The following is a 108,280-nucleotide window of genomic DNA, read 5'->3' on the forward strand; positions in this document are numbered from 1 at the left end:
TTCGCACGCGAGGCGTACGACGACGTCGTCTACGCCGGCTACGACGGTGCTCCCGAGGAGGTCTGTGGCGTCCTCGCCGGCGAGTACGGCGAGGATGAGAGCACCGTCGTCGAGGCCTACCCGACGGAGAACGTCGCCGACACGCCCGAGATCCGGTACTACATCGACCCCGAGGAACAGCTCGAAGTCATCGAGGCGATCGAAGAGGCCGGGCTGGAGGTCGTCGGGTTCTACCACACCCACCCCGCCGGGCCGACCGAGCCCAGCGAGACCGACGCCGATCGGGCGGCGTGGTCGGGCTACTCCTACGCGATCTGTGCGTTCGACGGCTACCCGTACCTCGGGTCGTGGCGGTGGGAGGGCGACGATGCGGGGTTCGAGCAGGAAGTGGTTCGCGTGGTCGATCGCTGAAGAAGAGTCGAGGGGGTCGATCCCAGGATCCGCGTCAGTCGGCGGAGCCGTCTCTCAGGCCATACGGGCGACGCGTGGGTCGCCCGCAGACGACGGGAGCGAGGAGGCTTCTGGTGATGGTCGAGCGTTTGCAAGGGCGCTCCGAGCCCCGCAGCAAAAGGTCGAACTTAGAGGTTCTCGAACGCCTCGTCCACGAGTTCGCCGGTGTCGGCGACGATGTCGGCCATCTCCTCGTCGTCCGGCGCCATGCCGAGCAGTCGCGCGATGCGCATGATCGAGACGTGGTAGACGCGCTGTTTTCCGGGTTCCTCCTCCCAGACGACGACGTTACACGGCATCAGCGCGCCGAGTTCGTTGTCGGTGGCGTCGAGCGCGCGGTCGGCCATCTCGGGGTTGCAGGCGCCGAGCACGTAGTAGGGGTCGCGGCCGGCGTCGATCTTCTCGTTGAGCATCGCCGAGGGCGAGAACTCCACCGGGATCCCGAACCCGGCGTCGGTGAATACCTCGCGGACGTGTTCGACCGCCTCGTCGTGGTCCATCTCGAGTGTCGTCTGCGCTTCGCCGATGTCGTCGGGGTCGATCTGGCTCGGATCGATAGGGAGCGTCATTCGTGTACAGTATTGTGCCGTCAGTACAAAACCCTTCGGGCTGGCGCGTTCACTCCCGTTCGAGGCAGAGCGAGGAGCGGACGACCGCCGTTTACAGCCCCTCACCCATCTTCGACCAGATATCCGCGAGCCGGTCGTCGGCGTCCCGGGCGGGTCGCTCGACCGTGACGGAGAACTCGTCGTCCTCGCCGAGGGCGATGGTCACGTCGTCGAAGTCGCGCTCGTACCGCGTGGTCCGGCCCCCGCCGGGGTTGATCGTCTCGCGTTCCCGGACGAGCGAGGCGTCGGTGAGGAGTTCGAGCTTCCGGTACAGCGTCGACCTGGGGATCCCACAGCTGTCGGCCAGCTCGGTCGCGGTCGTGGGCTCGGCCGTCTCACGCAGGATCGTCCGGCAGTCGCCGTCGTCCAGCGCCTCGAGGACTGCCTCCAGCGACGACACGTCCTCTGGAGCCAGGCGAACCATCACCAGAAATCGGGGACTGTGCCGGAAATGCTGCCCGGTCCCGGCACGACAAGGAGAGCTAATCGACACGGCGCGAACGGCGAGAAACGCGGAACGGCGACGGGGCGTCAGCCCGAGAACTCGTCGTAGCTCACCGACCCCTGATCGACGATCGTCCCGCTCTCGGGGACGTCGCCGTCCGGCGGCATGCTCCCCTCGGCGGGGCCGCCCGCCTCGCCGACGACGACGCGGCCGACCATGCCGAGGCTCTTGTGCGGGAGACAGAAGTAGTCGTACGTCCCGGTCGTCTCGAACGTGTGCTCGAACGTCGCGCCCTGCTCGCTGAGAATCCCGCTGTCGAACGCCGTCGCCCCCTCCGGGATGCGTTCGGCGGCGTCGTTCGACTCGGCGTACGCCGTCGCGGAGTGGTTCCCGCTGGCGTTCTCGAACGTGACGGTCGTGCCGGCCTCGACGAACAGCCCGATCGGGTCGAAGTAGTAGCTCCCGTCGTCGCTGGTGACCATCTCGACGGTCGTGGTGCCGCCGCCCGACCCGCCCCCACTCGACGTGTCCGTCCCGTCGCCCGAGGGCGTGTCCGTCTCGTCCGACGGCGCGCTACAGCCGGCGAGCCCGGTCAGTCCTGCGGTCGCGGCGAACCCAGCAGCCTTCAGTACCTGTCGGCGATCCATACCCCGGATTGGTGCTCCACCGAAAGGCGACTTCGGCGGAATCCCAGACGCTGGGAAACCGCGGTCGATTGACCCCCATCGCGGTACGACACTGAAGCCGGTTCGTTCCGGTCCAGCCCCGAGGTGACCGACGGCGCGGCGTCGTAGCTCCCGACGGCCCACCAGCGCGTATTTCCCGTGGGCCGCGTTACGGTGCCGTATGGCTGGAGATAGACTCACCGTCTCCCTCGACGAGCAGTCGCGGGAGGCCCTCGACGAACTCGTCGAACTGACCGGGGAGGGTCAGAGCGAGACGGTCCGGCGCGCGATCATCTTCTACGCGGCGAACTTCCAGGTGGCGAACTCCGAGACCGACGTGGATCTGGAGCAGTACCACAGGATGCTCTCCGGCGGCGAGCACGTCCTGCTGGACATCGATTTCCTCCACGGGCTGCTCGACAACGTCGAACTGGAGAACGGCGAGCCAAGCCCGGAGTTCCAGGAGGTGATCGACCGGGTCGCCGAGTTCCACGCCGACGAGTACCGGACCCGGTTCAGCAGCCTCGCGGACATCCTCGACTGGCTCTCCTTCTGCGGGTTCCTGACCGCCCGGAAGGCCGACGACGGCACCTACCACGTCGTCTTCCCGACCGAGAAGGTGAAGTGGTTCATGACCCGCTTCATCCAGCGGAGCACCGAGAAGCTCGACTTCGAGGTCGAGGTCTCGGAAGGTGTCTCAAAAGTCCTTATCTCCGAGGTGTAAGTTCACACGGCTGCATACGCCGTACGTGGACCTCTTAATCACCCTTTTCCGGGCCGGATCATTGGTAGAGAGTATCAATGACGAACGGTACACGAGCCGACCGTCTGTCGCCGGCCGACGCCAACGGACGACCCGGTAGCCGGCGGGAGGCAGGATCGTGACGGCGGCCGTCGGCGTCGACGTGGGCGGCACGTTCACCGACGTGGTGCTCGTCGCGGACGGCACGCTCACGACGACGAAAGTGCCGTCGACGGCCGACCAGAGCGAGGGCGTCGTCCGCGGGATCGAGCAGGCCTGCGAACAGGCCGGGATCGACCCCTCGGAGATCACCGAGTTCTCCCACGCGATGACGGTGTCGACCAACGCCCTCCTCGAGGGCGACGGCGCCGAGACCGCGCTGGTGACGACCGAGGGGTTCCGCGACGTACTCGAAATCGGCCGGCAGACCCGGCCGGACCTCTACGACCTCGACGCGGAGAAACCCACGCCGCTGGTGCAGCGCCGGAACCGGTTCGAAATCCCGGAGCGGACGACGACCGACGGCGTCCGGACGAGGCCCGATCCCGAGGCCATCGACGACCTGATCGAGCGGCTCCGAAAGCGGGAGGTCGAGAGCGTCGTCGTCTCGTTCCTGCACGCCTACGTCGACCCGAGCAACGAGCAGGCGGTCGCCGAACGGCTCCGGGAAGAACTCGACGCCTCGGTGTCGGCGTCCCACGAGGTGCTCAACGAGTTCCGCGAGTACGAGCGCACGTCGACGGCGGCCGTCGACGCCTACGTCACGCCGGCGATCGACTCCTACATCGGCCGACTGGAGGAGCGCGCGGCCGACCTCGGCCTGCCCCAGCCGCGGATCATGCAGTCCAACGGCGGGATCGCCGAGGCGAGCGAGATCCGGCGCCACGCCGTCCAGACGGTGCTCTCCGGCCCCGCGGCGGGCGTCGTCGGCGCCAGCAGCACCGCCTCGACCGGTGAGGAGAACGACTTCGAGGGGTTCGTCACGTTCGACATGGGCGGCACGTCGAGCGACGTGAGCCTCGTCCGCGACGGCAGCGTCGAGCGCACCACCGACAACGAGATCGACGGCTACCCGATCCGGGTGCCGATGGTCGACGTGACGACCGTCGGCGCCGGCGGCGGGAGCATCGCGTGGGTCGACGCCGGCGGCGCGCTGCGCGTCGGTCCCCGATCCGCCGGCTCGGAGCCAGGTCCCGCCTGCTACGGCCGCGGCGGAACCGAGCCGACGGTGACCGACGCGAACCTCGTGCTCGGCTACATCAGCGAGGAGACACAGCTCGGCGGCGAGCTCGGACTGGACGTGGACGCCGCCGTCGCCGCGCTCGAGCGGCTGGCCGACGAGGCCGGGCTGGGCTCGGCGCGCGAGGCCGCGGAGGGGGTGTTCCGCATCGCGAACGCCAACATGACGCGGGCGATCCGCTCGGTGACAGTCGAGCGGGGCCACGACCCCCGGGAGTTCGGCCTCGTCGCGTTCGGCGGCGCGGGGCCGATGCACGCCGCCGCGCTCGCGGGCGAACTGGACATCGGCACCGTCGTCGTTCCCCACGTCGGCGGCGTGCTGTCGGCGTACGGGCTGCTCGACGCCGACGAGACGTACGACGCCGTCCGCACCTACCAGACGCCGCTATCCGAGACGACGGGAACGGAGCTCGAAGCAGTGTACGAACAGCTCGTCGGAGAACTACCCGTCGACGAGGCCGACGGCAACGTGACCGTCCGGCGGTCCGCGGACCTCCGCTACCGCGGGCAGAGCTTCGAGCTCGAAGTCGACGCCGGCTCCCCGGTCGATCCCGACGCGCTCCGGAGCGCGTTCGAGGCGACACACGAACGCGTGTACGGCTACGCGGCCGAGGAGCCAGTCGAGGTGGTGAACCTCCGGGTCGCCGCCGCGGTCCCCCGGAGCGTCCCCGAGACGGCGCTGCCCGAGGACACGTTCGAGAAGCTCGGCGAGCACACGGCGGTGTTCGGCGGCGAGGAGTACACGACGCCAGTCTACCGCCGGCCGACGACGCCGGGTACCACGTTCGGCGGGCCGGCCGTGCTCGAACAGGACGAGAGCACGACCGTCGTCCCGCCGGCGTGGGAGGCGACCGTCCGGGAGAACGGCTCGCTCGTGCTGACGGAGGTGGAGCGATGAGCGGCGCCGAGCCGCGGACCGAGGGGATCGACTCGGTCACGCTCGAGGTGTTCCGGAACGAACTGGAGAGCGTCGCCGAGGAGATGGGGCAGGTGCTGATCCGCAGCGCCTACTCGCCCAACATCAAGGAGCGACAGGACTGCTCGACCGCGCTGTTCGACGCCGGCGGCCGGATGGTCGCACAGGCCGAACACATCCCGGTCCATCTCGGCGCGATGCCGGACGCCGTCGCCGCCGTGATGGCAGAGAACCCCGAGCCGGGCGACGCGTACATCCTGAACGACCCCTTCGAGGGCGGCACCCACCTACCGGACGTGACGATCGTCTCGACGATCGCGCCGGCGGGCGAGATCGTCGGCTACGCCGTCACCCGCGCCCACCACGCCGACGTGGGTGGGATGACCCCCGGCAGCATGCCCGCGGGCGCCACCGACATCTACCAAGAGGGGATGCGCCTGCCCGGCGTGGCGCTGCGCTCGGGCGGCGAGCTAAACGAGGACCTGATGGCGGTGATCCTCGCGAACGTGCGTAACCGGACCGAGCGCCGGGCCGACCTGCGCGCCCAGCTCGCGGCCCACGACCGCGCCGAGGACCGCCTCGCGGAGCTCATCGAGGAGCACGGCCGCGGCCGAGTCGAGCGGGCGTTCGACGCCATCATCGACTACTCCCGTGCTCGGATGCGCGACGAGCTCGCGGCGTTCCCCGACGGCACCTACGACGCGAGCGACGTGCTCGAGGGCGACGGCGTGACCGACGCGGACATCCCGATCGAGGTGTCGATCACCGTCGACGGCGCGACCGTCGACGTGGACTTCGCGGGCAGCGCCGAGCAGTGCGCCGGCAACATGAACGCGCCGCTGTCGGTCGCAAAGAGCGCGGTGTACTTCGTCGTCCGGAGCATCACCGACCCCGAGATTCCGCCGAACCACGGGAGCTACGCCGACATCGACGTGGCCGCGCCCGAGGGGACCGTCGTGAACCCGAACCCGCCGGCGGCGGTCGTCGGCGGCAACGTCGAGACCAGCCAGCGGCTCACCGACGTGGTGTTCGCCGCCTTCGCCGAGGCCGTGCCCGAGCGCGTGCCGGCTGGCTCGCAGGGGACGATGAACAACCTCATCATCGGCAACCGCGACCGCGACGGCTTCACCTACTACGAGACGATCGCCGGCGGGTTCGGCGCCCGCCCCGACAAGGACGGGATGGACGGCGTGCAGGTCGGGATGACCAACACGCTGAACACGCCGATCGAGGCGCTGGAGGCGGAGTACCCCTTCACCGTCGAGGAGTACGCGTTCCGCGAGGACAGCGGCGGCGACGGCGAGTACCGCGGCGGGCTGGGCCTCACGCGGTCGCTCACCGTCGAAACCGACGCCGTCGTCTCGCTGCTGACCGAGCGCCGGCGCCACCGTCCGCAGGGCGCGGCGGGCGGCGAGCCGGGCGCGCTGGGCGAGAACCTCGTCGACGGCGAGCCGCTGGCCGCGAAGACTACCCGGGAGATCGAGGCGGGCACCACCGTCACGGTCCGGACGCCCGGCGGCGGCGGGTACGGCGACCCGGACGATCGGGCCGAAGCCGACCGCGAGGCCGACCGACTGGACGGGAAAGTGACCGACGACACGGAGGAGCGATGACCGACACACACAGACTGGAAGAACTCCCTTGGCCGGCAGTCGAACAGTACTTGACCGAGCGCGAGTCGCCGACGGTGATCGTCCCCATCGGCTCGACCGAGCAGCACGGGCCGCATCTCCCGCTGGCGGTCGACGCGTTTCAGGCGCGGGACCTCGCCGAGGAGATCGCGGTCGCGGCCGACGTGCTGACGGCGCCGCTGATTCCCTACGGCGACGCGAACCACCACCTCGGCTTCCCGGGGACGATCTCGCTGTCGACGGAGACGGTGGTGTCCGTGCTGACGGACGTGTACGCCAGCCTCGCCGGCCACGGCTTCGAGAACGTCGTGACCGTCAACGGCCACCGGATCGCGAACCTCCCGGCGATCGAGACTGCGATGCAGAAGAGCGCGGCACAGCACCCCGACACGTCGTTCGCGGCGATCGACCCGCTCCGACTCGGCATCTCGGTCCACGAGCGGCTCCGGGACGGCGACCCCGAGGACGGGATGCACGGCGGCGAGTTCGAGACCTCGTTCATGCTCGCGCGCTACCCCGAACTCGTCGACGAGGACGCCTTCGAGAAGGAGACCGCCGACCCCGGCCCGTACGGGACGCTGAACCTCGTCGGCAACGACGATCGGGTACTGACCCCGAGCACCGCCCACTCCCCCGAGGAAGGCGACCTCGGTCACGTCGGCGATCCGACGCTCGCGAGCGCCGGGAAGGGCGACGCGCTCTGGGCGGAGTTGGTGGCCAGCGCCGCCGACTACATCGAGGCCATCGAGGGGGGCGAGGCATGAGCGAGTCGACCGTCCACGACGACGTGGCGATCCCGCTCGCTGACGGCACCGTCCGCGCGACCCGACACGAGCCGGCGGCCGACGGCCCGCAGCCGGTCGTGCTCGTCTACACGCCGTACCACAAGGACGACCTCTCGGACACGCGCTCGGACCCCATGGTGGACTACCTCGTCGATGCGGGCTACGAGGTCGTCGTCGCCGACGCCGTCGGGACGGGGGCGTCCGATGGCCTCGTCGAGCAGCCGTTCACCGCCGACGAGGGGCGCCACGGCGCCGCCGTCGTCGAGTGGCTGGCCGAGCAGGAGTGGTCGAACGGCCGGGTCGGTCTCGTCGGGAAGTCCTACCCCGGCACCACGTCGCTGGAGATCGCCGCACGGGACCCCGACGGGCTGGCGGCGATCGTCCCGATCCACGCGCCCGCAAGGATCTACGACGCCTACTTCGACGGCGGCGCGCTGGCGTTCCTGCGCACCTGCGGCCAGTGGGCGCCGAACTTCGAGTACCTCCCGCTCCAGCCGCCCGCGAACCGCGATACTGACGGCTGGGCCGAGCGCTGGACCGACCGCCTCGACGGGCTGACTGATCGCGAGCCGTTCCTGTTCCAGTACCTCGACCACCTCGAGAAGGACGACTGCTGGGCCGAGAAGGACGTTCCGGTCGGAGAGATCTCGGTCCCCACGCTCGCGGTCGGCGGCTACCGCGACGCCTTCGGCGGCGGGACGCTCGACTACGCGGACCGCATCGACGCGCCGACGGAAGTGATCCTCGGCCCGTGGCGCCACGCGATGCCCGAGCAGGGGGAGACTGCCCGGATCGACTTCCTCGGCGAGATGGAGGCGTGGTTCGACCACCACCTCCGCGACGGGGGCGATCGGGATTCCCGCCCCGAAATCCGCTACTGGACCGAGCGGCCTACCGACGAGGACCGACTCGCCGGCGAATGGCGGGCCCGCGAAGCGTGGCCGACGGCTGACGACGCTGTGGCGTTCGATCTCGGCCCGGACGGGCTTTCGACTGACGGCTCGTCGGCGGCTACCACCGACCGCTGGGAGGCGGATTACAGCGTCGGGGCTGCCTCGATCGGCTTCGAGATCCCGGGCGGGACGGATCTGGACACGACGCCCGACGACGACCGGTCGATCACCTACGAGACTGGCCCGCTCGACGACGCGTTCGAGTTGACTGGCAGCGGCGAGGTGAGTCTGGAGATCGTTCCGGACGGTCCGGCTCAGCTCCTCGCGGTCCGGGTCGTCGACGTGGCGCCGGACGGGACGGGACGGCTCGTCACCCACGGCGTGACCCGCGCGGAGCTCGACGGCGAGATCGACCCGCCGGGGGAGCCGGGCGCGGCCGTCGAGCCGCTGACGCCCGGGGAGCCACACAGCGTCGACGTGTCGCTGCGGCCGACCTCCCACGTGTTCGAGCCGGAGCACACGCTCCGGGTCGCCGTCAGCGGCGCGTTCTTCCCCTACGTCTCGCCGCCGGACGGCAGCGCCGGCTTCGAACTCCGGACGGGGGGTGCGGCGTGTCACCTTCCCGGCCAGTTCCACGACGGCAGCCCGACGTTCGACGACGGCTACGCGTTCGACCCGCCGCAGGACGCGTACGGCGAGCCGACGGCGCCGGACTGGGCGACGACCGTCTCACACACGGACGACACGGTGACGGTATCGCTGGCGCAGTCCTACTCGAAGTCGCTCTCGGGGGCGACGTTCGACTACGAGACCGCGACGACGGCGAGCGTCCAGCGCGGGACGCTCGGGACGGAGACCGTGGATCGGCGGACGACGACGACGCTCTCGTTCCCGACCGAGTCGATCCAGACCGAAGTCAACAGCTCGGTGACGCGGTCGTTCGCAACGATGCAGTACGCCCTCGACCGCGACGGCGAGGCGATCTACCGCGAGCGGAAACGGACCGCGGTCGATCGCTGATCCTTCGAGGAACGGGCGTTCTTCGCGGTGCTCGGCGTTCGAGCGCGACGATTCGCGGCGTTGGCTACTACACGAGTACGGCGGAGTGTTCGTGGCCGACGCACGGAGGCGCCGGCAGGAACTGCGCCGTATTGGTTACGACACGATTACGGCAGAGTGTTCGTCGCCGGCGTACGGAGGCGCCGGCAGGAACTGCGCCGTATTGGTTACGACACGATTACGGCGGAGTGTTCGTGGCCGAGACACGGAGGTCTCGGCAGGAACCGCGCCGTATCGGTTACTCCGACGGCGTCTGCTTCGGTTCGACCTCGTGGCACTCGGTCATGCGGATCGCCTCGTCCTCGGAGGGTACCTCGCGCCACTCGGGGTCGGCCTCGCGGCAGTGCTCGGTCGCGATCGGGCAGCGCGGGTGGAACCGACAGCCGCTCGGCAGGTCGACCGGCTCGGGCACCTCCGAGCCGATCCCCGAACTCCCGAGCGGTTCCCGGGGGTCCGGGGAGGGGATGCTGTCGATCAGCGCCTTCGAGTAGGGGTGTTTCGGGTCGTCGACGATCCCGTCGGCGGCGCCCATCTCGACGAGCCGGCCGAGGTACATCACGCCGATGCGGTCGCTCAGGTAGCGCGCCGCGCCGATGTCGTGCGTGATGATGAAAAAGGAGATGTTGCGCTCCTCGCGGAGTTCGTCGATCAGGTCGAGCACGCGGGCGCGAACGCTCGCGTCGAGCATGCTCGAGGGCTCGTCGGCCACGATGAACTCCGGATCGAGGACCAGCGCCCGCGCGAACAGCACGCGCTGGAGCTGGCCGCCGCTGAGCTCCTCCGGGTACCGGTCGAGGAAGTCCGCTGCGGGCAGGAGGTTCACGTCCTCCAGCGCGCGGTGGATGCGGTCGTGCTGCTCCTCGTCGTCCGTGATCCCGTGGATCTCCATCGGCTGGCGCAACAGCCCCCGGACCGTCCGCTTGGGGTTGAGCGCCTCGAAGGGGTCCTGATAGACGATCTGGAGGTGCTGGCGCATCTCCTGCATCTCGCTATCCGACAGCGACGCGAGGTCGGTCCCCTTGAACCGGATCTCGCCGGCGGTCGGCTCGATCACCCGGAGCAGGGTCTTCCCGAGCGTGGTCTTCCCGCAGCCGGACTCGCCGACGACGGAGAAGATCTCCCCCTCCTCGATGGAGAGGTTCACGCCGTCGACGGCGCGGACCCGCTTCTCGTCGGCGAAGAACGACTCCAGCCACCCCGTGCTCTTCACGTAGTGCTTCTCGAGGTTCCGGATCTCGAGGATCGGTTCCTCACTCGTCGCCGTCGCGGTGGGGGTGGGTTCCGAACTCATAGCTCCGACACCTCCTCGTGGTGGAAGCAGGCGGTCTCGTGGGCCTCCCCCACCGACTCGAGCGGCGGCTCGCCGTCCCGGCACTCCTGAGTGGCAAGCGCACACCGCTCGGCGAACCGACAGCCGGTCGGCGGGTCCCGGAGGTCCGGCGGCGTCCCTTCGATCGTCTCGACCTGCTCGGGCGGCCGCCGCGGGTCGATCAGGCTCCGGAGGAGCAAGGCGGTGTAGGGGTGTTTCGGTGCGTCGTACAGCGTCTCGGCGGGCGCGCTCTCGACGATCTTCCCGCCGTACATCACGCCGATGCGGTCCGAGAGCTTCATGATGGCCGCGAGGTTGTGCGAGATGACGAGCATCCCGAAGTTCAGGTCCTCCTGCAGCCGCTGGAGCATGTTGAGCACCTCCGCCTGCACGATCACGTCGAGCGCGGTCGTCGGCTCGTCGGCGATCAGCAGGTCCGGCTCGCAGGCGATCGCCATCGCGATGGCGGCGCGCTGTTTCATTCCGCCGGAGAGCTCGTGGGGGTACTGCTCGGCCACGTCGGGCTGGAGGTTCACCTTCTCCAGTAGTTCGCGGACGCGCCCCTCCCGTTCCTCCTCCGGGACGATGTCGTGGACCCGGAGCGGCTCCCGGATCTGCGCGCCGACGGTCTTGACGGGGTTGAACGCGTTCTGGGCGCCCTGATAGATCATCGAGATGTCGGCCCACTGCACGTCCTTCACCTCGGACTTGGGAATTTGGCCGATCTCGCGCCCCTCGAACCGGATCTCGCCCTCGACGATGTCACCCTGCGGCGGGAGCGCCCGGATGAGGCTCAGCCCGAGCGTCGACTTCCCGCAGCCGGACTCGCCGACCAGCCCGTACGTCTCCCCGCGGGCGATTTCGAAGTCGACGCCGTCGACGGCCCGGACGGGCACGTCGGTCTCGTCCTCGCTGTAGTACGTCGAGAGGTCCCGAACCGACAGCAGCGTCTCCGCGGCGTCGGTCGGTCGTTCCTGCGTCTGCGTGCTCATGTCCTGTGTGCGTGATCGGTCGCTCGTCCCTTGCTGTCGGTCCATCAGTCGTCACCCCACGTCCGCCGCTGGAGGCGGGGGTTGAGCACCTCGTCGAGCGCGCTGCCGACGAGGATGAAGCTGAACGCCGCGAGCACGATGCCGAACCCGGGGAGGATCATCCACCACCAGGCGCCGCTGCTCAGTGCGGCCTGCTTCTGGGCGAAGTACAGCATCGTTCCCCAGGAGATGCGGGCGGTGTCGCCCAGTCCGAGGAAGCCGACCGCGGCCTCCATCAGGATGGTGTACACCATCTGGAGGATGCCGTTCGCGAACACGACCGGCAGGATGTTCGGGAGCACCTCCTGTCGCATGATGCGGAAGTCGGAGGCGCCCAGCGCCTCGGTCGACTCCACGAAGTCGTTCTCGCGGACGCTCAGCGTCTTCGCCTTGATCGTCCGGGCGGGGATCGGCCACGAGAGCAGCGACAGGATCAGGATGATGTTCCAGACGCTGCTGCCCGCGTAGGCCGCGAACACGACGACCAGCACGAACGGCGGGAACACGAGGCTCATGTCGATCGCCGTCGTGATCCACCGGCCGACGCGGCCGCGGTAGTAGCCCGCCGGGACGCCGATCAGCGTCGCCGCCAGCGTGGCGACGACGCCGCTCGTGACGCCGACCAGCAGCGAGATCCGGCCGCCGTAGAGGAACCGGGAGAGCACGTCCCGGCCCAAGTCGTCGGTGCCGAACAGGTGTTCGACCGACGGGGGTGCGAGCGCCTTGCCGACCCCGTAGGCCTCCGGATCGTACGGCGCGATCAGCGGGGCCGCGACGCTGATGAAGACGATCGTCCCCAACAGCAGCGTTCCCAACAGCCCCTTGCGGTTGGTCAGGAACGCCCGCAGGAACCGCCGGAAGCGCTCGAACAGCCGGCTCGAACTCCCGTCGGTCGTCTCCTCGGTCGTGCTCATCTGTTCACCTCCGTCGTTGTCGTCTGTTGCCCAATCATTCGCCGCCTCCGATCCGTGGATCGATGATGGTGTAGAGGATCTCCGCGAGGAACATCGACCCGAGCACCATGACGGCGAGGAAGAAGAACGTCGCCTGGATGACCGGGTAGTCCCGCGCCAACACCGCCTCGAACATCAGCTGTCCCATCCCCGGGTAGCTGAACACGGTCTCGACCAGCACCGCGCCGCCGGCGAGCCGCCCGATCTGGAACCCGAGTTGGGTCAGCACGGGCGGGAACGCCGGCGGGACGGCGTGGCCGAACAGCACCTGTCGTTCGGAGAGTCCCTTGCTCTCGGCGATCTTGATGTAGTTCTCCGGGAGTATGTCGAGCAGGCTCCCCCGCATCAGGAACGTGTAGCCGGCGAGGAAGTACGCCGACATCGTCACCACGGGCAGCACCGTGTGGTACGTCAGGTCGACGAAGTACGCCAAAAACGACGTGTGAGTCGCGCTGCCCGTCGCCCCAGAGATCGGGAAGATCGGGATGACGTAGCCGAAGACGAACACGAGCAGGATCGCGAGCCAGAACGTCGGGATCGAGCGGAAGAACAGCGAGGACTGCGTGATGAACAGGTCCTCGCGCTCCCCGAAGTTCCAGGCCGCGAACGCGCCGAGCGGGATGCCGATCACGACGCTGATGGTGACGCTCGCGCCCATCAGGTACAGCGTCCGCGGCAGCCGCTCGACGATGAGGTCCATGACCGGGGTCGGGTATCGAGCGAACGAGACGCCGAAGTCGCCAGTGAGAGTGTTCGCCAGGTAGAGCAGGAACTGCTCCCAGAGGGGCCTGTTCAGGCCGAACTCCTGGAGGAGTTCCTGCCGGGCTGCCTCCGTGAAGCCCGGGCCGACGAACCGTGTCGTCGGGTCGCCGGGCATCACCCGCGGGATCGCGAAGTTCACCGCGAGGATGGCGGTGAACGCGACGAGGTAGTTCCGGACTCGTGTGGCGATGTACGCTTTCTTCGAAGAGGTGTTTGCCATTCGTTAGAGAGTGGAGGGAGACGCTACTTGGGGTCGAGCTGGACCATCGGGCCAGTCCCGGGTTCGAGCCCGTAGGGGCTCTGCATCCCGTAGCGGGGGATCGGGTTGAAGTTCTCCCACGCGCTGGAGCGCATGCCGTGGAGCAGCTGCGGGTAGTAGAGGACGACCCACGGGAGTTCCTCGGTCAGGATCTCCTGAGCGTCGTAGAGGTGCTGCTGTCGCTGCTCGGGGTCGGTCGCCCGACGCTGCTGGCGCATGAGCTCGTCGAACTCCTCGTTGTGGTACTGGCTGGTGTTGAGCGTCCCCTCCTCCTCGAACACCGGGGAGAGGAACGGGTCGGGGTCGAACCAGACGCGCCAGGTGTTGAGCGTGAGGTCGTAGTCCTGCTCGACGGAGACCTTCTGGGTGTGGGCGTTGGACTCCATCGAGTTGACCTCGACGCTGATGCCGACCTCGCCGAGCTGGCGGGAGAGCACCTCCGCGATGCGCGGCCAGTTCCCCGTGTTCTGGATCGAGAGGACGAGTTCGAGGGGGTCGCCGTCGGGCGTCACCCGGCCGTCACCCTGCTGTTCGTAGCCGTTGTCGGAGAGGATGCTCCGAGCCTGCTCCAGATCGTGGGCGTAGCTGTTCGTGTCCGAGTTGTGGTAGAACTCCAGTCCCGGGGGGACGGGGGAGTAGCCCGGCGTGGCGTAGCCGGCGTTGACCAGCTCCGCGACGGTCTCGCGGTCGACCGCGTACGCCATCGCCTTCCGGAGCGCCTTATCGGAGAGAGGGGCGCGGTTGGTGTTGACGCCGATGTAGGTGACGTACGTCGAGCCGCCCTCGACCACTTGGAGGTTGTTCGCGCTCTCGATCTCTTCGACGTACTGGCCGGGCTGGAGGCGCAGCATGTCGCCGCTGCCCTCCTTCATCGTCAGCACCTGCGAGTCCGTCGAGGAGACGATCTGGATGCTCACGCTGTCGTAGTCGGGCACCTCGCCCCAGTAGTCGTCGTCGACGGAGAAGTTGATGTACTGGTCCTGCTGGCGCTCCTCGAACACGAACGGCCCGCTGCCGATCGGGTTCTCCGTGTTCGAGACGTCGGTGGGGCTGTCGAACTCCGACCAGATGTGCTTCGGAATGATCAGCCCGAGGTCGGCGAGCACCAGCGGCAGCGCCGCGTACGGCTGGGTCAGCGGCGTCGTCACGGTGTGCTCGTCCTCGACGGTGATCTCGCTCGGCTCCGCGATGACGCTCGACAGCGAGCCGAGGTAGGGCCACTCGTACTCCTTGATCGACCGGAACGTGAACGCCACGTCCTCCGCGGTCAGCGGCTCGCCGTCGTGCCAGGTGATCCCGTCCTGAATTGTCCAGGTGTAGGTAGCGCCGTTGTCGGAGGTCTCCCAGTCCTCGGCGACGTGGCCGATGGCCTGCCCCTCGGCGTCGACGCTCGTCAGCGGCTCGTACATCATCCGGGCGGCGTCGTAGTCTGGGATGGTGAGCCACCCGAGCGGGTTGATGTTGTTCACGCCGCCGGGCCAGATGACCGAGAGTTCGTCGTCGGAGGAGCCGCTCCCCCCGGTCGGCGTCCCCTCGGTCGTTCCGGTGCCCTCGCCGCCCGGGTCGCCGGCACAGCCGGCCAGCATCGCCGCGGCGGTGCTCGCGCTCGTCGCCTGCAGGAACCGGCGTCGGTCGAGGTTGATCTCGTCGGTGATGTCGTCGGTCATTGTGTTAATGTTCCTCAGCGGTGGTCGTGGTAGTCGAACTGCGGGACTGCGTGAACTGGTTGGTACACACTGTCACTCAGTACGAGAATACATACCACGTCCGTTAAAGCTGGTTGTGAGCGCTGAATACCTCTGAGCGCTCCGCTAACGGTTGTATGAACTGTTCATATTTGTCCACGGACCGCGACGGCTGGATTCACTCGATCGTCGCGGGAACCCAACGGTCGGAATGCGTTGCGGGGGCGCTCACCACCTCGGGAGTCCCGACAACGAGAGCAATCACCGAACTCGGCGAGAAGTCGAGTCTGTGGACCCGGTAGTCACTCGGAGCGGATAGACAACGTCGAGTTCGTGGAGCACGTTGTCGACCATATGTTGCCACAACTGGCCGCCGACGAGGCGGCGGTGATCGACTGATGCTCGAAGCCACACCACTCCTGCTCCCGGCAGAGCCGTTCCCCCGCGGCATGCTGGCGTACCTGCTCGGCGGCCTGCTCGTGGGCGCCGGCACGGCGGCGATCTACCTCTCGACGGGGATCATCGCCGGCGCGAGTACGTTCCTCGAGTCGACGCTGTCGTACGTCTCGGACGTGGATCGCTTCAACCGCTTCAAGTACGTCCAGTCCCGCGGCTGGCGTCTCGTCTTCACCGCCGGGATCGTCAGCGGCGCCGTACTCTGGGCGTTCGCGCTCGCGCCGGTGCTGGCGACCGCGACGCCCTCGCTCTCCTCGGCGCTCGGGCCGGCAGCGGATCCCGGCGTATGGACGACCGACGTACAGTGGTGGCGGCTGCTCGGCGGGGGTATCCTCGTCGGTATCGGGACCCGCCTCGGCAAGGGGTGTACCTCGGGCCACGGCGTCTGCGGCGTCGGCTCGCTGTCGAACACTTCCTTCGTGAACGTCGCGACGTTCGTCGCGTTCGCGATCGGGACGGCACAGCTGGTGCAGGCCGTGGGGGTGGCGCCGTGAGCGCCGACGACCGCCACCCGCTGTTCCTGCCCGTCATCTACGTCGGCGGGCTGATCTTCGGGCTCGGCCTCGCGATCAGCGGGATGGCCCGGCCGGAGGTCGTGCTCGACTTCCTCCAGTTCGAGGACTTCGGCCTGCTGTTCGTGATGGGCGGCGCCGCGGTCGTAACGGGGGTCGTCTTCGCCGTCGCGACCCGACTGGACGCTACCGCTCCGCTGACCGGGGCCGAGTACACCCGCCGACTGAAGGAGTTCGACAGCAACGTCGTCGTCGGCGGCGTGATCTTCGGCGTCGGGTGGGGCGTCTCGGGCATCTGTCCGGGCGCGGCCTACGCCAGCGTCGGGATCGGGAACCTCCCGATCCTCTGGGCGATCGTCGGGATGTTCGTCGGCGCGTACGTACAGGGCTACGTCCGATCGCGGGGGTCGACCGCCTGAACGACCACGACGACCCATCCGACTCCACTCGTTCGGCAGTAGAATTGTGTGGAGATCACTAAACAAAACAAGAAGACGAGGGGCCATGCTGCCGATTGAACTGGGTGTGCCCGCCGCGGTCGCAGTCGGTACGGACGTCCTCCAGATTCACCATCTCGGGAGCGCGCTCGGCGCGCGGGTCGGCGCGGGCGCGACCGATTTCGTCGACGAGGGCGAGATCGGGAGGTACTTCGCCGCGATGCTGCTCGCCGTCCCGCCAACAAGCTTGGGACGGTGTCAGGATCGAGGCGCTGAACACCCGCAGCACCGTCCCGATCTTCGGCGCCGCGTTCCTCGTCAGCGGCGCCGTCGTGCTGGCTGCGGTCTGCCGGCTCCGCAGAGAGACGAGCGGCACGCTCTGCCGGCTCACGGCCTCGGAGCGCAGTATTGTGTCGTTCACGCAAACGCTTTTACCCGAATGGCCGCTACCGTGAGCCAAGGATGGCGAACTCGATGCGGGAGATGCTCCAGTCGGACATGGAGTGTGAGGGGCTGCTGGAGTGTTTCCACGACCTGAAGGAGATCGACAAGGACGTGTTCCGCCTGCTGAACGAGCGCGGCGAGGGGGTGACCGTCGACGAGATCGCCGACGCCGTCGACCGGGAGCGCTCCACCGCGTACCGCTCGGTCCAGCGGCTGCTCACGGCGGGGTTCATCCAGAAGGAGCAGGTGAACTACGAACAGGGCGGCTACCACCACGTCTACTACCCGCGCGACGCTGAGGAGATCGCCGACGAGATGCAGCGCACGCTGAACGACTGGTACGCGAAGATGGGCCAGCTCATCGGCGAGTTCGGCGAGAAGTACGGCGACGAGCCGGCGGTCGCCGAAAGTTAGAGGTCACGACCCGCGAACAGCCGAGCGCTCGCGGCCACGAGCAGCGCGGTCGCGGCGAGCAACACCGCCGCCCCGAGCAGGTCGTACTCCCCGCTCACGAGCACCGCCGACGGGTCGAGATACCGCGTCGGCGTCACCGCCCCGACCCGGGCGTAGTCGCTCACGTCCAGCACCGACTCGAACAGCCACGAGGCGAACACGAGCGCGATCGCGATCCGGCCCGCGGGCCGGCTCCGACCGATCACGACGCCCAGCAGCAGCCCCACCGCCCCCCAGCACAGCAGGTACGGGACCGAGAGCGCGTGGAGCGCGAGCAGCGCGCCGATCGGGAGCGATTCGCCGACGGCCGCCGCCGCGACGACGAGCACCGGGGGGACTACGGCGTTGGCGACGACGATCGGCACGAGCAGCGCGAGGAAGTTCCCCGAGAGGACGCTCCCCCGCGAGATCGGCGCCGCGAGCAGCGTGTCCATCCGGTCGGTCTCCATATCCCCCGCGATCGAGCCGGCGGCGGTGTAGGCCACGTAGCCCGCGAGGCCGACGAGCCAGCCGAACGTGTAGTACTCGCCGGCGAGCAGCCCCGACAGCGACGCGAGGCTCTCGAACCCCAGCAGTTCGACCAGTACGGGCGGCATCGCGTCGAGCAGGGCCTGCAGCTCCTCGCCGCCGACCAGCTCCGGCCCGACCCAGACGAACAGCGCGCCGTAGGCCGAGAGCAGCGCCGCGACGACGGCGCTGGTCCGCAGGCGCTCCCGCCCCTCGAACCGGGCGACGGTCCACACCGTCGACCGTTCCGGCGCCCTCACGAGAGGTCCACCTCCCGGAACCACGCCGCGCTCGCTACGAGCAGGACGCCCGTCGTGACGAGTAGGATCCCGGCGCCCGCGAGGTCGTACTCGCTCGCGGTCAGGATCGCCGTCGGGTCGTAGTACCGCATCGGCGCGACGGCGCCCAGCCAGTCGAGGTCGGTGCTCGTCGCGATCGTCTCCAGCAGGAACGTCCCGACGACCCCGCCCGCGGCGACGCCCTCGGCGACGACCCGTCCCGGCGCCGTCACCGACGCGAGCGTTCCGAACGCGCCACAGCAGAGGAAGTAGGGGATCGAGAGCGCGTGGACGGCGACGAGGTCTGCGGTCGCGATCGGCTCGCCCACGAACCGCGTGGCGGCGAAGACAGCGACGAACACCGCGACGTTCGCGAGCAGGATCGGGGAGAGGAGGGCGAGGTAGTTCTCCGCCAGCAGGCGCGCCCGGGAGATCGGCGCCGCGAGCAGCGTGTCGATCCGTCCCGTCTCGACGTCGCCGGCGATCGCCCCGCCAGCGGCGTAAGCCACGTACGCCCCGAGGCCGATCAGCCAGAGAAACTGGTAGAGTTCGATCGCGAGGAACCCCTCGATCGTCCCCATCCGCTCGAGGTCGAACGCCTCCACGAACGCCGGCGGGAGCTGTTCGGCCAGCACGGCCATGTCGACCTCGCCGAGCAGCCCCGGCGCGAGCAGCGCCATCAGCGCGGCGAACGCCGCCAGCCCGCCCGCGAGCGCGAGCGAGCCGAGCAGTCGCTTCTCCGCCTCGTAGCGTGCCGTCTCAAGCATCCTCGGCCTCCGCCTCGACCCGTTCGACGGTCTCCTCGGCGTCGGTGTCGTAGAACCGCATGAACACGTCCTCCAGCGGCGCCTCCTCGATGGCGAGGTCACGGAGGTCGTGTTCGAGCAACCTCCGGAGCAACGGCTCGTACCTGCCGGTGTAGGTGAACGAGACGGTGGTGACGCCGTCTTCCCGGCTGGCGTTTTCGTCGTCATCCCACTGGGTCCGACCGCCGACGGTCACGTCGTGGGCGCCCGGGAGGTCGAACGCCCCCTTGTCGGGGCTGTCGCCCAGCGTGACCCGGACCTGCTTGCCGCTGCGGTCCAGCAGCGAGTCGACGGTCGACACTTCGACGAGATGGCCGTCGCGGACGATCCCCACGCGGTCACAGACCTTCCGGACCTCGCTCAGGACGTGCGAGGAGAAGAAGAAGGTCGTCCCGCGCTCGCGCTCGGTCCGGACGAACTCCAGGAACGTCTCCTGTTTCAGGGGGTCCAGCCCCGAGGTGGGCTCGTCCATGATCAGCAGGTCGGGGTCGTGCATGAACGCGAGCACGATCGCGAGCATCTGTCGGTTCCCGCGGGAGTAATCGCCGACGGGGCGATCCAGCGGCGGGTCGAACAGTTCGAGCAGTTCGTCGCTGCGCGTGTCGCCCCGGAGTTCGCCGTGGTACTCCAGCAGCCGTCGGCCGGTGACGCGCTCGTCGAAGCCGGGCTCGCTCGGGAGGTAGCCAACACGAGATCGGGCTTCCCGCAGCGCCTCGGCGTCCTCCACGTCGGCGCCGAGCACCGTCGCCGAGCCCCGAGTGGGCGACTGGAACCCCAGCAGCGTCCGGATGACGGTGGTCTTCCCGGCGCCGTTCGGGCCGAGGAAGCCGAACACCTCCCCCTCCTCGACGGAGAGGGAGAGGTCCTCGATCCCCCGCACGTCGCCGTAGTACTTGGTCAGGCCGTCGGTCCGGATCGCGGGCATTGCCGGGGACGGAGGGGCGGCGACGTGATCAAGATACCGCCGGACGGAGCCTCAGTCGAACGACTTCTCGAACACGAGGATCTCGAGCGTCGTTCCCGGCACGTCGGCGGTCGTCGATCCAACGCGCTCGAAGCCGTTGGCCTCGTAGAACGCGTGTGCCGGCTCCTGTCGGCCGGTCGTCGAGAGGACGAACCGCTCGTACCCGCGCTCGCGAGCGCGGGCCTCGAGTTCGTCGTACATCGCCTGCCCGATCCCCTCGCGGTGGCGGTCGGGGTGGACGTGCATCCGCTTGAGTTCCGCGGCGCCCGCGGGGTCGACGAACTCAGTGACGACGCCTTTCGGCGGCCGGAACGCGCCCGTCGCGACGATCGCCCCGCCGTCCTCGCCGACGAGGAACTCCCCGCCGGCGTCGACGTACTCCGCGAGGATGTCGTCGTCCTCGAGTTCGGGCACGTCCTCGAAGTAGGCGTCGGCCGAGCGGAGGGCGGCCTCGACGGTCTCGTCGACGGCGTCGCGGTCGGCGGGGCGGAAGCGGCGGATCGAGAGGCTCACACCGGCGGTACGTCGTCGGCGCCTTTCGGCCTTCGCTTCGCGGCAGATCGACGGCTCGTGGCTGTCCCGGGTCGGTGCCCACAGGCGCGCTCGCCGGGCCAACCCACGCAGTTCAAGAGTCCCGGCCAGCTACCGCCGGTATGGACGAAGACGAGAGCCACGAACACGTCGTTCCGGGCAGCGAGACCGAGCCCGGCGGCGAGGCGGTGCGGGGCTACGACTTCCGCGGCGAGTTCGACCTGGGCGAGATGCTGGAGGCGTACGCGACGACCGGTTTTCAGGCCACCCACCTCGCCGAGGCGGTCGACATCGCGAAACAGATGCGCGAGGAGGACGCGAAGATCTACCTGACGCTGACGTCGAACATCATCTCCTCGGGGCTGCGGGAGGTCGTCGCCTACCTCGTTCGCGAGGGGTTCGTCGACGTGATCATCACCACCTCCGGCTCGCTGACCGAGGACGTGATCAAGACCGAGAAGCCGTTCAAGATGGGCGAGTGGGACGCCGACGAGGCCGAACTCCGCGAGGAGGGGATCAACCGCCTCGGGAACATCTACGTCCCCTCGGACCGCTACGTCTGGCTCGAAGAGTACCTCTACGACTTCTTCGACGACTTCTTCGCCGAGGAGAAGGTCCGCACGCCGACGGAGTTCTCCCGTGAGCTCGGGAAGACGCTCGACGACCCCGACTCCGTGCTCAAGCAGGCCGCGGACAACGACGTGCCCGTCTACTGCCCGGCGCTCAACGACGCCGAGGTCGGGAACTTCCTCTACTACTACCGCAAGCAGCACGACACCGACATCGGCATCGAGATAATGGCCGACTACGACGACCTGATCGAGAACGGGATGCTCGCGGACACCACCGGGCTGCTGGTCGTCGGCGGCGGCGTCCCCAAACACCACGCGATCATGACGAACCTGTTCCGCGGCGGCGCCGACTACGCCGTCTACATTTCCACCGGGATGGAGGGCGACGGCTCGCTGTCGGGCGCGCCGCCGAACGAGGCCGTCTCGTGGGGGAAGATCAAGGAGGAGGAGACCAACTACACGCAGGTGCAGGCCGAGGCGACGCTCGTGTTCCCGCTGTTGGTGGCGGGGGCGTTTGCAGATACGTAACCGTCGGTACCCAGACCGCCGGGACGGACGGATTTTTGCGCGTTCCGACACCACGTCCGAACATGGACGCTGCAGTGTTCTACGGCGAAGGCGACATCCGCGTGGAGGACCGCCCCGAACCCGAAATCGAGAGCCCGACGGACGCCGTCGTCCGGGTGACCCACACCGCGGTCTGCGGCTCTGACCTCTGGCCCTATCGCGGCTATCAGGACCGCGAAGCGGGAACGGGGATCGGCCACGAGCCGATGGGGATCGTCGAGGCGGTCGGCGACGACGTGACCAGCGTCGAGCCGGGCGACCGCGTGTTCGGCCCGTTCTCGACGAGCTGCGGGGAGTGTGAGTTCTGCCGGAAGGGGCTGCACACCTCCTGTGTCGAGGGCGGCGGCTGGACAGGCCCGAACAGCGGTGCACAGGCCGAGTACGTCCACACCGAACACGCCGACGGCACGCTGATCCGCGTGCCCGACCGTCACGCCGACGACGAGGAGACCCTGCGGTCGCTGCTCCCGCTGACCGACGTGATGTGCACGGGCCACCACGCCGCCGTCAGCGCGGGCGTCGAGGCCGGCGACACCGCGGTCGTGATCGGCGACGGCGCGGTCGGGCTGTGTGGCGTCGCGGCCGCCAAGCGGCTGGGCGCCGAGCGCGTGATCGCGATGGGCCACCACGAGGACCGCCTCGAGATCGCCGAGGAACTGGGCGCGACCGACACGATCGCTGCCCGCGGTGAGGAGGCCGTCGAGCGCGCCAAAGAGCTCACCCACGGCGGCGCGAACCACGTGATGGAGTGCGTCGGCGCGCAGTCGTCGATGGAGACCGCCTTCGAGGTCGCCCGCCCCGGCGGCACCGTGGGCTACGTCGGCGTCCCCAGCGGCGTCGAGAACGCCGAGTTCATCGGCACCGCGTTCGGGAAGAACGTGAGCCTCGAGGGCGGCGTCGCGCCCGTCCGGGCGTACGCCGAGGAACTGATGGCCGACGTGCTGCAGGGGACGCTCGACCCCTCGCCGGTGTTCACGAAGGAGGTCGACCTGCGGGACATCGATGAGGGGTACCGCGCGATGGACGAGCGCGACGCGGTGAAAGTGTTAGTGAAGCCGTAGCGTCCGATCCGACGGGCCAGAGTTAACTTCGCGTCGTACACAACGGCCAGTAGAGCAATGACCAACAGGTACGTCGTCGACCACGGGAGCGTCGGGCCGGCCGGGGGCGGCGCCGGCTGCCGCGAAGGGGGGGACCGACATGGTTGACCCCGTCGCGGCGAGCCGGCTCCAGTTCGCCGTCACGACGATCGTCCACATCATCTTCCCCGTGATGAGCATGGGGCTCGCACCGTTTCTGATCTACTTCACCTGGAAGGAGATCCGGACCGGCGAGGCGGTCTACGAGCAGCTACGGCGGTTCTGGGTCAAGATCTTCGCGGTCAGCTTCGTCGTCGGCACCGTCACCGGGCTCGTGCTGGAGTTCGAGTTCGGCACCAACTTCGCGGCGTTCTCGACGTTCGCCGGCGAGCTGTTCGGCGGCCCGCTGGCGACGGAGGGGATGATGGCGTTCATGCTCGAGGCGACGTTCCTCGGCATCTTCCTCTACGGCCGCGAGCGCGTCTCGGACACGTTCTACTTCCTCACCAGCGTCGCGGTCGGGCTGGGGACGTGGCTCTCGGCGGTGTGGATCCTGATCGCCAACTCCTGGATGCAGACTCCGCGGGGGTACGAGCTCGTCAACGAGGGCGGGCAGGAGGTCGTCCACCTCACGGATCCGATGGCGGCGTACCTCAACCCCCGGTTCCAGTACATGTTCATCCACATGCAGAACTCGGCGGTGGAGTCGGTCGCGCTCTTTATGGCCGGCGTCGCCGCCTACTTCGTGTACAAACACCACGTCCGGGGCGACGAGGTGGAGAACGCGGCGTTCTGGGTGAAGACGCTCAAGATCGCGATCGTCGCGCTCGTGATCACCGCCCCGCTGCAGGTGCTCCACGGCGACCTGTACGCCCGGCACGTGTACGAGACCCAGCCACAGAAGTTCGCCGCGATGGAGGCGCTGTGGGAGACGGACACGTACGTCCCGGAGTACATCATCGCGTTCCCGACCGATCCTTCGCACATCCTCGACCCGCGGGCGAAGGAGCTGTTCGGGATCGGCATCCCCGGCGGCGCGTCGTGGCTCGCCAGCGGCGGGAACCCGCAGGCGGAGATCCGCGGGCTGAACTCCTTCGAGGCGGCGGCGCCGCCGGTGGCGATCGTGTTCTGGGCGTTCCGCATCATGGTCGGCCTCGGCTTCTGGTTCATCCTGCTGGCGTTCTGGGCGGCGTTCCGCTGGTACCGCGGGGATCTGGTCGACGACGACCTGCTCCACAAGGCGTTCATGGGCTCGTCGCTGCTGGGGATCGTCGCCGTCGAGACGGGCTGGATCGTCACCGAGGTCGGCCGCCAGCCGTGGCTGATTCAGGACGTGTTGTTGACCGAGCAGGGCGTCTCGACGAACTTGACCGGCGCGGAGGCGACGTTCACCCTTGCGGGCTTCGTCGGCGGCTACGCGCTGCTGTTGGTGCTGTACACCTACGTGATCCGGCGGATCATCAAGCACGGCCCGCCCGAGATCGACGAGGGGAGCGTCGAGCGCGACGCGGGCACGGACGCCCCGCCGGAAGCGGAGGTGAGCGTCGATGATTGACCTCGCCGGCGAGCCGTTGTTCGGGCTGCCGCTGCCCGCGATCTGGTTCGGGCTCGTGTTCTTCGTGCTGGGGATGTTCCTCTTCCTCGACGGGTTCGACTTCGGGATCGGCATCCTGTTCGCGACCCGCGAGGACGACCACGAGAAGGAGACGCTGCTGGCCGCGATCGGCCCGTTCTGGGACGGCAACGAGGTGTGGCTGGTGGTGTTCGGCGGCGCGCTGTTCGCCGCCTTCCCGTCGGTGTACGCCAACCTGTTCAGCCGCTACTACCTGCTGATGTTCGCGATCCTGGCCGCGCTCGGACTCAGAGGGCTCGCCCCGGAGATGTACGAGGAGCGCGAGGACGAGCAGTGGCGGCGCTACTGGGGCTACTCCTTCGTCGCCGGCAGCGCGCTGACGCCGTTCCTGCTCGGGATGTTCGCGATCAACTGGCTCACCGGTGTCGGCGGCATCGTCTCGATCCCGGGACTGCTCGGCGGCCTCGCGGTCGTCGCGCTGACCGTCGCCGACGGGGCTGCCTTCCTCGGGCTGAAGACCCGCGGCTCGCTCCGGGACGACGCCAGCCGGTACGGGATCCGCGCGGTCGCCGCCTACGTCGGCCTCGTCGCGCTCACGCTCGCGGCGGTGTACGTCACCACGCCCGGCCTGCAGTCGGCGCTGCTCTCGGCCCCCGTGATCGGGCTGGTGCTGCTGTCGATCGCGCTGGCCGCGGGCTACGTCGTCGCCACGCGGCAGGGGCAGTACCACGTCGCGTTCGCGACGGTCGCGGGGCTGGTCGCCGCGCTGGTCGGCGTGATCGCCACGGCGATGTTCCCCGCGATCGACCGTGCGGCCGGCATCCCCGTCTCGGAGGGGATCGTCTCGACCCTGCCGCTGAACCTGATGACGATCATGATGGCATTCCTGCTACCGATCGTGCTGTCGTACTTCGGCGTGCTCTACTCCGTGTTCAGCGGCCCGATCGACGCGGAGGCGTCGTATGGCTGAGGCCGACGCCGCGTCGGAGTCCCCGAGCCTCGGCTCCCGGATCGTCGTGACGTGGGCGGAGCTCACCGTCGTCGGCCTCGCCGGCGGGGTCCTCGGCACCACCGTCGGCGGCCCGCCCGCGCTGGTCGTCTACTTCGCGACCACGCTGCTCTCGGTCGGCATCCTGCTGTACAACGTGAACGAACTGGTGCAGCGGTCGATCGACGCTCGGCTGGGCGCCGGCGGGTAGTCCGGGCCGGGTGGAGTTCGTGCCCGGGCCGGGATTCTCGGGATGTTTGGAAATTGTGACTGACCGGTCGGCCACGGTCGTTTATCTCCTCCCCCCTCCAACGCCGACGTGATGGAACTGCGGCGGGTCGTCCGGGGGAGTCCGGACTGGGAGCGGATCGAGACGGTCGTTCGCGAGCTCGCCGAGCGGTACGACCGCGAGTCGGTCCACGTGCGGTTTCTCGACGCCGACAACTGGCTCTCGACGCCGCTGGTGCTCGACGGCGAGTACTTCGTGAAGCTGGTGACCGAGCAGAACTCCTTGGTCCACGCGCTGTTCACCGCGACCCGGAACCTCGGGGCGTTCTCCTCGGGGACGGAGGGGTTTTTCGGCCACTACGGCACCCCCTACCAGATGGCCGAACACGAACTGGAGGCGACCGAGCGCCTGCGCGAGGTGGGCGTGAACGCCCCCGAGCCGATCGAGGCGCTGGAGGTCGAGGGGATGGGGGTGCTGGTGATGGAGTACATCCCCGCCTTCGACACGCTCGACGAACTCGACGAGGCGCGGGAGCGCGAACTCGCCCCCGACGTGTTCGCGGCGCTCCGCCGGATGCACGACCACGGGCTGGCCCACGGCGACCTGCGCGCGGAGAACGTGCTCGTGGTCGATGGGGAGATCTACGTCATCGACGCCACCAACGTCCGGGAGGACGAGAGCGGCGGAGCGACGATGGCCGCCGCGCGGTCCTACGACCTCGCGTGTGCGCTCGCGGCGCTGGAACCGCTGATCGGCGCGAAGGCCGCCGTCGGCGCGGCGCTCGAACACTACGACGAGAGCGAACTGCTGGCGGCCCGGGAGTTCCTCGACTTCGTCTCGGTTCGCCCGGACCACACGTTCGCGGCGACGGCGCTGAAGGGCGAGATCGAGACGCGGGCGGGCGAGGCCGAGCGCGGCCGGTAGCGTTTACACCACGGACGTGACGAGCAGAACGGTCCCGCCGACGGTCAGCGCTGCTCCGAGCCGTCGCGGGGTGACCGTGCCCTCCTCGTCCGCTCCGAGGACGTTTACCGGCTTTATCAGGAGCAGAACGCCGACGACCACTGCGGTCGCCGGGAAACTGTCGCCGATCCCGACTCGGGACGTTTCGAGGGTGAGAAACGCGATACCGACGAAGATGGCGCCGACGGCGAACGCCCGTGCGCCCGGCGTCACGTCGTCAGAGCTGAAGGCGACGAAGATCGCGGCAGGCCACCACCACATGAGGATCCCGAGGCCGGCCCAGAACGCGCCGAACAGCAGTCCGACTGCCATACGCCGAGCGCACAGACGGCTCCACAATAAGTCATCTGGCATCGACGCCCCGCCGACGGCGTTCCGACCAGCCACTCGGTTCCCGCCGACGCCAACCACCGACCGGCAGGGTTTTTCACGCAGACGCCCCCACTCTCCGTACACATGAGCAGCGAACCCTACAAGCACTACATCGACGGCGAGTGGGTCGAGGGCACCGGCAGCGAGACGTTCACCAGCGAGAACCCCGCCAACGGCGAGACGCTCGGGGAGTTCCACCGCGGCACCGAGGACGACGTCGACGAGGCGATCGCCGCCGCCGACGAGGCGTTCGAGGAGTGGAAGGAGCTCTCCCACATCGACCGCGCGGAGTACCTCTGGGACATCTACCACGAGCTCAAGGAGCGTCACGAGGAGCTCGGCGAGATCGTCACCAAGGAGTGCGGCAAGGAGATCTCCGAGGGCAAAGCCGACGTGACCGAGGCGTGGCACATGGTCGAGTGGGCCGCCGGCGACGCCCGCCACCCCAAGGGCGACGTCGTTCCCTCCGAGATCGCGAGCAAGGACGCCTACATGCGGCGCAAGCCCCGCGGCGTCGTCGGCTGTATCACGCCGTGGAACTTCCCGGTCGCGATCCCGTTCTGGCACATGGCCGTCTCGCTGGTCGAGGGCAACACCGTCGTCTGGAAGCCCGCCGAGCAGACGCCGTGGTGCGGCCAGATCATCGCCGAGATGTTCGAGGAGTCGGGCATCCCGGACGGCGTGTTCAACATGGTCCAAGGGTTCGGCGACGCCGGCGCGGCGATCACCGACGACGGCCGGATCGACACCGTCCTCTTCACTGGCAGCGCGGAGGTCGGCCACGAGATCGCCTCCAAGGTCGGCGGCGAGCCCGGTAAGCTGGTCGCCGCCGAGATGGGCGGGAAGAACAACATCGTGATCACCGAGGAGGCGGACCTCGACGTGGCGGTCCACTCGGCGGTCATGTCCAGCTTCAAGACGACCGGCCAGCGCTGTGTCTCCTCCGAGCGGCTCGTCGTCCACGAGGACGTGTACGACGAGTTCAAGGAGCGCTTCGTCGAGAACGCGAAGAAGGTCGCCGTCGGCGACCCGCTCGACGAGAACACGTTCATGGGGCCGCTGATCGAGGAGGAGCACAAGGAGAAGGTCTCGAAGTACAACCAACTCGCGAAGGACGAGGGCGTGAACGTGCTCGTCGACCGCGAGGAACTCGACGACGACGAGATCCCCGACGGTCACGAGGACGGCCACTGGGTCGGCCCGTTCGTCTACGAGGCCGATCCCCACGAGGACCTGCGCTGCACTCACGAGGAAGTGTTCGGCCCGCACGTGGCGCTGCTGAAGTACAGCGGCGACATCGAGGACGCCGTCGAGATCCACAACGACACCGAGTACGGCCTCGCCGGCGCCATCATCTCGGAGGACTACCGGCAGATCAACTACTACCGCGACAACGCCGAGGTCGGGCTGGCCTACGGCAACCTCCCCTGCATCGGCGCGGAGGTCCAACTCCCCTTCGGCGGCGTGAAGAAGTCCGGCAACGGCTACCCCAGCGCGCGTGAGGTCATCGAGGCCGTCACCGAGCGCACCGCCTGGACCCTGAACAACTCGAAGGAGATCGAGATGGCACAGGGGCTGAGCGCGGATATCAAGACCAGCGACGACTGACGCCGCCGGTGCGCGTTCGAGCGCGCCTTCCCGTTGCTGTCGGACCGTAACAGATTCACCCCCGCCTTTTTGCCGCCACGCCCTCTCCCCTACGGCGAACAGCGATGGACGAGTTCGGCGGCGCGATCCGTGTCCTCCACGTCGACGACGACCGGGATCTCGCGGCTCTGACCGCGACGTTTCTCGAACGGGAGAACGACCGGATCTCCGTCGAGACGGCCGCGGACGCCGACGAAGCGCTCGAACGGATCGGCGAGGACGTCGACTGCGTCGTCGCCGACTACGAGCTACCGGGTCGGTCCGGGATCGAACTGCTCGAAGCCGTACGCGCCGACTACCCCGACCTTCCCTTCGTCCTCTACACGGGGAAGGGGAGCGAGGAGATCGCCAGCGACGCCATCTCCGCGGGCGTCACCGACTACCTCCAGAAGGACAGCGGCACCGGCCAGTACGCGGTGCTGGCCAACCGTATCGTCAACGCCGTCGAGGCCGCCCGCTCCGAGCAGTTGCTCACCCGTCGGACCCGGCGGCTGGAGCGCCTGATCGACACCCTCCCGGGGATGGTCTACCGCTGCCGGAACGAGCCCGACTGGCCGATGGAGACCGTCGAGGGCGAGGTCGAGGAACTGACCGGCTACGACGCCGAGGCGCTGGAGCGCGGCGACGTGGTCTGGGGGGAAGAGGTCATCCACCCCGCGGACCGCGAGGAGATGTGGGAGCGGGTGCAGTCGTCGATCGACGACCGGGGGACGTTCGAGGTGAACTACCGGATCCGGACCCGCGACGGCGAGACGCGCTGGGTGTGGGAGCGCGGCCGCGGCGCGTACGAGGACGGCGAACTGGTCGCCATCGAGGGGTTCATCACCGACGTGACCGAGCGCGAGCGCCGGGAGAACCGCTTGGCGGAGACCACCGCGCGGCTGGAGGCGCTGTTCGAGCAGTCGCCGGACATGATCAACGTCCACGACGTCGAGGGGACGATCTACGAACCCAACGCCCGACTGTGTGAGAAGACCGGCTACGACCGCGAGGAGCTGATCGGGATGAAGGTCTGGGAGGTCGACTGCTCGATCGATTCCGAGTCGGCCGCCGAAATCTGGCAACGCATGGAGCCGGGCGACAGCCGCCGGTTCGAGGGGAACTACGAGCGGGCCGACGGCTCGACGTTCCCCGTCGAGGTCCACATCCGGCGCATCGCCACCGACGACGAGCCGCTGTTCGCGGTGATCAGCCGGGACATCTCGGCGCGGAAGGAACGGGAGCGTCGGCTCGAACGGTTCGCCTCGATCGTCTCTCACGACCTGCGAAACCCCCTGAACGTCGCGGAGGGGCGGCTCGAACTGGCCGCCGAGGAGTGTGACAGCGAGCACCTCGAACACGTCGCCGACGCCCACGAGCGGATGAACGCGCTGATCGACAGCCTCCTCACCCTCGCCCGGGAGGGCGAGTTCGTGACCGACCCGGAGCCGGTCGAGATAGCCGAGGAGGCGGCGAACGCGTGGGCGGGCGTCGTCACCGGCGACGCCGAACTGCGACTGCCCGCGGAGGGAACGGTGGTGGCCGACCGGAGCCGGCTCGCACAGCTGTTCGAGAACCTCTTCCGCAACGCCGTCGAGCACGGCGCCCCGGGGGTCACCATCACCGTCGGCGACCTCGACGGCGGCTTCTTCGTCGCGGACGACGGGCCGGGCGTCCCAGAGAGCGAACGCGAATCGGTGTTCGAGACGGGCTACACCACCGGCGACGGGACAGGGTTCGGCCTCGCGATCGTCGAGCAGGTGGCCGAGGCCCACGACTGGTCGGTCCGGCTCGTCGGGAGCGAGGACGGCGGGGCGCGCTTCGAGTTCACCGGCGTCGACGAGCCCTGACTCACGCCTCCACGTCCAGCACCGCCGCCATCACTCGGCTCTCGGCTTTCCGTAGGTGCTCGGCGGCGGTCGACGGCGCCACCCCGAGCGCCGCCGCCACGTCCTCGATCGAGCCACGGCGAGGGCTGGCGTAGTAGCCGGCGTCGACCGCGGCCGCGACCGCCTCGCGCTGGCGGTCGGTCAGCCCCGAGTCGAACAGTTCGCGTCGACGGTCGTACTCGCCGACCCGGAGCACCTCGGTCCGCATCTCGTCGGGGAGTTCCTCCAGCGCCGGCCGGATCGCTCCGGCCGTCCCGACCAGCGTCACCGTCGCGGTCCCGTCGCTGTCGAACTCGATCGGCGGGACCGCCATAATCCCCGTCCGGGAGATCGCGTCGAGGATCTCCGCGTCCCGGTCGGGCGTCTCCTGTTCGACGAACGCGTAGAACGTCCCGTTCTCCGCCGGCGTGAACGCCCACTCGAGCACCGAGGGCGCCGCCCGGAGCATCCCGTCGAACGCCTCTGGCTCGCCGTCGACGCGGTACAGCAGCGTGTCCCGGTCCGGTCCCGAGCGGTCCTCGTGGAGCAGCACGTCCCGCTCGACGGTTTCGGAGTCACAGATCGCCTCGTGAACTGGGTTGATCGTCTCCTCGGAGAACGCGACACGCAGCCGGACGTACTTCATCGACCACGGGGTCCGCTCGCTGGCGCTTAAAAATACCCGGTCGAGTGCGGCAGAACGCGCCAGTGGACTGCGCCCCAACCCCGGCCCGTGCCTCAGCAATCGCCGGTCATCGAGACGGTCGACGCCGAGCCGGACCCGCTGCTCGCGGACGCCCGACGGACCATCGCCGACGCCGGCTTGGGAGGCGCGGTCGTGGACTCGCGGGCGATCGGCGACATCCCGACGCTGGAGATCCGCGGCGACCGCGTCCCGGCCGTCCTCGACGCGCTGCGGACGGGGCTCGGCCTCGATCACTGCTCCTGTGTGGTCGCACAGGAGTACGACACCCACGCCGAGAGCGTCTACCTCCTCCGAGCGTACGACGAGCCGACCCGGGAGCTCGGCGTCGCCGTCCCGGTCCCGCTCGACGAGAAGGTGAGTCAGTCCGGCGCGGACGCGTTCCGGACGATCGACTGGCACGAGCGCGAAGCGTACGACCTGCTGGGGTTCGAGTACGAGGACCACCCCGACCTGCGGCGGATCCTCCTCCCCGAGACGTGGCAGGGCCACCCGCTGAGCCACGACTACGACGGCGACGGCCCGCAGATCGTGCCGCTCCGGGAGAACGAAGGGCGGCTCACGGACGCCGGCGGGCGGGAGGCCGCCGACGGCGCGGAGACGATGTTCCTGAACATCGGTCCCCACCACCCGGCGACCCACGGCGTGATGCATCTGGAGACCACGCTCGACGGCGAGCAGGTCGTCGACGTGGAGCCGGACATCGGCTACATCCACCGCTGTGAGGAGCAGATGTGCGAGTCCGGAACGTACCGCCACCAGATCATGCCGTACCCGGACCGCTGGGACTGGAGCGGCGCCGGCCTCTGCAACGAGTGGGCGTACGCCCGGGCTGCCGAGGCGCTGGCCGACATCGAGGTGCCCGAGTACGCACAGGTCCTCCGGACGCTCACCGCCGAACTCAGTCGGATGCTCGGCCACTTCCTCGCGGTCGGCGCCTACGCGCTCGACGTGGTCGGCGACTTCACGGCGACGTTCATGTACGCGATCCAGGAGCGCGAGCGGATCCAGAAACTGCTGGAGGACGTGACCGGCCAGCGGCTGATGTTCAACTACTTTCGGCTCGGCGGGGTCGTCTGGGACCTGCCCGACCCCCGCGAGGAGTTCCTCGACGACGTGCGGGCGTTCCTCGAGGGGCTGCCCGAACGGCTCCGGGAGTACCACAGCCTCCTGACCGAGAACGAACTCCTCCAGATGCGGACCGTCGACACCGGCCGCCTCCCGCCCGAAACCGCGAAGCAGTACGGCTGTACGGGGCCGGTCGCGCGCGGTTCGGGGATCGACTACGACGTTCGCCGGGACGACCCCTACGGCTACTACGACGAACTCGACTGGAGCGTCGTCACCGAGGACGGCTGTGACAACTACGCTCGACTGCTCGTTCGCCTGCGCGAACTGGAGGAGTCCGCGACGATCGTCGACCAGTGCGTCGACCTGCTCGAGGAGTGGCCCGAGGCCGACCGGACGATTCAGGCCAGCGTCCCGCGGACGATCAAGCCCGACGACGGCGCCGAGGTGTACCGGACCGTCGAGGCCGCGAAGGGCGAACTCGGGATCTACATCCGCAGCGACGGCACCGACCAGCCCGCGCGCTTCAAGATCCGCGGCCCTTCCTTCTCGAACCTCCAGGCGCTGCCGGAGATGGCCACCGGCGGGATGCTCCCCGACCTGATCGCGACGCTCGGCAGTCTGGACACGATCATGGGCGAGGTCGACCGGTAGCGACCGCGGTCCCCTCAGAGATCGGTCCTCGGGAACCACCAGAGCGCCAGCGCCATCGGGACGACCGCCCAGACCGCCAGCACGGCCGCAAAGAACGGCAGCGTCTCGTAGACTGCCAGCGGCCCCTCGGGGGGGTAGGAGAGCATGCTCGTCCCGCGCTGATACGCCGTGACGGGGTCGAGGTTCGCCCAGAGCTGTGCCCACTCCGGACGGGGACGCTGCTGCTCGGGGGGGTACGTCCGGCGAACGATCTCGGTGGGGAGCCAGTCCCAGACGAACAGGAAGCCGAGGAACACGCCGAACGCGGCGCCGATGGCCCGCCGGCCCGTCGACGCGAGCGCCGAGATCCCGACCGCGAGGGCGGTACAGAACACCGTCCACAGCAGCACGAACCCCACGAGGGTGAGGTACTTCGCTCCCGGAAGCTGGCCCGTCCTGAGGCTGTAGGCGATCGGCGCCGCGAGCAGCCCGGCCGAAATCGCCGCCAGCAGCGGGCCGACTCGCCCGAGGAACGCGCCCAACACCACCTCCCGACGGGAGTGTGGGTACGCCAGCAGCACCCGCAGCGACCCGGACTCTCGGGCGCCGGCGACGACGCCGTGGCCCAGCGCCAGCGTCGTCAGCACCACCAGTATCCCCGCGGAGTTCTGGACGCCGCCGACGACCAGCGGCCGGATCTCCCCCCGGTACGTCGGCCCACCGGTCGACCAGCCGATGAAGCCGAACACGATCACGAACAGCGCGGCGACGACCCACGCGGACTTCGTCCGGTGGGTGTCCAGCGCGTACTTCTCGACGAGGGTCCGGAGGCTCATTCGGCCACCTCCGGGGTCTCGACCGTCGCTCCCGTCCCGTCGCCACCCTCGCCGGTGTAAGCCGCGAACACCGACTCCAGCGAGCCGGCGTCGGACTCGAAGTCGCGGATCTCGGCGCCGGCGTCACGGATCGCGTCGAGCACTCGGAGCTTCGCCGGGCCGGCACAGGTGGCCGTCAGCCGACCGTCCTCGGCTTCTACCGACTCGACTCCTTCGAGCGCCTCGACGGCGGCGACGGCGCTCTCGGACAGCGCGTCGCAGTGGACCGTGAGCTCCGCGACGGCGCCCGCGCCGCGCAGCCCGTCGACGCTGTCGACGGCCACGAGTTCGCCGTCGGCGAGGATCCCCACGCGGTCGCTCACGCGCTCGACCTGATCGAGGATGTGGCTGGAGAAGAACACGGTCGCGCCGCGGTCGACCTCCTCCCGGACGATCTCGCGCATCAACCGGACGCCGTTGGGGTCCAGCCCGGTCGACGGCTCGTCGAGGACGAGCAGGTCGGGCTCACCCACGAGCGCCATCGCGAGCATGAGCCGCTGGGTCATCCCCTTCGAGAAGTCGTCGGCGACGCGCTCCTCCTCGCCGGCGAGTCCGACGCGGTCGAGCATGGCGTCGGGGTCGGCGTCGGCGCCTTTGGAGGCGATCGCGTACTCGACGTGCTGGCGGGCGGTGTACTCAGCGAAGGTGTCGTAGCCGTCCGGGAGCACGCCCACGCGCTGGCGGACGCGACCGGACTCCTGCTGGGCGTCGATACCGAACACCTCGACACGGCCCTCGGTCGGCCGGAGGTAGTCGAGCAGGCAGTCGATCGTCGTCGACTTCCCGGCGCCGTTCGGGCCGAGGAAGCCGAACACCTCGCCGCGCTCGACGGTGAGGTCGATGCCGCGGAGGGCGGTCACGTCGCCGAACTGCTTGTGGAGGCCGTCGATTTCGACGGCTGGCGGGGACTCTGTCGCCATGGCGGGACGGCCGGCTGGTCGTGGCATAGGCTTTGGGGAGCGTGCGGCGGCGAAACGAAGTCGGAGCGAGAATCAGACCGCGGAGCGTTCGGTGTCGTGTACGTTCAGGTCGTCGTCCAGCGTCACCGTCAGCGCCTCGTCGTCGAGTTCGATCGTCACTTCGAACCGCTGGGGCTGCTCGCCGACGAGTTCGATCGCGTCGTCGGAGACACACCACGACAGCGTCCAGTACGGTCGCTCCGACAGCGAGACGCCGTGTTCGCGGTGGAAGCCGACAACGACGCTGTCGTCCAGCAGCGCGAGGCCGACCGCCGAGCAGAGCTGGTGGTTACACTGCGAGCAGCGGTGGATCGCGGTGAGCGACCCCCCGAGACAGCAGTCTTCGGCGCGCTCGACGGTGGTCTCCATCCGGCCGCTACACTCCGGGCAGACGCCGTCTTTCGCGAGGCAGTGGAGGTGGCGGACGCGCTGGTCGAACGCCGCCAGCACCTCCTCGTCGGTCCGGTCGGTCAGCCCGCCCGGCGGGAACGCGTACTCGCCGTGGCCGTAGCCGCAGTCGGGGCACTCGATACAGAGCCGCTCGTCCTCGTAGGTCGCCCGGAGGTCGGCGCCGCAGTTCACGCAGGGGTCGCCCACGTCGATGGGGTCGAGCGTCGGGTGCTCCGTGAACGACCCTGCGAGCACCGCCTGTACGACCTTCTCGCCGGCGTGGCGCAGCTCGTACCCCTCGTCGACTTTCCTGACGAACTGGTCGGTCAGCTTGTCGAGGTGGTAGTTGAACTGCGCGCTGTCGCGCATCCCCACGTCCTCGCGCAGCGCGGAGAACCGTACCGGCGAGTCGTCGGCGGTCCACAGCGCTTCGAGGATCGCGAGCCGCGTCTCGTTGGCCACCAGCCCGAACGCGTCGGCGGGCTCGACGCCCTCGCCACCGCCCTGAATCGGCCCGATCCGTTCGCTCATAGGGGAAATCCGGCGGCGAACCCGAAAAAGTGTTCGGTGAACTGCACTTATGTAAAAATACTGATTAGACTCTGCGGGTCATAGCCGGACACAGGCGCCCGTTCGCGGCACGCAGAACTGCCTGTCCCGGGACGCCCGCCGGCGGGTGGCGACGACGCCGGCGGCGGCGCCGACGCCGAGGCCGACCGCCAGCCCCGTGAACAGCGCCGGCGACGTGACCGCGGTGAACAGCCCGCCGAGCAGCACGACGCCCATGAACAGCGTGCCGACGAGCATCCCCGAGGAGGTGCCGAGCCTCGGTTCGCGCGCGCCGGGAGTCGTGGATCGTGGGGTTGGTGGGTTGGGTCCCGTCATACACGTCGTGCTACGACTGCCGGCACCATTAAGATAATCTGAATTACATTTTTGTAAGCGGCGTTACTGAAACGGATTTCACGGACTCTTCGGGGCGATGTCTGGAACCGACTCACTCCTCGTCGGCCCAGTAGTCGACGGTCGCGTCGCGGTCGTAGTAGCCCGACACGTCGCGCTCGTCCTCCCCGCCGGGCGGCGAACCCGCGTAGACGCCGACTTTTCCGGAATCTGGGTAGACGGTCACGTCGGGTTCGCGCATCGTCGACAGCGCGAGGTAGCGTAGCGGCTCGTCGCCGTCGTTGACGACGCGGTGGGCGCCCGCCGCCCCCGTCGGACAGGCGACGTAGTCGTCCGGCTGGAGGTCGTGCTCCCCGTCCTCGGTCCGGAGCAGCCCGCGCCCGGCGAGCACGTAGAACGCCTCGGCGTTCCCCGTGTGGTAGTGGTAGGGCCACGAGCGCTTCCCGGGCGGGAGTTCGTAGAGGCTACAGCCCAGATCGGGGTCGTCCCCCTCCTCGGTCGCGGCGGCCGCGAGTTTCTTCCGCCGGAACGCGGTTTCCCCGTGCTCGGTCTCCGTCCACGACAGGTCGGCCTCGTTCACCGGCTCCATGCGGGGAAGCCATGTTCGAACCGACAAAACTCCACTCGGTTCTTCCCTTTCGCCAACCGTTTTCCCGGCCGCGTCCCCACCCGGAGGTATGGACCTGCAGGCACTCGTCGACGCGGCTTCGACCCGCGACTGGGACACCGACCCGGAGGGAACGGTTTCGATCGCCGTCGTGGGGCTGGGGAACTACGCCCGGAACGTCTCGATCCCGGCGATCGAGGCGGGCGACTACGCCGAGGTCGGCGCCGTCGTCTCCGGCGACCCCGAGAAGGCCGAGCGCGTGGCCGACGAACACGGCGCGGTCCCGCTGAGCTACGAGGGGTACGCCGAGGGCGAGGCCGTCGACGCCTACGACGCCGTCTACGTCGCGACGCCGAACCGCATCCACCTCGACCAGATCCGCACCGCGGCGGACCACGGGAAGCACGTGATCTGTGAGAAGCCGCTGGAGGCGACGACGGAGCGCGCCACGGCGGCCGTCGACGCCTGCGAGGACGCCGGCGTGACGCTGATGACCGCCTACCGGATGCAGGCCGACCCCGTGATCCGCGCGCTCGGCTCGTTCGTCTCGCGGGGCGGCATCGGCGAGCCGACGAAGGCGATGGGCGAGTTCACGTTCCCCGTCCTCGCCGGGTCGAACGGTCCCGACCAGTGGCGGCTCGACGCCGAACTCGCGGGCGGCGGCGCGCTGATGGACGTGGGCGTCTACCCGCTCAACACGACGCGGTACCTGCTCGGCGCCGACCCCGGCGCGGTCGAGGCGATGGCCCGCGCGAGCGAGCCGTTCGGCGACCGTCCGGACGACCCCGACAGCCCGCGCTTCGCCGACGAGCACGTCCACGTCCTCGCGTCGTTCCCGGAGGGCGTCGTCGGCGAGTTCACGGCGAGCTTCAGCGGCGAGGCGGACTCGTGGCTGGAACTGGTCGGGAGCGACGGCCGGGTCCGGATCGAGAACGCGTTCGTGCCCGGCGGCGACCGGACGGTCCGGGTGACCACCGGCGATGGCGAGGTGGAGCTCTCGGGGATCGGCGCCGACGAGACCCGCGAGGAGTTCGACTACTTCGCCCACTGCGTGCTGACGGGGACGCCGCCCGAACCCGACGGCCACGACGGGCTGACGGACGTGGCGATCATGGGCGCGATCTACGAGGCGGCCGAGTCGGGCGAGCGAGTGACGCTCACCCGGCGCTGATCGGCGTCGGAAGGGTGGAGAGGGCGGGGGAGGCGGATGTGTCGGACCGGGTGGCCCCCGTGGTCGGTCCGACGGTGCGCCGATGGTGGCGGACCCCTCGCCACGCGGTCGAGCGCTGTGTTGGATTGTCGACGTTACGGCGAGAAAAGCGCCGTGTCGGTCGACGGCCGTACGTAACCGAGAGAACGGCATAAATCCACGGGTCCCGGCCGGGCCGTCGCCGGCCGCCGGGGCGAACACGTAAGTCGGTCCGGGGCAACCGCGGGCGTATGACCGACGCAGCGATCGTGACCGGCGCGGCCAGCGGGATCGGGCGCGCGACCGTCGACCTGTTCCGGGAGCGCTACGACCTCGTCGCGGGCATCGACGTGGACGAGGCGATCAGCGAGGTCGCCGCGGAGTTCGACGACGTACGGGGGTACGTCGGTGACGTGCGCGACCACGAGCGCGTTCAGGAGATCGTCGACGACGTGGAGGCCGACGCCGACGTGGTCGCGGTCGTCAACAACGCCGCCATCTCCCGGGACGTGTGGATCGGCGACCTCGGCCCCGAGGAGTGGCACGAGGTGCTGGACGTGAACCTCACCGGCCAGTACAACCTCGTCCACGCGGCCGCGCCGCGGATGTACGAGCGGGGGCGCGGCGCCGTCGTCAACGTCTCCTCGGGCGCCGGCAAGCAGGGCTCGGCCAGCGGCGGCGTCCACTACTCGGCCTCGAAGGCGGGCGTCTTCGGCCTCACGAAGGGGCTGGCCAAACAGCTCGCCCCCCACGTCCGGGTGAACTGCGTCGTCCCGGGGCTGATGGACACGCCGCTGACGACCGACTCGGGGCTCTGGACCGAGGCGGGCATCCGTGAGTTCACCGAGGAGCTGCCGCTCGCCCGGCTCGGGCAGCCGGAGGAGGCCGCCGACTTGATCGACTTCCTCTGCTCGGAGCGGGCGAGCTACATGACCGGCGCCGTCGTCGACGTCGACGGCGGCGCGGGCCTCGTCTGAGGGGATCAGTCCCGCGCCGCGAACGCCTCGGCGGCGTCCGTCGCGTTCCGGATCCGGTGGCGCAGCCGCGTGACCTCCCGAGTCAGCGTGGTCTCCGCGAAGCGCTCCCTGCGGCGCGTGCCGTCGACGCCCGCCGCGCGGCGGAGTTCGGGCAGCGGCTCGTGGGGGAGCGCCGGCTCCTGATCGTAGTCGCGGACGCTCGTGTACAGCGCCGGGATCAGCTCGTTCCCCAGTTCGACCTGCAGGTCCTCTGCGGCCGCCGCGGCGTCGGAGCCGACGGCGTCGACCCCTTCGATCCGCTCGTACGCCGCCGCCAGCGCCGCCTCCAGCGCGTCGAGGTCCTCGTGGACGCCGTCGAACGACCGGCCCGTCTCGGCCTCGATCTCGGTGACCTGCTCGCGGATGTCGGTGGCCGTCGCGCGGTAGTCGTGGGGGAGCGACGGCGACTCACAGAGCCGGCTGGCCAGCGTGACCGCGATCCGGGTCTCCTCGGCCAGCACGTCGATGTCGACCTTGTCTCGGGTGTCTTCGGGCGTGTGCCACCACCAGCCGCCGCCGATCGGGCCGCCCTCGCCGCCGGGCTCCAGCCGGGCGCCCGAGAGCAGCGAGGAGAGCCCGGCGCCCCAGAACGACTGGTCGGAGTTCCGTGCCGGCCGGTCGTCGCCGAGGAACCCCGCCTCGCCGCCGTCGAGCAGCGGCAGTTCGCCTGCCGTCTCCAGCACGTCGAGGTGCTCGTCGCCGAGTTCGGCCATCTCCTGGTGCCAGAGCCCATCGGCGCCGTCCAGCCCGTTCAGGTCGAGGTGGTAGTAGGCGACGCCGTTCTCCCGGAGGTCGAGCCACTCCCGATCGGCCCACCAGGCGCTCCCGGCGTAGCGCCCCGTCGAGTGGGCGGGCCAGAAGCCGAACACCAGCCCCCGAGCCGGGGGGTCGTCGGCGGCGATCCGGGCGAGTTCGAGCGTCGCCGCCATCGCCGTCGCGTTGTCGGTGATACCCTCGTACCACGAGTCGACGTGGTTACCGACGACCAGATAGCGGTCGCTCTCGGTCCCCTCGACCCGGCCGACCGGGCAGGGCAGCGTCGTGAGCTCGGTGGTGACTTCGGTCGTCACCGTCGCCTCGACGGGGCCGGCCTCACAGCGCGTCAGGAGCCAGTCGCCGGCGTCCTGCCCGATCTGGGCCACCGGGAGCGACGGGAGTTCGTCGCCGTCGTCCAGCCCGGGCGTCCCCCAGACCGGCGTGACGATCATCTCGTGGAGCTGCTCGGGGTTGACTGACTGGTAGATCACCGCCGCCGCGCCCGCCGCGTCGAGCAGCGTGATCGGTTCGGGGGTGGGAAGCCCGGTCGTGAACACGACCTTCCCGTCGAGATCGGCGCCGGCGACGGACTCTTCGGTCACGTCGTCGAGCCGGACGACCTCGCCCGAGACGCCGTCGGGCGGCGTGCTCGCGCCGAAGGAGGCCGTGATCGCCTCGTCGAACGTCTCCCGGGTGGGCGCGGTCACGTCGAGGCGAGCGTCCTCGGGGACGCTGATGTACCCCTCGAACTCGTGGAGTTCGGCCGTACAGCCGTACTCCCGGAGGGTCTCGACGACGTACTCCGCGGCCTCCCACTCGTCGTCCGTGCCGGAGACGCGCTCGGTGCCCTCGAACGCGTCGACGTGGCGTTCGAGCTTCTCGGGGTCGACACGCTCTCGCAGTCGCGCTTCCGTCTCCCTATCGACCGGGTCGAGCATACGCAGCGATGGACCGACGGCGCCATAGCTATTTGGGAGCCAGCAGCATTCCTGCAGTACGTTAGCATGGATATCGTGTCCGGCTCGCCGACCCGGTGGCGGTGGTGAAAAACGGAGGACGCGTGGTCTTCGACGGAAATCGCCCCTACACGTCGAAGAACGGCGCCAGCGCCTCCCGCGAGGGCGCCGAGGTGAGGTAGGAGCCGGCGATCATCCCGATCAGGCACATGATGACGCCCGGGACGACCGGGTCGATCTGTGCGAGCACGCCGGTGACGACGCCGGCGTCGGTGCCGAAGTGCCACGCGAGCACCGACAGGAACCCCAGCAGCATCCCGGCGAACGTGCCGGGCGTGTTGATGCGGTCCCAGTGTAAGCCCAACAGCAGCGGCATCGAGAACGTCGCGCCGATGATCGCGGACTGCAGCAGGACGATGAACTGCACCAGCCCGCCGAGCAGTTCGCCGTACAGCGCGAGGAAGAACGGGACGATGCCGACGAATATCACCGAGAGGCGGTTGGCCCACAGCTTCCGGTTCTCGCTCGCCTCGGGGTTGAGCAGTTCGCCGTAGATGTCGTGGGCGATCGCGCCCGCCGAGACGATCATGATGGAGTCGACCGTGCTCAGCATCGCCGAGAGGATGGCGCCGATCACCAGCGCGCCCAGGATCGGCCCCAGCACGTCGATGCTCATGATCACGCTCGCGAGATCGGGCGTCGTGAGCTGGGGGTAGAGCACGCGCATGCCCATCCCGACGACGGCGACGCCGGCGCCGATCAGGATCTGGAAGATCAGCGTCGTGCCGATCGCGTAGCGCACCGTCTGCTCGTCGCGCATCGAGTAGACGCGGACGATCTCGTACGGCGCGCCGAGCATCCCGAAGCCGAACGCGAGCGCGATCGTACCGACTTCGAGCGGGGTCATCGCCCAGCCCAGCAGCGCGGGGTTGAGCGAGGTGAGCATCATCTCCAGTTCGCCGACGCCGCCGATGTTGCCCAGCAGGATCGGGATCGAGATGATCGCCCCGACGGTCATGATGATGATCTGGACGAAGTCCGACAGCGCGCTCGCGCGCATCCCGCCGAAGGCGGTGTAGGCGATGATGATGGCGACCATGATCGCCATCCCGACCTCCGTCGAGACGCCGAAGATGGACTGGAAGATCAGCCCGGCACCGGTGTACTGTGCGCTGATGTACACCGTGTAGGCGACGACGATCAGCAGCGCCGAGAACGCCCGCATCCGGTCGCCGCCGGTGCCGTCGTCGCCGAACCGGACCGCGATGAAGTCGGGGACGGTGATCTCCCCGAAGCGGCGCATCTGCGGCGCGACGAACACCAGCGACACCAGCCAGCCCAGCCAGAGGCCGATCCAGATGTAGACGAAGCTGACGCCGGTGAGGTAGTGCACCCCGAGCGTCCCGACGAACGTGCCGGCGCTCATCTGTGTCGCCGACAGCGTGGCGGCCCCGACCGCGGGACCGATCTCCCGGTTCGCGATGAGGAAGTCGGTCTCGTCGTCGGTCTTGAGGTAGCCGTAGACGCCGATCCCGAAGATCACCAGGAAGTACAGCGCGAGGGTGATGAGGAACACCCAGCCGACGGTGCCGATCACCGCCATCAGCTCTCACCCCCACGTTCGAGGTCGTCGTTCCCGATCTCCTGCTCCGATACCTCCTGTCCCTTGTATCGTGCCCACAGCAGCGCCGCCGTCACGAACACGACGCCGACGACGACGAACGGTGCGAGCATTGCGATTAGTGATGCCATGTCTGTCAGGCTGTCTTGCGGTCGATTGCCAGTCCACCAACGACGAAGCCGACGATCACCACGACGCCGACCACCGAGTAGAGGGTGTCCTCGGTCAGGGCGCCCGGCCCCGACTCGCCGTACTCCGCGGCCACGAACCCCGGCACGTGGAGGAGTTCGTACGTCGCGGTGTTCCCGTCGACGCTCGACGGGCTAGGGAACGCGCCGCCGGAGACGGTCGTCCCCTCGGGGAGCGTGAGCGTCACGTCGACGACGTTCGACTGTCCGGGTGTCGAGTACTCCGGCACCCACAGCGGCGTTCGGACCTCGCCGGCCGGCCCGGCGACCTCGTACGTCAGAGTGACCGTCACGGTGTCGCCGTCGGAGACCTCGCCGACGGGGACCGAGACCACCAGATGGCGGTCCTGTTCGGTGATCGAGGCGTCGACGCTCTCGCCGTCGACCGTGGCCGAGATCTCGCCGATCTCCCGGTCGGGCAGCTTCCACATCGTGCCGCTGATCGACGTGAGCGCGCTCTCGCCGCTGCCGGCCTCGGCAACCTCGAACTCGTACTCGGCGGTGACGGTGCTCGTCTCCCCGCCGTCGACGGACACCGACGCCCCCGTCAGATCGACCGACGGCGAGTCGGCCTGTGCGGCCGCCGCGCTCGGCCCGAGCGCCAGCCCGGCGACGAGGACCGCTGCCACGAGCGCCGTGGTGAGGACTGCTCGACTGTTCTCTCGATCGATCATGTGTGGCGTGTGTGAATCATCGTTTTCCACGGTGCGTTACACCACACCATGGCTATCGTCCTGACAAATACGTTTTGGTCAGAGTACGGATATTTGGGGACGGGGTCCGGTTCGCACCGTGCCCAAAACCCTATCTCTCAGGCCTGAACGACCAAAAACAACCGAGAAGTTGTGATATACAACTAAGTTACTCGAACGGATACGTTTCCGAACGCGTCGGCCTGTCTCGGACACGCCGACTGCTCAGGGGCGGATCACCACCTTCCCGATCACGTCGCGTTCCTCGATCGCGGCGTGGCCCTCCGCCACGCGGTCGAGCGGGAGCACCCGGTCGAGCCGGGGTTCGAGTTCGCCGTCGGCGACCAGCGAGAGCACGTCCCGGAAGTCTTGGCGGTTCCCCATCGGGGCGCCGCGGATCTGTCGGTGGTGCTGGTACACCGAGCGGATGTCGATGTCGGGGTCCGGGCCGGAGGTGGCGCCGCAGATCACCATCCGCCCGCCCATCGCGAGGCTGTCGATCGACTGCTGCCACGTTGCCTGCCCCACGTGGTCGGCGACGAGGTCGACGCCCCGGCCGTCGGTACGCTCCATCACCGCCTCCTCGAACGCCACCTCGGTGTAGTCGATCACTTCGTCCGCGAGCTCGCCGACGACCGCGGCCTTCTCCTCGGTCGACGTAGCGGCGTACGTCGTCGCGCCGAGGCGGTCGGCGATCTGGAGGGCGGCGTTCCCGACGCCGCCGCTGGCACCGAGGATCAGCGCCGTCTCCGCCGGCCGGAGCTCGCCGGTGGTGACGATCATCCGCCACGCCGTCGTGAACGTCACCGGCGTCGCCGCGGCGGTGACGAAGTCGAGCGAGTCGGGCTTTGGTTCGAGACACCACTCGGGAACGACGGCGTACTCTGCGAGCCCGCCCGGGCGGTCCTCGCCGATGATCTCGTACTCGTGGCACATCGTGTGCTCGCCGTTCAGGCAGTACTCACACTCCCCACAGGTGACGCCGGGGTAGACGACGACCGGCTCGCCGATCCACGACTCGTCGGCGTCCTCGCCGACAGCGTCGACGACGCCGGCCATGTCGCTGCCCGTCCGCTTGGGGAACTCGCCGTCGTCCTCGGGGTGGCCCTTCCGGGCGAACACGTCGAGGTGGTTCAGCGCGACCGCTTCGACGGCGATCCGGACCTCGTTCGGGCCGGGTTCGGGCGTCTCGGTCTCGACGACCGAGAGCGCGTCTTCGGGGGAGCCGTACTGGGTAATGTGTGCAGTTCGCATACCGCCAGCCTGGGTGACAGAGGGCAAAAAGGCGTGGGTGGAGGCGATCGACGGTGTGACGGACCGCCGACGGCTTTTTGATCCGTCGGCGAATACTGTCGTGTGTGAAAGAACGCATTCAGAAAGCGATCCGACGCGCACAGTTCGCCGCCGCGGGCGCCGCCATCGGTGGCGGTCTCGGGGGGTTGGTCGGGAAGAACGCCGCGAGCACCGCTGCCGGGTTCGGCGCGCTGATCGGCGCGACGATCGCGGAGAAGGTCGGTCCCGCCGAGGAGTTCAAAGAGCGGTTCCAGCGCGGCGCCGACGCCGACGAGGCCGCGGAGTAGCGACCTCGGATCTTTTCAGCCGTCGCCGGCTGCTCGCGTCGGCGACACCGTCAGTCGTCACCGGCTGCTCGCCTCGGTGACACCGTTAGTCGTCCGCGGGGGCCGCGCCGCCCGCGGAGACGCCGGTGCCGGGTCCGATGTCGATCCCCAGCTCGTCGAGCTTCTCGTCGGGGACGACGCCGTCGACCCAGCCGCGGTGGTCGTAGTACTCCTCCTTCATCGCGTCGAGTTCGCAGAGCTCGCCCTCGATCCCGCCGCCGGCGGGCACCGCGTCCGCGGCGCCCTCGACGAAGCGGTCCGGGAGCGAGTCGTCCTCGCCGTCGAAGCCGGCGAGGTTGTTGTAGTAGCGTTCGAGGTTGTACACGCGCTCACCGGCCTCCATTAGCTCCTCCTCGCCGACGGAGCGGCCGGTCATCCCGTTGTACTGGTCGATGTACTCCTCGACCCCCTCCGCGAAGGCGTTGAACTTGCAGATGTCGAAGGAGTCCGAGATGGCGTGGAGATCCTGGAACGTCGCGGTGAGTTCGCCCTTCCCCTCCCACTCGGTCGGGTCGACCTTCTCCGGGATGCCGAGGATCTCCGCCGCGGGCGTGTAGCCGCGCAGGTGGCAGGCGCCGCGGTTGGAGGTCGCGTAGCCGATTCCCATCCCCTTCAGGCCGCGCGGGTCGTAGGCGGCGATCGACTGCCCCTTCACGTCGAGGCGGCAGTCGTGGGCGTCGAGTTCGTCGGCTGCGCGCTTCTGCCCCTCCGCGAGCACGTCCGCGAGGTCGGTCTCGCGGTGGGCGATCTTCTCGAGCATCTCGACCATCGCGTCCACGTCGCCCCACTCGAGGCTTTCGTCGAACTCGTCGAGATACCCCTTCTCGGCCGCCTCCATCGCGAACGCGAGCATGTTCCCGCTGTCGATGGTGTCGATGCCGTAGTCGTTACAGCGGTCGATCAGCAGCGCGACCTTGTCCCGGTCGTCGGTCATCGAGTTCGGGCCCAGCGCCCACGCGGACTCGTACTCGTAGGACTCCATCCGGACGTTGAGGTCCTGCCCCTTGTGGTGGACGTCGACCTCGACCTCCTTCTTGCAGGCCACCGGACAGGAGTGACACGTCGGGTCGTTGACGAGGATGTTCTCCTCGACGTTCTCCCCCGAGACCTTCTCGGAGTCGATGTTCGGCTCGTCAGGCTCCTCCTCGGCCTCCATGCTGGTGGAGGTGAACCGGCCGTTCCGGGTCGGAAGCCCGTCCATCTCCTCGGTGAGGTTCATCAGGACGTTCGTCCCGTACACCGAGAGCCCGCCCTCGTTGGGCGCGGTCACGTCGGACTCCTGAATCGCCTGCATCGCCGCCTTGTGGCCCTCCATGAACGTCTCGCGGTCGGCCGGCTTGGGCATCTCCGTGCCCGACTTGACGACGACCGCTTTGAGGTTCTTCGAGCCCATCACGGCGCCGGTGCCGCCCCGGCCCGAGGCGCGGTCGTCCTCGTTGATGATGCAGGCGTAGCGGACCCCGTTCTCGCCGCCGGGACCGATCGCCATCGCCGAGAGGTTCTTGCCGTAGGCGCCGTCGACCTCCTCCTCGAGCGTGTCGATCGTGTGGTGGATGCCCTCGCCCCAGAGGTGGCTCGCGTCACGGAGTTCGACCTCGCCGTCCTCGACGACGGCGTACACCGGCTCGTCGGCCTGTCCCTCGAACAGCAGCCCGTCGAAGCCGGCCCACTTGAGCCGGGCGCCGCTCCACCCACCGTGGTGGGAGTCGGTTACGGTGCCCGTCAGGGGGGACTTGGTGACGACGGCGATTCGACCGCTCATCGGGGTCTGGGTCCCCGTGAGCGGGCCGTTCATGAAGGCGAGGAGGTTCTCCTCGCCCAGCGGTTCGACGTCGGGACCGTTGTCGAACACGTACTTCACGCCGAGGCCGCGCGCGCCGATGTACTTGCGGGCGTCCTCGTCGTCGATGCTCTCGTAGCCGACGTCACCGGCACCGAGATCGATGCGGGCGACGCGGTCTTGGAAGCCGCCGAGATCTGTCATAGGTAATGCTCGTTCCTTACATAGGGTCTGTTCGGTGTTAGTCGTTCTCACGACGGTGTAACTGGTATCCGTTACAATATTCGGCGGTGAGGCCCGGAGATTCCCGCCGCCCTCTGCCGGTTTCTCCTGCCGGGAGCTTTATCCGCGTCGGCGTGCCACTCGGGGGTATGGAGACGGTCTCACTCGGGGCGCCGGAACCGATCCTCGACTCGTTGCCCGGCGACGACGACGCGCGACAGGACATGCGCGAGGCGGTCGCGGGCTGGGAGCGCCGCATCAACGACGCCATCGAGGCCGCCGAGGACGACGACGAGGCGGTGGGGTACGTCCTCGACGCCGTCGAGCGCCTCGAGAGCCGGATGGAGCGGTTCGACGAGTTCGTCCCGGAGCTTCGGGCGTGGGGGCAGTCGCCGATCTACGCCATCTCGTGGCGGAACCTCTACGCCGAACTGATCGCCCAGTTGTACGACCACGACGACCTCGGCGACGCGCTCGACCGCCGGCGCAATCAGCGACTCGTCGAGGACGGCATCCGGTTCGGAGGGTCATGAACGTCGAACTCCGGTTCTTCGCGACGTTCCGGCAAGCCGTCGGGCAGAAAGTGGTCGAGCGGGAGTACCCGGAGGGCACGACGATCGGCGAGGCGCTCTACGATCTGGAAGCCGAGTACGAGGGCCTCGCGGGTCAACTAATCGAGGACGGCGATCTCCGCCCGCACATCAACGTCCTCAAGAGCGGGCGCGAGGCGCTGCACCTCGACGGGATGGAGACCGAACTGGAGGACGGCGACCGGCTCAGCATCTTCCCGCCGGTGGCGGGCGGGTAGAAATGGAGCGGACCAAGGAGTTCCGCGGCATCTCCGTCCGTCTCGCACGGAACTACCTCGAGAACCTCGGCGGCACCGCCGTCGACGACACGACCGTCGAGGGCGACGGCTGGCGTGCCGACCTCTCCGCTGAGAAAGTGAGTATTGGCCCGTCGCTCCAGCTAACGGAGGTCACGATCGCGTTCGAAGCCGACGAGGCGCTCGGCGAGGATCGCTTCGAGGAACTGATCGAGGATTTCTCGCGGAAGGCGATGCGGGCGGGCGGGTAGTTACCCCGAGAGGCTGTCGAGCACCCGCTGAGAGAACTCGACTTCGCTCATCTCTCCCGAGTCGAGCGCCGCGAACCAGTCGGCGTCGGCGCGCCACTCGCCCAACGGCTCGTCGTCGAGGTCGGTGACCGTCGCCGTCACGTCCCTGACCGGCCAGTCGCGCTGCTCGAACAGTTCGCGGAAGTCGTTGACCACGTCGCCGACCTGCTGGTGGGGGATTTCGCCGTGCTGGTCGGCGGCGGCGGACTGGTAGCTGAGGCGGTACACGCCGTCCTCGACGGCGATCGATTGGAGGTAGCAGCCGTGGTTGGTGAGCCGGGACTCCAGCGCGAACGCGCGGTCGTCGTCCATCGGCGGGAGGTGGGCGCCGGCGGGCATAGGCGTTACCCAACCGGCTCCGACAGCGCGAGTCGTTCTGCGAGAACTTTTAACACGATTGGAAAGAATAGTCGTCCCATGTCCCCACAGGTCGCCGACGTCCGCGAGGACTTCCCCGTCCTCGACCGCGAGGTGAACGGCGAACCGCTCACGTACCTCGACAACGCCGCGACCACCCACACCCCCCGGCAGGTGTACGAGGTGTTCGAAGAGTTCTACGCCGGCTACAACGCCAACGTCCACCGCGGCATCCACGAACTCAGCCACGAGGCGTCGCTGGCGTACGAGGACGCCCACGACCGCGTCGCCGAGTTCGTCGGCGCCGGCGGCGGCCGCGAGGAGATGATCTTCACCCGTAACACGACCGAGAGCATCAACCTCGTCGCCCACGGCCTCGCCCTCCCCGAGTTCGGTCCCGGCGACGCGATCGTCACCACCGAGATGGAGCACCACGCCTCGCTGGTGACGTGGCAGCAGGTCGCCGAGCGGACGGGCGCTGAACTGCGGTTCGTCGGCCTCACTGACGACGGCCACGTCGACGTGGAGCACGCCAAGTCCCTGATCGACGACGACGTGGAACTGGTGTCGATCCCGCACGTCTCGAACGTGCTCGGGACGATCACCCCCGTCCGAACGTTCGCCGATCTGGCCCACGACGCGGGCGCGGTGCTGGTGGTCGACGGCGCCCAGTCGGCACCGACCCGCCCCGTCGACGTGGAGGCGATGGGCGCGGACTTCTTCGCGTTCTCCGGCCACAAGATGGCCGGGCCGACCGGGATCGGCGGCCTCTACGGCCGGAAGGAGCTGTTGGAGGGGATGGAGCCGTTCCTCTACGGCGGCGAGATGATCCAGCACGTCACGTTCGACCGCTCGACGTGGAACGGGCTGCCTTGGAAGTTCGAGGCGGGCACGCCGCCGATCGCGGAGGGGATCGCGCTCGCGGCCGCGGTGGAGTACCTCGACGACCTCGGGATGGAGTGGGTGCGCGACCACGAGAACCGCCTCGCGCAGTACGCGCTCGAACGCCTCCGGGCGCGGGACGACGTGGAAACGTACGGTCCCGGCCCGGGCGAGGAGCGGACCGGGCTGGTGAGCTTCAACGTCGACGGCGTCCACGGCCACGACCTCTCCTCGATCCTGAACGAGCGCGGGATCGCCGTCCGTGCGGGCGATCACTGCACCCAGCCGCTCCACGACCGCCTCGACGTGCCCGGCTCGGTCCGGGCGTCGTTCTACGTCTACAACACCACCGAGGAGATCGACCGCCTGCTCGACGCGATCGACGACGCCGAGGCGAAAGTCGACGCCCACCTGCGGGACCGCTACGCGGACCGGCTGTACGACCACCACCGCAGCCCCGACAACGGCGGCCTCGCCGAGCCGTCGCTGGTGAAGTCCTCCGAGGAGACCACCTGCGGCGACGACGGGGAGTTCCACGTCGACGTGGCGCCCGACGGCACGATCGAGGCCGTCGGCTTCGAGAGCGAGAGCTGTGCGGTGAGCCGGGCGGTCGCGAGCCTCATCAGCGAGTATCTGGAGGGGCGGACCGTCGAGGACGCCGCCGAGATGGAGGGGGAGGTCGCGGCGATGCTCGACGGCCAGTTTCCGGACCTCCGCCGGGAGTGCGTGGTCGGTCCGGAGGAGGTGATCCGGGAGGCCGCCCGGGAGTATCTCGCGGGGAGTCCCGTCGCCGAAGACACGCTCTCGTCGCCGTAGCAGGACGCTCCCGTTCGTTCGTCGCCTCGTCCGTCGGCCCACACGGTTTTCCCTGTCCGTAGAGTCTCTGGGACAACGGGGCACTCTACGATGCAGCACTCCGCAGACTCGATCCGGGTCCTCCACGTCGACGACCAGCCGGAGTTCTCGGAGTTAGTGGCGACGTTCCTCGAGCGGGAGGACGACCGTATCGTCGTCGAGACGGCCAGCAGTGCCGACGAGGCGCTGGAACGGCTCGCCGACGAGGCGTTCGACTGCGTGGTCTCGGACTACGAGATGCCGAACACTGACGGTATCGAGTTCCTCGAGACCGTCCGCAACCGCGATCCGGACCTCCCGTTCATCCTGTTCACGGGGAAGGGGTCGGAAGCGATCGCGAGCGAGGCGATCTCCGCGGGCGTCACCGACTACCTCCAGAAGGAGAGCGGCTCCGGCCAGTACGCGGTGCTGGCCAACCGGATCGCCAACGCCGTCGAGAGCGACCGGACGGAGCAGGAGGCCGAGCGGACCCGGACGCAGTTCCGGGCGATCACCGAACACTCCGCCGACGCCATCGTGACGATCGACGGCGACAGTCGGGTCCAGTTCGCGAACCCGGCGGTCGAGGACGTGTTCGGCTACTCGCCGGCCGAACTCGAGGGCGAGTCGCTGACGAAGATCATGCCCGAGCGGCTGCGAGAGCGGCACCTGAACGCCGTCGAGGAGTACGCCGACACCGGCGAGCGGACGACGGACTGGTCGAACCTGCCGTTCACCGCGCGCCACAAGGACGGCTCGCCGGTGCAGGTGTCGGTGTCGTTCGGCGAGTTCGAGCGCGACGGGGAGCTACGGCTGATCGGGATCATTCGCGACGTCTCAGAGCGCGCCCGGATGGGCGAGTGGGACCTCACGCCGGCGGAGTACCGCGACATCTTCGACAAGGCCGAGGACGGCATCGCGATCGTCGACCCCGAGGCGGGCACGCTGGAGCAGGTGAACGAACGGTTCGCCGAGATGGTCGGGTACGACGCCGACCGCCTCCCCGGCTCGTCAATCGGAACCATCAGCATCGACGACGCCGCCTTCGGACAGGCGGCGGCGATGGAGCGGATCCGAGAGGTGCTCGAAGGGAGCGCACAGCAGTTCGATTGGCCCCTCGAACGCGCGGACGGCAGCGTCCTCTGGACCGAGGTGAGCCTCAAACGCACCCGCATCGGCGGCGAACTACGGATGCTCGCGTTCGTTCGCGACATCACCGAGCGCAAGGAGCGCGAGTGGGAACTCGAGTTCCTCGAAGCCATGGTCGAGACGATCGGCGTCGGCGTCGCCGCTTACGGCGACGACGGGGCGTTCGAGTACGTGAACGAGGCGTTCGCGGAGATACTCGGCTCCGACGAGGAAACGCTCGAGGGGGCGGCGCTCTGGGAGATCAAGCCCGACCTCGACCGCGAGGAGTTCACCGCGTACTGGGAGTCGTTCGCGGAGGGGGAGACGCGCACCGAGGAGTCCGTCTACGACTACGAGGGCGAGGCGGTGCCCGTCGAGACGGTGACGACCTGTGCGGAGATCGAGGGCACCACCTACCACTTCGGCACGGTGACCGACATCACCGAGCGCAAGGAGCAGGAACAGCGGTACCGGGCGTTCGTCGAGCAGTCCAACGACATCCTCACCGTGCTCGACACGAACGGGATCTACCAGTACCAAAGCCCCTCGTCCCGACGAGTTCTGGGGTACGAACCCGACGATCTCGTCGGTCAGAACGCGTTCGAGTACGTCCACCCGGACGACCGCGCCGACGTGGCCGCGGCGTTCGAGCGGGCGCTCACGGACTCCGAGCAGGATCTGGTCGTCGAGTACCGCTTCCGCCACGCCGACGGCTCGTGGTGCTGGCTGGAGTCCCGCGGCCTCACACCCCCCGAGGAGTCGGTCGTCGAAGGGTTCGTGATCAACAGCCGGGACGTGACCGAGCGCAAGGAGCACGAGCGACAGATCGCCGCGCTCCACGACGCGACCCGGGAGATGGTACAGGCCGGCGACGAGCGCGACGTGGCCGAGGTCGCCGTCGAGACCGCCGAGAGCGTGCTCGACCACTCCATCAGTGGCATCTGGCTGGCCGACGAGATGCGCGAACGACTCGAGCCGGCCGTGTTCACCGACGCAGCCGCGGAGCTGTTCGGCGAACTGCCGACGTACACGCGGGGGAACAGCCCCACGTGGCGGACGTACGCCGAGGGGGAGTCGATCGTCGTCGACGACCTCGACGCGGGGGCGGAGCTTGACGACTCGGAGACGGCCGTCCGGAGCGAACTCCTCGTCCCGCTGGGGGAGTACGGCGTGTTGAAGATCGTGGCCCGCGAGGCCGACGCGTTCAGCGACAACGACGTGGCGCTGGCGAAGCTGCTGGCCGCGAACACGCAGGTCGCGCTCGGCCGCGGCGAGCGCGAGCGGCTGCTCGAACGTCAGACCGCCCAGATGGAGTTCTTCAACTCGATCCTGCGCCACGACGTGCTCAACGCTGTCACAGTGATCCGTTCGCGCGCGGAGTTCCTCGCCGACGAGCTCGACGGCGAACAGCTACAGGACGCGGAGACGATCCTCCGCTGGAGCGACGACGTGACCGACATCGTCCAGCGCGTCAGGACCGTGCTGGAGACGCTGACCGGCGAGGGCGACCCCCAACTCGAACCGATCGACCTCGGCGCCGAACTCCGGAACGAAGTCGACCGCGTCCGCTCGACGTACCCGGAGGTCGGCTTCGAGACCGACATCCCACAAGGGGTCCCGGTGTTGGCCAACGACCTGCTGGGCGACGTGCTGGGCAACATCGTCACCAACGCCATCGAGCACAACGACACCGAGGGGCTTCGCATCTCGGTGAGCGTGGAGCGGGCGGGCGACGACGTGTTCGTCCGGATCGCCGACAACGGCGAAGGGGTTCCCGACGAGCGCAAGGAGACGGTGTTCCGGCGCGGCGAGACGGGCCACGCCAAATCCACCGGCTCCGGGTTCGGCCTCTTCTTCGCGGACACGATGGTCGAGGAGTACGGCGGCGAGATCCGGATCGAGGACAACGACGCCGGCGGCGCGACGTTCGTGGTCCGGCTCGTCGGCCTCGACGAGGGCTCGAGGGCGTAACGCCGTGTCCGCCGCCCGAGTGACCACCTATATGCGTGTGGCCGCGGGATGGTACCCCATGACTGACACCGGTCCGCCGGTCGTCCTCGTCGTCGAAGACGAGCCGGACGTCGCCGAGACGTATCGGCGCTGGCTGGAGTCGACGTACGACGTCCGCGTGGCCGCCGACGGGGCGGCGGCGATGGACGAACTCGACGAGTCGGTCGACGTGGTGCTGCTGGACCGGATGATGCCCGAGATGTCCGGCGAGGAGGTGCTCCGTGAGATCCGCGACCGGGGGATCGACTGCCGCGTGGCGATGGTGTCGGCGGTCGACCCCGACTTCGACATCGTGGAGATGGGGTTCGACGCCTATCTCACCAAGCCGCCCGACCGTGAGGAGCTGTTCGAGACGATCGAGCGGTTGGTCGGCCGGGCCGAACTCGACAGCGACCTCCAGGAGTACTACTCGCTTGTCGCACGGCAGAGCGCGCTCCAGACCGAGAAAAGCGAGGCGGAGCTCGAGGCGAGCGAGGAGTACTCGGCGCTCACCGACCGGATCGAGGCCAAACGCGACGCCGTCGACGAGGAGCTGGGGGATATGGCGTCGGACACGGCGTTCGTCGGCGCCGTCCGCGAGATCATGAACGGCGAGGGGGAAGGCGAATGAGCGTGTACGACATCGACGACGTGCTCCCCGACGAGATGATCGCGGAGCTACCGGCCGGGACGAACGTGCTGATCACCGGGCCGCCGATGGTCGGGAAACGCGAACTCGCCTTCAAGCTGCTGGCGGTCGGCCACGAGGAGGGGGAGGGCGTGCTGTGTGTGACGACCAGCGCGTCGGCGTCGACGATGCTCGACGAGTTCGAGCGGCAGGTCCCCACGCTGGACCGGGATCGGGTCGCGATCGTCGACTGCTCGGGGAGCGACAGCCAACAGACCATCCGCGAGATCGCGACCGAACGCGTCTCCTCGCCCGGCGACCTGACCGGGATCAGCATCGGCACCGCGAAGCTGCTCCAGCGGTTCTCGAGGCAGAACATCTCGGAGGTCCGGCACGGGCTGGTGTCGATCTCGACGCTGATCCAGTACCTCGACCTCCAGACGGTGTTCAAGTTCCTCCACATCTACACCTCCCGAATCGAGGACACCGGCGGGCTGGGCGTGTTCACGCTCGACAGCGTCTCCCACGACCCCAAGACGACCAACACCGTCACCAGCGAGTTCGACTGCGTAGTCGAACTCAGGGAGACCGAGGACGGCCGCGAGGTCCGGGTGAAGGGGCTGCCGGGCGCATCGCGCTCCTGGCACGCGATCGACTGAGCCGCCGCCGTCACTCGGGCGCCCGCTCGCGGAGCCGCAGTCGGACCGGTTCCGCGGGACGGGTGTTCGCACTCGCTTGCAGCGACAGGTCCTCGGTCTCCCGTTCGAACACGAACCGCCGGAGCAGCGTCGCGGTCGCGAGCCGGAGCTCCTGCCGGGCGAACCGCATCCCGATGCAGTGACGCGGGCCGCCGCCGAACGGGAAGTAGGCGTACTCCGGGCGCTCGCCGATCGCGGGGCCGGAACTGTCGTCGCCGTGGACGACCTCGCCGTCGACCTCGCGGAGCCAGCGCTCGGGGCGATAGCTTTCGGGGTCGTCCCACCACTGTTCGTCGCGGTGGACCGTCCACGGCGAGAGCGTGAGCACGACGCCGGCGGGGATTCGGTAGCCCCCGAGCTCGACGGGTTCGGTCGGTTCGCGGAAGAACGAGTGGACCGGCGGGTAGCGGCGGAGCGCCTCGTCGACAGCCGCGGTCAGCGTGGGGCAGTCGCGGATCTGGGCCGCCGTCGGGTCGTCGTCGAACGCGGTCACCTCCTCACGGACCCGCTCCTGCATCTCGGGCCGGCCGGCGAGACAGTAGAGCGTGTACGTCAGCCCCAACGCGCTCGTCTCGTGGCCGGCGAACAGGAACGTCACGGCGTTGTCCACCAGCTCCTCGTCGTCGATGGCGCCCATCTCCGCGGCCGCGACGAGCGTCCCGAGCAGGTCGTCGGCCTTGCGTGGGTTCGATGGCGGCTCCGCAGCGCGTCGCTCGGCGACGAGATCGCGGATCGTCGCCCGGAGCGTGTCGAGGCGCCGGTGGTAGCGTCGCCGGGTCGGCGTCGGCACCCACTCGGGCAGGAACGACCCCAGTCGCGAGGTGTCGAACCGTTCGGTGATGCTCTCGGCGGCCGCACGGACTGGTTCACGCTCGGCGTCGATGTCATCGCCGAGGAGGCTCTCGGCGAGCACCGAGAACGCGTAGTCGGTGGCCACCGCGTGTACGTCGATCACGTCGCCGTCGCGCCACGAGTCCGCGGTCGCCCGCGCGTGCTCGACCATCGAGTCGCCGTACGCCTCGATCCGCTCGCGGAAGAACGCCGACCGGACGGCGGTTCGCTGCTCGCGCCACCGCTCGCCCTCGGCGAGGAACAGCCCCTGACCGAGCAGCCGGCCGAGCTGCTCCCGGGGCATCTCCCCCTTGACGTACCGGTCGTGATCGTCGACGAGGATTCGCTTGATCGCCGCCGGGTCGCTGACGACGTAGGCCTCAGTCCCGAACACGTTGTACCGGGCGAGGCCGCCGTACTCCGCCGACTGGCGCTCGTAGAACGCCAGCGCGTCGTCGGCCAGCGAGTGGACGTTACCCAGCACCGGGAGGCCGTCCGGCCCCGGCGGTTTCGTGGCCGACGGATCGCCGTCGGCCGGCCTCTCCGGCTCCCGGTCGCGCTCGCCGTCGGGCACTGTCTCGGTCATAGCTGTCGGTCGGGGAGCGGGACGGCTGACGGTTCGCACGGACGTATCCGTGTCTTCAAAAGTGAAGGCCGTGGCGCCCCACGGTCGCGACATGCGGTACGCCCACGTCCAGTTCCGGTTCCCGCCCGCCCTCAGACACCCGATGCACGCCTACCTCGACGAGGGGGAGGAGTGGCGCTCGGAGCTCCTGACCTGGCGACGACTGCCCGACGAAACGCTGGTGACGCTGTTCCGCGTGACCGCGCCGCGGGAGCCGTACCTCGACCGACTGCGCGGGATCGATTCGATCGATCGGTTCGAGACGGCGCCCGGCGACAGCGAGTTCTACCTCAAGGCCCACGAGCGGCTCGGCGGGCCGCTGGAGTCGTTCCTCGGCGCGTTCACGGACACGGAGTTCCTCTCGGTGCCGCCGATCGTCTACCGGTCGGGCGGCCGGCTCTCCTTCGGCGTCGTCGGGCCGCCGGCACAGCTTCGTGGCGCGCTCGAGTCGGTTCCGGACCCGATCGATGCCGACGTCGAACGGCTCGGACCCTACGCCGGCGGGCGCCGACTCGCGGGCGTCGACCTGACCGACCGCCAGCGGGAGGCGTTGCGGGCCGCTCAACGGGTGGGGTACTACGACGTGCCGCGGACGGGCGCGGTCGCGGACGTCGCCGCCGAACTCGGCTGTTCGTCGTCGACAGCGGGCGCCCATCTGCGGAAAGCGGAAGCGGCGTTGGTGGACGCGTTTCTGGCCGAGTGAGGGCCGATCACTTCGGCGGCCGGAGCCGGTAGTAGCGACGGTTGAGGTCGTACATGTACCCCTCGCGCATCGTCTTCAGCACCGCGTAGCTGATCGCCGCCGCCACGAGCGGGAGGATGAACGTGAGATCGAACAGCAGCGTCGGGGACATCGGCACGAGGTTCTTCGCGGAGTACACCGCGATCGTGAACGCGAACACGGTCCCGCCGACGCCCACCGCCGCCCAGAACGGCTGTTCGACCGGGCGACGGGCGCTCCCCTTGTTGAGGAACGGGACCATCGCCATCGTTCCGACCACGACGACGTTCGCCAACACGCCGTAGGTCTTGTCGCTCACCACCTTCTCGCCGCCGAGAACGGCCAGATCGGGGTTCAGCGGGCCGAGCTTCAGGAGGCCGAACGACCAGTAGAGGTACCAGTCGGGCAAGATGATCGCCGGCGTCACGCTTCGGTTCGCGGGGTCGCCGATGTGTGGCGGCAGCGTCGCCGCCAACAGCAGCAACATCCCCACGAAGAAGCTCGTCAGCGCGAGGTTGCGGATCAGTTCGTGGGGCCACGTCGGGAACGCGAGCACGTCGCGCTCGACGTAGGTGGACTCCTGACGCAGGTCCTGATCCTCGCGCCGTGCTCGCTCGAAGTACTCGTAGGTGAGGCGAGGGAGTCCCGCCCGCCGGGTCTTACGTTCGCTCCACGTCGGCGTGTCGTCGTCCGGCGGGACGACGTTCGTCCCCGCGCCGTCGGTTCGTGGTTCGTCGTCGGTCCGGTCGTCTGGTGTGTTCTCTGGCATCGCTGTGGAGGGTCGGGTGGTTCGAACGCCGTTACTCGACGGCGCCGGCCGGTGCGTTCAGCGTGGACCTCGGTGGAGGGCCGAACGGGGTTCCTGCTGCGAGTTCTCCCGCGAAGTCGGTACGGGCCGGGGGACCGTAAGCGCTCGCAGGAACGATTTCCTGTTCGTCATTCTACTATTGGGAAACATACACACAAATCGCCCGGAGCGAGGACTGTCGGAACGCGGTGTGCCCCGATCGGCCGCCGCCGTGAGGCGGTTCCAGAATACTGATTGTCGGCGAGGCGGAACGTCGGCGCCATGGCTCTCGAACGCCGCACCCCGGACGGCGCGGAGAACGTGTTCGGCCTCCTCGCCAACGGCGTCCGGATCGACATCCTCCGGGCGCTCTGGGCGGCCGCCCCCAATCCCGTTGCCTTCTCCGAGCTCCGGGACCGAGTCGGCGTCGAGGACTCCGGGACGTTCAACTACCACTTGGATCAGTTGCAGCCGGCGTTCGTGACCAAAGAGGACGGCTACCGACTGAGCTACGCCGGTCGGCAGGCCGTCGGGAGCGTGATCTCCGGCCGCTTCAGCGCGGCCGACGCCGCCGACGTGGGACCCGTACCCGCCGGCGACTGCATGCACTGCGGCGAGACCACCGAGGCGACGTACGACGACGGCTTCTTCGTGGTCGACTGTCCGGCGTGTGAGCAGTTGGTCGTCAAGATGTCGACGCCGCCTATCGTCGTCGCGTCGACGGAGCCTGAACGGCTCCCGTCGGTGGTGAGCAAGCACGTCCTGACGCGGACCGAACGCCTGAGCCGCGGCTTCTGTACGCTCTGTGACGGCCGGGTGGACGCGACGCTGGCCCCCGAGGCGGAGACGGCGACGACGTTCCGGCCGGAGCTGGACGTTCGGTTCACGTGTCGGGAGTGTGGCGCCGAGCCGCGGCTGAACGTCGCGGCAGTGCTGTTCGACCACCCCGCCGTCGTCTCGTTCCTCCACGACGCCGGCGTCGACCTCCGGGAGACGTACGTCTGGGAGATCCAGTCGCTGTTGGACCCGGAGGCGACGGTCGTCGACCGCGACCCACCGAAACTCCGGCTCACCTTCGAGATCGACGGCGAGGCGCTGACCGTCGTCGTCGACGGATCGGCCAGCGTCGTCGAGTACAAACGGGTCTGAGTCGGCGGGACGCCGGCCCCCGACGGCTCACTCCTCGAAGACGAACGTGCCGTCCTCCTGGACGACCTCGCCGTCGACCTCGATGCGGGAGTCCTCGCTCATGTCGACGATCATGTCCATGTGGACCGCGCTGTCGTTGCGCTCGCGGTCCTCGGGGACGGTCCACTCGTAGGCGCGGCCGATCGCCATGTGGACGGTGTCGCCCATCTTCTCGTCGAACAGCATGTTGTACGTGAACCGGTCGATGTCGCGGTTCATGCCGATACCGAGCTCGCCGAGGTAGCGCGCGCCCTCGTCGGTGTCCAACATCTCCGTCAGTACGTCCTCGTTCTTCTCGGCGGCGTGGTCGACGACCTTCCCGTCCTCGAAGGTGAGCTGGACGCCCTCGACCTCTCGGCCCTGTGCCATCAGCGGCTTGTCGAACAGCACCTCCCCCTCGACGCTGTCCTTGATCGGGGCGGTGTACACCTCGCCGCCGGGCATGTTCTTCTCGCCGTAGTCGTTCTGGGGGAGCATCCCGTCGACGCGCATCGTCACGTCGGTCGTGTCGCCGGAGACGATCCGGACCTCGCTCGCGTCCTCGAGGATCTCGACCATCTGGGCCTGGAACTCCCGCTGTTGCTCCCAGTCCTTGTCGATGGCCGACCAGACGAACTCCTCGTAGGCCGGCGTCGACATCTCCGCATCCTGCGCGTTGCCGGGGGCGGGGAACGCGGTCGTGACCCACCGACTCCCCATGCGCGCCTCCTGAACGGCCTTGTTGGCCGCGGCGAACGCCGCGTTCGTCTCGGGGTCCACGTCGCCCGTCTCGTGGGTGTTGGTCGCGCCGCCGACGTTGATCATCACGTCGGTCTCCTCGGCCATCGCGAGGACGTGCTCGGAGAGCTCGACGTCGTCGGGGTCGATCGCCCGCCGGTACGCCCGGCTCGCCCGCTGGCTGACCAGCCGAGTCGACGCGTTCGCGCCGACCTCACCGAGCTTTTCGGCGACGGCGATCAGCAGCTCCTCGGCCACCGGCGGCCCGCTGACGGCGACGTTCTCGCCGGCGGAAACGTCGGTGCAGTGGTCGACGAGGATCTCCGCGTGTCGCTGGATACGGTCGTCCATGAGAGCGTGGTGGACGGCGGGGTACGAAAAAGGTGTCAGAACGATGTTTCTGTAAGAGGTTCGATACGCGACGCCGGCAGGCGGCTGTCGGAGGACGTTGGAGGGTGTGAAAGAAGTGGACTGCCCGCGACCGGTGGGGTCGATCGCTCGTTCTCCGCTACTGACGGGCGCGGAACTCCCCGTGTTTCAGTCCGAGGAAGAACGCGACGACCGAGAAGACGATCATCGACGGCAGGACCATCATGAACACCGTCGAGGGGGTCATCATCGACGTGAGCGCGACCGTCGCGACAGCGACGATCACGACGAGCGGGGCGACCGAGCGCGTGAAGTCGAACTCCATAGCGGCTGTTGTGGCTGAACGAACAAATCGGTTGAGGAAGCGGAGGGAGGGACGCTGAGGATGGGTTCGCGCCGATGAGCTGTATCGAAATCGTCGGCGCCGTCGTCATCAGGATCGTCTTGGCCGCCGCCCTCGAGGAATGTACTTGAACCAGCTCGCTGAGTCGGCCGTAGGAACCACCGGAACCGACGGAGAGAAACAAGAGAACGGGAACAGCGATGGGACAGCAATGCAAAAATTCATCGCAGGTGATGCCATCGTTAGTACAAACGCGCCGCGCTGAAACAGAGACCCGAATCGACCAAACCCAACTGGCGATCGTGGCAGAGGTCTGACTCACACCGCAGTACATCACCTATGGAATTCGTATCGACATCGAAGCGGATCCAAGATTCACGCACGGCAACTCTCAGTGCGGTGCTGCTCGTACTGCTCGCTCAGTTACCCATTTTCGCGGTCTTCGCGGATATCCCACTGGTTGGTGATTCGTTTTTGGGTGCCACCGTACTGTGGGTCGTCGGAGCACTCGTCTGGAGCATGTACACAGCGGTCCTACTGTTAGCTCCACTGGCGGATATCCGCGACCATCCGGATCGGGATTCCTGGGGACCGTTCGAGACGCTGAACGTGTACACGTACGTGTCCGTCCGGCAGATATCGATCCGACTACTGCATGGAGTCATAGGGTTCGTACTCGCGTTTATCGGCACGGTACTGTTCGTGGCGACACCGCCACTACTGGTACTCCCGGTGGTGGTCATGATGACTTCGGTCGTCATGATGGGAGCACACGTGGGTGTGAAGGATCCGTCAGAAGAGACGAAACGGCGTCTCTGATCGGCGACGGTCGGACGTCGGCACCGCGTCCGGAGGACGGCTGAGGCGGTGCCTGCGAGAGTTCGTAAGTAGGGCCTGTCGTAACCCTCACGAGACAGAAACGTATTGTGGGTGCGGTCGCTCCACGACGATGTGCTCGATTCCGTCCAGATTCCGAACCGGTCGTCGGATGCGGCTGTCTGGGTCGCAGTAAGCCTCGCGTTCGCGGCGGCACTCTACCTCTTTCCACCGGAAAGAGTCGGACTGTTTCTCGACCTCTGCGGGGCGCTGGTCCTGCTCGCACCGTACTTACGAGCGATCGAGAGCCCTTTGTTGGCGATCCCATCCGAACCGTTCCGCTCCCTGGCAGCCGTCGAGCGGCTCAAAACGGACATCCCGAACAACCCGACCCTCAACTCGGAGGACGACGCGTTCAGTCGCGTAGCCGCACAGATCGCAGAGAACTACGGGGTGGAAGCGACCAGCGTGGAGTTCTCGCATCAGAGCCGCCCCTGGACGGTCAACACTATCGACATCGGTAGTGAAGAAACCGCGTCCGTGGTTCGCATCAAAGGTACCCGCCCGCAGATCCAGGATTTCCTCGATAAGATCATCGAACGCACCTTCCTGCGCGTCGGTGCAGTCCTCCTAGTACTGGGATTCGGCCTGCAACTGCTGGCTGGGGCGTTGCTCTGAGTCGGAGTGCCTGAGGAGCGAGCCCAGTTTACGCCCGGAAGGCCCGGATCTCGTACTCGTGGGTCTCGCCCGACTCCGATTTTGCTTCGACGAAGACCTCGCGACTCACTTCCTCGCCGTGTGCACCGAGCATCCCGTAGTACGCGTCTAAGACCTCGGGTCGGGTGAGTCGGTCCTCCTCGCTCCCCTCTTGGCCGATGATGTTCGCCATCACGACGAGTCCACCGTCGGTCATCAAGTCGAATACAGTCTGGATGTACTCGTTCATCTCGGGGACGCTAAGCTGGTTGCCCATGTAGTAGATGGTCTCACTCCAGACGACCAAGTCGAAGCCGCCACCGAACTCGTCGACACGCTCGACCGCGTCACCCGCGATGAACTCCGCCCGTTCCTCCCCGACCGACTCGCGTGCACGCTCGACCGCGTCCTCGGCGACGTCGATGCCGAGCAACTCCGCGTCAGGAAACCGGTCGAGCAGCATCTCCGAGTGCGCCCCCTCTGCACAGCCGAACTCGAGGATGCGGTCCACGTCCGTAAGGCGCTCTTCGGCGACTCGGGTCTGCCGGCGGTACTTTTCCTGCTCGTAGCTCGAACTCCGGAACGACCAAGGGTCCTCCTCCTCGAACTTTTCGTCGAAGTACTCCTCTTGTAGAGAATCATCGGGGCTCATTGTTCTTGTTCGTGGATTCTCGCCACGGGGCAAACATCTTACTAGTTATCGCGGTACGTTTCGTCGATCGGTTGTTCGTCGGCCCGCTCTTCGCTGGCTTCCAGCAGCGCAAGGACGTACAGGTGCAGCGCCGCGTAGACGAACAGATCCTGTGTCGGGAGCGGAGCCGACGAGATAGAGTCGACACCGCCGCTCAGGTCGGGCGAGACTTGGATAGTTCCGGCCCGGCCCCAGGCCCCCTTGCCACGGAGACTGGCCTCCTCCTCGGTGAGTTCACCGAAGGCGAGCATCACGAGCCGGAACGGACGTGGGTAGCGCCGTTCGGTTGCCAGCATGTTGTTGATGGAGTGAGAGTTTCCGTCGAGATAGTCGAGTCGGCGCTGCTTGACTTCTGGGTCCTCCGACGGTGGGATGATCGTCAGGAGGTACCCGCGGTTCTGGTAGAGGACGTTGAGCAACCGGTCCTTGATGGAGCCGACATCCTCGTGGGCGGCGTTCACGTGCAGTAGTTCTGTGAGTTTGAGCGCCATCTCGTATCCGTAGGCATGCCCAGCCCCGAGCGATGCGACGATGGGCGCGATCTGGGCGCCACCCTGGCCGGCGTCGCCGGCCGGACGGATAGCGGGGACGTCACTATCCTCCTGAATCTCCGAAGCCACTTGGGCGAAGTCGCTCTCGTTGGTCAGTCCCCCCGTCTCGGAGAACTGCTGGCTTACCCAACTCGAGAGGTCCGCGAACCGCGACTGCAGGGCCGACTTCGAGGGGGCACCCCCCATCTCGAGGACTGTGTGAAGCGTCGTGAGCTGTGCGTAGAGGCTCTTAACCGCGTATTCGTCGACGTGACGGTCGATGCTTCCCTCGTCCTGCGGATCTCCGATCGGAACGACGGGGACGTGAACGTCCGCGGTCCCGACCAACGAGGATCCGGGTTCGCACACCGCCACCATCACCCCCACGTCATCGGCGGCTTCCGCCGTGTTGACGACGCTCGAAGTTTCGCCACTCTGGGAGATTCCCACGAGCGTGTCGCTGGGCCCGATGACTGAGACGTCTACGAGGTCGGTCGTGTCCACGTACGTCTCGACCCCCTTCGAGGAGAGGTACTGACCCAGCCAGTAGGCGACGGAAAGCGAGGAGCCTTGGCCGGTGAGGTAGACGGTTCCGTCCGCATTCAGCAGTGCGTCTTGGACCTGGGTGCGACGATCGTCGTCTACGAGGGCCTCCCAGGTGGTGTCGAGGATCCCCTGATAGATGCTGTTCGGATCGTCGGGGTCGAGCCCGGTAATTAGGTCCTCTCTGAAGTGTCTGAGAACCTGTTCGGAGCGACTCGACTGCTGTCGGTACCAAGCCTCGATGAGCGACTCCGCAAAGGCCTCCTTCGTCTGGTTATTCTCGGCTGCTTGGGCAGCCACCCAGTCGTACACGTCCGGATCCAACGGGAGTGTGAGGTTCGGCATGCAGTGCTCCGGCGCACACTACTGTGATCGCATACATAACTGTTACCTGAAAGGAGATCACGAATTCTCTTCCCTGCCGGATTACCGTCGTCGTCGGTCCGTAATACGGCGAGAAACCGACAGACTTCAGCGGCTTAATGCATGTAGGTGATATCGCCGACGGCAGCGTGCCAAGGGACACAGTAGGCGGCCTCGAACGAGCACGCGCCGAAGTCGACCCCTGGGTAGCGACCGCGGCGCATGGCTCACACCTCTCCTCTTCGAGCGCGGCGCACCTCCGTCCCCTGAGCACAGGACCAGACGGCGGCGACCCGACACTCCACTGGGGAGCTACCTCTCTGGAGATGGAGTCTGCTGAAAACCGATTCCGGCGAAAACACGGCTCTGGATGGTAGCTGAACGGGCGATCCTCTGCACTCCGGTAAAATTCGAGCGGACTCGCGGGGGTCTCGCGAGCGAAGGGAAGGAACGAAAGGAGTGGACTCGCGGGGATTTGAACCCCGGGCCTTCCCCGTGCCAGGGGGATGATCTACCACTGATCTACGAGCCCTCGCTGCACTCGATGATACCGCTGTCCAGTAATTAAGGGCTTCGAAACTGATCTCGATGCTGTCTCGCGGTCGGTGGTGCACCGCAACGTCGGGGGTAGGCTCCCCCGACCGAACGTTACTGCTTCACGGACAGCGGATGTAGGAAACTTGGCCGAACCCGATCTGGTAACAGCCGTTCGTCGTGACCTCGTCGGTGGAACTCTCCACCGTCGGGTCCTCGATCGACTCCGTCACCGAGGTCGTGGCATCGGCAGGAGCAGCAACGGCGCCACCACTGACTGCGAGACCGAGCAGCGAGACGATCACTAGGAATCTGAGTAGTGTTGCTTTCATTGGTGTATGTTGGCTTATGCCAACTACTACACCAGTTGCTGCAGTAATTAATAAACCTAATTGTTCCATCAATATTGCCGCTATTTCATGTCTGTAGAGTCGCCCAAGCGAATTCTCTCTCGGAACCGGATGCGACCGAGTGACAGGTGGCCGGCGCTGTCGACGCGGATGGAAAGCCATTAAGCCCCTCGCCGGCCACTCCCCGATGGGAACAGCACGGCCGCAAATCTGACTCGCTCGGACCGACCGAGCTTGGGATTGCGGAAGTGTACCGACGTGTAGTCGGTCTTTTCGCGGTCAGTGCCGTTCCAACTCAGACAATGGCACGAATGCATACACGCCGCCGCGGGTCGTCCGGTTCGGACGCCCCCGTGGCAGACGAGCCGCCGGAGTGGAGCGACGTCGACGCCGAGGAGATCGAATCCCGCGTCGTCGAACTCGCAGAGCAGGGCCACGACCCCAGTCAGATCGGCCTGAAACTGCGCGACGAGGGCGTGAAGGGCACGCCCATCCCGGACGTCAAACTGGCGACCGGGAAGAAAGTCACCGAGATCCTGGAGGAGAACGACGCCGATTCCGACCTCCCCGAGGATCTGCGGAACCTGATGGAGCGCGCAGTCCGCCTGCGCAAGCACATGGACCGGAACCCGCAGGACGCCCAGAACAAGCGCGCCCTGCAGAACACCGAGTCCAAGATCCGTCGCCTGGTCAACTACTACCAGGGCGACGAGCTCGACGCCGACTTCGAGTACGACTACGAGACCGCCGAAGAGATCCTCGAAGGCTAAATGTCGAAAGCGCGCCCAGTCGAGGAGCCACTCGCCGAGACCCTGTCGGCGGCCCCGTTCGTTCGGGTCGCCGCCGCCAGCGACGGCGACAGCCTCGCGGCTGCCGGCCTCCTCGCCCGGGCGTGTGCCGGGACGGACACCCCGTTCCAGCTCCGCCTCGACGATGCGCCGGACACCGAGGACGCCGTCACCGTCACGGTCGGACCGACCGCCGTCGACGGCGACGCGACGCTCGACCGACCGGCGAGCCCGACCGCGTTCGAGCTGGCTCGCCACCTCGGCGCCGATCCGGACCCGGTCCTCGCCCTCGCCGGCACGATCGCCGCGGGCGAGACCGTCCAGTCGGCCGACGCGGCGCTCGAAGCCGCACGCGAGTCGGCGTTGATCGACCGACAGCCCGGGTTGGGACTCCCGACGGCGGACGTGCCGACCGGGCTCGCGGCGTCGACGCTGCTGCACGGCCCGTTCTCGGGCGACGAGGACGCGGCGGCCGCGCTGGTCGCCGAACTCGACGCCGGCGACGATGCCGACAGCGACGAGGCGTTCGACCGCCGGCTCGCCTCGCTGGTCGCCGTCGACACGGTGACCGCCGAGGGGGCCACCGAGCGCGCCGCGACACAGGTCGAGCGCGCGCTCCGGCCGTACGTCACGCCCGACGCGCCGTTCCGCACGCTCGGCGGCTACGCCGACGTGCTGGACGCGGTCGCCCGGACCGCCCCGGCTGCCGGCATCTCGCTGGCGCTGGAGGAGGGCTCCGACGAGGCGACCGATGCCGCGCTCGCGGCGTGGCGCAAGTACGGCGCGGCGGTCCACGACGGCCTGCGATCGGCGACGACCCGCCGGCACCACGGCGTCTGGCTCCTCGATCTCGGGGACGCCGACCCCGCGGTCCTGCCGGCGGTCGCCCGCCTCGCGCTGGCGTTCCACTCGCCGGAGCCGGTCGCGCTCGCCGTGACCGACGGCGCCGCGGCCGCCGCCGGCGACTCGGGGATCGACGACGCCGTCGCGGCCGCCACGCGCGCGGTCGACGGCACGGGCCACGGCACGGACACGACCGGCTGGGCGCGCTTCGACAGCGACACCGAACAGTTCACGGACGCGTTCCGGGAGGCGCTATGAGCGGGGATCGCCACGAGGCGACGATCGCCACCACCCACGACGACGCGGGGACGGTGGCGGCCGCGCTCGCTCCCGACAACACCGATGCGATGACGACGACCGTCGACGGCGACACGGTCCGGACCGCCATCGTCCGCGAGGACGCCGGCGGGCTGGCCGCCTCCGTCGACGACTACGTCGTCAACCTCACCGTCGCCGACGCCGTCTGCGAGACGGCTCGGGACACCACTCAACCATGAGCGAGACATCCACCAAGATCGAAGGCAAACGATGGTACACCGTGCTCGCGCCCGAGCAGTTCGACCGGGCCGAGATCGGTGAGACCGTCGCGGAGGAACCGAACCAGGTCGTCGGCCGAACCATCGAGACCACGCTGGGCGAGATGGAGGGCGACCAGGGACAGAACAACAGCAAGCTCACGTTCAAGATCGACGACGTGGGCAGCGACGCCGCCTACACCGAGTTCATCAAGTACGAACTCACGCGGGACTACCTGCGCTCGCTGGTGCGCCGCGGCGCCTCGAAGGTCGCCGCCACCGTCACGCTGCTGACGACTGACGACTACCGCGTCAAGATCCAGCCGGTGGCGCTGACGACCCAGAAGGCCGACCGCTCCCAGGAGCAGGCCATCCGCTCGGTGATGACCGACATCGTCGAGGAGGCCGCCGACGAGCGCACGTTCGAGCAGCTGGTCGACAGCGTCGTCGAGGGCCGGGTCTCCTCGGCCATCTACGGCGAGGCCAAGGAGATCTACCCGCTGCGCCGCGTCGAGGTCCAGAAGCTCACCCTCGAGGCCCGACCCGAGGAGGTCGCGGCCGAGGAGGAGGCTTCTGTCGACGTCGAGGAAGAGGACATCGAGGAGTAGTCCTCGCTTCAGCGGATTCACGCGCTTTTCGTCTTTTTCACCGATCGCGAGCGGCGGCGCCGGCCACGCTGCTGGAACGCCATCGGTGCAGTCGCCGATCGGTGCGTCGACGCCTACTCGCTCGGCGTCGCCGTCGGCGTGGACTCCTCGACGATCACTCTCCCCACCATCCCGCCGCTCTCGTGGGGGATACAGAAGTAGTCGTACTCGCCGGGGATCTCGAACGTGTGGGTAAACTGGTCGCCGTTGCTCAGCCCGCCGCCGGTGCTGTTCGTCCACGCCTCCCGGGCGGCCGCCTCGCTTTCGTAGCCGCCGGAGGCGAAGAAGGCGGCGCCGTCGGGCAGCGACTCCTCGTAGGCGGTGACCGTGTGGTCGCGGGTGCCCGTGTTCTCCCAGACGACCTCCTCGCCGGGGGCGACGGTGATCGTCTGCGGGTCGAACGAGGTCGGGCGCATCCCCACGTCGAAGTCGGTGTTCTCGTCGCGAGTCAGGCCGAGACAGCCCCCGAGACTCACCGCGGCAGCCGTGCCCGCGGCGACGAGATATCGTCGGCGGTCCATGGGTCGGCCTCGGTCCCGGAGCGGTTTAGGCGACGCGATTCCGTCACCCCGAAGGTAAACACGTAAACCGCGGCCGTGTGTCGAATCGCCCATGCGCTTGCGGTCACTCGGCCGTCTCGGTCCAGCCGACGCCGTCACCGTCGGGAACGCCGCGCTGGGCTTTCTCGCGGTCGTCGCCGCGACCGTCGACATCGGCCTCGCGGCCCGGATCGTCCTGCTGGGCGCGATCGCCGACGGGCTGGACGGCGTCGTCGCCCGGAAGTACGGCGGCACCGAGGCCGGCCCGTACCTCGACTCGCTGGCCGACGTTGCCACCTTCGGCGTCGCACCCGCGACCCTCGTTGCCGTCGTCGCGCGCCGGGAGTGGGGGACGCCGGCCGCGCTGCTCTCCGGCGTCTCGACGGAGAGTTTACTCGCGCTGGCCGGCGTCGTCGTGCCCGCGCTGTACGTCGCCGCCGCGGTCACGAGGCTGGGGCTGTACACCGCCTACGACACCGACAGCGACGAGACCGTCGGCGTCCCGACGACGCTCGCGGCGACGATCTTTGGCGCGATCGTGCTCACGGGCTACCGCGGCGCCGGGACCGTGCTGATGGGCTTTCACGACGCCGGCTTCCTGCTCGCGCTCGCGGCGGTTCTGACGCCGCTGATGCTCTGTGACGTGGTCTACCCCGACCTCCACGCGCAGGACGCGCTGGTGATGGGCGTCGTACAGGCCGGCGCCGTCCTGCTTCCGGGGCTGTACGGCCGCGGCTTCGCGTTCGGCCTGCTGTACGTCGCCCTCGCGTACCTCGTCCTGGGGCCGGTGCTCTACTGGCGGCGCTGACCGTGGTCAGTCGGCCGACGGCTCGAGAATACCCTCACAGCGTGCGACGAAGTCGGCGAGGTTCCGGGCCACGTCCTTGTCCAGCGTGACGATGACGCCGGCGTCCTCGCCCTCGCGGAAGTGAATCAGTACCGCCTTCGCGTGGAGCGAGATCGACGCCTGCTGGGGGCCGAGCCCCTGATAGTCCCGTTCGCGGATCAACGGCTCGGCGTCGCGTGCGCGCCGTGCAAGCGCCGGCACCGCCTGCTGGAGGTCGGGCGTCGCGAGATCCTCACGGACGTACAGCGCGGTCCAGTCGTCCTCGTCGTAGCGGAACGCCGAGCGGAAGTTCTCACCGGCCTGCTCCTGGACGAGTCGGACGAGCCCCTGGTACCGTTCGTTCACACGTTCTCCTCGCGGGTAGGGGTCTTAATAGATCGCTTCTTCGGTAGAAATGGCCGTACTGCGGTGGGTCAGGCCTCGGCGGCGGCCGCGTCGTCGTCAGCTGCGAGCGTTTCGCGGGCCTTCTCGGCCTCGGCCTGCAGCGTGTACTCTCGGGCGTCCTCGTACTCGGCGACCGCTTCGAGCGCCTCACGGGTGCCGATCTGTCGGAGCGCCCACGCCGCGGCGGTCCGGACGGTCCGCTCCTCGTCCTCCTCGATCGTGGCCGCGAGCGGCTCGATCGCGCGGGTGTCGCCGATCAGGCCGAGCGCGCGGGCCGCGAGCGGGCGGACCTTGTCGTTGTCCATCTCCAGCTTGTTCGCGAGCGCCTGGGTTGCCTCTTCGCTGCCGATCTCGCCCAGCGCGCGGAACGTGACTTTCTGGAGCTGCGGGTCCGAGTCCTCGTCGACGTACTCAAGCAGCGTGTCGACGGCGTCCTCGGCGCCGGCACCCATCTTCCCGAGCGCCTCGATCCCGGGCTTGTCACGCTTCTGGGCGCGGGCGTGCATCTCGTCGAACGCGGCCGGGTCGCCCATCCGGGTCAGCGTCTCCATGCAGTGGCGCTCCATGAACTCCGAGTCCAGCGCGTCGAGCGCGCGGAGCACCTGCTCGACGTTGCCCTGCTGTTCGTGCTCCTTCAGCGCGGCCCACTCGACGGGGTAGTCCTTGTAGTGGCCGAGCACGTCGTAGAACCCCTCCGCCCGGAGCTGTTCGTTCGTCTCGAGGTCGTCCCACTCCTCGGCCTCCTCCAGCCCGGAGTCCAGTTCGTCGGTCGCCTCGACCAGCGCGGCGAGCGTGTCGGCGTCCGCGTCGGGGTCGAGTTCGGCGTCCTCGATCGCGTCGGCGACGGCGTCGAGTTCGTGGGCGAGCGCCTCGGGTTCTTCGTCCTCGGCGCTGCCGAACTCGGTGTCGAGCGCGTCGCCCGCGGCGTCGAGGTAGGCGTCGACCGCCGCCTGCGTCGCCGGGGTGCCGTTCGCGGTCCAGCGCGTCTCGGTGAGCTTCGTCTGGGCCGCCTCGATATCCTCGAGCACGTCCTCGGCGTAGGGGCCGCGCTGCTCCTCGATCCCCTCGCGGAGCTCGTCGATCTGGCCTTCGATCTCCTCGGCCGTCTCGTCGTCCTCGTCGAACTCGGCAGTCTCGAACGCCTCGGCGACGCGGTCGACGGTGGCCTCGACGTCGTCGAGGTCGGCCTCCGTCTCGGCCGCCTCGAGTGCCTCGCTCGCCTCGTCGAGGCGTGACTCCATCTCCTCCGCGGAGAGCTGGAGCGCCTCCTCCTCGGCCTCGGTCGGCTCCTCCTCGTCAGTCATACGTGTGAGTGGGTCCGAAACTGATTAAGGCGTTTCCCTTCCGAGCGCTCCGAGGCGGCCGAAGCGGGACTACCGCTCCAGCCCGGGGTTGGTGACCGCGCCGTCGGCTGCCGAGCCGAACTGCGCGCCGTACTTCCCGAGCACGCCGCCGGCGTACGACGGGTCGGGTCGCTCCCGGTCGTCGAGCCGGGCCTCGATCTCCTCCTCGGGGAGGGCCACGTCGAGGCTGCGCTCGGGGATGTCGATCGTGACGTGGTCGCCGTCCTCGAGCGCGCCGAGCGGGCCGCCGACGAACGACTCCGGGGCGACGTGGCCGATCATCGGCCCGCGGGTCGCGCCCGAGAACCGCCCGTCAGTCACCATCGCCACGTCGTCTTCGTGGCCCTGGCCGACGACGGCCGCGGTGACGCCCAGCATCTCGCGCATCCCCGGGCCGCCGCGCGGGCCTTCGTTGCGGATCACGATCACGTCGCCCGACTCGATCCCTCCTTCCTGCACGTACTTCATCGCGTCCTCCTCGCTCTCGAAGACGCGCGCCGGCCCCTCGTGGTGGAACTGATCCTCGCCGGTGACCTTGAGGACGGCGCCGTCGGGCGCGAGGTTTCCCTTCAGGATCTTGATCGCGCCCTCCTCGTGGAACGGGTCGTCGACGGGCCGGAGGAAGTCCGTCTCGTCGAGCGTGCTGTCGGCGGGGAGGTCGAGCGTCTCCAGTTCCTCCGAGACCGTCCGGCCGGTGACGGTCATCGCGTCGCCGTCGAACAGGCCGGCCTCGACCAGCCGGCGGATCACGACCGGCACGCCGCCCGCGTCGTGGAGGTCCTTCATCACCCGCGAGCCGCCGGGCTGGAGGTTCGCGATCTTGGGGGTGCGGCGGCTGATCTCGTCGAAATCCTCGATCGAGAGGTCGATCCCCGCCTCCCCTGCGAGTGCGAGCAGGTGGAGCACTGCGTTCGTCGAGCCGCCCATCGCGACCTGCACCGCGATCGCGTTCTCGAACGACGCGCGAGTGAGGATGTCGGAGGGCTTGCGGTCGTTCTCGACGGCGTCGAGCGCGAGTTCGCCCGCGCGCTCGGCCACGCGGGTCCGGCCCTCGCTCTCCGCGGGCGGGGAGGCGCTGCCCAGCGGCGCGAGTCCGAGCGCCTCGCTGATCGAGGCCATCGTGTTCGCGGTGAACATCCCGCCGCAGGAGCCCGCGCCGGGGCAAGCGTTTCGCTCCAGCTCGTCCAACTCCTCGCGGCTCATCTCCCCCTGCGCGTACGTGCCGACGCCCTCGAACACGTGCTGGACGGTCACGTCCCGGCCCTCGTGCTGGCCGGGGAGGATCGAGCCGCCGTAGAGGAACACGCTCGGGAGGTCGGTCCGGATCGCGGCCATCAGCATCCCGGGGAGGTTCTTGTCACAGCCCGCGACCGTCACCAGCGCGTCGAGGCGCTCGCCGAACGCCACCAGTTCGACGGAGTCGGCGATCACCTCCCGCGAGATCAGCGACGCGCGCATCCCCTCGGTCCCCATCGAGATGGCGTCGGAGATCGTGATCGTGCCGAACTCGATCGGCATCCCCCCGGCGTCGTCCACGCCGTCGATCGCGCCGTCGGCCACGTCGTCGAGGTGGACGTTACATGGCGTCACGTCCGCCGCGGGGTTGGCGACGCCGACCATCGGCGAGGCGAGGTCGTCGTCGTCGAACCCCATCGCGCGGAACATCGAGCGATGCGGCGCGCGCTCCGGCCCCTCAGTCACCTCGCGGCTCCGCAGATTGGGGGGCTTCTCCCCGGCGCTGTCTCCCTCCCCGCCTCGCGTGTCTTGGCGACTCATACCACTACCCACGCCCGGGGGCACTTAACTCCGTTCCGGGTGTGGTGCGTAACATTTCATCTACGTAACACGCCCTATTAATCGTGATGGTTCTCGCCGGCAGCTTTATCAAGTGCCACCAAGTAGCGTGGGACGCAATGTCTCACGACACCGAGGGAGCGTCGGAAACCCCGGCGGATCGAGTTCTCCCAGGGCACGCTGAGAACTGATCCCGAGTTCGCCACGGCTCGGATCTTCGACACCACCCTGCGAGACGGTGAACAGTCGCCCCGGACTTCGTTCTCCTACGACGACAAACGCGAGATAGCCGCCGCACTCGACAGCGCCGGCGTCGACGTGATCGAGGCGGGCTTCCCCGTGAACTCCGACGCGGAGTTCACGGCGGTCCGCGACGTCGCGTCGGCCGCCGACACGACGGTCTGCGGGCTGGCTCGCGTCGTCGAGGAGGACGTCGAGGCCGCGCTCGACGCCGGCGTCGATCTGGTCCACGTGTTCGCGTCGACCAGCGACGTCCAGATCGAGGACTCGATGCACGCCAGCCGCGAGGCCGTGATCGAGCGCTCGGTCGAGAGCGTCGAACGCGCCGCCGAATCCGGTGTAGACGTGATGTTCTCCCCGATGGACGCCACCCGGACCGATCCCGACTACCTCGCCGAAGTGGTCGAGGCGGTCTCCGACGTGGGCGTCGACTGGATCAACGTCCCGGACACCTGCGGGGTCGCGACCCCCGGGCGGTTCGCCGAGTTGATCCGGACGGTCAAGGAGCACACGGACGCCCGCATCGACGTACACACCCACGACGACTTCGGACTCGCGAGCGCGAACGCGCTCGCCGGCTTCGAGGCCGGCGCCGAGCAGGCGCAGGTCTCCGTCGGCGGCATCGGCGAGCGCGCCGGCAACGCCGCGCTCGAACAGGTCGTCATGGCCGCAGAGAGCGTCTACGGCGCCGACACCGGGATCGACACCACCGCGATCACCGGCCTCGCCCGCACGGTCGAGGAGCGCAGCGGCGTCGACCAGCCAGCCAACGCGCCGATCGTCGGCGAGAACGCCTTCGCCCACGAGTCCGGCATCCACGCCGCGGGCGTCATCGAGAACGCGGCGACGTTCGAGCCTGGCGTGATGACGCCGGAGATGGTCGGCGCCGAGCGCGAGCTGGTGCTGGGCAAGCACACGGGCACCCACTCCGTCCGCGAGCGCCTGCGCGAGGCGGGCTACGACCCGACCGACGAGCAGGTCCGGGCGGTCACCCGCGAGGTGAAAGACCGCGGCGCCGACGGCGACGAGATCACCGCCGAGACGCTCGAAGCCGTCGCCGCAGCACACGACGTCGACCGCGAGCGCGAACGCGTCCCGGAGGGGCCGGCCTGATGGCTCCCCGCGACGGCGCGCCGCGCCAGCCGCGGCGCTCGCGATCGTGCCACGGTGTGACGTGGCGCGGAAAGAGTTATCACGGTCGGTGTCATCGCTCCGGCCATGACGCGTCGACGCCACACCGGTTCGCTCGGCGTCAGCGTCTCGCTCGTCATCGTAGGGGTCTGACCCCTACAGCCACCACTTCTCCACCGACCGTCGCAGCACTCGACCGGCGAGCCTGCAGTCACACGACGAGCGAGTCAGCGCGCGCCGCGGCACCATCCCGGCGCGACGACCGAGCGGAACGACACGACGACCAGCCGCAGACCAACGGCGCCTCCGGCGCCGACCACCGATGACAGAGAACACGATCTACCACGACGAGGACGCGACGCACAGCTACATCGAACCGAAGACGGTCGCGGTGCTGGGCTACGGCAGTCAGGGCCACGCACACGCACAGAACCTCGCGGACAGCGGGATCGACGTGATCGTCGGCCTGCGCGAGGGGTCGGCCTCCCGGACCGCCGCCCGCGAGGACGGCCTCACCGTCGCGACGCCGACGGAGGCCGCGGCGGCCGCCGACGTGGTGTCGATGCTCGTCCCGGACAACGTCCAGCCGGACGTGTACGACGACATCGCGCCCGAACTGGACGCCGGCGACACGCTCCAGTTCGCCCACGGCTTCAACATCCACTACGACCAGATCGAGCCGCCCGAGGACGTCGACGTGACGATGGTCGCGCCGAAGGGGCCGGGCCACATCGTCCGCCGGCAGTACACCGACGGCGAGGGGACGCCCGGACTGATCGCGGTGTACCGCGACGCGACCGGCGAGGCGAGACAGGAGGCGCTCGCGTACGCGGACGCGATCGGCTGCACTCGCGCGGGCGTGATCGAGACCACGTTCCGCGAGGAGACCGAGACCGACCTGTTCGGCGAGCAGGCGGTGCTCTGTGGCGGCGTCACCGAACTCGTGAAGGCGGGGTACGAGACGCTGACCGACGCCGGATACAGCGAGGAGATGGCGTACTTCGAGTGCCTGAACGAGCTGAAGCTCATCGTCGACCTGCTGTACGAGGGCGGGATGGGCGGGATGTGGGACTCCGTCTCCGACACCGCCGAGTACGGCGGCATCACCCGCGGCGAAGTGGTCGTCGACGATCACACCCGCGAGCAGATGGAGACCGTGCTGGAGCAGGTCCAGAACGGCGAGTTCGCGACGGAGTGGATCACCGAGAACCGGGCGGGCCGGCCGTCCTACGGCCAGCGCCGCGCCGCCGAGAAGAACCACGAGATCGAGGAGGTGGGCGAGGAGCTCCGCGCGCTGTTCGCCTGGAGCGATGCCGAGGAGAACCGGGAGCCAGCCAACACCCCAGCGGACGACTGAGACCGATGACCCGACACACCGACACTACGAGCCGACGGCGCGACGAGACGAACCGACGAGAGACCAGCCGGCGGACGATGAGCGAGGTGAGCCACACCAACCCCACGACCGGGGAGAGCTTCGGCGACTCGCAGGTGTTCCAGCGGGGGACGGTCGCGATGGTCGACGGCGGCGAGGCCCCCGAGGAGCGCGACGACGATCCGGAGCCGATGGGCGACGTGGACCACACGCCCCGCGAGGACGCCCCCGAAGCGAACGACGCGTACGTTCGCGGCGTCGACCGCGAGGGAGCGAGCGACGACGAGTCCGAAACGGCGGCCGACACAGAGGAGGGAGCCGACGAGGAGGCCGTATGAGCGAGGGGACGCTGTACGACGCGGTGTGGGACCGCCACCGCGTCCGGCGGCTCCCCAGCGGGCAGGACCAGCTGTTCGTCGGCCTCCACCTGATCCACGAGGTGACGAGCCCGCAGGCGTTCGGGATGCTCGAGGAGCGCGACCTCGACGTGGCGTACCCCGAACGGACCCACGCCACCGCCGACCACATCGTCCCGACGGACGACCGCGAGCGCCCCTACGACGACGAGGCCGCGGAGTCGATGATGGCCGAACTGGAGGCAAACGTCGCCGACGCCGGCCTCTTGTTCGACCACCCCGAGACGGGCCGACAGGGGATCGTCCACGTCGTCGGCCCGGAACAGGGGCTGACCCAGCCGGGGATGACCGTCGTCTGCGGCGACTCCCACACCGCGACCCACGGCGCCGTCGGCGCGCTGGCGTTCGGGATCGGCACCTCCCAGATCCGGGACGTGCTCGCGACCGGCACCGTCGCGATGGAGAAGCAGGCGGTCCGCCGGATCGAGGTGACGGGCGAGCTCGGCGAGGGCGTCACCGCGAAGGACCTGATTCTGACGATCATCGGCGCGCTCGGCACCGACGGCGGCGTCGGCTACGTGTACGAGTACGGCGGCCCGGCGGTCGAGTCGCTGTCGATGGCCGGCCGGATGACCGTTTGCAACATGTCGATCGAGGGCGGCGCCCGTGCGGGCTACGTCAACCCCGACGAGACCACCTACGAGTGGATGGCCGGGACGGACGCGTTCGCCGACGATCCCGAGAAATTCGCCGAGCGAAAGGAGTACTGGGAGTCGATCCGCTCGGGCGAGGACGCCACCTACGACGACGTGGTGACGATCGACGCCAGCGAGATCGAGCCGACGGTGACGTGGGGGACGACGCCCGGCCAGACGGTCGGCATCTCGGAGCCGGTTCCCGATCCCGCCGATCTCCCGCCCGAGGACCGCGCGGTCGCCGAGCGGGCACAGGAACACATGGGCGTCACGCCCGGCGAGCCGATGGCGGGGTTCCCGGTCGACGTGGCGTTTCTCGGCTCCTGTACGAACGCGCGGCTCTCGGACCTGCGTGCGGCCGCCGAAGTCGTCGCAGAACGAGAGCTTGCCGACGGCGTGCGGGGTCTCGTCGTCCCGGGAAGCCAGCGCGTGAAAGCCGCCGCCGAGGCCGAGGGGCTGGACGATATTTTCCGCGAGGCGGGGTTCGAGTGGCGCGGCGCGGGCTGCTCGATGTGTCTCGGGATGAACGACGACCAGCTCGTCGGGGACGAGGTCTGTGCCTCCTCCTCGAACCGGAACTTCGTCGGCCGGCAGGGCAGCGCCGACGGCCGGACGGTCCTGATGAGCCCCGAGATGGTCGCCGCCGCCGCGGTGACCGGCGAGGTGACCGACGTGCGCGAACTCGACGCCGCGCCGGAGGTGGCGCGGTGACCCGGAAGGACGGCGATCCCGTCGACGTACCCGCGATCGAGCGCGTCGAGGGGACGGGCGTCCCCGTGCGCGGGAACGATATCGATACCGACCAGATCATCCCCGCGCGGTTCCTGAAGGTGCTCACCTTCGAGGGGCTCGGGGAGTTCGCGTTCTTCGATCAGCGCTACGAGAACACCGGTCCCGACGCGGGCGGCGACGGGCTGGCCGCCGAGCGCGAGGTCGCCGAACAGCCCACTGACCACCCGTTCAACGACGAGCGCTTCCGGGACGCGAACGTGCTGGTGGTCAACGCCAACTTCGGCTGTGGCTCCTCCCGGGAGCACGCGCCGCAGGCGCTCGCGCGCTGGGGGATCGACGCCATCGTCGGCGAGTCGTTCGCGGAGATATTCGCGGGTAACTGTCTCGCGCTGGGAATCCCGACCGTGACTGCCGACAGCGAGGCGATCGAGGCGCTGCAGGACCATATCGACGCCAATCCTGACACGGAGATCACCGTCGACGTGGCCGACGAGACGGTGCGCTACGACGGCCGCGAGATCGACGCCGCGGTCGACTCGGCACAGCGCCAGTCGCTCGTCGCGGGCGAGTGGGACACCACCGCGCTGCTCGGCGCCAACCCCGAGGCGGTCGCGGAGACGGCCGCCTCGCTGCCCTACACCGACCGATGACCGACGAGATCGCCGTGATCCCCGGCGACGGGATCGGGCAGGAGGTCGTCCCCGCCGCGGTTCGGGTGCTGGAGGCCGTGGATCCGGAGTTCACCGTCCGGCACGCCGAGGCCGGCGACGCGGTCGCCGAGGAGCGGGGGACCCCCCTGCCCGAACCGACCGTCGAGACCGTCGAGGCCGCCGACGCGACGCTGTTCGGCGCGGCCGGCGAGACGGCGGCCGACGTGATCCTCCCGCTCCGGGAGGCGGTCGGCAGCTTCGCGAACGTCCGGCCCGCCCGCGCGTACCCCGGCGTCGACGCGCTCCGGCCGGAGACGGATCTCGTGTTCGTCCGGGAGAACACGGAGGGAGTCTACGCGGGCCACGAGAGCGATCTCGGCGAGGGCGTGACGACGCTCACCCGCGTGATCACCGAGTCCGCCTCCCGCCGAATCGCCGAGTTCGGCTTCGAGTACGCCGACGAGCGTGGCGCGGACGTGACGGTCACGCACAAGGCGAACGTGATGCGCGTCACGGACGGGCAGTTCCTCGACGCGGTCGACGCCGTCGCCGAGGAACGCGGCGCCGAGTACGGGACCGAACTGATGGACGCGCTGGCGACGAAGCTGCTGCTCGACCCGACGGCGTACGACGTGATCGTCTGCCCGAACCTCGCGGGCGACGTGCTCTCCGACCTCGCCGCCGGACTCGTTGGCGGGCTGGGGTTGCTGCCGTCCGCAAACGTCGGCGCCGAGAACGGGCTGTTCGAGCCGGTCCACGGCACCGCGCCCGATATCGCCGGCGAGGGCGTCGCCAACCCCGCGGCGGCGATCCTGAGCGCGGCGATGCTGCTCGACAGTCTCGGTCACGAGGACGCGGCCGCCGACGTTCGCTCGGCGGTCGAGCGCACGCTGGAAGGCGGGCCGCGGACGCCGGATCTCGGCGGCACGGCGTCGACCGACGAAGTGGCCGACGCCGTGATCCGGCGGCTCTAACGACTCACGTTCGCGCGCAGTTCCAGCTTCTTCACTCGCGTCGCGAGCGTAAGGACCGTCGCCGTCAGCGTGAGCACGACCGCGCCGGCGGCCGCGAGTGCGTGGATCTCCGGCGGGTGGGTGAAGAAGCCGTCGACCCCGATAGTTTGCCCGGGGATGAGCGTGTGGTGGGGGGTGCCGAGCACCGGGACGAAGTAGTCAACGAGGTCGTTCAGGCCGTACCACAGCACCGCGACGGCGACGGCCCGGACCGGGAAGTCGGAGATGCGGTGGAGGACGAACGCCTGCACCACCATCGCGAGGTGGCTGAACAGGAGGAACAGGTACATCGGCAGGGGGTTGACCGCGCGGAACGAGTCAGAGAAGACGAGCAGCACGTACGGCGTCCAGAGCCCGAGCTTCCAGCAGCCGAAGAACGCGAGCGCCGAGAGGTACTCGTTCGCGCTACCCAGCGCCCACGCGCCGAACGCCAGCGCGATGAACAGCGTCGCGACGGGGCTGTCCGGCACGAGCGGCCAGAACGCCGCCGGCTCCGCCGCAAGCTGGCCAGTTATCAGCGGGTCCGACAGGGGAAGGGGGTGGACGCCGTAGTACCAGAAGCCGAAGGCGGTGCCGAGGAGGTTGGTGACGACGACGAGCCACACCGCGCGCAGCCCGAAATCCTCGACCGCTCGGGGGAGCGGTGCGAGCCAGCGCGGCAGCGCGTCGCGGTCGGGCAGGCGCGAGCGGGGGAGCAGGCCCGGTAGAGTCATACTGGGGCGACAGACCGGCGGTGGCAAAGGGCTGCCGGTGACGGTGCGGGCAAACCGGCAGCGATGGCAAAGGGCTGCCGGTGCCGATGTGGGTCGTCGGCGTCGACTCGCGGGCGAACGGGCCGAAGCCACCCCCCTTAAGTCCCGCCCGCCGCAAGTGTGGGTATGGACGAAGTGGACGACATCGAGGAGCTCAAACGGGGCACCGACCTCGTGAAGCGCGGCTTCGCGAAGATGCAGAAAGGCGGCGTCATCATGGACGTGGTGAACCGCGAGCAGGCCCGGATCGCCGAGGACGCCGGCGCCGTCGCGGTGATGCACCTCGAAGCCGTCCCGGCGGACATCCGCAAGCGCGGCGGTGTCGCCCGGATGGCCAACCCCGCCGAGATCGCGGAGATCACCGACGAGGTCTCGATCCCGGTGATGGGGAAGGTCCGGATCGGCCACCGGAAGGAGGCCGAGATCATGGAGGCCGCCGGCGCGGACATGGTCGACGAGAGCGAGGTGCTCACCCCCGCCGAGGAGAAGTACCACATCGACAAGCGGGACTTCACCGCCCCGTTCGTCTGCGGCGCGCGCAACCTCGGCGAGGCGCTCCGGCGCATCGACGAGGGCGCGGCAATGATCCGCACCAAGGGCGAGGCCGGCACCGGCGACGTGAATCAGGCGGTCCACCACCAGCGCAACATCAAGAGCGCGATCCGCAAGCTCGAGGGAATGAACTACGAGGAACGGGAGATGTGGGCCCGCGAGCACGAGGCGCCGCGGGAACTGGTCCACGAGACGGCCGACCTCGGCCGGCTGCCCGTCGTCAACTTCGCGGCCGGGGGGATCGCGACGCCCGCCGACGCCGCGCTGATGATGTACCACGGCTGCGACGGCATCTTCGTCGGCTCGGGGATCTTCGGCGCGGAGAACCCCGAGAAGATGGGCAGCGCGATCGTCGAAGCGGTCAACAACTGGGACGACCCCGAGGCGCTGCTGGAGATCGCCTCCGACGTGGGCGGCGGCATGAAGGGCGAGTCGAACGTGGATCTGCCCGAGGAGGAGAAGCTGCAGGGCCGCGGGAATTAGGTAGGTAGTTTTCGGTTCTTTTTGTCGTACTTGGTATCGGTGTTGGGATTGGCTGCAACTCTGCGGCGACACTCGATTGCGTTGGCTACCGGGACAGCGACCGCAACAGCATCTCGGTGCTAGACCACTTGCGACCGCCGTGCGCCGGGCACAAGGCCCGCCATCAGAAATCAGAGATTTCTGATTGGCAGACGAGAGCTTCGCTCTCGTCGACGGCGCAGCGCCGAGTCCCCACCCCTCCCCCCGCCGGCGCCGTTGGCGCCGGCGAGGCGTCCACCGCGACCGCACCGCGGCGGCGGTGGCGCGCGACGTGAGCAGGGCGAGACCGAAGGTCTCGCTGGCCGTGCGGGCGACGCTTGGGTCGCCCGCACGACGCCTCCGTGCGCGAACGAGCGCGCGAGGGACTAGTGACTGAGCGACAGCGAAGGAACGAGTCGGCTGGGGAGGTCTGTGGGCTGTGCGGGGCGGTGCGGTCACAAGTGGACATGCTCACCCCGCGGTCCTGTTCGTCGTAGAGGCAGCGAACTCCGCGGTCCTGTTCGTCCTGAAGCAAACAAACTCCGCGTCTCCAGTCCAGAACCGAGAGAACGTCGAAACAGCCCAACAGATCCAGAATTTCCACAATGTCCAGAATCCGAACGAACTCTACCCTATCCCGACTGCTCACAAGCTTCTCCCGAAAACACCACTACCGACCCGAAAACATCCCTCTCCCGCAAAAACTCAGAGCTCGACGCCCGGCGGGATGAGGCTCCGCTCTCGCAGGAACTCCCCGTCGGCGTCGTACACCAGGAACGTCTCCTTCTCGTACTCCACCATCTCGTCGCCGTCGATGGAGACGATGACGCGGTAGCCGCCCTCCTCCTCGGCGTCGACGTACGCCCGGGCCGCCTCGATGAACCGCAGCACGTCGTCGGACTCCTCGTTGAGTTCGAGGACGTACTCCCCGGTCACGCGGTTCGTGACGGCGACGACTCCGGGGACCACGTCGTCGCTCCCGAGTTCGTCCTGCAGTCGGAACGCCACGTCGACGTCCTCGCCGTCGAGCAGATCGCCGTCGGCGTCGCTGAGGCGCTCCCGGAGCGTCTCCCCCGGCCCACTGAAGTCGATCTCGACCAGCGGCTGGGCGGGCTCACCACCGTCTTCCGCCCAGTCGACGTTCGTCACGTCTAGCTCGAAGTAGTCGCGCCTCATTCGATACTGGACAGTTAGCGACGGGCACCTAAAACCGTAACGCCCGTATGCGTTCGTGAGCCACTCCGCTCCCGACAGCCGGGCGTTGGAACGAAGTGCTGTCGGACCGGAGCGTGGGGTATGGTCTCCCGCTCCCGTCGCCGCTTCCTCCGGGCGAGCGCCGCCGCCGGCGCCTTCGGAAGCGCCGGCTGTCTCGGTCGATCGAATCCGGCACAGGACGCCGCACAGCGCCGGATCGACCACCGAACGTCCCCGCCCGCCGACACGTGGCCGACCGAGGACTACGGCGCGCGGAACACGCGTCACAACCCCGACGCCGCCCCGCCGCGATCGACGCCGACGACCGAGTGGTCGGCCCCGCTCCCGGGCGTCGTCTCCTCGGTCGTCGTCGGTCCCGACTCAATCTACGCGAGTTCCGAGGAAGCGACAGTCGCGGTCGCGCTCGACGGCACCGAGCGGTGGCGCGTCGAGTTCGGCGGCGGCCTCGCGTTCGTCGAGGGGCGGCTGTACGTGAGCGCGGACACGCTGGTCGCGCTCGACACCGCCGGCGACGAGATCTGGCGCGGTCCCGACGGGCTGGAGCCGGGCGCGGTGTTCGAGTCCAACGGGACGGTGTACGTCACCGAGCGGGAACGGCTCCGGGGACTCCACGCCGACTCCGGCGCGGAGCGCTGGCGGATCGACACCGCTCGCTACCCCCGGCTCGTCGCCGACGACAGCCACGTAGGGGTCGTGACCGGCGACCGCGTCCGCTTTCTCGCCCCTGGGGAGGCTGAGAACGGGCTGTTCCGGGACCCTACACCCCGAGTCGTCGAGGCGCTCGAGCCGGGGTGGTACCCGGAGATCGTCTCGGCGACGCTGGTCGACGGCGCGTTCTACCTCGGCCAGTTCGGCGACAGCGTCGCCGACCTCGACGCGACCGCGCGGCAGTTCCACCGCATGACGGACGACGAACGCTGGGTGGCGCCGTACGACTGGAGCGGCGTGAGCGCGCTCGCGGTCGACGACGAGCGCGTCTACGGAGTTCCCTACCACGCGACGCTCGACCCGCTGGCGTCCTCGGTGGTCGCGCTGGATCGCGAGACGGGGACCGAACAGTGGCACGACGACGGCGAACTGCTCGGGGCACCGGCCGTCGGCGGCGACGTCGTCGTCGCCGGCGGCGCCCACCCCGGATCGCCGAGCGTCTGCGTCTCCGAAGGTGATGGGGGAGAGTCGGACGGAACCCCGGCGACGGAGAGGGCAGCCGAAGAGACGTGTTCCGGCGGCGAGCCAGCGGCCGAGTCGGGCGTGCTCCGCGCGTTCGACGCCGCGACCGGCGAGCGGCTGTGGACCGTCGAGCCTGGCGCGTCCTACGGGAGCTACCCGCTCGCGCTGGCCGGCGACCGCGTCTACTACGGCGACGCCGCCGGCGTCCACGCGCTTACGTGATCGTCGACGCCCGTCGGTCCGCCGGCTGGCACCGACGGCACGCGTCACCGCCGCCGCTCGCGGTTTCTGGTTCTGAAACCGTGCGGCCCGGGTTATGGGGCCGGGCCAACGAGTCGACGCCAACGATGGCAGCGATCGAAACGCACGATCTGACGAAGCGCTACGGCGACGTGGTGGCGCTCGACGGTCTCGACCTCACGGTCCGGGAGGGGGAGGTGTTCGGCTTCCTCGGTCCCAACGGCGCCGGGAAGTCGACGGCGATCAACATCCTGCTGGGGCTGGTCCGGCCGACGGCGGGGAGCGGCCGCGTCCTCGGTCACGACGTTCGCTCCGAGTCACGCGAGCTCCGCCGCCGGATCGGCATCCTCCCGGAGGGGTACAGCACGTACGACCGACTGACCGCGAGGGAGCACCTCGACTACGCGATCGCGGCGAAGGGCGCCGACGACGACCCGGACGCGCTGCTCGACCGGACCGGCTTGGAGCCGGCGGCACGCGACCGCCGGGCCGGTGGGTACTCGAAGGGGATGCAGCAGCGGCTCGCGCTGGCGATCGCGCTGGTCGGCGACCCGGACCTGTTGATCCTCGACGAGCCGTCCTCCGGGCTGGACCCATCTGGGATGGCGGACGTCCGCAGGCTGGTCCGCGAGGAGGCCGCCGACGGCACGACCGTGTTCTTCTCCAGCCACCTCCTCCCGGCGGTCGAGGCGGTCTGTGACCGGGTCGGGATCCTGCGCGACGGCCGGCTCGCGACGGTCGACACCGTCGACGGCCTCCGGGAGACGCTCCGGACCGAGTCGACGGTGACGCTACAGGTCGACGGCGAGCCCGAGGCCGACCTCCTCGACGTGCCGGGCGTCTCGGCGGCCACGGCGACCGGCTCGGAGCTACGAGTGACCTGTACGGAGCCGACGGCCAAGGCGACGGTCATCAGCCGCGTCGCCGCGACGACGACGATCCGGGACGTGACGATCGACGACGCCTCGCTCGACGACCTGTTCGAGACGGTCACGGCGGCCGACGGCGCCGCCGACGCCCGCCCGCCGGAGGTGGACGCGTGAGGGGGAGCGTGCTCCGGATCGCCCGGCACGACTTCCTGAACGTGCGTCGATCGCGGCTGCTCTGGGGCGTCGTCGTGGCCTACGCGCTGTTCACCGTCCTGCTCGTCGTTTCGGGAGCCACGAGCGAGATCACGAGCGCGACCCAACTGCTCGTCGGGGTCACGGGCGTCACCGCCGTCGTGCTCCCGGTGGTGGGCATCGTCGCGGGCTACCTCGCGATCGCCGGGGAGCGCGAGGACGGGACGATCACCTACCGGCTCGGCCTCCCCGACAGCCGGCTTGCGGTCGTCGCCGGGAAGCTCCTCTCGCGGGGGGTGACCGTCGTGCTGGGCCTCGGCGCCGGCTTCGCGGTCGCGCTCGGGCTGGCGATCGCCACGTTCGGCTCGGTCGATCCCGGCGTCTTCGCTCGGTTCGTCGCGATTTCGACCGTGTTCGCGCTCGCCAACGCCGCGGTCGCGGTTGGGCTGTCGGCGGTCGCGGCGTCGCGGGCCCGCGCGATGAGCCTCGCGGCCGGGTTCTACGTCGTCGGCGACGTGCTGTGGCTGGTCGGGAGCGGCTACGTCGTCGACGCCGTCGAGGCGGTCGGCGGCGTCGTCGGGCTGACGGTGTCGGCGCGCGACGCCGCACTCGTCACCGCACTCAGCCCGGTCGGCGCGTATCTGGAGGCGATGGAGCTGGCGTTCGCGCCGGGGGGAGCCGCCCGTGCAGCCGACGCCGTCCCGTGGTTCGGCCTCGAGATGCTGCTCCTGTGGGGTGTCGCCGTCCCCACGATCGGCTACTGGCGGTTCCGGACGGCCGAGTTGGGCTGATGCCCCGGTCGTCGCCCCCGACCGACCACGAGCGCCCGCGGCGAGTAGCGAGCGATTTAACAGACGACGGGAACACCGAGGAGAGGATGAGCGAGGAGGATCTGGCGGCGATCGCCTCGTTGATCGAGGACGAGTACGCCAGATCGATCCTCCGACACACGAGCGAACGGCCCCTCTCGGCCAACGAACTGATGGACCGCTGTGACGCATCGAAGGCGACGACGTACCGCCGTATCGACCGGCTGCGGGAACACGACCTGATCGAGAGCTATCAGGAGTACGACCCCGAGGGCCACCACTACGAGGTGTACGCGGCGACGCTCGAGGAACTCCGCGTCCGCCTCGTCGACGGCGAGTTCGTCGTCGACCTCGACCGGACGCGTGACCCCGCCGACCGCATGACCGACCTGCTCAACCAACTCAGATGATCCCGCTCCAGCTATCCGACTCCGGCGCGGCCGTCGGCGTGCTCTTTTTCGCCGGCTCGATCGCCTCGATCGTCGTCGGCGCCGTCGTCGGCTACCGGGCGCTCCGCGCGTACCGACGCACCGGGGGCCGGTCGCTCCTGCTGTTCGGCGTCGGCCTCCTGCTACTGGTCTCGGTCTCGAAGCTCGTCAACATCGCCCTCTCGTCGACGCTGCCGTCGACGGCGCTGATCGGTCCCGCGACCGAACTGTGCCGCCTCGCCGGCGCGGCCGTCCTCACCTACGCGATCTATGACCGCTGAACACACCACCGACGACCGTGCCGCCCCCCGGACCCGCCGGCGGAGCCGCTCCGTCGCGGCGTTCGGGGCAGCGTTCGGGCCGCTCCAGAGCGTCTCCGTCGAACAGGGCGCCACCTCGACGATCGAGATCGCGTTCCTGCTCGCGCTCGCGGCGATCGGGGCGCTGCTCACCTATCAGGCGATCCGTGGCTACCGGCGCAACGACGACCCCTCGATGGTGCTGTTCGGCTGCGGCCTGTTCCTGTTGACGGTGGGCCACGCCGGGCTCAAACTGTTCCTGACGTTCGTCGTCCCCGCTCTCGGAGCCGAGGGGCCGGTGCTCGCCTTCGCGGTGGCGTCGGCGAGCCAGATCGCGGACATCGCCGGCCTCGGTGCGGTCTTCTACGCGATACTCCGGTGAGGCGATCGGCCCGAGCGGTACTGCTCAGGGCGTACATATTTATGTCCGCCCGGACGGTACCCCAGATAGCTACGGATGTCGGGGGAGTTCATCGACGGGTCGGAGCTCGGGGAGACGCTCTCGGACCTCAAGCGTCGCATCTCCCGAACGGTGGAGATGCTCCGAGGCTCCGAGCTCCGGACCCGCCCGTTCCGCCCCGGCGAGGACGGCCCGCTGGCCAGCTTCGACGTGCCGCAGGGCCACGAGGAGATCGACCGCTACTGGGTCAACGCCCCCTACGCCTACGTGGTGATCACGCACGACCCGGAGGCGAGCGAACACCAGTACTACGCGGTCGAGCCGGATCTGGACGAGTTCGAGACGCTGCTGCTGCGGCGGATCGTCGAGGACATCCGCGACCCCCTTCTCTACCGCGCGGCCCACACCGACGCCGACGAGGAGACGCTGCGGGAGGAACTCGCCGGGTTGCTCGAACAGTACGGCGTCGAGGCCGACATGGGGACGTTCCACTCGCTACTCTACTACCTCGTGCGTGACTTCCGGGGGTTCGGGAAGGTCGATCCGCTGCTCAACGACCGCCACATCGAGGACATCTCGTGTGACGGCTACGAACTCCCGATCTTCGTCTACCACGACGACTACACCGACATCGAGACGAACATCTCCTTCGAGGCGGAGGCGCTGGACAACTACGTGATCCGGCTGGCCCAGCAGTCCGGCCGGCACATCTCCGTCGGCGACCCCATCGTCGAGACGACGCTGCCCGACGGCTCCCGCGCCGAACTCGCGCTGGGGGAGGAAGTGACCCCGCGGGGGTCGGCCTTTACCATCCGCCAGTACGCCGAGGAGCCGTTCACGCCGATCGACCTGATCAAGTACGACACGTTCACGATCGGCGAGATGGCGTACTTCTGGCTCTGCATCGAGCACAACAAGTCGCTCATCTTCGCGGGAGGGACGGCATCGGGGAAGACCACGTCGATGAACGCCGTCTCGATGTTCATCCCGCCGCGGGCGAAGGTGCTCACCATCGAGGACACCCGCGAGCTCTCGCTGTACCACGACAACTGGCTCTCCTCGGTCACCCGCGAGCGACTGGACGAGGGGACCGACATCGACATGTACGACCTGCTGCGCTCGGCGCTGCGACACCGCCCGGAGTACATCGTCGTCGGCGAGGTGCGCGGGGCCGAGGCAGTCACGCTGTTCCAGGCGATGAACACCGGCCACACGACGTTCTCGACGATGCACGCCGACTCGATCGAGACGGTGATCAACCGACTGGAGAACGAGCCGATCAACGTCCCCCGGGCGATGGTCCAGAGCCTCGACATGATCTCGATACAGGTGCTCACCCGGAAGGGCGACGAGCGCGTCCGCCGGGCGAAGGCGATCGGCGAGATCGGGGGGATCGACCAGCGGACGGGCGAGCTCGACTACTCCGCGGCGTTCACGTGGGAGGCCGACACCGACACGGTGCGCCGACAGGACTCCGCGCTGCTCGAGGACATCCAAGAGGAGCGGGGGTGGAGCCGCTCGGAGCTGCTCGCGGAGATCCGGGACCGCGAGCGGTTCCTCGAGTTCCTCCTGAAGCGCGGGATCACCGACTACCGGGCGTTCACGGCGCTGATAAACGAGTACTACGCCAACCCAGACCGGGTGATGGAACGGGTCGAGAGCGCCGACGTGGAGCTGTCGGCGGGCGAGGAGCTCGCGGACACGGTGGAGTGAGATGCTGTGGGTGCTCCCGCTGCTGTTCGCCGCCGCGCTGTTAGGTCCACTGCTGGCCGAGCAGGTGAGTCAGGGGACGAACCTCCTGCTCTCCCGGGTCTCGCTCTCGCTGTTCGGCGACTACGTCGCCAACGAGAGCCCGCGCAAGCAGGATCAACAGTCCCGGTTGCGGGCCGCCCACGTCGAAACCACCCACCGCGTCTACGCCGCGCGGACGCTGCTGTACAGCCTGCTGCTGGGTATCAGCGGCAGTATCTTCGGCGTCTACGGCGCCGCGGTGCTGCTCTGGGTGCTCCGGATCAGCGGCGAGACGGTCCGGGCACAGCTCCCGACCGCGCTGGCGTTTCTCGCGAATCTGACCCGGGTGACCGAGCTCGGGCTCACGAACCTGTTCGTGCTGGTGTTCGTCTCCAGCGCGACCGTCGGCACCGCGCTCGCGTTCGGCGTCTACTACTTCCGGTGGGCGATGCTGGACGAGAAAGCCGACGCGCGTGGGAGCGAGATCGAGGCGACGCTCCCCCGGACGATCGCGTTCATCTACGCGCTCTCGCGGTCCGGGATGGCGTTCCCCGCGATCCTCGACACGCTGACCCGGAACCGCGACGTGTACGGCGAGGCGGCCGTCGAGATCGGCGTCGCCGTCCGGGACATGAACACGTTCGGCACCGACGTGCTGAGCGCGCTCGACCGGATGGCCGACCGCACGCCCAGCGAGGGGATGGAGGAGTTCGGCGAGAACCTCGCCTCGGTGCTCGGCTCGGGCCAGTCGCTCTCGAACTTCCTCAAGGACCAGTACGACCGCTATCAGGAGGAGGCCGAGGCCCAGCAGCGCCAGTACCTCGACCTGCTGTCGACGTTCGCCGAGGCGTACGTGACGGTGCTGGTCGCCGGACCGCTCTTTCTCATCACGATCCTCGTCGTGATCGGGCTGGTGTTACAGGAGACGCTCGACCTCCTGCGCGTGGTGGTGTACCTCGGCGTCCCGCTGTCGAGCATCGCCTTCATCGCCTACATCGACAGCTCGACGAAGACGATCAGCGAGACGCTGGGACAGGACCGCTCCGAGATCCCCTCGATCGAGATCAGCGGGATCACCGACAGGCCCGACGGGATGCTGGCCGACGGCGGGCGGGCGTCGCCGGCAACCGAGGGCGGCGTCGCCGACGAGTGGGCGGCCAGCCGCGAGCGGCTCGAACTCTACACGAAGTTCGAGAGCGCCCTCGGGTGGATCCGCAGCCCCGGGGAGCTGGTGCTCCGCAACCCCGAGTACAGCTTCCTCGTCACGGTCCCGGTCGGGCTCTGGTGGGTCGGGCTCCGGTCGGGGTCGGTGCCGCTCTCGCCGCTTGCGGCGCTGCGGACGGTCGACACGCCGGTCGTCGAGGCGATCCTGTTCGCGACGGGCGTGTTCGCGCTACTGTACGAGATCAACAAGCGGCGGGTGAAGGCGATCGAGCGGGTGATCCCGGACTTCCTCGACCGGCTCGCGAGCATCAACGACGCCGGCGTGAGCATCGTCCAGAGCATCGAGCGGCTGACGCGTTCGGACCTCGACGCGCTGAGCCCGGAGCTCCGCCGGGCGTGGGAGGACGTTCGCTGGGGCGCCGACGTGCGCGCCGCCTTCCGCCGGATGGAGCGGCGGATCGACTCGCCGATGATGACCCGCGCGACAGTGCTGATCACCAACGCGATGACCGCGAGCGGCGAGATCGCGCCCGTGCTGGAGATCGCCGCCGACGAGGCCCGCGCGAGCCGCCGGCTCCAGCGCGAGCGCCGACAGGAGATGCTGACGTACCTGATGGTGATCTACATCTCCTTTTTCGTGTTCATCGGGATCGTGTTCGCGCTCTCCTCGTCGTTCATCCCGGCGATCGACAGCGCGAACCTCGGCGGCGCCGGCGGCAGTGGCCTCCCCAGCGGCGTCTCCTCCAGCGTGTTCGCCGGACTGGGGAGCGTCGACACGTCGGCCTACACGCTGCTGTTCTTCCACGCCGCCGTGATGCAGGCGATCTTCTCGGGGCTGGTCGCGGGCCAACTCGGCGAGGGGTCGCTCGCCGACGGCGCGAAACACGTCGTCGTCCTGCTGACGCTGACGGTGATCGCGTTCCTCTTCCTGTAGGCGGTCGTTCCCCCAGCCATGACCCACGCCGGCCACACGTACGACCGCATCGCCGCCCACTTCTCGAAGACCCGCGAGCACGCGTGGCCGGAGATCGAGTCGTTCCTCGACGACCGCACGGGCGAACTCGGCCTCGATCTCGGCTGTGGCAACGGCCGCCACGCCGAGGTGCTCGCCGACCACGCCGACCGCGTCGTCGGCGTCGACGCCAGCACGGGGCTGCTCGCGGAGGCCGCCGACCGCGCCGCGCAACGGGAGTTCGACGCCGATCTGGTCGCCGGCGACGCCGCCACGATCCCGCTGCGCGACGAGACGGTCGATCTCGCGGTGTACGTCGCGACGCTGCACCACCTCCGGCCACGGGAACGCCGCCGCCAGAGCCTCGACGAACTGGCTCGCGTGCTCGCCCCCGGCGGCCGCGCGCTCGTGAGCGCGTGGAGCACCGAACACGACCGCTTCGCCGACGAGGAGACCGACGGCTCGGGGCTGGACACGGAGATCGACTGGACGCTGCCCGGCGGCGAGACCGTCGGGCGGTTCTACCACGTGTACGACCCCGCGGAGTTCGAGGCGGATCTGCGGGAGAGCGAACTGGAACTGATCGAGTGGGAACTCTCCAGTGGGAACTGCTACGCGGTCGTCGGGCCGTAACCGCCGCCGTCGCGCTTTTCCCCCGCTCGCGCGTAGCGCCGACAAATGGACGCCGCCATCGTGACCGTCGGCGACGAACTACTGACCGGCGACACCGAGAACACGAACGCGACGTGGCTCTGTGCCCGCCTCGACGACCGCGGGGTGGACGTAGAGCGCGTCACCACCGTTCCGGACCGCGTCTCGGACATCGCCCGCGTCGTCAACGAGTACCACGCCGAGTACGGCGCCGTGATCGTCACCGGCGGGCTCGGCCCGACGCACGACGACGTGACGATGGAGGCCGTCGCCGCCGCGTTCGGCCGCGACGTGGAACTGCACGACGAAGCCGTCGAGTGGCTCCGCGAGGAGGGCGGCTACGCGGCCGAGGATCTCGTGGCCGGCACCGCCGAACTCCCGGCCGGCGCGCGGCCGCTGCACAACACCGAGGGCGTGGCACCCGGCGCCGTCGTCGAGTCCTGCTACGTGCTCCCGGGCGTCCCCGCGGAGATGCAGGCGATGTTCGCCGGCGTCGCGGGGGAGTTCGAGGGCGAGCGGACGTACAGCGAGACGGTCGAGACGCCCGAACCCGAGAGCGCGCTGCTCGACCGGCTCTCGGAGGTCCAAGATCGGTACGACGTGAGCGTCGGCTCCTATCCCGGGGAGACGGTGACGCTGAAGCTCACCGCGACCGAGCCCGAGACGGCGCGTCGGGCGGCCGAGTGGCTGGCCGATCACGTCGAACCCGTCGACGACGGGCGATAGCTACCGGTAGAACGCCAGCGTCCACGCCGCCGTCAGCGCGATCGCGAGCACGAGTCCGACGGCGCCGGTCAGCGCCGGGTCGAGCGAGACGCCCTCGACTGTCGTAGCCTGAAGCATACCCCCGCGTTCGACTGGCCGGCGCTTAGCTCTGGTGGTCGGTCGCGGCGTCCGCGGCCGTTTTCCCCCTGCCCGCCGAAGCCGAGGTATGCACGTAGGTTTCGTCCTCAACCCCATCGCGGGCATGGGCGGCCGCGTCGGCCTGAAGGGGACCGACGGGAAGGTCGCCGAGGCCCGCGCCCGTGGCGCGGAGCCACGCGCCCCCGACCGCGCCGAGCGCGCGCTGACGGAGCTCCAAGAGCGACTGCCCGACGCCGAGATATCGACGTGGGGCGAGCCGATGGGCGAGGAGGCGGTCCGCGCGGCGGACTTCGACCCCGACGTGCTCGGCCGGCCGGACGGCGACGAAACCGGCCCCGAGGACACCGAAGCGGCCGTCGCGGCGTTCGTCGACGCCGGCGTCGATATGGTGCTGTTCGTCGGCGGCGATGGCACGGCCGCGGACGTCGCCGAAGCGCTGGAGGGGACGGGAACCCCGATGCTCGGCATCCCCGCGGGGGTGAAGGTGTACTCCTCGGTGTTCGCCGTCTCGCCGGAGGACGCCGCCTACATCGTCGCGTCCTACGAGCGGACCGAGCGCCGCGAAGTGATGGACATCGACGAGGACGAGTACCGCGAGGGCGAGGTGAACCCGGAACTCCGGGCTGTCGCACGGGTGCCCGTCGCGGAGGCGATGCAGTCCTCGAAGCAGTTGGGCGGGGGCACCGTCGACGCGCTCGCGGCGGGCGTCGCCGACGACATCCGCGCCGAGCCGGAGAAGACGTACGTGCTCGGGCCGGGATCGACGGTCGGGACGATCAAAGAGGAACTCGGCTTCGAGGGGTCGCCCATCGGCGTCGACGTGTGGCGCGACGGCGAGGTGGTCGTGAGAGACGCAACCGAGCAGGAGATCCTCGACGCGCTGGGCGAGGCGAACGTGATCGTCGTCTCACCCATCGGCGGGCAAGGGTTCGTGTTCGGCCGCGGGAACCCACAGCTCTCGCCCGACGTGATCCGGCAGTGTGACGTGACGATCGTCGCCTCGCGGGCGAAGCTCGACGGCGTGAACGTGCTACGGGCCGACACGGACGACCCCGAACTGGACGAGGCGCTTCGGGGCTGGTGGAAAGTCCGGGTCGGGAAGTTCGAGACGCGGATGATGAAGCTCGTCTGAGCCGGCGATACTGATTAGTTACTGACTGGTGTACGCGGAACCGATGGCCGAGCGCCCGCCACGGCGGTGGTGGCCGTGAGCCGCCACGCCGCCGCGACTCTCCTGACGGTCGGACTCCTCGTGATTGCCGGCTGTAGCGCCCCGAGTGCGAACCCCTCGCCGAGCGCGGGAGCGGGACCGGCGTCGCCGACCGCCACGCCGACCGAATCGCCCGCCGTGACTGCCACCCCCACCGACGCGCCGACGGCGACCCCCACGCCCACGCCGGACGGCGGTGTGACGGTGTACGGCAACCTCTCCGTGAACGCGACGCTGGTCTGGGAGCGCGTCGCGTCCTCGCTGGGCGGCGAGTACGAGCCGCCGATCGTCTCGGTCCGGGAGACGTCGCTGCCGGCACAGGCCGGCTCGTTCGCCACGCAGTTGGGTCTCGACGCGGGGCTGGAAAGCTTCGACGACGGCCGGGTCCGGGCGAGCTACTCGCGCCGGACCGGCAGGGTTCGGATCTCGCCGCGCAACGGCTCGACGGCACAGGTGACCCGCATCCTCGCCCACGAGTACGTTCACGCCGTCCAGTTCCAGCGCGCCTCGGAGAACCGAACGACGTTCCTCGACCGGGTCACCGAACGCGACTCGTTCGGCATCCGGCGCGCGCTGATCGAGGGGAGCGCCGTCTACGTCGAGGACGCGTACACCCGGCGGTTCCTCGGCTTCTCGGCGATCGAGCGGCGCTGTGCGGAGTACCGGAACGGGACGGCCTACGAGCGGTACGCGGGGCAGGCGTACTGCTTCGGCGGGCGGTACTTCGCGACGCAGCTTGATTCCCCGAGCGAACTGCTGTCGTCGAACGTCACGCTACCGAACACGACCGAGCAGCTACTCCACCCCGGGACGAGCGACCCACCAGCGAACCTCACCGTCGTCGACGAGACACCAGCCGACTGGTCCACGCCCGCGTCGTACCCGCGCCGGGGCGAACTGTTCGTCCGGACGGTGGTAGGCACCGAACTCCCCGAGGACCGGGCGGCCGAGGCTGCGGCCGGCTGGGGGAACGACCGAGTCGTCCGCGTGAGCCGTGAGACGGAGGGGTACGTCTGGGTGCTACGGTGGGATACGGCGGCCGACGCAACGGAGTTCGAGAACGCGTTCGCGGACTACCTCGACGCCCGCGGGAACCGAACCGCCGACGGCTGGCGGGTCGACGACGATCGCTACCGGCTCGCGACTGTCGACGATCGGACGGTCGCCGTCGTCACGGGGAATGAGACGTTCGTCGATTCGGTTTCGGTCAGGGGAGAAGGCGGGAACGTGACCGTCTCGGGCGAGTCTTAGAACAGGCTCTCGCTCTCGGCGAGCACCTCGGCGGGACCGCCGACCTCCCAGATCTGCGTCTCGACGCCCGTTTCCGCGACTTTCTCCTCGACCACGTCGGCGTACTCCGCGGTCGTGTTCACGTACACCGACGCGCCGGTGTCCGTCGAGAAGTAGACGGGGACGCCAGTCTCCCGGAGTTCGCGGACGGCGTTGAACACGGCGATCGTCTCGGGCTTCCAGTACACCCAGCCCGCGGGACCGGTCATCGTCGTCGCCGTCAGCGACAGCGAGTCGTGCTCGGCGGTGCCGAAGATGCGGTGGAAGTCGCCCTCACGCAGCGCGTCGCGCATCTCCACGAGCTGGTCCTGCACGTGGGCGAGCCGGGCGTCGAACATGTGGCTCGCTTCGGCCTCACGGTGGGCCTCCTCGGTCTCCTTGTACGCGGGGACGAGCGCGGTGACGATCCGAAGGTCCTCCTCGGGGTCGAACCCGTCCTCGCCTTCCCCCGTGTCGAGCCGGTGGGAGCGGCAGTCCTCGTCGTTCAGCCCCGCCGAGAGGTCGGAGTAGGCGCCCGTGACCGCCCGGGCCGCCGAGGAGGAGCCACGGCGGGCAACCGTCGAGATCTCCGGGCGGGTGAGGTCGAGCCCGGCGGCCTCGGTGGCGGCCGTCGCCAGCGCCGCGAAGCCGGAGGAGGAGGAGCCGAAGCCGACGTTCGAGGGGAAGGAGTTCTCGCTCTCCATCCGGACCCCGTGGTCGAACCCCGCGAGGTCGCGGACGTGATCGAGCACGTGGCGGATGCGTTCGGCGCCCCGGCCGTCGACGGCCTCGCCGTCGATGATGTACGTGTCGTCGCCGGCGTCGGGTAGGAACTCGACGGTCGTGGTGGTGTTCGACGGCGCGGTACAGACGCTGATCGAGTCGTGGTACGGGAGTCGAAGCTCCGTGTCGCGCATCCCGTGGTACTTCACGAGCCCCTGGATCGGGTGGGCCCGCGCGGTGGCCTTGAGCGGCATCTCTGTCGGGATTGCTCGGCGGTCCGGGTTAGACGTGTCGGTGCCGTGCCGCGGGCGTCAGCTCCGGTAGACGTGGTAGCCCGCGCCCCAGACGGCCAGCAGTACGCCGATGACGAGCATCACGCCCGCGATCTCCTCCTCGACGGGCACTTCGAGGTACGCCTGCAGGAGGTTCCCGGCGATCCGCGAGAGCCGCTCGAACGGCGGGAGGTACGTCAGGATGGTCTTGTTCAGAAAGCCGCTGACGACGATACACACGAGGTAGCCGAGCGAGTGAGCGGCGCCCGATTTGGCCGGCATGGGGCGTCCATCGTACTGCCTCCCCAAAAGTGTACGGCAGGCAGCACGACTGGCGCCACGCGGAACTGTGAATAGCCTCCCGGTCCAGCGTCGGTCCATGGTCGACCCACTCGTCGTCGGCGGCGTCGGCGCAACAGTCGTACTGCTCGCGTGCAGCGCCTTCTTCTCCAGCTCCGAGACAGCGATATTCTCGTTGCCGCCCGACCACGACGCGGTCCCGGGCGACGACGACCCGAGCGAACGGACGCTCACCGCGCTCCGGGAGGACCCCCACCGGCTGCTGGTAACGCTGCTGGTCGGGAACAACGTCGTCAACGTCGCGATTTCGAGCATCATCACCGTGCTCGTGGCGCGGAGCCTCCCCCCCGGCCCGGCGGTCGTCGCCGCGACGGTGGTCACGAGTTCGCTCGTGCTCGTATTCGGCGAGATCGTCCCCAAGGCGTACGGACTCGGCAACGCTGCCGAGTGGTCGCTGACGGTCGCCCCTGTCGTCGCGCTGGTCGAGCGAGTGCTCTCGCCGCTGATCTCGCTGTTCGACTGGGTGACCCGCGGGCTGAACCGCGTGATCGAGGGGGAGAGCGACATCGAGCGGCCGTACATCGAGTAGTCGACGCGACGACCGCTACCCGAGCGCGGCGTCGCCCCGCCGAGCGACCAGCAGCCGCACGCCGAGGTACGCACCGACCCCGAGCGCGACGTAGCCCGCGACGACCGCGTACGTCCCCATCGACGCGGAGTCGACTGCCAGCCGCGCGATCGTGTTCGGCGGACTCCCGGGCAGCAGGGATGCGGCACCGAACAGCCCCAGCACCCCCGTCGAGTAGAGGAACTGCGCGGCGCGACGCTCCGGCGAGAGCAGCGCGACCGCGGCACCCAGCGCCGACACCGCGAGCGCGAACGCCGTCGTCAGCAGCAGGAGTGCGGGGAGGTTCGCGACGGGCGTGCCGTTGAACGTGAGCAGCGCCATCCACAGCGCCGCCTGCGCGGGCGCGAGTAACACCGACGCCAGCAGTTTCCCGTCGACGATGCCGGCGGGCGACAGCGGCGACACCCGGAGCAACTCCATCGTCCCGCGGTCGATCTCCTCGGTCAGCGAGTCGACGGTGATCGAGCCGCCGATGAAGGCGGGAAGCAGCAACAGCAACGGCACCAGCACGGTGTAGCTGAAGCCGAAGTAGGGGCTGCTCGCCGGCTCGGGCGGGAGCGAGAGCGGCGCGGTGCCGAGGTACTCGACGCGGCCCGCCCGCTGGTCGCGCTCGAACGCCCGCAGCGCGTCCCGGACCTGCACGACGGTCACGGTCGTCCGGACGTTCTCGTCGGGCACCGTCACCGCCACCTCGATCCGGTTCTCGTCGGTGTGGCTCGCGCGGAACGTCGCGTCGACGGCGCCGCGCCGGAACGCCGCGGCTGCCGCGTCGGGCGAGTCGTACTCGCGGGCGTCGACGCCCGGCTGGTCGTCGAGCGTCGCCAGCAGCTCGTCGGCCGCGTCGCCGGACACCGCGGCGTCGACGCTCACGCCGCCCACGCCGCCGGGCTGGTACATCGAGACGAGCCCGACCACGAGGAACGAGGAGAACGCCGCGACGAACAGCTGGATCAGCAGCGCAAGCACGATCGTCTTCTCGTCGGCCAGCGAGCGGAGCTCCTTCCGGGCGAGCACGGCCCGCGGGTCATGCCAGAGCGCGCGCAGGCGGCTACGGTCGCGCTGCTCGGCGCCGTCGCTTCCGTTCGCCGCGTCGCTGCCGGGTTCGGGGCGAGGCTCAGACAACGGCGCTCACCACCGTGAGGTTGTAGCCGGCGTGCAGCAGCGTCGCCGTCCCGAGCGCGAGGAGGTACGCCCGCCGCCCGCGTGCGGCGCCGGCGGCCGACACCGTCGCGGTGACGGCGTGCAGCAGCAGCGGCGCGAGAAACAGCGCGAGCACGGCGAGGGGACTGCTCGCGACGCCAACGAAGCCGGTCCCGGTCGCGGAGAACGCCGCCCGGCCGAGCGTGAGTTCCGGCAGGCCGACCACCTGCACGACCGCAGTGAGCTTCTCGCCCACGAAGAAGCCCAGCCCGGAGAGGCCGCCGACGAGCAGCGTCACTTTCCCGGTCCGGGCGAACGTCCCGGTCCGGAAGCCGGCGTAGAGATGGGCCGACTTCGCGATCTCCTCGATGCCGGCGATCGCGACCAGCAGCAGCGGGACACTCACCGATATCGGAAGCGCGAACAGCAGCGCGACGACGAGTAGCTCCGCGACGAACACGAACGGGATCGCCAGCGCGGAGAGCGTCGCGGCCGAGCGCGCGCCCGCCAACCGGGCGTCGAGCGCGTCGAGCAGCTTCAGCGGCACCGAGCGCTGGGTGAACATGTCCTCCTCACGGTAGACGCCCAGCCCGAGCAGGAACAGCGTCCCGCCGGCCAGCAGCGGCGGGCCAGTCGAGAACGCGAACTGCGCGGGCGTGACCGCGATCCCCTGCAGGTCCCGGACCACCACCGTCAGCGGCGAGATGAACGCGACCGGCGTGACGTTCGCGAAGATGGCGGGCACGAACGCGTAGGCCGTCAGGAACACCGATAGCGTCACGGTGACGAACGTGAGCTCCTTGAACGACCGGGCGAACATCCCGCCGACGAAGGTGCCCGCGAGGTACAGCACCGCCAGCGGGACCACCGCGAGCACCGAGGCCGCGCCGATCTCGCCGCCGCCGACCGCGAGCGCGACGACGATCGAGAGCGCGACCGACGCGAGCAGGTACGGCAGCGTCTTCCCGGCCACCACGTCGCCGGGTTCGACGGGCACGACCAGCAGGAGTTCGCCCCGGCGACCGATCCGTTCGTCGAGAATCGTGCTCCCGTACGCCTGCGCGACGAAGTTCAGCGGTACGAGAAAGGCGAACGCGAGGATCAGCGACGCGAACGGGAACGGCGGCCGGATGTCCGCGGGCGACCCGCTCGCCGGGTCGGGGAACAGCGCGTCGCCGACGTTCGGGATCGCGAACCCGCCGCCGTCGCTCTCGGCGTCGGCAGGCGTCGCCGTCGCGGTCTCCTGCTCGCCCGTTCCGCCGACGCCCGGCGTGGCGGTCTCGGTTGGTTCAGTGGCGCCGCCAGAGGTCGTGCCCGCCGGCGCAGTCGCCCGGTCGGCGTACTCGAGCGTCACCGCGACGGGGAACGCCGCCGACTCGTTCGGCTCCGCCCGCATCAGGCGCTCGTTCTGACTCCGGATCGCGCTCCGGAGCGCCGCCAGCGCGGCCTCCCCCTTCCCGGAGTCGCGTGCCTCGAACGCGGCCGTGCGGTCCGAGTAGTTGGCGTCGACGATCCGGGCGTCCCACTCGGCGCCCGGCGGAACTGGCTGCAACGAGGAGGCTGCAGCGACCGGTTCGTGGTACGGGCTCTCCTCGTCGACCGCCACGCGGTAGAGGTCCGCGTCGAGCGCGACCCCGCCGGTGGCGGCGGTCGCACCGCCGGCGCCGAGCGCGATGACGACGGCCAACAGTCCGAGCAGTGCCGTCCGCCGGTCCACGGTGCCTACGGAGTGTGCGACTTCCCAGCGCGCGATCCGGACGATCTTGCGGAGGCGTCGGCGCGGGTCCCGGACCCCCCGGTCGTCGTCGCTCACCCTGAGCCCTCGCTTTCCGGTGGTTCGGTTCCCTCGCGCCGCCGGTGCGTGCTGTGCTCGCCGGTGAGTTCGAGGAACACGTCCTCGAGGCTCGGCTCGTCGGTGCGCACGTCGATCACCTCGCCGCCGGCTGCCTGCACTCGCTCGCGGACCGCGTCGGCGGCGTCGAGGCTCTCGACCTCGACGAGGTGGCGGTCACCCGCGGGCTCGCTTTCGGGGAGTGCGACCGTGGCGTACACGCGGTAGGTGGTCCGCCCGTGGGCCTCCCGGATCTCCTCGACGCCCCCGCGGGCGATGATCGACCCCTCGTTCATCACGATCACGCGGTCGCAGAGGTCGGCGACGTGGTAGAGGTTGTGCGCGCTGAACACCACGGTCTTCCCGTCGTCGGCCAACTCCCGGACGAACTGGAGCACCTCGTGGGTCGTCAGCGGGTCGAGCCCGGAGGCGGGTTCGTCGTACACCAGCACGTCGGGGTCGTTCACCAGCGAGCGCGCGATCGCGACTTTCCGCTTCATCCCCTTCGACACGTCGCCGAGCCGGCGATCGCGGTGTTCGAGGTCGAGGCGGTCGAGCGTGGACTCGATGCGGTGTTCCGCGACGTCGCCGGGCACGTCGTAGAGGTCCGCGAAGAAGGAGAGGTACGACCGGGCGGTCATGTTCTCGTACAGCGGCGACTCCTCGGGGAGAAAGCCGAGCGCCCGGCGCATCTCGGGGTCGTCCACGTCGTAGCCCGCGACGGTGGCCTCGCCGGCGGTCGGTTCGACCAGCCCGGCGAGCATCTTCAGCGTCGTCGTCTTGCCGGCGCCGTTGGGACCGACGATGCCGAAGATCTCGCCGGCGTCGGCCGCGAACTCGCTGCCGGCGACGGCGACGAACTCGCCGTACCGCTTCTCGAGCCCGTCGGCACGGATCATGGGCCGAACTGCTCCGTCGTTCCGGAAAAAGATCGGGGCCCGGCTATCGTTCGCGAGACTGCGGTCTCCGGGCTCTCGAAGAAACGAAGCGAGAAACGGCGTCGTCTCGCTCGGTCGGGTATCCCGCGTGAGCGGGCCGTTACGGTCGGATCAGAACAGGCCGACGTTGAGCGCGAGCGGCCAGTCGGCGCCGCCGAGCGCGAGGAAGCCGAGCGAGGCCCCCAGCAGCGCGGCGTTCTTCAGGAAGTGGGTCATCTCGCCCTGCGTGTCCTCGGCGTTCCAGAAGTCGTGGATCGTCGGCGTCGCGACGACGAAGAACGTCGCGAGCGCGCCCGCCGCGAGGACGGGGTAGGCGCCGGCGGCGATGCCGAGGCCGCCGAGGATCAGCATCAGCCCGGAGGCGATCACGCCGAACGCCGGCGCGGGGATGTTCTTCGCGCCGGCGTACCCCGTCATCGTCTCGAGGTTCATGAAGTGGTTCAGACCCATGAACGCGAGCACGAGACCGAAGACGAGGCGCGCGACGAGGAAGATCGTCCCCGCGGCGCCGTCGAGCGCGGCGGCCTGCAGCAGGCTCATCGGTCACCCTCCGTCGGTGCGGTCATCGTCGATTCGCTGTGTGAATGTAGTTGCGTCACGTCACCTGCTACGAGCGCGAACCACTTGAGGGCTCGCAAACCCCGTCGTCACCCGGTTACAGCGGTGTTATCGGTCGGTTCGAGCGTCAGCCGTCCGCCGATCGTCACCGCCACGGCACCGAGAGGTGGACGTGGAACAGGCGCTCGCAGTCGGTCTCCCCACAGACGGGACACGTCGACGGCTCCGAGTCCGGCGAGTCGTCGACGAGATCAGGCTCCGCGGCACTCGTACCGGCCACCCCGGCAGCGGCGACGACGCGGCTGCCCGCCTCCCGGAGCGCGTAGCCGCCGTCGACCTCGCGGACGAAGTACTCCCGGAGCTTCGAGAGGTGGTAGTTGAACCGCCCGGGGTCGCGAACGTCCGCGCGTCGCCGGAGTTCGGAGAACGGCAGCGGCTCGTCGGCCGCCGCGAGCGCCCGGAGGATCGCGATCCGCGTCTCGTCGCCCAGCACCGCCAGCGCGTCGGTCGGATCCGCTTCCTGCACGCGCTGCCCTACCGGCTGATCGGGCTTCAAACTACGGCCGACGTATCAGCCAGCGTACTGAACTGCGGTTCTCCGAGCGTTCACTATCCCGGTGGCCGACACCTCGGCCGTGTCCCTCCACGACGCGCTGCGGCGGCAGTTCTCGATCCCGGCGAACCGCTCGTTCCGGCGGCTGCTGGCGGGCAGGGCGACGAGCTTCCTCGGCGACGGCCTGTTCACCGTCGCCGTGATGTGGCTCGTGTTCGAACTGACTGGGTCGACGACGTACACCGGGCTCGCCGGCTTCCTGCTCCGGGCGCCGAACGCGCTGAAGCTGTTCGCCGGGCCGCTGGTCGACCGCTCGCGGCTGGGCCGGGTGCTCGTCGGCTCCGAACTGCTCGGCGCGGCGCTGGCGCTGCTCGTCCCGCTGGCGGCGGTCCTCGGCGAACTCTCGGTCTGGGTCGTCCTCGGCGTGCTCCCGTTCATGGCGCTGACCGAACTGTTCGCCGCGCCCGCCCAGACCGCCGCGCTTCCCCGGATCGTCGACCGGGAGTCGCTGGTCCGCGCCAACAGCGCGTTCTCCGTCGTCACGAGCGGGGTCGACGCCGGCGCGCAGGCGCTGGGCGGCGCGCTCGTCGCCGCGGTCGGCGCGGTCGCGCTGTACGCCGTCGACGCCGCCACCTACGCCGTCGCCGCCGTGGTGTTCCTCGGCGTGTCGATCCCGGCCGCCGAGGGGTCTGACGACGAGTCGGACCCGCTCGATCTCGCGACCTACCGCCGCGAACTCCGGGAGGGGATCGCCGTCCTCACGGGCTCGGTGCTGGGAGTGATGCTGCTCGCGAGCCTGCTCGCGAACTTCCTCACGAGCGCGGCGTTCGCGGTGCTCCCCGCGTACGCCGCGTCGATTTCGGGCGCGGCAGGCTACGGCCTCCTGCTCGGCGCGACGACGGCCGGCGTCATCGTCGGCTCCCTGCTCGCGCCCGTCGTCGAGGACCGCCCGCTGGGGGTGACAAACGCGGTCGGCCTCTCCCTCGCTGGCGGGCTCTGGATCGCCGGTGTCGAACTGGGCGGCGTCGCCGTGACCGCGGCGCTGTTCGCGGCGTCGCGCGTCCCGATCGGCGTCTACAACGTCGGCGTGCAGGCGACGGTGCAGACCGGCGTACCGGACGACCGGCTCGGACGGGTGACCGCGACGGTCAGCAGCCTGAGCAACGTCGTCGGCCCGCTCGGACTCCTACTCGGCGGCGTCGTCGGCGACGCGGTGGGCGCGACCGCGGTGCTGCTCGGCGGCGGCGTCGGCATCGCCGCGACCGGGCTGCTCTGGGGAGCGCTCCCCTCGCTCCGCCGCTTCGGCGCGCCGACGACGGTTCGGCCGGGGGCGTTCGGCTGACCGGTCCGGAACGACGGCGAACCCCGACGCTTAAACCGGGTGACCCGCTACGGTGCCGCCAATGAAGTTCTGCGACGAGTGCGGTTCGATGATGAAAGCCGAGGGCGACGAGTGGGTGTGTGGCAGCTGTGGCGCCACCGAAGCCCGGAACGAGGCCGAGGAGTCCGGGATGACCACACAGCAGGATCAGGAGGAGAGCGACATCGTCGACATGTCCGACGTCGACGAGGAGGCGCTGGGGCCGACGACGGAGATCCGCTGCCCCGAGTGCGGCCACGACCGCGCGAGCTACGAGATGAAGCAGATCCGCGCGGCCGACGAGTCCGAGACGCGCTTCTTCACCTGTACGGAGTGCGGCCACAAGTGGCGCGAGGACGACCACTAAAGCCGACCGAGAACCGTTTTCGGAAACAGCGAGCCGCGTCTCGCTAACTACTCCTTCCGAGCAAAAGTGAGATAGCCGGTGTGCCCGACGCCGGCCGTCGACGGCCGCGTGCCGCGGTCGCCCACGTCCATCCGGCGCTGGATCGTCTCGAACGTCCGGATGTCCGTGAGGCCGCCGCGGGCCGCCTCGACGGTCTCGCGGACCGACTCCACGAACGGCGAGTACACCGCGACGAACCCCCCGGCCGTCAGGAGTTCGGGCGCGCGCTCGACCACGTCCGGCGAGTCGCCAGTGTCGAGCGTGAGCACGTCGAACGGTCCCTCCGCGACCAGTTCGTCGAGGTGCTCGGTCACGTCGCCGGCCCGCACGTCGACGCGGTCGGCGACGCCGCCAAGTTCCATGTTCTCGCGGGCGACCTCGGCGAACTCCGGGTCGGTCTCGTACGTCGTCACGTCGGCGCCGGCGCGGGCGAGGTAGGCGGCGAGCACGCCCGTCCCGGTGCCGGCGTCGAGCACGCGGTCGCCGCCGCCGGCGCCGGTGTGGCCCATCACCAGCCCCGCGTCGCGGGGCATCATCGGCGCGCCGGTACGCTCGAAGTGCTCGAACAGGTCCGGCCCGCGGAGCTCCCGGACCGTGAACGGCTCGCCCAGGTGGGTTTCGAGTTCGTCGCCGTGTTCGACGTCCTCGGGCACGTCGAGCACGCCGAGATCGGTCTGGAGCTCCTCGCCGGGACGGCGTACGTACTCGCGGTCCCCGTGAACAAGCAGAAAGGCGCCCACAGGACTACTCCAGCTGATCGACGGCCGCGGCGAGGTCGCCGTCGTTCTCCGCCAGAACCTCACGCGCGGTGGACTCCGTGACGCCCGCTCGCTGGGCGACGATCTCCACGTCGGCGTCGGGAATCCCGCCGTCGTCGGTGGACTCCTCCTCGCCGCTCTCGATCGCCTCGGCGTCGCCGGCGCCCGTCTCGCGGACGTTTGGCTCGCCGACGATCTGGTAGGTCTCCTGCCCCTGCGCGTCCATCTTGGTGACCTGTGCCCCGTCGAAGTAGAGCTCCTCGTCACCCGTCCGGATGATCACTTCCTCGGCGTCGAGCTCCTCGACGTCGATCCCCATCTGCTTCATCATCTGCTGCATCTTGCGCGGGTTGAGTCCGCCGCCTCCAAACATGGTCGTGAGTCGGTGGGGCGGCGTCAAAAGCGTGGCGAAGCCCCCGCTATCCCCGATAGCGTCGCACTCCGCCGAAGCAGGCTTTAGGTTCCCGCCGATCCTCGGAGGAGTATGTACCTCGCCGAGCAGACGTGGCCCGACCTCGCGACGGCCGAGGCCGGCCCCGTGGCGTTCGTCCCGCTGGGTTCGACCGAACAGCACGGTCCCCACCTCCCGCTCTCGACCGATCACGTCATTGCGGAGGGGCTGGCCCGCGCGGCCGCCGACAGGACCGGCTTCCTCTGCACGCCGACCGTCAACGTCGGCGTCAGCGACCACCACCGACAGTTCCACGGCACGATGTGGGTCTCGCCCTCGTCGTTCCGAGACTACGTCGAGGACCTCACCCGGAACCTCGCGTACCACGGGATCGACCGCGTGGTGTTCGTGAACGCCCACGGCGGGAACGAACAGCACCTGCAGGAGGTCGGCCGCCGCGTGCGCGCCGACGAGACGGCGTTCGCGACGCCGTGGATGTGGGACGAGTCGATCCCCGACCTCGTGAACGAGGTGTTCGAGACCAACGGTCCCCACGCCGGCCCGAAGGAGACCTCGATGCTGCTCCACCTCGCTCCGGAGACGGTGAAGGAAGGGGAGTTCGAGAACGCCCGCGACGGCGGACTGCAGGACCTCGCGAGCGCCGGTCACAGCCGACACGGCGCCCGCGTCCACTACGACACGATCGATAACTCCGCGAACGGCGCGTTCGGCGATCCGACCGACGCCAGCGCAGAGAAAGGTGAACGGATCTTCGAGGCGGCATGCGACGAACTGATCCAGTTGGCCGAGTGGCTCGCCAACCAACGGTTTTCCGACCTGATGCCCCGCGAGCACGTCGACGCCGGGAGCGCGACGGAACTCTAACGCTCGGCGACCCGCGTACTCAGACAGAGCCCCGAGCCGACCGGGAGGACGAACGACTCGAACGCCGGATCGGCGCGGACGTGTTCGACGTAGTTCGCGATCCCCTCGGTGCCGTCGCTGGCGTCCTCCGGCAGCGGTTCGTCGTCGGCGAAATAGGCCGTCAGCGCGTCGAGATCGATCGGCCCGCGGGTCATGTTGTCCGCGACGATCACGCCGCCCTCGGGGACTTTCTCCCGCGCCTTGTCGAACCCCTTCGCGTAGCGCGGCTTGTCGTGGTCGATCAGCACCACGTCGAACGGGCCGTCGTAGGCGTCGACGGTCTCCAGCGCGTCGCCGTGCTCGAACTGCGCGCGGTCGGCGTCGCCGGCGCGGTCGAGGAACGTCCGGGCCATGTCGAGTTCGTCCTCGTCGATCTCCGTGAGCACCACCTCGTCGGCGCCGCCGTCGAGGAACCACGAGGCGCTGTAGCCGTAGCCCGAGCCGAACTCGAACACGCGCTCGGCGTCGGTCAGGCGTGCGAGCATGCGCAGGACTGCGCCCGCGTCGGGACCGATGATCGGGAACCCGTTCTCGTCGGCGTAGTCGGCCATCTCCGACTGGATTTCGCTGTGGCTCGCGCCCGTGGCACGAATGTATCGTTCGACGGTCTCCAGATCCATGCGCGTCGGTTCGACGGCTGAGAAGTAAGCGTTTGGTCCGGCGAACTCGGCTGCGGCGTCGGCGCGAACCGGCTGCGGTGCCCCGATCAGACCAGCGGTCGGGCGAGGAAGCCGCCGAGCAGCAGCAGCACGACCGAGAACGTCGCCGCCAGCCGGATCAACGTCTGGTTCTCGCGACCGGCGGTCTGGATCTTCCCGTCGCCGAGGGAGTCCTGAATCCGGCCGATGGAGGCTTCGAGCAGCCCGGTGACCACCAGCCAGAGCGCGAGCATGCCGAGCACTGCGTGGCCCGTGCTGGTGCTGAACAGCGCGCCGTCGGGGTAGCCCGTCGCTGCCATGTGGCCGCCGGTGACGACGAACACGACAGCACCGATCCGGGTCAGCCAGCGCAGCCCGGTCGTGATCGACATCGCCGAGGTGGCGCCGATGTCGCCGTCGGAGAGCAGCGGGTGGATCCGCCACGCGTAGAACACGGTCGTTCCGGCCCAGATCCCGGCGAACAGCACGTGCAGCATACTGAACGCGGTGTCGATGATTGCCATGTGCGTCCCCTGTACCCGGTCGCCGATAAAGCCGGGTGACTCCGGAGCCTCAGACCGGCCGCGGAGGCCGCCGCAGTCTCCCCATCCTTAAGTCCGAACCGTCCCCAGTTCGGAGCATGTTCGACGACGAGGACCTCGCGGAGATCCGCGAGGGGAAGGAGTCCTGGGAGGCGGAGACCTACGGCCCGACCGTCGAGCGCTTCGGCGAGCGCAAGGAGGAGTTCACCACCGACACCGGCGGCCAGGAGGTCAAGCCGCTGTACACGCCCGACGACATCGCCGACAAGGACTACGAGGCGGAGATCGGCTTCCCGGGCGAGGAGCCGTACACCCGCGGGGTCTACTCGACGATGCACCGCGGCCGGCTCTGGACGATGCGGCAGTACGCCGGGATGGGGACCGCCTCCGAGACCAACGAGCGGTTCCACTATCTGCTCGATCAGGGCCAGACCGGGCTCTCGATGGCGTTCGACCTGCCGACGCAGATGGGCCACGACTCCGACGCCGACATGGCCCAAGGCGAGGTCGGGCGCTCGGGGGTCGCCATCGACTCCATCGAGGACATGAAGACGGTGTTCGACGGCATCCCGCTGGACGAGGTGTCCACGTCGATGACGATCAACGCCCCCGCGAGCGTGCTGCTCGCGCTGTACATCGCCGTCGGCGACGAGCAGGGCGTCGACCGCGAGGAACTCCGCGGGACGATCCAGAACGACATCCTGAAAGAGTACGCCGCGCGGAACACGTACATCTACCCGCCGGAGTCGTCGATGCGGCTGATCACGGACATCTTCGAGTTCTGCGCCGAGGAGACGCCGAAGTTCAACACCATCTCCATCTCGGGCTACCACATCCGCGAGGCCGGCTCCACCGCGGCGCAGGAGGTCGCGTTCACGCTCGGCAACGGGATCGAGTACGTCGAGGCGGCCATCGACGCCGGCCTCGACGTCGACGAGTTCGCCCCCCAGCTCAGCTTCTTCTTCAACGCCCACAACAACATCTTCGAGGAGGCCGCGAAGTTCCGTGCGGCTCGGCGGATGTGGGCCCAGATCATGGAGGAGCGCTTCGACGCGGAGAACCCCAAGTCGAAGCAGCTGAAGTTCCACACCCAGACCGGCGGCTCGACGCTGACCGCCCAGCAGATCGAGAACAACGTCGTCCGCGTCTCCTATCAGGCGCTCGCGGCGGTCCTCGGCGGCACGCAGAGCCTCCACACCAACGGGAAGGACGAGGCGCTCGCGCTGCCGACGGAGGAGTCAGTCCGCACCGCACTCCGGACCCAGCAGATCCTCGCCCACGAGTCCGGCGCCGCCGACACGATCGACCCGCTGGCGGGCAGCTACTACGTCGAGAGCCTCACCGACGACATCGAGGAGGAGGCGTTCGAGATCATGGACGAGGTCGACGAGCGCGGCGGGATGCGCGGCGCGATCGAGGAGCAGTGGGTCCAGCGGCAGATCCAGGAGGTCGCCTTCGACCGGCAGGAGGAGATCGAGGAGGGCGAGCGCATCATCGTCGGCGTCAACGAGTTCGAGGTCGAGGACGCCGAGCCGGAGATGGATCTGGAGTCGGTCGACGAGGAGGACGAGCGGCGACAGATCGAGCAGTTGGAGGACCTGCGCGAGCGGCGCGACGACGACGCCGTCGAGGCGGCACTGGACGACCTCGCGGCGGCTGCCGAGGGCGAGGAGAACGTGATGCCGTACATCATCGACGCCGTGAAAGCGAAGGCGACGGTGGGCGAGGTCTGTAACGTGTTCCGCGACGTGTTCGGCGAGTACCAGCAGGGCGTCTCGGTCTGAGCGCCGTTCGGAGAAGGGGGAGTTGGGTGGGGAGCGGCGGACGATCGGTCTACGCCGACCGCCCGCCTCGTTCGGGGGCTGCCTTCGTCAGCGGGGATCCGCTGACGGTCACTCGTAGGGGCGATGAATATTTGACAGTAACGGAGGGTACGATACGCGTTTTACCGACCCAGCTCCAGTCGGGCGGTTTCCGAGGCGGGCTACTCCAGTTTGACTGCTGTCCCGTAGGCCAGCATCTCCGCGCCGGTGCCGGCGATCTCGGAGGTCTCGAAGCGCATACACACCACGGCGTCGGCGCCCATCTCCTCGGCTTTCTCCAGCATCCGTTCCTCGGCCTGCTCGCGGGAGTCCGACAGCAGTTCCGTGTACGCCTTCATCTCGCCGCCGATCAGGTTCCGCAGGCTCTGGGTGAAGTCCCGGCCGACGTTCCGCGCCCGGACGGTGTTCCCCCGGACGGTGCCCAGCGTCTCCGCGATCTCCTCGCCCGCGATCGTCTCGGTGGTGGAGGTCTGCATGGCCGGGCGTGTGTCCGACTGGCTCATAATCGTGTCGCCGGCCCCGCCACGCGCGCTGCCCGGAAGACCCACGCTTTTGCCCGCCGCGACCGCACCCCCGTCTATGGAGTTCGACCACGCCGGCGTCGCGACCGACGACGCCGCCGAGACTGCCGCGCTGTTCGCCGACCTACTGGATGCCGAGCGCGTCCACGAGGAGACCGACGAGGACCGCGGGATGCGCTTCGTCTTCCTCGATCTGGGCAACGGCTACGTCGAGGTGATCGAACCGCTCGACGACACGAGCACC

114 protein-coding genes and 1 tRNA gene (2 of these 115 cut by a window edge) are annotated in these 108,280 nt (G+C 69.0%); 62 read left to right on the forward strand and 53 right to left on the reverse strand.

Features of this window, described 5'->3' with window-relative positions; translation table 11 throughout:
• Window positions 1-411: the 3' portion of a desampylase gene (locus tag ACYQZ5_RS06630; protein WP_379731446.1), read on the forward strand. Its footprint begins 9 nt before the window's first position; 411 of the gene's 420 nt are visible here — the last part of the coding sequence; its start codon lies beyond the left edge, outside the window; the stop codon is at window positions 409-411.
• A 167-nt stretch (window positions 412-578) separates the two neighbouring features.
• Here ACYQZ5_RS06630 and ACYQZ5_RS06635 read toward each other — a convergent pair whose 3' ends face one another.
• The 3 genes from ACYQZ5_RS06635 to ACYQZ5_RS06645 form a co-directional block, all read right to left on the reverse strand.
• On the reverse strand, window positions 579-1,019 hold the full coding sequence (locus ACYQZ5_RS06635) for a DUF302 domain-containing protein (protein WP_379731445.1): 441 nt from the start codon (window positions 1,017-1,019) through the stop codon (window positions 579-581).
• A gap of 91 nt (window positions 1,020-1,110) precedes the next feature.
• A complete protein-coding gene (locus tag ACYQZ5_RS06640; protein WP_379731444.1) occupies window positions 1,111-1,482 on the reverse strand; it encodes a helix-turn-helix domain-containing protein in 372 nt (123 codons plus the stop codon).
• 107 nt (window positions 1,483-1,589) lie between these two features.
• Window positions 1,590-2,150 carry a plastocyanin/azurin family copper-binding protein gene (locus ACYQZ5_RS06645; RefSeq protein ID WP_379731443.1) on the reverse strand — a complete coding sequence of 187 codons (561 nt, stop codon included), beginning with the start codon at window positions 2,148-2,150 and terminating at the stop codon, window positions 1,590-1,592.
• 199 nt (window positions 2,151-2,349) lie between these two features.
• On the opposite strand from ACYQZ5_RS06645, the gene ACYQZ5_RS06650 reads away from it, so the two are divergent.
• From ACYQZ5_RS06650 to ACYQZ5_RS06670, 5 genes are all read left to right on the forward strand, one after another.
• Window positions 2,350-2,892, forward strand: coding sequence for a ribbon-helix-helix protein, CopG family (locus ACYQZ5_RS06650; RefSeq protein ID WP_379731442.1), 543 nt, complete (start codon window positions 2,350-2,352; stop codon window positions 2,890-2,892).
• A 157-nt stretch (window positions 2,893-3,049) separates the two neighbouring features.
• Window positions 3,050-5,047, forward strand: a complete 1,998-nt coding sequence (locus ACYQZ5_RS06655; RefSeq protein WP_459845563.1) for a hydantoinase/oxoprolinase family protein — start codon at window positions 3,050-3,052, stop codon at window positions 5,045-5,047.
• Window positions 5,044-6,678, forward strand: a complete 1,635-nt coding sequence (locus tag ACYQZ5_RS06660; protein WP_459845565.1) for a hydantoinase B/oxoprolinase family protein — start codon at window positions 5,044-5,046, stop codon at window positions 6,676-6,678. The genes ACYQZ5_RS06655 and ACYQZ5_RS06660 overlap by 4 nt, the downstream gene beginning before the upstream one ends.
• On the forward strand, window positions 6,675-7,460 hold the full coding sequence (locus ACYQZ5_RS06665) for a creatininase family protein (protein WP_379732519.1): 786 nt from the start codon (window positions 6,675-6,677) through the stop codon (window positions 7,458-7,460). The genes ACYQZ5_RS06660 and ACYQZ5_RS06665 overlap by 4 nt, the downstream gene beginning before the upstream one ends.
• A complete protein-coding gene (locus tag ACYQZ5_RS06670; protein ID WP_379818493.1) occupies window positions 7,457-9,394 on the forward strand; it encodes a CocE/NonD family hydrolase in 1,938 nt (645 codons plus the stop codon). Before ACYQZ5_RS06665 ends, ACYQZ5_RS06670 begins: the two co-directional genes overlap by 4 nt.
• A gap of 277 nt (window positions 9,395-9,671) precedes the next feature.
• Here ACYQZ5_RS06670 and ACYQZ5_RS06675 read toward each other — a convergent pair whose 3' ends face one another.
• Genes ACYQZ5_RS06675 through ACYQZ5_RS06695 form a run of 5 tightly spaced genes read right to left on the reverse strand, consistent with a single transcriptional unit; the run spans window position 9,672 to window position 15,414 of the window.
• Window positions 9,672-10,724 carry an ABC transporter ATP-binding protein gene (locus ACYQZ5_RS06675; protein ID WP_379730745.1) on the reverse strand — a complete coding sequence of 351 codons (1,053 nt, stop codon included), beginning with the start codon at window positions 10,722-10,724 and terminating at the stop codon, window positions 9,672-9,674.
• Window positions 10,721-11,779 carry an ABC transporter ATP-binding protein gene (locus ACYQZ5_RS06680; protein WP_379730747.1) on the reverse strand — a complete coding sequence of 353 codons (1,059 nt, stop codon included), beginning with the start codon at window positions 11,777-11,779 and terminating at the stop codon, window positions 10,721-10,723. Before ACYQZ5_RS06680 ends, ACYQZ5_RS06675 begins: the two co-directional genes overlap by 4 nt.
• Entirely contained in the window at window positions 11,779-12,687 is a 909-nt protein-coding gene (locus tag ACYQZ5_RS06685) for an ABC transporter permease (protein ID WP_379730748.1), read from the reverse strand. The genes ACYQZ5_RS06680 and ACYQZ5_RS06685 overlap by 1 nt, the downstream gene beginning before the upstream one ends.
• A 34-nt stretch (window positions 12,688-12,721) precedes the next feature.
• Window positions 12,722-13,708, reverse strand: coding sequence for an ABC transporter permease (locus ACYQZ5_RS06690; RefSeq protein ID WP_379730749.1), 987 nt, complete (start codon window positions 13,706-13,708; stop codon window positions 12,722-12,724).
• Between the two features lie 23 nt (window positions 13,709-13,731).
• On the reverse strand, window positions 13,732-15,414 hold the full coding sequence (locus tag ACYQZ5_RS06695) for an ABC transporter substrate-binding protein (protein WP_379730751.1): 1,683 nt from the start codon (window positions 15,412-15,414) through the stop codon (window positions 13,732-13,734).
• A gap of 416 nt (window positions 15,415-15,830) precedes the next feature.
• Here ACYQZ5_RS06695 and ACYQZ5_RS06700 point away from each other — a divergent pair, with 416 nt between their 5' ends.
• Both ACYQZ5_RS06700 and ACYQZ5_RS06705 read left to right on the forward strand, forming a co-directional pair.
• On the forward strand, window positions 15,831-16,382 hold the full coding sequence (locus ACYQZ5_RS06700) for a YeeE/YedE family protein (RefSeq protein WP_379730752.1): 552 nt from the start codon (window positions 15,831-15,833) through the stop codon (window positions 16,380-16,382).
• Entirely contained in the window at window positions 16,379-16,819 is a 441-nt protein-coding gene (locus tag ACYQZ5_RS06705; protein ID WP_379730753.1) for a DUF6691 family protein, read from the forward strand. Before ACYQZ5_RS06700 ends, ACYQZ5_RS06705 begins: the two co-directional genes overlap by 4 nt.
• 58 nt (window positions 16,820-16,877) lie before the next feature.
• Here ACYQZ5_RS06705 and ACYQZ5_RS06710 read toward each other — a convergent pair whose 3' ends face one another.
• Complete coding sequence (locus tag ACYQZ5_RS06710; RefSeq protein WP_379818495.1) at window positions 16,878-17,258, reverse strand: hypothetical protein; 381 nt, start codon at window positions 17,256-17,258, stop codon at window positions 16,878-16,880.
• Between the two features lie 41 nt (window positions 17,259-17,299).
• Between ACYQZ5_RS06710 and ACYQZ5_RS06715 the strand changes: the two genes are divergently transcribed.
• Window positions 17,300-17,695, forward strand: a complete 396-nt coding sequence (locus ACYQZ5_RS06715) for a helix-turn-helix domain-containing protein (protein ID WP_379730755.1) — start codon at window positions 17,300-17,302, stop codon at window positions 17,693-17,695.
• Here ACYQZ5_RS06715 and ACYQZ5_RS06720 read toward each other — a convergent pair.
• Genes ACYQZ5_RS06720 through ACYQZ5_RS06735 form a run of 4 tightly spaced genes read right to left on the reverse strand, consistent with a single transcriptional unit; the run spans window position 17,692 to window position 20,802 of the window.
• Window positions 17,692-18,501 (reverse strand): ABC transporter permease subunit, encoded by an 810-nt coding sequence (locus ACYQZ5_RS06720; RefSeq protein ID WP_379818496.1) that lies wholly within the window; start codon window positions 18,499-18,501, stop codon window positions 17,692-17,694. The genes ACYQZ5_RS06715 and ACYQZ5_RS06720 overlap by 4 nt on opposite strands.
• Window positions 18,498-19,286 carry an ABC transporter permease subunit gene (locus ACYQZ5_RS06725; protein ID WP_379730757.1) on the reverse strand — a complete coding sequence of 263 codons (789 nt, stop codon included), beginning with the start codon at window positions 19,284-19,286 and terminating at the stop codon, window positions 18,498-18,500. Before ACYQZ5_RS06725 ends, ACYQZ5_RS06720 begins: the two co-directional genes overlap by 4 nt.
• Complete coding sequence (locus ACYQZ5_RS06730; protein WP_379730758.1) at window positions 19,279-20,250, reverse strand: ABC transporter ATP-binding protein; 972 nt, start codon at window positions 20,248-20,250, stop codon at window positions 19,279-19,281. The genes ACYQZ5_RS06725 and ACYQZ5_RS06730 overlap by 8 nt, the downstream gene beginning before the upstream one ends.
• A gap of 51 nt (window positions 20,251-20,301) precedes the next feature.
• Entirely contained in the window at window positions 20,302-20,802 is a 501-nt protein-coding gene (locus tag ACYQZ5_RS06735; protein ID WP_379818497.1) for a GNAT family N-acetyltransferase, read from the reverse strand.
• A gap of 140 nt (window positions 20,803-20,942) precedes the next feature.
• Here ACYQZ5_RS06735 and ACYQZ5_RS06740 point away from each other — a divergent pair, with 140 nt between their 5' ends.
• The 6 genes from ACYQZ5_RS06740 (at window position 20,943) to ACYQZ5_RS06765 (ending at window position 26,752) form a co-directional block, all read left to right on the forward strand.
• Window positions 20,943-21,920 (forward strand): deoxyhypusine synthase, encoded by a 978-nt coding sequence (locus tag ACYQZ5_RS06740; protein WP_379730760.1) that lies wholly within the window; start codon window positions 20,943-20,945, stop codon window positions 21,918-21,920.
• A gap of 62 nt (window positions 21,921-21,982) precedes the next feature.
• A complete protein-coding gene (locus tag ACYQZ5_RS06745) occupies window positions 21,983-23,020 on the forward strand; it encodes a zinc-dependent alcohol dehydrogenase family protein (protein ID WP_379818498.1) in 1,038 nt (345 codons plus the stop codon).
• Window positions 23,021-23,159: 139 nt separating this feature from the next.
• On the forward strand, window positions 23,160-24,593 hold the full coding sequence (locus tag ACYQZ5_RS06750; protein WP_379732413.1) for a cytochrome ubiquinol oxidase subunit I: 1,434 nt from the start codon (window positions 23,160-23,162) through the stop codon (window positions 24,591-24,593).
• Window positions 24,586-25,581, forward strand: coding sequence for a cytochrome d ubiquinol oxidase subunit II (gene cydB / locus ACYQZ5_RS06755; protein ID WP_459845572.1), 996 nt, complete (start codon window positions 24,586-24,588; stop codon window positions 25,579-25,581). The genes ACYQZ5_RS06750 and cydB overlap by 8 nt, the downstream gene beginning before the upstream one ends.
• On the forward strand, window positions 25,574-25,810 hold the full coding sequence (locus ACYQZ5_RS06760; RefSeq protein ID WP_379730939.1) for a hypothetical protein: 237 nt from the start codon (window positions 25,574-25,576) through the stop codon (window positions 25,808-25,810). Before cydB ends, ACYQZ5_RS06760 begins: the two co-directional genes overlap by 8 nt.
• Window positions 25,811-25,921: 111 nt before the next feature.
• Window positions 25,922-26,752: an RIO1 family regulatory kinase/ATPase domain-containing protein gene (locus tag ACYQZ5_RS06765; protein WP_379730940.1), complete on the forward strand. Its 831-nt coding sequence runs from the start codon at window positions 25,922-25,924 to the stop codon at window positions 26,750-26,752.
• A 3-nt stretch (window positions 26,753-26,755) separates the two neighbouring features.
• On the opposite strand, the gene ACYQZ5_RS06770 is transcribed toward ACYQZ5_RS06765, so the two are convergent.
• On the reverse strand, window positions 26,756-27,103 hold the full coding sequence (locus tag ACYQZ5_RS06770; RefSeq protein ID WP_379730941.1) for a hypothetical protein: 348 nt from the start codon (window positions 27,101-27,103) through the stop codon (window positions 26,756-26,758).
• A gap of 144 nt (window positions 27,104-27,247) precedes the next feature.
• Here ACYQZ5_RS06770 and ACYQZ5_RS06775 point away from each other — a divergent pair, with 144 nt between their 5' ends.
• Complete coding sequence (locus ACYQZ5_RS06775; RefSeq protein WP_379730942.1) at window positions 27,248-28,771, forward strand: aldehyde dehydrogenase family protein; 1,524 nt, start codon at window positions 27,248-27,250, stop codon at window positions 28,769-28,771.
• 104 nt (window positions 28,772-28,875) lie between these two features.
• Complete coding sequence (locus tag ACYQZ5_RS06780; protein WP_379730943.1) at window positions 28,876-30,639, forward strand: hybrid sensor histidine kinase/response regulator; 1,764 nt, start codon at window positions 28,876-28,878, stop codon at window positions 30,637-30,639.
• A 1-nt stretch (window position 30,640) separates the two neighbouring features.
• Here ACYQZ5_RS06780 and ACYQZ5_RS06785 read toward each other — a convergent pair whose 3' ends face one another.
• Window positions 30,641-31,303 carry a helix-turn-helix domain-containing protein gene (locus ACYQZ5_RS06785; protein ID WP_379730944.1) on the reverse strand — a complete coding sequence of 221 codons (663 nt, stop codon included), beginning with the start codon at window positions 31,301-31,303 and terminating at the stop codon, window positions 30,641-30,643.
• A 177-nt stretch (window positions 31,304-31,480) separates the two neighbouring features.
• On the opposite strand from ACYQZ5_RS06785, the gene ACYQZ5_RS06790 reads away from it, so the two are divergent.
• Window positions 31,481-33,082, forward strand: a complete 1,602-nt coding sequence (locus tag ACYQZ5_RS06790; protein ID WP_379730948.1) for an NADH-quinone oxidoreductase subunit D — start codon at window positions 31,481-31,483, stop codon at window positions 33,080-33,082.
• Window positions 33,083-33,096: 14 nt separating this feature from the next.
• Here the strand turns inward: ACYQZ5_RS06790 and ACYQZ5_RS06795 are convergent, their stop codons facing one another.
• From ACYQZ5_RS06795 to ACYQZ5_RS06815, 5 genes are all read right to left on the reverse strand, one after another.
• Window positions 33,097-33,897: an ABC transporter permease gene (locus tag ACYQZ5_RS06795; protein WP_379730945.1), complete on the reverse strand. Its 801-nt coding sequence runs from the start codon at window positions 33,895-33,897 to the stop codon at window positions 33,097-33,099.
• Window positions 33,894-34,856 carry an ABC transporter ATP-binding protein gene (locus ACYQZ5_RS06800; RefSeq protein ID WP_379730946.1) on the reverse strand — a complete coding sequence of 321 codons (963 nt, stop codon included), beginning with the start codon at window positions 34,854-34,856 and terminating at the stop codon, window positions 33,894-33,896. The genes ACYQZ5_RS06795 and ACYQZ5_RS06800 overlap by 4 nt, the downstream gene beginning before the upstream one ends.
• A gap of 72 nt (window positions 34,857-34,928) precedes the next feature.
• Window positions 34,929-35,816 (reverse strand): winged helix-turn-helix domain-containing protein, encoded by an 888-nt coding sequence (locus ACYQZ5_RS06805; RefSeq protein WP_379730947.1) that lies wholly within the window; start codon window positions 35,814-35,816, stop codon window positions 34,929-34,931.
• A gap of 78 nt (window positions 35,817-35,894) precedes the next feature.
• Entirely contained in the window at window positions 35,895-36,170 is a 276-nt protein-coding gene (locus ACYQZ5_RS06810; RefSeq protein WP_379818501.1) for a hypothetical protein, read from the reverse strand.
• A gap of 112 nt (window positions 36,171-36,282) precedes the next feature.
• Window positions 36,283-36,777 carry a cupin domain-containing protein gene (locus ACYQZ5_RS06815; RefSeq protein ID WP_379732808.1) on the reverse strand — a complete coding sequence of 165 codons (495 nt, stop codon included), beginning with the start codon at window positions 36,775-36,777 and terminating at the stop codon, window positions 36,283-36,285.
• A gap of 88 nt (window positions 36,778-36,865) precedes the next feature.
• Between ACYQZ5_RS06815 and gfo6 the strand changes: the two genes are divergently transcribed.
• Together gfo6 and ACYQZ5_RS06825 are read left to right on the forward strand one after the other, a co-directional pair.
• Complete coding sequence (gene gfo6, locus ACYQZ5_RS06820) at window positions 36,866-37,966, forward strand: D-xylose 1-dehydrogenase Gfo6 (RefSeq protein WP_459845582.1); 1,101 nt, start codon at window positions 36,866-36,868, stop codon at window positions 37,964-37,966.
• Window positions 37,967-38,235: 269 nt separating this feature from the next.
• Window positions 38,236-38,961, forward strand: a complete 726-nt coding sequence (locus ACYQZ5_RS06825; protein ID WP_459845584.1) for an SDR family NAD(P)-dependent oxidoreductase — start codon at window positions 38,236-38,238, stop codon at window positions 38,959-38,961.
• Between the two features lie 5 nt (window positions 38,962-38,966).
• Here ACYQZ5_RS06825 and ACYQZ5_RS06830 read toward each other — a convergent pair whose 3' ends face one another.
• From ACYQZ5_RS06830 to ACYQZ5_RS06850, 5 genes are all read right to left on the reverse strand, one after another.
• Window positions 38,967-40,694 (reverse strand): M28 family peptidase, encoded by a 1,728-nt coding sequence (locus ACYQZ5_RS06830; RefSeq protein ID WP_459845586.1) that lies wholly within the window; start codon window positions 40,692-40,694, stop codon window positions 38,967-38,969.
• Between the two features lie 145 nt (window positions 40,695-40,839).
• Window positions 40,840-42,315: a sodium:solute symporter family transporter gene (locus ACYQZ5_RS06835; RefSeq protein WP_379730462.1), complete on the reverse strand. Its 1,476-nt coding sequence runs from the start codon at window positions 42,313-42,315 to the stop codon at window positions 40,840-40,842.
• On the reverse strand, window positions 42,315-42,464 hold the full coding sequence (locus tag ACYQZ5_RS06840) for a hypothetical protein (RefSeq protein WP_379730461.1): 150 nt from the start codon (window positions 42,462-42,464) through the stop codon (window positions 42,315-42,317). Before ACYQZ5_RS06840 ends, ACYQZ5_RS06835 begins: the two co-directional genes overlap by 1 nt.
• 5 nt (window positions 42,465-42,469) lie before the next feature.
• Window positions 42,470-43,195 (reverse strand): hypothetical protein, encoded by a 726-nt coding sequence (locus tag ACYQZ5_RS06845; RefSeq protein WP_379730460.1) that lies wholly within the window; start codon window positions 43,193-43,195, stop codon window positions 42,470-42,472.
• 243 nt (window positions 43,196-43,438) lie between these two features.
• Window positions 43,439-44,467: a zinc-binding dehydrogenase gene (locus tag ACYQZ5_RS06850; RefSeq protein ID WP_379730459.1), complete on the reverse strand. Its 1,029-nt coding sequence runs from the start codon at window positions 44,465-44,467 to the stop codon at window positions 43,439-43,441.
• A 104-nt stretch (window positions 44,468-44,571) separates the two neighbouring features.
• Here ACYQZ5_RS06850 and ACYQZ5_RS06855 point away from each other — a divergent pair, with 104 nt between their 5' ends.
• Window positions 44,572-44,793 (forward strand): hypothetical protein, encoded by a 222-nt coding sequence (locus ACYQZ5_RS06855; protein WP_379730458.1) that lies wholly within the window; start codon window positions 44,572-44,574, stop codon window positions 44,791-44,793.
• Window positions 44,794-44,878: 85 nt separating this feature from the next.
• On the opposite strand, the gene ACYQZ5_RS06860 is transcribed toward ACYQZ5_RS06855, so the two are convergent.
• Window positions 44,879-46,816 carry an aldehyde ferredoxin oxidoreductase family protein gene (locus ACYQZ5_RS06860; RefSeq protein ID WP_459845589.1) on the reverse strand — a complete coding sequence of 646 codons (1,938 nt, stop codon included), beginning with the start codon at window positions 46,814-46,816 and terminating at the stop codon, window positions 44,879-44,881.
• Between the two features lie 167 nt (window positions 46,817-46,983).
• Here ACYQZ5_RS06860 and ACYQZ5_RS06865 point away from each other — a divergent pair, with 167 nt between their 5' ends.
• Genes ACYQZ5_RS06865 through ACYQZ5_RS06875 form a run of 3 tightly spaced genes read left to right on the forward strand, consistent with a single transcriptional unit; the run spans window position 46,984 to window position 47,911 of the window.
• A complete protein-coding gene (locus tag ACYQZ5_RS06865) occupies window positions 46,984-47,367 on the forward strand; it encodes a DUF7971 family protein (RefSeq protein ID WP_053948046.1) in 384 nt (127 codons plus the stop codon).
• Window positions 47,364-47,642, forward strand: a complete 279-nt coding sequence (locus tag ACYQZ5_RS06870; RefSeq protein WP_379730456.1) for a ubiquitin-like small modifier protein 1 — start codon at window positions 47,364-47,366, stop codon at window positions 47,640-47,642. The genes ACYQZ5_RS06865 and ACYQZ5_RS06870 overlap by 4 nt, the downstream gene beginning before the upstream one ends.
• Before the next feature lie 2 nt (window positions 47,643-47,644).
• The gene (locus ACYQZ5_RS06875) at window positions 47,645-47,911 is read left to right on the forward strand and encodes a MoaD-like domain-containing protein (protein ID WP_379730455.1); all 267 of its coding nucleotides are present in this window, start codon (window positions 47,645-47,647) and stop codon (window positions 47,909-47,911) included.
• On the opposite strand, the gene ACYQZ5_RS06880 is transcribed toward ACYQZ5_RS06875, so the two are convergent.
• The gene (locus ACYQZ5_RS06880; RefSeq protein ID WP_379730454.1) at window positions 47,912-48,262 is read right to left on the reverse strand and encodes a DUF8159 domain-containing protein; all 351 of its coding nucleotides are present in this window, start codon (window positions 48,260-48,262) and stop codon (window positions 47,912-47,914) included.
• A gap of 105 nt (window positions 48,263-48,367) precedes the next feature.
• Here ACYQZ5_RS06880 and ACYQZ5_RS06885 point away from each other — a divergent pair, with 105 nt between their 5' ends.
• The 4 genes from ACYQZ5_RS06885 to ACYQZ5_RS06900 all read left to right on the forward strand — a co-directional run bounded on the left by ACYQZ5_RS06885 (window position 48,368) and on the right by ACYQZ5_RS06900 (window position 54,427).
• A complete protein-coding gene (locus ACYQZ5_RS06885; RefSeq protein ID WP_379730453.1) occupies window positions 48,368-50,005 on the forward strand; it encodes a SufS family cysteine desulfurase in 1,638 nt (545 codons plus the stop codon).
• Window positions 50,006-50,095: 90 nt separating this feature from the next.
• Entirely contained in the window at window positions 50,096-53,122 is a 3,027-nt protein-coding gene (locus tag ACYQZ5_RS06890; RefSeq protein ID WP_379730452.1) for a PAS domain S-box protein, read from the forward strand.
• Between the two features lie 58 nt (window positions 53,123-53,180).
• On the forward strand, window positions 53,181-53,771 hold the full coding sequence (locus tag ACYQZ5_RS06895) for a response regulator (RefSeq protein WP_379730451.1): 591 nt from the start codon (window positions 53,181-53,183) through the stop codon (window positions 53,769-53,771).
• A complete protein-coding gene (locus tag ACYQZ5_RS06900) occupies window positions 53,768-54,427 on the forward strand; it encodes an RAD55 family ATPase (protein ID WP_379730450.1) in 660 nt (219 codons plus the stop codon). Before ACYQZ5_RS06895 ends, ACYQZ5_RS06900 begins: the two co-directional genes overlap by 4 nt.
• Before the next feature lie 10 nt (window positions 54,428-54,437).
• On the opposite strand, the gene ACYQZ5_RS06905 is transcribed toward ACYQZ5_RS06900, so the two are convergent.
• The gene (locus ACYQZ5_RS06905) at window positions 54,438-55,883 is read right to left on the reverse strand and encodes a cytochrome P450 (RefSeq protein WP_379730449.1); all 1,446 of its coding nucleotides are present in this window, start codon (window positions 55,881-55,883) and stop codon (window positions 54,438-54,440) included.
• A 91-nt stretch (window positions 55,884-55,974) separates the two neighbouring features.
• On the opposite strand from ACYQZ5_RS06905, the gene ACYQZ5_RS06910 reads away from it, so the two are divergent.
• Window positions 55,975-56,625 carry a helix-turn-helix domain-containing protein gene (locus tag ACYQZ5_RS06910; protein ID WP_379730448.1) on the forward strand — a complete coding sequence of 217 codons (651 nt, stop codon included), beginning with the start codon at window positions 55,975-55,977 and terminating at the stop codon, window positions 56,623-56,625.
• 7 nt (window positions 56,626-56,632) lie between these two features.
• Here the strand turns inward: ACYQZ5_RS06910 and ACYQZ5_RS06915 are convergent, their stop codons facing one another.
• Complete coding sequence (locus tag ACYQZ5_RS06915; RefSeq protein WP_379730447.1) at window positions 56,633-57,412, reverse strand: cytochrome b family protein; 780 nt, start codon at window positions 57,410-57,412, stop codon at window positions 56,633-56,635.
• A gap of 300 nt (window positions 57,413-57,712) precedes the next feature.
• On the opposite strand from ACYQZ5_RS06915, the gene ACYQZ5_RS06920 reads away from it, so the two are divergent.
• Window positions 57,713-58,579 (forward strand): winged helix-turn-helix domain-containing protein, encoded by an 867-nt coding sequence (locus ACYQZ5_RS06920; protein ID WP_379730446.1) that lies wholly within the window; start codon window positions 57,713-57,715, stop codon window positions 58,577-58,579.
• 27 nt (window positions 58,580-58,606) lie between these two features.
• Here the strand turns inward: ACYQZ5_RS06920 and ACYQZ5_RS06925 are convergent, their stop codons facing one another.
• Together ACYQZ5_RS06925 and ACYQZ5_RS06930 are read right to left on the reverse strand one after the other, a co-directional pair.
• Entirely contained in the window at window positions 58,607-59,686 is a 1,080-nt protein-coding gene (locus ACYQZ5_RS06925) for an aminopeptidase (protein WP_379730445.1), read from the reverse strand.
• A gap of 157 nt (window positions 59,687-59,843) precedes the next feature.
• Complete coding sequence (locus ACYQZ5_RS06930; protein ID WP_379730444.1) at window positions 59,844-60,029, reverse strand: DUF7333 family protein; 186 nt, start codon at window positions 60,027-60,029, stop codon at window positions 59,844-59,846.
• 417 nt (window positions 60,030-60,446) lie between these two features.
• Between ACYQZ5_RS06930 and ACYQZ5_RS06935 the strand changes: the two genes are divergently transcribed.
• Window positions 60,447-60,866: a hypothetical protein gene (locus ACYQZ5_RS06935; protein WP_379730443.1), complete on the forward strand. Its 420-nt coding sequence runs from the start codon at window positions 60,447-60,449 to the stop codon at window positions 60,864-60,866.
• Window positions 60,867-60,998: 132 nt separating this feature from the next.
• On the forward strand, window positions 60,999-61,541 hold the full coding sequence (locus ACYQZ5_RS06940; RefSeq protein WP_379730442.1) for a hypothetical protein: 543 nt from the start codon (window positions 60,999-61,001) through the stop codon (window positions 61,539-61,541).
• A 28-nt stretch (window positions 61,542-61,569) separates the two neighbouring features.
• Here ACYQZ5_RS06940 and ACYQZ5_RS06945 read toward each other — a convergent pair whose 3' ends face one another.
• From ACYQZ5_RS06945 to ACYQZ5_RS06960, 4 genes are all read right to left on the reverse strand, one after another.
• On the reverse strand, window positions 61,570-62,244 hold the full coding sequence (locus ACYQZ5_RS06945; RefSeq protein ID WP_459845596.1) for a class I SAM-dependent methyltransferase: 675 nt from the start codon (window positions 62,242-62,244) through the stop codon (window positions 61,570-61,572).
• Window positions 62,245-62,252: 8 nt separating this feature from the next.
• Window positions 62,253-63,668: an SIS domain-containing protein gene (locus tag ACYQZ5_RS06950; protein ID WP_379730440.1), complete on the reverse strand. Its 1,416-nt coding sequence runs from the start codon at window positions 63,666-63,668 to the stop codon at window positions 62,253-62,255.
• A gap of 478 nt (window positions 63,669-64,146) precedes the next feature.
• A tRNA-Ala gene (locus ACYQZ5_RS06955) sits at window positions 64,147-64,218 on the reverse strand.
• Window positions 64,219-64,342: 124 nt separating this feature from the next.
• A complete protein-coding gene (locus tag ACYQZ5_RS06960) occupies window positions 64,343-64,525 on the reverse strand; it encodes a hypothetical protein (RefSeq protein WP_379730439.1) in 183 nt (60 codons plus the stop codon).
• Window positions 64,526-64,872: 347 nt separating this feature from the next.
• On the opposite strand from ACYQZ5_RS06960, the gene ACYQZ5_RS06965 reads away from it, so the two are divergent.
• From ACYQZ5_RS06965 to ACYQZ5_RS06980, 4 genes are read left to right on the forward strand one after another with little or no spacing between them, the layout of a single operon-like run.
• A complete protein-coding gene (locus ACYQZ5_RS06965) occupies window positions 64,873-65,340 on the forward strand; it encodes a 30S ribosomal protein S15 (RefSeq protein ID WP_379730438.1) in 468 nt (155 codons plus the stop codon).
• A complete protein-coding gene (locus ACYQZ5_RS06970) occupies window positions 65,341-66,459 on the forward strand; it encodes an exonuclease RecJ (RefSeq protein WP_459845600.1) in 1,119 nt (372 codons plus the stop codon).
• The gene (locus tag ACYQZ5_RS06975; protein WP_053948061.1) at window positions 66,456-66,698 is read left to right on the forward strand and encodes a KEOPS complex subunit Pcc1; all 243 of its coding nucleotides are present in this window, start codon (window positions 66,456-66,458) and stop codon (window positions 66,696-66,698) included. The genes ACYQZ5_RS06970 and ACYQZ5_RS06975 overlap by 4 nt, the downstream gene beginning before the upstream one ends.
• Window positions 66,695-67,324, forward strand: a complete 630-nt coding sequence (locus tag ACYQZ5_RS06980; RefSeq protein ID WP_379732657.1) for a 30S ribosomal protein S3ae — start codon at window positions 66,695-66,697, stop codon at window positions 67,322-67,324. Before ACYQZ5_RS06975 ends, ACYQZ5_RS06980 begins: the two co-directional genes overlap by 4 nt.
• A 113-nt stretch (window positions 67,325-67,437) precedes the next feature.
• Here ACYQZ5_RS06980 and ACYQZ5_RS06985 read toward each other — a convergent pair whose 3' ends face one another.
• Window positions 67,438-67,884, reverse strand: a complete 447-nt coding sequence (locus tag ACYQZ5_RS06985; protein WP_379732656.1) for a plastocyanin/azurin family copper-binding protein — start codon at window positions 67,882-67,884, stop codon at window positions 67,438-67,440.
• 91 nt (window positions 67,885-67,975) lie between these two features.
• Here ACYQZ5_RS06985 and ACYQZ5_RS06990 point away from each other — a divergent pair, with 91 nt between their 5' ends.
• Entirely contained in the window at window positions 67,976-68,710 is a 735-nt protein-coding gene (locus tag ACYQZ5_RS06990; RefSeq protein WP_459845603.1) for a protein sorting system archaetidylserine synthase, read from the forward strand.
• A 6-nt stretch (window positions 68,711-68,716) separates the two neighbouring features.
• On the opposite strand, the gene ACYQZ5_RS06995 is transcribed toward ACYQZ5_RS06990, so the two are convergent.
• From ACYQZ5_RS06995 to ilvD, 3 genes are all read right to left on the reverse strand, one after another.
• Window positions 68,717-69,094 (reverse strand): DUF7522 family protein, encoded by a 378-nt coding sequence (locus ACYQZ5_RS06995; RefSeq protein ID WP_379732450.1) that lies wholly within the window; start codon window positions 69,092-69,094, stop codon window positions 68,717-68,719.
• A gap of 68 nt (window positions 69,095-69,162) precedes the next feature.
• Window positions 69,163-70,437 (reverse strand): HEAT repeat domain-containing protein, encoded by a 1,275-nt coding sequence (locus tag ACYQZ5_RS07000; RefSeq protein WP_459845605.1) that lies wholly within the window; start codon window positions 70,435-70,437, stop codon window positions 69,163-69,165.
• A 69-nt stretch (window positions 70,438-70,506) separates the two neighbouring features.
• Window positions 70,507-72,252, reverse strand: a complete 1,746-nt coding sequence (ilvD, locus tag ACYQZ5_RS07005; protein ID WP_379818675.1) for a dihydroxy-acid dehydratase — start codon at window positions 72,250-72,252, stop codon at window positions 70,507-70,509.
• A 177-nt stretch (window positions 72,253-72,429) separates the two neighbouring features.
• Here ilvD and ACYQZ5_RS07010 point away from each other — a divergent pair, with 177 nt between their 5' ends.
• The 6 genes from ACYQZ5_RS07010 to ACYQZ5_RS07035 all read left to right on the forward strand — a co-directional run bounded on the left by ACYQZ5_RS07010 (window position 72,430) and on the right by ACYQZ5_RS07035 (window position 78,423).
• Window positions 72,430-73,623, forward strand: coding sequence for a LeuA family protein (locus tag ACYQZ5_RS07010; protein ID WP_459846599.1), 1,194 nt, complete (start codon window positions 72,430-72,432; stop codon window positions 73,621-73,623).
• Between the two features lie 340 nt (window positions 73,624-73,963).
• Entirely contained in the window at window positions 73,964-74,998 is a 1,035-nt protein-coding gene (ilvC, locus tag ACYQZ5_RS07015) for a ketol-acid reductoisomerase (RefSeq protein WP_379732034.1), read from the forward strand.
• Window positions 74,999-75,003: 5 nt separating this feature from the next.
• Complete coding sequence (locus ACYQZ5_RS07020) at window positions 75,004-75,354, forward strand: DUF7989 family protein (protein ID WP_379732033.1); 351 nt, start codon at window positions 75,004-75,006, stop codon at window positions 75,352-75,354.
• The gene (gene leuC, locus ACYQZ5_RS07025; protein WP_379732032.1) at window positions 75,351-76,778 is read left to right on the forward strand and encodes a 3-isopropylmalate dehydratase large subunit; all 1,428 of its coding nucleotides are present in this window, start codon (window positions 75,351-75,353) and stop codon (window positions 76,776-76,778) included. Before ACYQZ5_RS07020 ends, leuC begins: the two co-directional genes overlap by 4 nt.
• Entirely contained in the window at window positions 76,775-77,449 is a 675-nt protein-coding gene (gene leuD, locus ACYQZ5_RS07030) for a 3-isopropylmalate dehydratase small subunit (protein WP_379732031.1), read from the forward strand. Before leuC ends, leuD begins: the two co-directional genes overlap by 4 nt.
• Complete coding sequence (locus ACYQZ5_RS07035; protein WP_459845608.1) at window positions 77,446-78,423, forward strand: isocitrate/isopropylmalate dehydrogenase family protein; 978 nt, start codon at window positions 77,446-77,448, stop codon at window positions 78,421-78,423. Before leuD ends, ACYQZ5_RS07035 begins: the two co-directional genes overlap by 4 nt.
• On the opposite strand, the gene ACYQZ5_RS07040 is transcribed toward ACYQZ5_RS07035, so the two are convergent.
• Window positions 78,420-79,175, reverse strand: a complete 756-nt coding sequence (locus tag ACYQZ5_RS07040; protein ID WP_379732521.1) for a DUF1405 domain-containing protein — start codon at window positions 79,173-79,175, stop codon at window positions 78,420-78,422. The genes ACYQZ5_RS07035 and ACYQZ5_RS07040 overlap by 4 nt on opposite strands.
• 165 nt (window positions 79,176-79,340) lie before the next feature.
• Between ACYQZ5_RS07040 and pdxS the strand changes: the two genes are divergently transcribed.
• The gene (pdxS, locus tag ACYQZ5_RS07045; RefSeq protein ID WP_379732522.1) at window positions 79,341-80,249 is read left to right on the forward strand and encodes a pyridoxal 5'-phosphate synthase lyase subunit PdxS; all 909 of its coding nucleotides are present in this window, start codon (window positions 79,341-79,343) and stop codon (window positions 80,247-80,249) included.
• A gap of 723 nt (window positions 80,250-80,972) precedes the next feature.
• Here the strand turns inward: pdxS and ACYQZ5_RS07050 are convergent.
• Window positions 80,973-81,443 carry a DUF5793 family protein gene (locus ACYQZ5_RS07050; protein WP_379733027.1) on the reverse strand — a complete coding sequence of 157 codons (471 nt, stop codon included), beginning with the start codon at window positions 81,441-81,443 and terminating at the stop codon, window positions 80,973-80,975.
• Window positions 81,444-81,563: 120 nt separating this feature from the next.
• Here ACYQZ5_RS07050 and ACYQZ5_RS07055 point away from each other — a divergent pair, with 120 nt between their 5' ends.
• From ACYQZ5_RS07055 to ACYQZ5_RS07110, 12 genes are all read left to right on the forward strand, one after another.
• Window positions 81,564-82,874, forward strand: a complete 1,311-nt coding sequence (locus ACYQZ5_RS07055) for an outer membrane protein assembly factor BamB family protein (protein ID WP_459845611.1) — start codon at window positions 81,564-81,566, stop codon at window positions 82,872-82,874.
• Window positions 82,875-82,999: 125 nt separating this feature from the next.
• The gene (locus ACYQZ5_RS07060) at window positions 83,000-83,935 is read left to right on the forward strand and encodes an ABC transporter ATP-binding protein (RefSeq protein WP_379732796.1); all 936 of its coding nucleotides are present in this window, start codon (window positions 83,000-83,002) and stop codon (window positions 83,933-83,935) included.
• Window positions 83,932-84,744, forward strand: coding sequence for an ABC transporter permease (locus tag ACYQZ5_RS07065; protein WP_459845614.1), 813 nt, complete (start codon window positions 83,932-83,934; stop codon window positions 84,742-84,744). The genes ACYQZ5_RS07060 and ACYQZ5_RS07065 overlap by 4 nt, the downstream gene beginning before the upstream one ends.
• Window positions 84,745-84,830: 86 nt before the next feature.
• Window positions 84,831-85,172 carry an ArsR/SmtB family transcription factor gene (locus tag ACYQZ5_RS07070; RefSeq protein ID WP_379731694.1) on the forward strand — a complete coding sequence of 114 codons (342 nt, stop codon included), beginning with the start codon at window positions 84,831-84,833 and terminating at the stop codon, window positions 85,170-85,172.
• Window positions 85,169-85,471 carry a DUF7521 family protein gene (locus ACYQZ5_RS07075; RefSeq protein ID WP_379731695.1) on the forward strand — a complete coding sequence of 101 codons (303 nt, stop codon included), beginning with the start codon at window positions 85,169-85,171 and terminating at the stop codon, window positions 85,469-85,471. The genes ACYQZ5_RS07070 and ACYQZ5_RS07075 overlap by 4 nt, the downstream gene beginning before the upstream one ends.
• Window positions 85,461-85,871: a DUF7521 family protein gene (locus ACYQZ5_RS07080; protein WP_379731696.1), complete on the forward strand. Its 411-nt coding sequence runs from the start codon at window positions 85,461-85,463 to the stop codon at window positions 85,869-85,871. The genes ACYQZ5_RS07075 and ACYQZ5_RS07080 overlap by 11 nt, the downstream gene beginning before the upstream one ends.
• A 75-nt stretch (window positions 85,872-85,946) precedes the next feature.
• Window positions 85,947-87,602, forward strand: coding sequence for a type II/IV secretion system ATPase subunit (locus ACYQZ5_RS07085; protein WP_379731697.1), 1,656 nt, complete (start codon window positions 85,947-85,949; stop codon window positions 87,600-87,602).
• 1 nt (window position 87,603) lies between these two features.
• Window positions 87,604-89,718 (forward strand): type II secretion system F family protein, encoded by a 2,115-nt coding sequence (locus tag ACYQZ5_RS07090; protein WP_379731698.1) that lies wholly within the window; start codon window positions 87,604-87,606, stop codon window positions 89,716-89,718.
• Window positions 89,719-89,736: 18 nt separating this feature from the next.
• Window positions 89,737-90,369, forward strand: coding sequence for a class I SAM-dependent methyltransferase (locus ACYQZ5_RS07095; protein WP_459845617.1), 633 nt, complete (start codon window positions 89,737-89,739; stop codon window positions 90,367-90,369).
• Between the two features lie 45 nt (window positions 90,370-90,414).
• On the forward strand, window positions 90,415-91,113 hold the full coding sequence (locus ACYQZ5_RS07100; protein WP_379818520.1) for a competence/damage-inducible protein A: 699 nt from the start codon (window positions 90,415-90,417) through the stop codon (window positions 91,111-91,113).
• Between the two features lie 205 nt (window positions 91,114-91,318).
• Window positions 91,319-92,383: an ATP-NAD kinase family protein gene (locus tag ACYQZ5_RS07105; RefSeq protein ID WP_379818519.1), complete on the forward strand. Its 1,065-nt coding sequence runs from the start codon at window positions 91,319-91,321 to the stop codon at window positions 92,381-92,383.
• A 75-nt stretch (window positions 92,384-92,458) separates the two neighbouring features.
• A complete protein-coding gene (locus ACYQZ5_RS07110) occupies window positions 92,459-93,712 on the forward strand; it encodes a hypothetical protein (protein WP_459845621.1) in 1,254 nt (417 codons plus the stop codon).
• Here ACYQZ5_RS07110 and mvaD read toward each other — a convergent pair.
• Both mvaD and ACYQZ5_RS07120 read right to left on the reverse strand, forming a co-directional pair.
• Entirely contained in the window at window positions 93,709-94,707 is a 999-nt protein-coding gene (gene mvaD, locus ACYQZ5_RS07115; RefSeq protein WP_379732108.1) for a phosphomevalonate decarboxylase MvaD, read from the reverse strand. The two genes, ACYQZ5_RS07110 and mvaD, sit on opposite strands and share 4 nt — an antisense overlap.
• 57 nt (window positions 94,708-94,764) lie before the next feature.
• Window positions 94,765-95,007: a hypothetical protein gene (locus ACYQZ5_RS07120; protein ID WP_379732107.1), complete on the reverse strand. Its 243-nt coding sequence runs from the start codon at window positions 95,005-95,007 to the stop codon at window positions 94,765-94,767.
• A 97-nt stretch (window positions 95,008-95,104) separates the two neighbouring features.
• On the opposite strand from ACYQZ5_RS07120, the gene ACYQZ5_RS07125 reads away from it, so the two are divergent.
• Window positions 95,105-95,614, forward strand: coding sequence for a DUF21 domain-containing protein (locus ACYQZ5_RS07125; protein WP_379732106.1), 510 nt, complete (start codon window positions 95,105-95,107; stop codon window positions 95,612-95,614).
• A 15-nt stretch (window positions 95,615-95,629) separates the two neighbouring features.
• On the opposite strand, the gene ACYQZ5_RS07130 is transcribed toward ACYQZ5_RS07125, so the two are convergent.
• From ACYQZ5_RS07130 to ACYQZ5_RS07150, 5 genes are all read right to left on the reverse strand, one after another.
• Window positions 95,630-96,697 carry an ABC transporter permease gene (locus ACYQZ5_RS07130; protein ID WP_459846602.1) on the reverse strand — a complete coding sequence of 356 codons (1,068 nt, stop codon included), beginning with the start codon at window positions 96,695-96,697 and terminating at the stop codon, window positions 95,630-95,632.
• Between the two features lie 70 nt (window positions 96,698-96,767).
• A complete protein-coding gene (locus tag ACYQZ5_RS07135; RefSeq protein ID WP_459845623.1) occupies window positions 96,768-98,606 on the reverse strand; it encodes an ABC transporter permease in 1,839 nt (612 codons plus the stop codon).
• Window positions 98,603-99,523 carry an ABC transporter ATP-binding protein gene (locus ACYQZ5_RS07140; RefSeq protein WP_379732426.1) on the reverse strand — a complete coding sequence of 307 codons (921 nt, stop codon included), beginning with the start codon at window positions 99,521-99,523 and terminating at the stop codon, window positions 98,603-98,605. Before ACYQZ5_RS07140 ends, ACYQZ5_RS07135 begins: the two co-directional genes overlap by 4 nt.
• A gap of 150 nt (window positions 99,524-99,673) precedes the next feature.
• Window positions 99,674-100,102, reverse strand: a complete 429-nt coding sequence (locus tag ACYQZ5_RS07145; RefSeq protein ID WP_379732427.1) for a DoxX family protein — start codon at window positions 100,100-100,102, stop codon at window positions 99,674-99,676.
• A 163-nt stretch (window positions 100,103-100,265) separates the two neighbouring features.
• Window positions 100,266-100,646 carry a DUF7347 domain-containing protein gene (locus ACYQZ5_RS07150; RefSeq protein WP_459845626.1) on the reverse strand — a complete coding sequence of 127 codons (381 nt, stop codon included), beginning with the start codon at window positions 100,644-100,646 and terminating at the stop codon, window positions 100,266-100,268.
• Between the two features lie 109 nt (window positions 100,647-100,755).
• On the opposite strand from ACYQZ5_RS07150, the gene ACYQZ5_RS07155 reads away from it, so the two are divergent.
• Both ACYQZ5_RS07155 and ACYQZ5_RS07160 read left to right on the forward strand, forming a co-directional pair.
• On the forward strand, window positions 100,756-102,015 hold the full coding sequence (locus ACYQZ5_RS07155) for an MFS transporter (RefSeq protein ID WP_459845628.1): 1,260 nt from the start codon (window positions 100,756-100,758) through the stop codon (window positions 102,013-102,015).
• A 61-nt stretch (window positions 102,016-102,076) separates the two neighbouring features.
• Window positions 102,077-102,400 (forward strand): transcription factor S, encoded by a 324-nt coding sequence (locus ACYQZ5_RS07160; protein WP_379733101.1) that lies wholly within the window; start codon window positions 102,077-102,079, stop codon window positions 102,398-102,400.
• 47 nt (window positions 102,401-102,447) lie between these two features.
• Here ACYQZ5_RS07160 and ACYQZ5_RS07165 read toward each other — a convergent pair whose 3' ends face one another.
• Both ACYQZ5_RS07165 and ACYQZ5_RS07170 read right to left on the reverse strand, forming a co-directional pair.
• Window positions 102,448-103,179 carry a methyltransferase domain-containing protein gene (locus ACYQZ5_RS07165; protein WP_459845630.1) on the reverse strand — a complete coding sequence of 244 codons (732 nt, stop codon included), beginning with the start codon at window positions 103,177-103,179 and terminating at the stop codon, window positions 102,448-102,450.
• A gap of 4 nt (window positions 103,180-103,183) precedes the next feature.
• Window positions 103,184-103,570, reverse strand: a complete 387-nt coding sequence (locus ACYQZ5_RS07170) for a nascent polypeptide-associated complex protein (RefSeq protein ID WP_379731096.1) — start codon at window positions 103,568-103,570, stop codon at window positions 103,184-103,186.
• A gap of 111 nt (window positions 103,571-103,681) precedes the next feature.
• On the opposite strand from ACYQZ5_RS07170, the gene ACYQZ5_RS07175 reads away from it, so the two are divergent.
• Window positions 103,682-104,473 carry a creatininase family protein gene (locus tag ACYQZ5_RS07175; RefSeq protein WP_379731095.1) on the forward strand — a complete coding sequence of 264 codons (792 nt, stop codon included), beginning with the start codon at window positions 103,682-103,684 and terminating at the stop codon, window positions 104,471-104,473.
• Here the strand turns inward: ACYQZ5_RS07175 and ACYQZ5_RS07180 are convergent.
• Entirely contained in the window at window positions 104,470-105,132 is a 663-nt protein-coding gene (locus ACYQZ5_RS07180) for an O-methyltransferase (RefSeq protein WP_379731094.1), read from the reverse strand. The genes ACYQZ5_RS07175 and ACYQZ5_RS07180 overlap by 4 nt on opposite strands.
• An 86-nt stretch (window positions 105,133-105,218) precedes the next feature.
• Window positions 105,219-105,674: a transporter gene (locus ACYQZ5_RS07185; protein ID WP_379731092.1), complete on the reverse strand. Its 456-nt coding sequence runs from the start codon at window positions 105,672-105,674 to the stop codon at window positions 105,219-105,221.
• A 116-nt stretch (window positions 105,675-105,790) separates the two neighbouring features.
• Here ACYQZ5_RS07185 and ACYQZ5_RS07190 point away from each other — a divergent pair, with 116 nt between their 5' ends.
• The gene (locus tag ACYQZ5_RS07190) at window positions 105,791-107,476 is read left to right on the forward strand and encodes an acyl-CoA mutase large subunit family protein (protein ID WP_379731091.1); all 1,686 of its coding nucleotides are present in this window, start codon (window positions 105,791-105,793) and stop codon (window positions 107,474-107,476) included.
• Window positions 107,477-107,676: 200 nt separating this feature from the next.
• On the opposite strand, the gene ACYQZ5_RS07195 is transcribed toward ACYQZ5_RS07190, so the two are convergent.
• Window positions 107,677-107,991 carry a YbjQ family protein gene (locus ACYQZ5_RS07195; RefSeq protein WP_379731090.1) on the reverse strand — a complete coding sequence of 105 codons (315 nt, stop codon included), beginning with the start codon at window positions 107,989-107,991 and terminating at the stop codon, window positions 107,677-107,679.
• Between the two features lie 103 nt (window positions 107,992-108,094).
• On the opposite strand from ACYQZ5_RS07195, the gene mce reads away from it, so the two are divergent.
• A protein-coding gene (gene mce, locus ACYQZ5_RS07200) for a methylmalonyl-CoA epimerase (protein WP_379818357.1) crosses the window boundary here: on the forward strand, window positions 108,095-108,280 show its start. 207 nt of this gene lie beyond the right edge of the window; only the first 186 of its 393 coding nucleotides appear in the window; its start codon is at window positions 108,095-108,097; its stop codon lies off the right edge, out of view.

Source organism: Halolamina salina (genome assembly GCF_054653455.1).

What these genes read in the sequence shown, in the direction of transcription:
- ACYQZ5_RS06635 (WP_379731445.1), bottom strand. Translation starts at nt 1,019, where the DNA reads ATGACGCTCCCTATCGATCCGAGCCAGATCGACCCCGACGACATCGGC.
- ACYQZ5_RS06640 (WP_379731444.1), bottom strand. Translation starts at nt 1,482, where the DNA reads ATGGTTCGCCTGGCTCCAGAGGACGTGTCGTCGCTGGAGGCAGTCCTC.
- ACYQZ5_RS06645 (WP_379731443.1), bottom strand. Translation starts at nt 2,150, where the DNA reads ATGGATCGCCGACAGGTACTGAAGGCTGCTGGGTTCGCCGCGACCGCA.
- ACYQZ5_RS06650 (WP_379731442.1), top strand. Translation starts at nt 2,350, where the DNA reads ATGGCTGGAGATAGACTCACCGTCTCCCTCGACGAGCAGTCGCGGGAG.
- ACYQZ5_RS06660 (WP_459845565.1), top strand. Translation starts at nt 5,044, where the DNA reads ATGAGCGGCGCCGAGCCGCGGACCGAGGGGATCGACTCGGTCACGCTC.
- ACYQZ5_RS06665 (WP_379732519.1), top strand. Translation starts at nt 6,675, where the DNA reads ATGACCGACACACACAGACTGGAAGAACTCCCTTGGCCGGCAGTCGAA.
- ACYQZ5_RS06670 (WP_379818493.1), top strand. Translation starts at nt 7,457, where the DNA reads ATGAGCGAGTCGACCGTCCACGACGACGTGGCGATCCCGCTCGCTGAC.
- ACYQZ5_RS06675 (WP_379730745.1), bottom strand. Translation starts at nt 10,724, where the DNA reads ATGAGTTCGGAACCCACCCCCACCGCGACGGCGACGAGTGAGGAACCG.
- ACYQZ5_RS06680 (WP_379730747.1), bottom strand. Translation starts at nt 11,779, where the DNA reads ATGGACCGACAGCAAGGGACGAGCGACCGATCACGCACACAGGACATG.
- ACYQZ5_RS06685 (WP_379730748.1), bottom strand. Translation starts at nt 12,687, where the DNA reads ATGAGCACGACCGAGGAGACGACCGACGGGAGTTCGAGCCGGCTGTTC.
- ACYQZ5_RS06690 (WP_379730749.1), bottom strand. Translation starts at nt 13,708, where the DNA reads ATGGCAAACACCTCTTCGAAGAAAGCGTACATCGCCACACGAGTCCGG.
- ACYQZ5_RS06695 (WP_379730751.1), bottom strand. Translation starts at nt 15,414, where the DNA reads ATGACCGACGACATCACCGACGAGATCAACCTCGACCGACGCCGGTTC.
- ACYQZ5_RS06700 (WP_379730752.1), top strand. Translation starts at nt 15,831, where the DNA reads ATGCTCGAAGCCACACCACTCCTGCTCCCGGCAGAGCCGTTCCCCCGC.
- ACYQZ5_RS06715 (WP_379730755.1), top strand. Translation starts at nt 17,300, where the DNA reads ATGGCGAACTCGATGCGGGAGATGCTCCAGTCGGACATGGAGTGTGAG.
- ACYQZ5_RS06725 (WP_379730757.1), bottom strand. Translation starts at nt 19,286, where the DNA reads ATGCTTGAGACGGCACGCTACGAGGCGGAGAAGCGACTGCTCGGCTCG.
- ACYQZ5_RS06730 (WP_379730758.1), bottom strand. Translation starts at nt 20,250, where the DNA reads ATGCCCGCGATCCGGACCGACGGCCTGACCAAGTACTACGGCGACGTG.
- ACYQZ5_RS06740 (WP_379730760.1), top strand. Translation starts at nt 20,943, where the DNA reads ATGGACGAAGACGAGAGCCACGAACACGTCGTTCCGGGCAGCGAGACC.
- ACYQZ5_RS06745 (WP_379818498.1), top strand. Translation starts at nt 21,983, where the DNA reads ATGGACGCTGCAGTGTTCTACGGCGAAGGCGACATCCGCGTGGAGGAC.
- ACYQZ5_RS06750 (WP_379732413.1), top strand. Translation starts at nt 23,160, where the DNA reads ATGGTTGACCCCGTCGCGGCGAGCCGGCTCCAGTTCGCCGTCACGACG.
- cydB (WP_459845572.1), top strand. Translation starts at nt 24,586, where the DNA reads ATGATTGACCTCGCCGGCGAGCCGTTGTTCGGGCTGCCGCTGCCCGCG.
- ACYQZ5_RS06760 (WP_379730939.1), top strand. Translation starts at nt 25,574, where the DNA reads ATGGCTGAGGCCGACGCCGCGTCGGAGTCCCCGAGCCTCGGCTCCCGG.
- ACYQZ5_RS06765 (WP_379730940.1), top strand. Translation starts at nt 25,922, where the DNA reads ATGGAACTGCGGCGGGTCGTCCGGGGGAGTCCGGACTGGGAGCGGATC.
- ACYQZ5_RS06770 (WP_379730941.1), bottom strand. Translation starts at nt 27,103, where the DNA reads ATGGCAGTCGGACTGCTGTTCGGCGCGTTCTGGGCCGGCCTCGGGATC.
- ACYQZ5_RS06775 (WP_379730942.1), top strand. Translation starts at nt 27,248, where the DNA reads ATGAGCAGCGAACCCTACAAGCACTACATCGACGGCGAGTGGGTCGAG.
- ACYQZ5_RS06780 (WP_379730943.1), top strand. Translation starts at nt 28,876, where the DNA reads ATGGACGAGTTCGGCGGCGCGATCCGTGTCCTCCACGTCGACGACGAC.
- ACYQZ5_RS06785 (WP_379730944.1), bottom strand. Translation starts at nt 31,303, where the DNA reads ATGAAGTACGTCCGGCTGCGTGTCGCGTTCTCCGAGGAGACGATCAAC.
- ACYQZ5_RS06795 (WP_379730945.1), bottom strand. Translation starts at nt 33,897, where the DNA reads ATGAGCCTCCGGACCCTCGTCGAGAAGTACGCGCTGGACACCCACCGG.
- ACYQZ5_RS06800 (WP_379730946.1), bottom strand. Translation starts at nt 34,856, where the DNA reads ATGGCGACAGAGTCCCCGCCAGCCGTCGAAATCGACGGCCTCCACAAG.
- ACYQZ5_RS06805 (WP_379730947.1), bottom strand. Translation starts at nt 35,816, where the DNA reads ATGAGCGAACGGATCGGGCCGATTCAGGGCGGTGGCGAGGGCGTCGAG.
- ACYQZ5_RS06810 (WP_379818501.1), bottom strand. Translation starts at nt 36,170, where the DNA reads ATGACGGGACCCAACCCACCAACCCCACGATCCACGACTCCCGGCGCG.
- ACYQZ5_RS06815 (WP_379732808.1), bottom strand. Translation starts at nt 36,777, where the DNA reads ATGGAGCCGGTGAACGAGGCCGACCTGTCGTGGACGGAGACCGAGCAC.
- gfo6 (WP_459845582.1), top strand. Translation starts at nt 36,866, where the DNA reads ATGGACCTGCAGGCACTCGTCGACGCGGCTTCGACCCGCGACTGGGAC.
- ACYQZ5_RS06825 (WP_459845584.1), top strand. Translation starts at nt 38,236, where the DNA reads ATGACCGACGCAGCGATCGTGACCGGCGCGGCCAGCGGGATCGGGCGC.
- ACYQZ5_RS06830 (WP_459845586.1), bottom strand. Translation starts at nt 40,694, where the DNA reads ATGCTCGACCCGGTCGATAGGGAGACGGAAGCGCGACTGCGAGAGCGT.
- ACYQZ5_RS06835 (WP_379730462.1), bottom strand. Translation starts at nt 42,315, where the DNA reads ATGGCGGTGATCGGCACCGTCGGCTGGGTGTTCCTCATCACCCTCGCG.
- ACYQZ5_RS06840 (WP_379730461.1), bottom strand. Translation starts at nt 42,464, where the DNA reads ATGGCATCACTAATCGCAATGCTCGCACCGTTCGTCGTCGTCGGCGTC.
- ACYQZ5_RS06845 (WP_379730460.1), bottom strand. Translation starts at nt 43,195, where the DNA reads ATGATCGATCGAGAGAACAGTCGAGCAGTCCTCACCACGGCGCTCGTG.
- ACYQZ5_RS06850 (WP_379730459.1), bottom strand. Translation starts at nt 44,467, where the DNA reads ATGCGAACTGCACACATTACCCAGTACGGCTCCCCCGAAGACGCGCTC.
- ACYQZ5_RS06860 (WP_459845589.1), bottom strand. Translation starts at nt 46,816, where the DNA reads ATGACAGATCTCGGCGGCTTCCAAGACCGCGTCGCCCGCATCGATCTC.
- ACYQZ5_RS06865 (WP_053948046.1), top strand. Translation starts at nt 46,984, where the DNA reads ATGGAGACGGTCTCACTCGGGGCGCCGGAACCGATCCTCGACTCGTTG.
- ACYQZ5_RS06870 (WP_379730456.1), top strand. Translation starts at nt 47,364, where the DNA reads ATGAACGTCGAACTCCGGTTCTTCGCGACGTTCCGGCAAGCCGTCGGG.
- ACYQZ5_RS06875 (WP_379730455.1), top strand. Translation starts at nt 47,645, where the DNA reads ATGGAGCGGACCAAGGAGTTCCGCGGCATCTCCGTCCGTCTCGCACGG.
- ACYQZ5_RS06880 (WP_379730454.1), bottom strand. Translation starts at nt 48,262, where the DNA reads ATGGACGACGACCGCGCGTTCGCGCTGGAGTCCCGGCTCACCAACCAC.
- ACYQZ5_RS06885 (WP_379730453.1), top strand. Translation starts at nt 48,368, where the DNA reads ATGTCCCCACAGGTCGCCGACGTCCGCGAGGACTTCCCCGTCCTCGAC.
- ACYQZ5_RS06890 (WP_379730452.1), top strand. Translation starts at nt 50,096, where the DNA reads ATGCAGCACTCCGCAGACTCGATCCGGGTCCTCCACGTCGACGACCAG.
- ACYQZ5_RS06895 (WP_379730451.1), top strand. Translation starts at nt 53,181, where the DNA reads ATGACTGACACCGGTCCGCCGGTCGTCCTCGTCGTCGAAGACGAGCCG.
- ACYQZ5_RS06900 (WP_379730450.1), top strand. Translation starts at nt 53,768, where the DNA reads ATGAGCGTGTACGACATCGACGACGTGCTCCCCGACGAGATGATCGCG.
- ACYQZ5_RS06905 (WP_379730449.1), bottom strand. Translation starts at nt 55,883, where the DNA reads ATGACCGAGACAGTGCCCGACGGCGAGCGCGACCGGGAGCCGGAGAGG.
- ACYQZ5_RS06910 (WP_379730448.1), top strand. Translation starts at nt 55,975, where the DNA reads ATGCGGTACGCCCACGTCCAGTTCCGGTTCCCGCCCGCCCTCAGACAC.
- ACYQZ5_RS06915 (WP_379730447.1), bottom strand. Translation starts at nt 57,412, where the DNA reads ATGCCAGAGAACACACCAGACGACCGGACCGACGACGAACCACGAACC.
- ACYQZ5_RS06920 (WP_379730446.1), top strand. Translation starts at nt 57,713, where the DNA reads ATGGCTCTCGAACGCCGCACCCCGGACGGCGCGGAGAACGTGTTCGGC.
- ACYQZ5_RS06925 (WP_379730445.1), bottom strand. Translation starts at nt 59,686, where the DNA reads ATGGACGACCGTATCCAGCGACACGCGGAGATCCTCGTCGACCACTGC.
- ACYQZ5_RS06930 (WP_379730444.1), bottom strand. Translation starts at nt 60,029, where the DNA reads ATGGAGTTCGACTTCACGCGCTCGGTCGCCCCGCTCGTCGTGATCGTC.
- ACYQZ5_RS06950 (WP_379730440.1), bottom strand. Translation starts at nt 63,668, where the DNA reads ATGCCGAACCTCACACTCCCGTTGGATCCGGACGTGTACGACTGGGTG.
- ACYQZ5_RS06965 (WP_379730438.1), top strand. Translation starts at nt 64,873, where the DNA reads ATGGCACGAATGCATACACGCCGCCGCGGGTCGTCCGGTTCGGACGCC.
- ACYQZ5_RS06970 (WP_459845600.1), top strand. Translation starts at nt 65,341, where the DNA reads ATGTCGAAAGCGCGCCCAGTCGAGGAGCCACTCGCCGAGACCCTGTCG.
- ACYQZ5_RS06975 (WP_053948061.1), top strand. Translation starts at nt 66,456, where the DNA reads ATGAGCGGGGATCGCCACGAGGCGACGATCGCCACCACCCACGACGAC.
- ACYQZ5_RS06980 (WP_379732657.1), top strand. Translation starts at nt 66,695, where the DNA reads ATGAGCGAGACATCCACCAAGATCGAAGGCAAACGATGGTACACCGTG.
- ACYQZ5_RS06985 (WP_379732656.1), bottom strand. Translation starts at nt 67,884, where the DNA reads ATGGACCGCCGACGATATCTCGTCGCCGCGGGCACGGCTGCCGCGGTG.
- ACYQZ5_RS06990 (WP_459845603.1), top strand. Translation starts at nt 67,976, where the DNA reads ATGCGCTTGCGGTCACTCGGCCGTCTCGGTCCAGCCGACGCCGTCACC.
- ACYQZ5_RS07000 (WP_459845605.1), bottom strand. Translation starts at nt 70,437, where the DNA reads ATGACTGACGAGGAGGAGCCGACCGAGGCCGAGGAGGAGGCGCTCCAG.
- ilvD (WP_379818675.1), bottom strand. Translation starts at nt 72,252, where the DNA reads ATGAGTCGCCAAGACACGCGAGGCGGGGAGGGAGACAGCGCCGGGGAG.
- ilvC (WP_379732034.1), top strand. Translation starts at nt 73,964, where the DNA reads ATGACAGAGAACACGATCTACCACGACGAGGACGCGACGCACAGCTAC.
- ACYQZ5_RS07020 (WP_379732033.1), top strand. Translation starts at nt 75,004, where the DNA reads ATGACCCGACACACCGACACTACGAGCCGACGGCGCGACGAGACGAAC.
- leuC (WP_379732032.1), top strand. Translation starts at nt 75,351, where the DNA reads ATGAGCGAGGGGACGCTGTACGACGCGGTGTGGGACCGCCACCGCGTC.
- ACYQZ5_RS07035 (WP_459845608.1), top strand. Translation starts at nt 77,446, where the DNA reads ATGACCGACGAGATCGCCGTGATCCCCGGCGACGGGATCGGGCAGGAG.
- ACYQZ5_RS07040 (WP_379732521.1), bottom strand. Translation starts at nt 79,175, where the DNA reads ATGACTCTACCGGGCCTGCTCCCCCGCTCGCGCCTGCCCGACCGCGAC.
- pdxS (WP_379732522.1), top strand. Translation starts at nt 79,341, where the DNA reads ATGGACGAAGTGGACGACATCGAGGAGCTCAAACGGGGCACCGACCTC.
- ACYQZ5_RS07050 (WP_379733027.1), bottom strand. Translation starts at nt 81,443, where the DNA reads ATGAGGCGCGACTACTTCGAGCTAGACGTGACGAACGTCGACTGGGCG.
- ACYQZ5_RS07055 (WP_459845611.1), top strand. Translation starts at nt 81,564, where the DNA reads ATGGTCTCCCGCTCCCGTCGCCGCTTCCTCCGGGCGAGCGCCGCCGCC.
- ACYQZ5_RS07060 (WP_379732796.1), top strand. Translation starts at nt 83,000, where the DNA reads ATGGCAGCGATCGAAACGCACGATCTGACGAAGCGCTACGGCGACGTG.
- ACYQZ5_RS07070 (WP_379731694.1), top strand. Translation starts at nt 84,831, where the DNA reads ATGAGCGAGGAGGATCTGGCGGCGATCGCCTCGTTGATCGAGGACGAG.
- ACYQZ5_RS07075 (WP_379731695.1), top strand. Translation starts at nt 85,169, where the DNA reads ATGATCCCGCTCCAGCTATCCGACTCCGGCGCGGCCGTCGGCGTGCTC.
- ACYQZ5_RS07080 (WP_379731696.1), top strand. Translation starts at nt 85,461, where the DNA reads ATGACCGCTGAACACACCACCGACGACCGTGCCGCCCCCCGGACCCGC.
- ACYQZ5_RS07085 (WP_379731697.1), top strand. Translation starts at nt 85,947, where the DNA reads ATGTCGGGGGAGTTCATCGACGGGTCGGAGCTCGGGGAGACGCTCTCG.
- ACYQZ5_RS07090 (WP_379731698.1), top strand. Translation starts at nt 87,604, where the DNA reads ATGCTGTGGGTGCTCCCGCTGCTGTTCGCCGCCGCGCTGTTAGGTCCA.
- ACYQZ5_RS07095 (WP_459845617.1), top strand. Translation starts at nt 89,737, where the DNA reads ATGACCCACGCCGGCCACACGTACGACCGCATCGCCGCCCACTTCTCG.
- ACYQZ5_RS07100 (WP_379818520.1), top strand. Translation starts at nt 90,415, where the DNA reads ATGGACGCCGCCATCGTGACCGTCGGCGACGAACTACTGACCGGCGAC.
- ACYQZ5_RS07105 (WP_379818519.1), top strand. Translation starts at nt 91,319, where the DNA reads ATGCACGTAGGTTTCGTCCTCAACCCCATCGCGGGCATGGGCGGCCGC.
- mvaD (WP_379732108.1), bottom strand. Translation starts at nt 94,707, where the DNA reads ATGCCGCTCAAGGCCACCGCGCGGGCCCACCCGATCCAGGGGCTCGTG.
- ACYQZ5_RS07120 (WP_379732107.1), bottom strand. Translation starts at nt 95,007, where the DNA reads ATGCCGGCCAAATCGGGCGCCGCTCACTCGCTCGGCTACCTCGTGTGT.
- ACYQZ5_RS07125 (WP_379732106.1), top strand. Translation starts at nt 95,105, where the DNA reads ATGGTCGACCCACTCGTCGTCGGCGGCGTCGGCGCAACAGTCGTACTG.
- ACYQZ5_RS07140 (WP_379732426.1), bottom strand. Translation starts at nt 99,523, where the DNA reads ATGATCCGTGCCGACGGGCTCGAGAAGCGGTACGGCGAGTTCGTCGCC.
- ACYQZ5_RS07145 (WP_379732427.1), bottom strand. Translation starts at nt 100,102, where the DNA reads ATGAGCCTGCTGCAGGCCGCCGCGCTCGACGGCGCCGCGGGGACGATC.
- ACYQZ5_RS07160 (WP_379733101.1), top strand. Translation starts at nt 102,077, where the DNA reads ATGAAGTTCTGCGACGAGTGCGGTTCGATGATGAAAGCCGAGGGCGAC.
- ACYQZ5_RS07170 (WP_379731096.1), bottom strand. Translation starts at nt 103,570, where the DNA reads ATGTTTGGAGGCGGCGGACTCAACCCGCGCAAGATGCAGCAGATGATG.
- ACYQZ5_RS07175 (WP_379731095.1), top strand. Translation starts at nt 103,682, where the DNA reads ATGTACCTCGCCGAGCAGACGTGGCCCGACCTCGCGACGGCCGAGGCC.
- ACYQZ5_RS07180 (WP_379731094.1), bottom strand. Translation starts at nt 105,132, where the DNA reads ATGGATCTGGAGACCGTCGAACGATACATTCGTGCCACGGGCGCGAGC.
- ACYQZ5_RS07185 (WP_379731092.1), bottom strand. Translation starts at nt 105,674, where the DNA reads ATGGCAATCATCGACACCGCGTTCAGTATGCTGCACGTGCTGTTCGCC.
- ACYQZ5_RS07190 (WP_379731091.1), top strand. Translation starts at nt 105,791, where the DNA reads ATGTTCGACGACGAGGACCTCGCGGAGATCCGCGAGGGGAAGGAGTCC.
- ACYQZ5_RS07195 (WP_379731090.1), bottom strand. Translation starts at nt 107,991, where the DNA reads ATGCAGACCTCCACCACCGAGACGATCGCGGGCGAGGAGATCGCGGAG.